This is a genomic window from Escherichia sp. WS1265 (assembly GCF_046487585.1).
GTDB lineage: Bacteria > Pseudomonadota > Gammaproteobacteria > Enterobacterales > Enterobacteriaceae > Escherichia > Escherichia coli.
In genome coordinates this window covers 1-91,078 of the sequence record NZ_JBJQJE010000022.1, presented here as the reverse complement: position 1 = coordinate 91,078, position 91,078 = coordinate 1, and the positions used below count along the sequence as shown (strand labels likewise).

At 52.1% G+C, this 91,078-nt stretch carries 85 protein-coding genes, 6 tRNA genes, 1 rRNA gene and 1 pseudogene; 65 read left to right on the top strand and 28 right to left on the bottom strand.

Features of this window, described 5'->3' with window-relative positions; translation table 11 throughout:
• The 3 genes from rrf to ACJHX3_RS19955 form a co-directional block, all read left to right on the top strand.
• Positions 1-99, top strand: a 5S ribosomal RNA gene (rrf, locus tag ACJHX3_RS19965); the annotation flags it as partial.
• 54 nt (positions 100-153) lie between these two features.
• Positions 154-230: transfer RNA gene (locus tag ACJHX3_RS19960), tRNA-Asp, on the top strand.
• Between the two features lie 8 nt (positions 231-238).
• Positions 239-314: transfer RNA gene (locus ACJHX3_RS19955), tRNA-Trp, on the top strand.
• Positions 315-409: 95 nt separating this feature from the next.
• On the opposite strand, the gene hdfR is transcribed toward ACJHX3_RS19955, so the two are convergent.
• Positions 410-1,249, bottom strand: coding sequence for an HTH-type transcriptional regulator HdfR (gene hdfR / locus ACJHX3_RS19950; RefSeq protein WP_000379247.1), 840 nt, complete (start codon positions 1,247-1,249; stop codon positions 410-412).
• Between the two features lie 118 nt (positions 1,250-1,367).
• Between hdfR and maoP the strand changes: the two genes are divergently transcribed.
• Complete coding sequence (gene maoP / locus ACJHX3_RS19945) at positions 1,368-1,706, top strand: macrodomain Ori organization protein MaoP (RefSeq protein WP_000841001.1); 339 nt, start codon at positions 1,368-1,370, stop codon at positions 1,704-1,706.
• 25 nt (positions 1,707-1,731) lie between these two features.
• Here maoP and ACJHX3_RS19940 read toward each other — a convergent pair whose 3' ends face one another.
• Complete coding sequence (locus ACJHX3_RS19940; protein ID WP_000058950.1) at positions 1,732-3,252, bottom strand: YifB family Mg chelatase-like AAA ATPase; 1,521 nt, start codon at positions 3,250-3,252, stop codon at positions 1,732-1,734.
• A gap of 352 nt (positions 3,253-3,604) precedes the next feature.
• Between ACJHX3_RS19940 and ilvL the strand changes: the two genes are divergently transcribed.
• The 7 genes from ilvL to ilvA all read left to right on the top strand — a co-directional run bounded on the left by ilvL (position 3,605) and on the right by ilvA (position 10,160).
• A complete protein-coding gene (gene ilvL / locus ACJHX3_RS19935) occupies positions 3,605-3,703 on the top strand; it encodes an ilv operon leader peptide (RefSeq protein WP_001311244.1) in 99 nt (32 codons plus the stop codon).
• A gap of 86 nt (positions 3,704-3,789) precedes the next feature.
• Positions 3,790-3,840 (top strand): peptide IlvX, encoded by a 51-nt coding sequence (ilvX, locus tag ACJHX3_RS19930; RefSeq protein ID WP_001387183.1) that lies wholly within the window; start codon positions 3,790-3,792, stop codon positions 3,838-3,840.
• A gap of 2 nt (positions 3,841-3,842) precedes the next feature.
• Entirely contained in the window at positions 3,843-5,489 is a 1,647-nt protein-coding gene (gene ilvG / locus ACJHX3_RS19925) for an acetolactate synthase 2 catalytic subunit (protein WP_001012592.1), read from the top strand.
• Positions 5,486-5,749 carry an acetolactate synthase 2 small subunit gene (ilvM, locus tag ACJHX3_RS19920; protein WP_000983255.1) on the top strand — a complete coding sequence of 88 codons (264 nt, stop codon included), beginning with the start codon at positions 5,486-5,488 and terminating at the stop codon, positions 5,747-5,749. The genes ilvG and ilvM overlap by 4 nt, the downstream gene beginning before the upstream one ends.
• 19 nt (positions 5,750-5,768) lie before the next feature.
• Positions 5,769-6,698 (top strand): branched-chain-amino-acid transaminase, encoded by a 930-nt coding sequence (gene ilvE, locus ACJHX3_RS19915; protein WP_000208520.1) that lies wholly within the window; start codon positions 5,769-5,771, stop codon positions 6,696-6,698.
• 64 nt (positions 6,699-6,762) lie between these two features.
• Positions 6,763-8,613 carry a dihydroxy-acid dehydratase gene (gene ilvD, locus ACJHX3_RS19910; RefSeq protein WP_001127388.1) on the top strand — a complete coding sequence of 617 codons (1,851 nt, stop codon included), beginning with the start codon at positions 6,763-6,765 and terminating at the stop codon, positions 8,611-8,613.
• Between the two features lie 2 nt (positions 8,614-8,615).
• Positions 8,616-10,160 carry a threonine ammonia-lyase, biosynthetic gene (gene ilvA, locus ACJHX3_RS19905; protein WP_000785616.1) on the top strand — a complete coding sequence of 515 codons (1,545 nt, stop codon included), beginning with the start codon at positions 8,616-8,618 and terminating at the stop codon, positions 10,158-10,160.
• Here the strand turns inward: ilvA and ilvY are convergent.
• Positions 10,157-11,047 carry an HTH-type transcriptional activator IlvY gene (gene ilvY / locus ACJHX3_RS19900; RefSeq protein WP_000365790.1) on the bottom strand — a complete coding sequence of 297 codons (891 nt, stop codon included), beginning with the start codon at positions 11,045-11,047 and terminating at the stop codon, positions 10,157-10,159. The two genes, ilvA and ilvY, sit on opposite strands and share 4 nt — an antisense overlap.
• Before the next feature lie 149 nt (positions 11,048-11,196).
• Here ilvY and ilvC point away from each other — a divergent pair, with 149 nt between their 5' ends.
• A complete protein-coding gene (gene ilvC, locus ACJHX3_RS19895; protein WP_000024951.1) occupies positions 11,197-12,672 on the top strand; it encodes a ketol-acid reductoisomerase in 1,476 nt (491 codons plus the stop codon).
• A 45-nt stretch (positions 12,673-12,717) separates the two neighbouring features.
• Here the strand turns inward: ilvC and ppiC are convergent, their stop codons facing one another.
• Entirely contained in the window at positions 12,718-12,999 is a 282-nt protein-coding gene (ppiC, locus tag ACJHX3_RS19890) for a peptidylprolyl isomerase PpiC (protein WP_001140258.1), read from the bottom strand.
• 86 nt (positions 13,000-13,085) lie between these two features.
• Between ppiC and rep the strand changes: the two genes are divergently transcribed.
• Entirely contained in the window at positions 13,086-15,107 is a 2,022-nt protein-coding gene (rep, locus tag ACJHX3_RS19885) for a DNA helicase Rep (RefSeq protein WP_001238886.1), read from the top strand.
• Positions 15,108-15,153: 46 nt separating this feature from the next.
• Here rep and gppA read toward each other — a convergent pair whose 3' ends face one another.
• Both gppA and rhlB read right to left on the bottom strand, forming a co-directional pair.
• Positions 15,154-16,638 (bottom strand): guanosine-5'-triphosphate,3'-diphosphate diphosphatase, encoded by a 1,485-nt coding sequence (gene gppA, locus ACJHX3_RS19880; protein ID WP_001366744.1) that lies wholly within the window; start codon positions 16,636-16,638, stop codon positions 15,154-15,156.
• 135 nt (positions 16,639-16,773) lie between these two features.
• Positions 16,774-18,039 (bottom strand): ATP-dependent RNA helicase RhlB, encoded by a 1,266-nt coding sequence (gene rhlB, locus ACJHX3_RS19875; protein WP_000047499.1) that lies wholly within the window; start codon positions 18,037-18,039, stop codon positions 16,774-16,776.
• Between the two features lie 130 nt (positions 18,040-18,169).
• Between rhlB and trxA the strand changes: the two genes are divergently transcribed.
• The 21 genes from trxA (at position 18,170) to ACJHX3_RS19770 (ending at position 36,590) form a co-directional block, all read left to right on the top strand.
• Positions 18,170-18,499, top strand: a complete 330-nt coding sequence (trxA, locus tag ACJHX3_RS19870; RefSeq protein ID WP_001280776.1) for a thioredoxin TrxA — start codon at positions 18,170-18,172, stop codon at positions 18,497-18,499.
• 140 nt (positions 18,500-18,639) lie between these two features.
• On the top strand, positions 18,640-18,741 hold the full coding sequence (gene rhoL / locus ACJHX3_RS19865; RefSeq protein WP_001469385.1) for a rho operon leader peptide RhoL: 102 nt from the start codon (positions 18,640-18,642) through the stop codon (positions 18,739-18,741).
• 84 nt (positions 18,742-18,825) lie between these two features.
• Complete coding sequence (gene rho, locus ACJHX3_RS19860; protein ID WP_001054527.1) at positions 18,826-20,085, top strand: transcription termination factor Rho; 1,260 nt, start codon at positions 18,826-18,828, stop codon at positions 20,083-20,085.
• Positions 20,086-20,312: 227 nt separating this feature from the next.
• On the top strand, positions 20,313-21,416 hold the full coding sequence (gene wecA, locus ACJHX3_RS19855; protein ID WP_001050960.1) for a UDP-N-acetylglucosamine--undecaprenyl-phosphate N-acetylglucosaminephosphotransferase: 1,104 nt from the start codon (positions 20,313-20,315) through the stop codon (positions 21,414-21,416).
• An 11-nt stretch (positions 21,417-21,427) separates the two neighbouring features.
• Positions 21,428-22,474: an ECA polysaccharide chain length modulation protein gene (gene wzzE, locus ACJHX3_RS19850; protein ID WP_001295256.1), complete on the top strand. Its 1,047-nt coding sequence runs from the start codon at positions 21,428-21,430 to the stop codon at positions 22,472-22,474.
• A 55-nt stretch (positions 22,475-22,529) separates the two neighbouring features.
• Positions 22,530-23,660, top strand: coding sequence for a non-hydrolyzing UDP-N-acetylglucosamine 2-epimerase (wecB, locus tag ACJHX3_RS19845; RefSeq protein ID WP_094308434.1), 1,131 nt, complete (start codon positions 22,530-22,532; stop codon positions 23,658-23,660).
• A complete protein-coding gene (gene wecC / locus ACJHX3_RS19840; RefSeq protein WP_000006621.1) occupies positions 23,657-24,919 on the top strand; it encodes a UDP-N-acetyl-D-mannosamine dehydrogenase in 1,263 nt (420 codons plus the stop codon). Before wecB ends, wecC begins: the two co-directional genes overlap by 4 nt.
• Positions 24,919-25,986 (top strand): dTDP-glucose 4,6-dehydratase, encoded by a 1,068-nt coding sequence (rffG, locus tag ACJHX3_RS19835; protein ID WP_001226596.1) that lies wholly within the window; start codon positions 24,919-24,921, stop codon positions 25,984-25,986. Before wecC ends, rffG begins: the two co-directional genes overlap by 1 nt.
• A gap of 18 nt (positions 25,987-26,004) precedes the next feature.
• Entirely contained in the window at positions 26,005-26,886 is an 882-nt protein-coding gene (rfbA, locus tag ACJHX3_RS19830; RefSeq protein ID WP_000676053.1) for a glucose-1-phosphate thymidylyltransferase RfbA, read from the top strand.
• A complete protein-coding gene (rffC, locus tag ACJHX3_RS19825; RefSeq protein WP_094308436.1) occupies positions 26,864-27,538 on the top strand; it encodes a dTDP-4-amino-4,6-dideoxy-D-galactose acyltransferase in 675 nt (224 codons plus the stop codon). The genes rfbA and rffC overlap by 23 nt, the downstream gene beginning before the upstream one ends.
• 4 nt (positions 27,539-27,542) lie before the next feature.
• A complete protein-coding gene (gene rffA / locus ACJHX3_RS19820; protein WP_000612044.1) occupies positions 27,543-28,673 on the top strand; it encodes a dTDP-4-amino-4,6-dideoxygalactose transaminase in 1,131 nt (376 codons plus the stop codon).
• A 1-nt stretch (position 28,674) separates the two neighbouring features.
• Entirely contained in the window at positions 28,675-29,925 is a 1,251-nt protein-coding gene (wzxE, locus tag ACJHX3_RS19815) for a lipid III flippase WzxE (RefSeq protein ID WP_000050265.1), read from the top strand.
• Positions 29,922-31,001: a TDP-N-acetylfucosamine:lipid II N-acetylfucosaminyltransferase gene (gene rffT, locus ACJHX3_RS19810; protein ID WP_000217265.1), complete on the top strand. Its 1,080-nt coding sequence runs from the start codon at positions 29,922-29,924 to the stop codon at positions 30,999-31,001. The genes wzxE and rffT overlap by 4 nt, the downstream gene beginning before the upstream one ends.
• On the top strand, positions 30,998-32,350 hold the full coding sequence (gene wzyE, locus ACJHX3_RS19805; RefSeq protein WP_000055129.1) for an ECA oligosaccharide polymerase: 1,353 nt from the start codon (positions 30,998-31,000) through the stop codon (positions 32,348-32,350). Before rffT ends, wzyE begins: the two co-directional genes overlap by 4 nt.
• Before the next feature lie 2 nt (positions 32,351-32,352).
• A complete protein-coding gene (wecG, locus tag ACJHX3_RS19800) occupies positions 32,353-33,093 on the top strand; it encodes a lipopolysaccharide N-acetylmannosaminouronosyltransferase (protein WP_001064034.1) in 741 nt (246 codons plus the stop codon).
• A 190-nt stretch (positions 33,094-33,283) separates the two neighbouring features.
• Positions 33,284-34,669 (top strand): bifunctional threonine/serine APC transporter ThrP, encoded by a 1,386-nt coding sequence (gene thrP, locus ACJHX3_RS19795; RefSeq protein WP_000774739.1) that lies wholly within the window; start codon positions 33,284-33,286, stop codon positions 34,667-34,669.
• A 102-nt stretch (positions 34,670-34,771) separates the two neighbouring features.
• Positions 34,772-34,848 (top strand) — tRNA-Arg (locus ACJHX3_RS19790).
• A 58-nt stretch (positions 34,849-34,906) separates the two neighbouring features.
• A tRNA-His gene (locus ACJHX3_RS19785) sits at positions 34,907-34,982 on the top strand.
• A gap of 20 nt (positions 34,983-35,002) precedes the next feature.
• A tRNA-Leu gene (locus ACJHX3_RS19780) sits at positions 35,003-35,089 on the top strand.
• Between the two features lie 42 nt (positions 35,090-35,131).
• Positions 35,132-35,208, top strand: a tRNA-Pro gene (locus tag ACJHX3_RS19775).
• 146 nt (positions 35,209-35,354) lie between these two features.
• Positions 35,355-36,590 carry an anaerobic sulfatase maturase gene (locus ACJHX3_RS19770; RefSeq protein WP_000941560.1) on the top strand — a complete coding sequence of 412 codons (1,236 nt, stop codon included), beginning with the start codon at positions 35,355-35,357 and terminating at the stop codon, positions 36,588-36,590.
• A 101-nt stretch (positions 36,591-36,691) separates the two neighbouring features.
• Here the strand turns inward: ACJHX3_RS19770 and aslA are convergent, their stop codons facing one another.
• From aslA to hemC, 5 genes are all read right to left on the bottom strand, one after another.
• Entirely contained in the window at positions 36,692-38,347 is a 1,656-nt protein-coding gene (gene aslA / locus ACJHX3_RS19765) for an arylsulfatase AslA (RefSeq protein WP_000395846.1), read from the bottom strand.
• Positions 38,348-39,025: 678 nt separating this feature from the next.
• A complete protein-coding gene (gene hemY / locus ACJHX3_RS19760) occupies positions 39,026-40,222 on the bottom strand; it encodes a protoheme IX biogenesis protein HemY (protein WP_000921783.1) in 1,197 nt (398 codons plus the stop codon).
• A 2-nt stretch (positions 40,223-40,224) separates the two neighbouring features.
• Positions 40,225-41,490, bottom strand: coding sequence for a uroporphyrinogen-III C-methyltransferase (gene hemX, locus ACJHX3_RS19755; protein WP_410236200.1), 1,266 nt, complete (start codon positions 41,488-41,490; stop codon positions 40,225-40,227).
• 21 nt (positions 41,491-41,511) lie between these two features.
• Positions 41,512-42,252, bottom strand: coding sequence for a uroporphyrinogen-III synthase (gene hemD, locus ACJHX3_RS19750; RefSeq protein WP_000026078.1), 741 nt, complete (start codon positions 42,250-42,252; stop codon positions 41,512-41,514).
• The gene (gene hemC / locus ACJHX3_RS19745) at positions 42,249-43,190 is read right to left on the bottom strand and encodes a hydroxymethylbilane synthase (RefSeq protein WP_001303155.1); all 942 of its coding nucleotides are present in this window, start codon (positions 43,188-43,190) and stop codon (positions 42,249-42,251) included. The genes hemD and hemC overlap by 4 nt, the downstream gene beginning before the upstream one ends.
• Positions 43,191-43,576: 386 nt before the next feature.
• Between hemC and cyaA the strand changes: the two genes are divergently transcribed.
• The gene (gene cyaA / locus ACJHX3_RS19740) at positions 43,577-46,123 is read left to right on the top strand and encodes a class I adenylate cyclase (protein WP_000281680.1); all 2,547 of its coding nucleotides are present in this window, start codon (positions 43,577-43,579) and stop codon (positions 46,121-46,123) included.
• 39 nt (positions 46,124-46,162) lie between these two features.
• Here cyaA and cyaY read toward each other — a convergent pair whose 3' ends face one another.
• Together cyaY and ACJHX3_RS19730 are read right to left on the bottom strand one after the other, a co-directional pair.
• Positions 46,163-46,483, bottom strand: coding sequence for an iron donor protein CyaY (gene cyaY / locus ACJHX3_RS19735; RefSeq protein WP_000999947.1), 321 nt, complete (start codon positions 46,481-46,483; stop codon positions 46,163-46,165).
• A 125-nt stretch (positions 46,484-46,608) separates the two neighbouring features.
• Positions 46,609-46,794: pseudogene (locus ACJHX3_RS19730) on the bottom strand (DKNYY family protein); the annotation flags it as partial.
• Positions 46,795-46,952: 158 nt separating this feature from the next.
• Between ACJHX3_RS19730 and lptM the strand changes: the two are divergent.
• From lptM to uvrD, 6 genes are all read left to right on the top strand, one after another.
• Positions 46,953-47,156: an LPS translocon maturation chaperone LptM gene (gene lptM / locus ACJHX3_RS19725; protein WP_000799887.1), complete on the top strand. Its 204-nt coding sequence runs from the start codon at positions 46,953-46,955 to the stop codon at positions 47,154-47,156.
• Between the two features lie 36 nt (positions 47,157-47,192).
• Complete coding sequence (gene dapF / locus ACJHX3_RS19720; protein ID WP_001160658.1) at positions 47,193-48,017, top strand: diaminopimelate epimerase; 825 nt, start codon at positions 47,193-47,195, stop codon at positions 48,015-48,017.
• Positions 48,014-48,721 carry a DUF484 domain-containing protein gene (locus ACJHX3_RS19715; RefSeq protein ID WP_000812800.1) on the top strand — a complete coding sequence of 236 codons (708 nt, stop codon included), beginning with the start codon at positions 48,014-48,016 and terminating at the stop codon, positions 48,719-48,721. Before dapF ends, ACJHX3_RS19715 begins: the two co-directional genes overlap by 4 nt.
• The gene (gene xerC / locus ACJHX3_RS19710; protein WP_000130702.1) at positions 48,718-49,614 is read left to right on the top strand and encodes a tyrosine recombinase XerC; all 897 of its coding nucleotides are present in this window, start codon (positions 48,718-48,720) and stop codon (positions 49,612-49,614) included. Before ACJHX3_RS19715 ends, xerC begins: the two co-directional genes overlap by 4 nt.
• A complete protein-coding gene (gene yigB / locus ACJHX3_RS19705) occupies positions 49,614-50,330 on the top strand; it encodes a 5-amino-6-(5-phospho-D-ribitylamino)uracil phosphatase YigB (protein ID WP_001213584.1) in 717 nt (238 codons plus the stop codon). Before xerC ends, yigB begins: the two co-directional genes overlap by 1 nt.
• Before the next feature lie 83 nt (positions 50,331-50,413).
• Complete coding sequence (uvrD, locus tag ACJHX3_RS19700) at positions 50,414-52,576, top strand: DNA helicase II (RefSeq protein ID WP_000383407.1); 2,163 nt, start codon at positions 50,414-50,416, stop codon at positions 52,574-52,576.
• A gap of 54 nt (positions 52,577-52,630) precedes the next feature.
• Here the strand turns inward: uvrD and ACJHX3_RS19695 are convergent, their stop codons facing one another.
• Positions 52,631-53,533, bottom strand: a complete 903-nt coding sequence (locus ACJHX3_RS19695) for an S-adenosyl-l-methionine hydroxide adenosyltransferase family protein (protein ID WP_094321998.1) — start codon at positions 53,531-53,533, stop codon at positions 52,631-52,633.
• An 82-nt stretch (positions 53,534-53,615) separates the two neighbouring features.
• Positions 53,616-54,380, bottom strand: a complete 765-nt coding sequence (locus ACJHX3_RS19690) for a phosphodiester glycosidase family protein (RefSeq protein ID WP_000951172.1) — start codon at positions 54,378-54,380, stop codon at positions 53,616-53,618.
• Positions 54,381-54,541: 161 nt separating this feature from the next.
• Here ACJHX3_RS19690 and ysgD point away from each other — a divergent pair, with 161 nt between their 5' ends.
• Positions 54,542-54,598: a protein YsgD gene (ysgD, locus tag ACJHX3_RS19685; RefSeq protein WP_211180520.1), complete on the top strand. Its 57-nt coding sequence runs from the start codon at positions 54,542-54,544 to the stop codon at positions 54,596-54,598.
• Between the two features lie 151 nt (positions 54,599-54,749).
• Positions 54,750-55,700, top strand: a complete 951-nt coding sequence (gene corA / locus ACJHX3_RS19680) for a magnesium/cobalt transporter CorA (RefSeq protein ID WP_000947159.1) — start codon at positions 54,750-54,752, stop codon at positions 55,698-55,700.
• 35 nt (positions 55,701-55,735) lie between these two features.
• Here the strand turns inward: corA and ACJHX3_RS19675 are convergent, their stop codons facing one another.
• The 4 genes from ACJHX3_RS19675 to yigI all read right to left on the bottom strand — a co-directional run bounded on the left by ACJHX3_RS19675 (position 55,736) and on the right by yigI (position 58,798).
• Entirely contained in the window at positions 55,736-56,233 is a 498-nt protein-coding gene (locus ACJHX3_RS19675; RefSeq protein WP_000837551.1) for a DUF943 family protein, read from the bottom strand.
• Complete coding sequence (locus ACJHX3_RS19670) at positions 56,230-57,078, bottom strand: YPO3983 family protein (RefSeq protein WP_001059676.1); 849 nt, start codon at positions 57,076-57,078, stop codon at positions 56,230-56,232. The genes ACJHX3_RS19675 and ACJHX3_RS19670 overlap by 4 nt, the downstream gene beginning before the upstream one ends.
• Before the next feature lie 310 nt (positions 57,079-57,388).
• A complete protein-coding gene (gene rarD, locus ACJHX3_RS19665) occupies positions 57,389-58,279 on the bottom strand; it encodes an EamA family transporter RarD (RefSeq protein WP_000339111.1) in 891 nt (296 codons plus the stop codon).
• A gap of 51 nt (positions 58,280-58,330) precedes the next feature.
• Entirely contained in the window at positions 58,331-58,798 is a 468-nt protein-coding gene (gene yigI, locus ACJHX3_RS19660; protein ID WP_001277142.1) for an acyl-CoA thioesterase YigI, read from the bottom strand.
• A gap of 164 nt (positions 58,799-58,962) precedes the next feature.
• On the opposite strand from yigI, the gene pldA reads away from it, so the two are divergent.
• From pldA to rhtC, 3 genes are all read left to right on the top strand, one after another.
• On the top strand, positions 58,963-59,832 hold the full coding sequence (gene pldA / locus ACJHX3_RS19655; RefSeq protein ID WP_094321999.1) for a phospholipase A: 870 nt from the start codon (positions 58,963-58,965) through the stop codon (positions 59,830-59,832).
• Positions 59,833-59,956: 124 nt separating this feature from the next.
• Positions 59,957-61,786 carry an ATP-dependent DNA helicase RecQ gene (gene recQ, locus ACJHX3_RS19650; protein WP_024177878.1) on the top strand — a complete coding sequence of 610 codons (1,830 nt, stop codon included), beginning with the start codon at positions 59,957-59,959 and terminating at the stop codon, positions 61,784-61,786.
• A 63-nt stretch (positions 61,787-61,849) separates the two neighbouring features.
• On the top strand, positions 61,850-62,470 hold the full coding sequence (rhtC, locus tag ACJHX3_RS19645; RefSeq protein WP_094308441.1) for a threonine export protein RhtC: 621 nt from the start codon (positions 61,850-61,852) through the stop codon (positions 62,468-62,470).
• Positions 62,471-62,531: 61 nt separating this feature from the next.
• On the opposite strand, the gene rhtB is transcribed toward rhtC, so the two are convergent.
• The gene (gene rhtB, locus ACJHX3_RS19640; RefSeq protein WP_000171710.1) at positions 62,532-63,152 is read right to left on the bottom strand and encodes a homoserine/homoserine lactone efflux protein; all 621 of its coding nucleotides are present in this window, start codon (positions 63,150-63,152) and stop codon (positions 62,532-62,534) included.
• A 110-nt stretch (positions 63,153-63,262) separates the two neighbouring features.
• Between rhtB and pldB the strand changes: the two genes are divergently transcribed.
• The 3 genes from pldB to bioP all read left to right on the top strand — a co-directional run bounded on the left by pldB (position 63,263) and on the right by bioP (position 66,068).
• Positions 63,263-64,285, top strand: coding sequence for a lysophospholipase L2 (pldB, locus tag ACJHX3_RS19635; RefSeq protein WP_000487671.1), 1,023 nt, complete (start codon positions 63,263-63,265; stop codon positions 64,283-64,285).
• Positions 64,286-64,292: 7 nt separating this feature from the next.
• Complete coding sequence (yigL, locus tag ACJHX3_RS19630) at positions 64,293-65,093, top strand: sugar/pyridoxal phosphate phosphatase YigL (RefSeq protein ID WP_000285353.1); 801 nt, start codon at positions 64,293-64,295, stop codon at positions 65,091-65,093.
• Between the two features lie 75 nt (positions 65,094-65,168).
• A complete protein-coding gene (bioP, locus tag ACJHX3_RS19625) occupies positions 65,169-66,068 on the top strand; it encodes a biotin transporter (RefSeq protein WP_001196244.1) in 900 nt (299 codons plus the stop codon).
• On the opposite strand, the gene metR is transcribed toward bioP, so the two are convergent.
• Positions 65,956-66,909: an HTH-type transcriptional regulator MetR gene (gene metR, locus ACJHX3_RS19620; RefSeq protein WP_000573612.1), complete on the bottom strand. Its 954-nt coding sequence runs from the start codon at positions 66,907-66,909 to the stop codon at positions 65,956-65,958. The two genes, bioP and metR, sit on opposite strands and share 113 nt — an antisense overlap.
• 117 nt (positions 66,910-67,026) lie before the next feature.
• Here metR and metE point away from each other — a divergent pair, with 117 nt between their 5' ends.
• Positions 67,027-69,288, top strand: coding sequence for a 5-methyltetrahydropteroyltriglutamate--homocysteine S-methyltransferase (metE, locus tag ACJHX3_RS19615; protein WP_000153942.1), 2,262 nt, complete (start codon positions 67,027-67,029; stop codon positions 69,286-69,288).
• A gap of 121 nt (positions 69,289-69,409) precedes the next feature.
• Here the strand turns inward: metE and ACJHX3_RS19610 are convergent, their stop codons facing one another.
• The 4 genes from ACJHX3_RS19610 to ACJHX3_RS19595 form a co-directional block, all read right to left on the bottom strand.
• Positions 69,410-69,532, bottom strand: coding sequence for a hypothetical protein (locus ACJHX3_RS19610; RefSeq protein WP_001230617.1), 123 nt, complete (start codon positions 69,530-69,532; stop codon positions 69,410-69,412).
• A gap of 40 nt (positions 69,533-69,572) precedes the next feature.
• Entirely contained in the window at positions 69,573-69,818 is a 246-nt protein-coding gene (locus ACJHX3_RS19605; protein ID WP_000627420.1) for a hypothetical protein, read from the bottom strand.
• Complete coding sequence (gene tssD, locus ACJHX3_RS19600) at positions 69,808-70,956, bottom strand: type VI secretion system tube protein TssD (protein ID WP_001280045.1); 1,149 nt, start codon at positions 70,954-70,956, stop codon at positions 69,808-69,810. The genes ACJHX3_RS19605 and tssD overlap by 11 nt, the downstream gene beginning before the upstream one ends.
• A 393-nt stretch (positions 70,957-71,349) precedes the next feature.
• Complete coding sequence (locus ACJHX3_RS19595; protein ID WP_001366745.1) at positions 71,350-72,162, bottom strand: dienelactone hydrolase family protein; 813 nt, start codon at positions 72,160-72,162, stop codon at positions 71,350-71,352.
• Between the two features lie 261 nt (positions 72,163-72,423).
• On the opposite strand from ACJHX3_RS19595, the gene udp reads away from it, so the two are divergent.
• The 9 genes from udp (at position 72,424) to tatD (ending at position 80,329) form a co-directional block, all read left to right on the top strand.
• Positions 72,424-73,185 carry a uridine phosphorylase gene (udp, locus tag ACJHX3_RS19590; RefSeq protein ID WP_000045180.1) on the top strand — a complete coding sequence of 254 codons (762 nt, stop codon included), beginning with the start codon at positions 72,424-72,426 and terminating at the stop codon, positions 73,183-73,185.
• 140 nt (positions 73,186-73,325) lie between these two features.
• The gene (gene rmuC / locus ACJHX3_RS19585) at positions 73,326-74,753 is read left to right on the top strand and encodes a DNA recombination protein RmuC (RefSeq protein WP_000347717.1); all 1,428 of its coding nucleotides are present in this window, start codon (positions 73,326-73,328) and stop codon (positions 74,751-74,753) included.
• A 94-nt stretch (positions 74,754-74,847) separates the two neighbouring features.
• Positions 74,848-75,603 (top strand): bifunctional demethylmenaquinone methyltransferase/2-methoxy-6-polyprenyl-1,4-benzoquinol methylase UbiE, encoded by a 756-nt coding sequence (ubiE, locus tag ACJHX3_RS19580; protein ID WP_000227958.1) that lies wholly within the window; start codon positions 74,848-74,850, stop codon positions 75,601-75,603.
• Positions 75,604-75,616: 13 nt separating this feature from the next.
• Positions 75,617-76,222 (top strand): ubiquinone biosynthesis protein UbiJ, encoded by a 606-nt coding sequence (gene ubiJ / locus ACJHX3_RS19575; RefSeq protein ID WP_001295259.1) that lies wholly within the window; start codon positions 75,617-75,619, stop codon positions 76,220-76,222.
• Positions 76,219-77,859, top strand: a complete 1,641-nt coding sequence (gene ubiB / locus ACJHX3_RS19570; RefSeq protein ID WP_000187543.1) for a ubiquinone biosynthesis regulatory protein kinase UbiB — start codon at positions 76,219-76,221, stop codon at positions 77,857-77,859. The genes ubiJ and ubiB overlap by 4 nt, the downstream gene beginning before the upstream one ends.
• Positions 77,860-77,937: 78 nt before the next feature.
• A complete protein-coding gene (tatA, locus tag ACJHX3_RS19565; protein ID WP_001295260.1) occupies positions 77,938-78,207 on the top strand; it encodes a Sec-independent protein translocase subunit TatA in 270 nt (89 codons plus the stop codon).
• A gap of 3 nt (positions 78,208-78,210) precedes the next feature.
• Positions 78,211-78,726, top strand: coding sequence for a Sec-independent protein translocase protein TatB (gene tatB, locus ACJHX3_RS19560; RefSeq protein WP_000459594.1), 516 nt, complete (start codon positions 78,211-78,213; stop codon positions 78,724-78,726).
• Positions 78,727-78,728: 2 nt separating this feature from the next.
• The gene (gene tatC, locus ACJHX3_RS19555) at positions 78,729-79,505 is read left to right on the top strand and encodes a Sec-independent protein translocase subunit TatC (RefSeq protein WP_000109943.1); all 777 of its coding nucleotides are present in this window, start codon (positions 78,729-78,731) and stop codon (positions 79,503-79,505) included.
• 41 nt (positions 79,506-79,546) lie between these two features.
• The gene (gene tatD, locus ACJHX3_RS19550; protein WP_001299486.1) at positions 79,547-80,329 is read left to right on the top strand and encodes a 3'-5' ssDNA/RNA exonuclease TatD; all 783 of its coding nucleotides are present in this window, start codon (positions 79,547-79,549) and stop codon (positions 80,327-80,329) included.
• On the opposite strand, the gene rfaH is transcribed toward tatD, so the two are convergent.
• Positions 80,326-80,814: a transcription/translation regulatory transformer protein RfaH gene (rfaH, locus tag ACJHX3_RS19545; protein WP_001192406.1), complete on the bottom strand. Its 489-nt coding sequence runs from the start codon at positions 80,812-80,814 to the stop codon at positions 80,326-80,328. The genes tatD and rfaH overlap by 4 nt on opposite strands.
• Before the next feature lie 166 nt (positions 80,815-80,980).
• Here rfaH and ubiD point away from each other — a divergent pair, with 166 nt between their 5' ends.
• Both ubiD and fre read left to right on the top strand, forming a co-directional pair.
• On the top strand, positions 80,981-82,474 hold the full coding sequence (gene ubiD, locus ACJHX3_RS19540; RefSeq protein ID WP_000339784.1) for a 4-hydroxy-3-polyprenylbenzoate decarboxylase: 1,494 nt from the start codon (positions 80,981-80,983) through the stop codon (positions 82,472-82,474).
• Between the two features lie 45 nt (positions 82,475-82,519).
• A complete protein-coding gene (gene fre / locus ACJHX3_RS19535) occupies positions 82,520-83,221 on the top strand; it encodes an NAD(P)H-flavin reductase (RefSeq protein WP_094322001.1) in 702 nt (233 codons plus the stop codon).
• 190 nt (positions 83,222-83,411) lie between these two features.
• Here fre and fadA read toward each other — a convergent pair whose 3' ends face one another.
• Both fadA and fadB read right to left on the bottom strand, forming a co-directional pair.
• The gene (gene fadA, locus ACJHX3_RS19530; RefSeq protein ID WP_000438749.1) at positions 83,412-84,575 is read right to left on the bottom strand and encodes an acetyl-CoA C-acyltransferase FadA; all 1,164 of its coding nucleotides are present in this window, start codon (positions 84,573-84,575) and stop codon (positions 83,412-83,414) included.
• Between the two features lie 9 nt (positions 84,576-84,584).
• Entirely contained in the window at positions 84,585-86,774 is a 2,190-nt protein-coding gene (gene fadB, locus ACJHX3_RS19525) for a fatty acid oxidation complex subunit alpha FadB (protein ID WP_000965927.1), read from the bottom strand.
• Positions 86,775-86,963: 189 nt separating this feature from the next.
• On the opposite strand from fadB, the gene pepQ reads away from it, so the two are divergent.
• Genes pepQ through hemG form a run of 4 tightly spaced genes read left to right on the top strand, consistent with a single transcriptional unit; the run spans position 86,964 to position 90,956 of the window.
• Complete coding sequence (gene pepQ, locus ACJHX3_RS19520) at positions 86,964-88,295, top strand: Xaa-Pro dipeptidase (RefSeq protein ID WP_094308443.1); 1,332 nt, start codon at positions 86,964-86,966, stop codon at positions 88,293-88,295.
• On the top strand, positions 88,295-88,909 hold the full coding sequence (locus tag ACJHX3_RS19515; protein ID WP_001296979.1) for an IMPACT family protein: 615 nt from the start codon (positions 88,295-88,297) through the stop codon (positions 88,907-88,909). Before pepQ ends, ACJHX3_RS19515 begins: the two co-directional genes overlap by 1 nt.
• Before the next feature lie 38 nt (positions 88,910-88,947).
• The gene (gene trkH, locus ACJHX3_RS19510; RefSeq protein ID WP_000545669.1) at positions 88,948-90,399 is read left to right on the top strand and encodes a Trk system potassium transporter TrkH; all 1,452 of its coding nucleotides are present in this window, start codon (positions 88,948-88,950) and stop codon (positions 90,397-90,399) included.
• Positions 90,400-90,410: 11 nt separating this feature from the next.
• Positions 90,411-90,956 (top strand): menaquinone-dependent protoporphyrinogen IX dehydrogenase, encoded by a 546-nt coding sequence (gene hemG / locus ACJHX3_RS19505; protein ID WP_000853970.1) that lies wholly within the window; start codon positions 90,411-90,413, stop codon positions 90,954-90,956.
• The last annotated feature ends 122 nt before the right edge of the window (positions 90,957-91,078 follow it).

The window sequence follows — 91,078 nt, the reverse complement described above, 5'->3', positions numbered from 1 at the left end:
GGTGGTCCCACCTGACCCCATGCCGAACTCAGAAGTGAAACGCCGTAGCGCCGATGGTAGTGTGGGGTCTCCCCATGCGAGAGTAGGGAACTGCCAGGCATCAAATTAAGCAGTAAGCCGGTCATAAAACCGGTGGTTGTAAAAGAATTCGGTGGAGCGGTAGTTCAGTCGGTTAGAATACCTGCCTGTCACGCAGGGGGTCGCGGGTTCGAGTCCCGTCCGTTCCGCCACCCTAATTAGGGGCGTAGTTCAATTGGTAGAGCACCGGTCTCCAAAACCGGGTGTTGGGAGTTCGAGTCTCTCCGCCCCTGCCAGAAATCATCCTTAGCGAAAGCTAAGGATTTTTTTTTATCTGAAATAACCTCGCCGAAGTAAATCCTTCTACCGGCATCCTTGCCAGCCATTCAGATTAATACACTTCATCCAGCACGTTAATTTTCAATAGATCGCGAATCAACGCATTTTTATCGCTATTTTGCAGCCATATGGCATAAAGCGGCCGTGAAAGTGTTGTGCTATCGACAACGGTATGCAGGCCGCCCTTTTTACGCGCCCAACTGACGGGTAGCCAGGTGCAACCATTAAGCGTCGCAATCTGTTGCTGTGCCAGTTCAGCAGAACTGGTTGTCAGAATGGGAACTTCGTCAGCACCGATCAAACCTGCCTCATGCTGTTGAAAATCTGGCCCCCATTCCAGTCGCAGATAGTTAAGATCTCCCTTAAGTTTGGAAGGGGCACTGGTATAAAGCGCTAAAGTGAAATACCCCAGCAACTGACTGCTAAATTCGTCCATTTTGGGCGCTTCAGTTGTAATAAGAAGATCAAGCTGGCGTTCATGCAGCTGTTTTACCAGAGACTGCCGTTGGGCAATTCGCGCTTCGAACTGTAAGCCTGTATGGGCATCCTGATTTTGATACAAACGTCCCAGCCACTGATTAAGCATACATTCCCACAACGAGGCGCTGGCACCGATAGAAAACTCGTTATGTCGTGAGGTATGCGCCACCTCCTTACGGGCGGCCTGCCAGGTGCTCATGAGCGTTTCTGCGTAAGGCAGTAGTTTTTCACCGGCAGCGGTTAAACGGATATTGTTTCTGTGGCGGGTGAAAAGGTTCACACCCAGTTGATTTTCCAGTTGTCTGATTCGAAAGCTCACTGCTGACTGGGTCAGATAGAGCGATTCAGCTGCTCGACCAAAGTGACGTGTTCGGCTAACTTCCAGGAAAGTTTTTAACAATTCCGTATCCACAGTGCTCTCCGCAAAATTATTTGTCGTTATGATTTAAATGTTTTGTTTTACACTCTGTCAAGCGTAACTAATACTCCGCGCCATAACTAGCTCGGTCAAAGAATTAGGAGCGTGCAGGATGGCGGAAAGCTTTACGACGACTAATCGATATTTCGACAATAAACATTATCCACGTGGATTCTCTCGTCATGGTGACTTCACCATCAAAGAGGCACAACTGCTTGAGCGTCATGGTTATGCCTTCAATGAGTTGGATCTTGGCAAACGCGAGCCGGTTACCGAGGAAGAGAAACTCTTCGTAGCAGTATGCCGTGGCGAACGTGAGCCAGTGACAGAAGCAGAACGCGTGTGGTCCAAGTATATGACGCGTATCAAGCGTCCAAAACGTTTTCACACCCTTTCCGGCGGTAAACCGCAGGTTGAAGGTGCTGAAGACTACACCGATTCTGACGATTAATAAAAAGGGCGAAATGCCCTTTTTTTTATGTCAGTAGTTTTTGCAGATGGATGAGCAAACGGTCAATGGCACGATAGCTAACTGCCTCCTGCAAATGCTGACGTGTGATAATGTCGGACTGATCAATATCAGCAATGGTTCGTGCAACTTTCAATAACCGCTGCCAGGCACGAATCGATAACCCCAGATGGATCAGCGTTTCTTCCAACCACTGCGCATCTTCGCTCTCAAGCTTGCAGAATTGGCGTATTTCCGGATTATCCAGCCAGGCGTTCAGTTTATTCTGCCGCTTAAATTGGCGCTTTCTGGCGGCCATTACGCGTTGTTTAACGGTGGCGCTGCTTTCTCCCGGCACTACCGTTTTACTCAAAATGCCGGGTGGCGGTAATGGGATCTCCAGTGAGAGATCGAAGCGGTCGAGAAAGGGACCAGAGAGTCGGTTGAGATAACGCAGCGTTTGCTCTGGTGTGCAGCGGTTATGGTTTCCCTGATAATGTCCGGTAGGGCTGGGATTCATTGCCGCGACAAGCTGGAAACGGGCTGGATAGGTTATTTTTGCTCGTGTGCGTGAAAGATGGATCTGCCCGGATTCAATCGGCTCTCGCAAGGCATCCAGTGTACGCCGTTCAAATTCAGGTAGCTCATCAAGAAAAAGCACGCCGTTATGCGCCAGCGAAATTTCACCTGGCCCTGGAATTGCACCACCGCCCACCATCGCAGTTAACGACGCACTGTGATGAGGTGAGCGGAACGGGCGCTGCCGCCATTGTTTTTGTACTGATTCAGCATTTACCAGACTTAATATCGCAGCGCTCTCCAGTGCCTCTTCATTGCTTAAATCTGGCAAAAGGCCATTAATACGGCTGGCGAGCATTGTTTTACCTGTTCCCGGCGGTCCAATCAGTAAAAGGTTGTGCCCGCCAGCGGCGGTAATTTCCAGTCCTCGCTTTCCTTGCTCCTGACCGACAACATCACTGAGATCATGTTGTAGCGCCCGGGATACAGCATTAGTTGGTTTCGGGTGTTCGAGAGCGTGCTTACCTTCCAGAAACGCGCAGACAGCCTGCAGATGATCGGCTATCAGGCATCCTTCACCGTTAATTAGCCCCACTTCATCTTCGTTATCTTTCGCGACGATAATTTTTCTGCCCGACTTAATAGCTTCAGTTGCACTGGAGATTGCGCCGGGAACGCCACGCAGAGCGCCTGTAAGCGCCAGTTCTCCGACTAATTCATATTCATCTAACTTATTGGCTGCAAGCTGTTCTGAGGCCGCCAGCAACGCAATGGCGATAGGTAAATCATATCGTCCCCCTTCTTTTGGCAGATCGGCTGGAGCAAGGTTGATGGTGATTTTTTTCGCCGGATATTCATATCCGCTATTGATAATGGCGCTGCGCACGCGATCGCGAGCTTCTTTTACCGTTGTTTCTGGTAAGCCCACCATCGTTAAGCCGGGTAGACCTTTACTGATATGTACCTCAACAGTGATCGGGGGCGCATTTACTCCCAGGGCTGCGCGGGTATGAACAATTGACAGTGACATAAGCCCTCCTTGAGTCACCATTATGTGCATAAGATATCGCTGCTGTAGCCCGCTAATTCGTGAATTTTAGTGGCTGATTCCTGTTTATTTGTGCAAGTGAAGTTGAGTTGTTCTGGCGGTGGAATGATGCTCGCAAAAATGCAGCGGACAAAGGATGAACTACGAGGAAGGGAACAACATTTATACTGAAATTGAATTTTTTTCACTCACTATTTTCTTTTTAAAAAACAACAATTTCTATTGAAATTATTAAAGTCATCATAAAAATCGGCCAAAAAATATCTTGTGCTATTCGCAAAATCTATGGTAACTCTTTAGGCATTCCTTCGAACAAGATGCAAGAAAAGACAAAATGACAGCCCTTCTACGAGTGATTAGCCTGGTCGTGATTAGCGTGGTGGTGATTATTATCCCACCGTGCGGGGCTGCACTTGGACGAGGAAAGGCTTAGAGATCAAGCCTTAACGAACTAAGACCCCCGCACCGAAAGGTCCGGGGGTTTTTTTTGACCTTAAAAACATAACCGAGGAGCAGACAATGAATAACAGCACAAAATTCTGTTTCTCAAGATTCAGGACGGGGAACTAACTATGAATGGCGCACAGTGGGTGGTACATGCGTTGCGGGCACAGGGTGTGAATACCGTTTTCGGTTATCCGGGTGGCGCAATTATGCCGGTTTACGATGCATTGTATGACGGCGGCGTGGAGCACTTGCTGTGCCGACATGAGCAGGGTGCGGCAATGGCAGCTATCGGTTATGCCCGTGCTACCGGCAAAACTGGCGTATGTATCGCCACGTCTGGTCCGGGTGCAACCAACCTGATAACCGGGCTTGCGGACGCACTGTTAGATTCCATCCCTGTTGTTGCCATCACCGGTCAGGTATCCGCACCGTTTATCGGCACTGACGCATTTCAGGAAGTGGATATTCTGGGGTTGTCGTTAGCCTGCACCAAGCACAGTTTCCTGGTGCAATCACTGGAAGAGTTGCCGCGCATCATGGCTGAAGCATTCGACGTTGCCAGTTCAGGTCGTCCAGGTCCGGTTCTGGTCGATATCCCAAAAGATATCCAGTTAGCCAGCGGCGATCTGGAACCATGGTTCACCACCGTTGAAAACGAAGTGACTTTCCCACATGCCGAAGTCGAGCAAGCGCGCCAGATGCTGTTAAAAGCGCAAAAACCGATGCTGTACGTTGGCGGTGGCGTGGGCATGGCGCAGGCAGTTCCCGCTCTGCGAGAATTTCTCGCTACCACAAAAATGCCTGTCACCTGCACGCTGAAAGGGCTGGGCGCAGTTGAAGCGGATTATCCGTACTATCTGGGCATGCTGGGAATGCACGGCACCAAAGCGGCGAACTTCGCAGTGCAGGAGTGCGACTTGCTGATCGCCGTGGGTGCACGTTTTGATGACCGGGTGACTGGCAAACTGAACACCTTCGCACCACACGCCAGCGTTATTCATATGGATATCGATCCGGCAGAAATGAACAAGCTGCGTCAGGTACATGTGGCTTTACAGGGTGATTTAAATGCTCTTTTACCAGCATTACAGCAGCCGTTAAATATCAATGACTGGCAGCAATACTGCGCGCAGCTGCGTGATGAACATGCCTGGCGCTACGACCATCCCGGTGACGCTATCTACGCGCCGTTGTTGTTAAAACAACTGTCGGATCGTAAACCTGCGGATTGCGTCGTGACCACAGATGTGGGGCAGCACCAGATGTGGGCTGCGCAGCACATCGCCCACACTCGCCCGGAAAATTTCATCACCTCCAGCGGCTTAGGCACCATGGGTTTTGGTTTACCAGCGGCGGTTGGCGCACAAGTCGCGCGACCGAACGATACCGTCGTCTGTATCTCCGGTGACGGCTCTTTCATGATGAATGTGCAAGAGCTGGGCACCGTAAAACGCAAGCAGTTACCGTTGAAAATCGTCTTACTCGATAACCAACGGTTAGGGATGGTTCGACAATGGCAGCAACTGTTTTTTCAGGAACGATACAGCGAAACCACCCTTACTGATAACCCCGATTTCCTCATGTTAGCCAGCGCCTTCGGCATCCCTGGCCAACACATCACCCGTAAAGACCAGGTTGAAGCGGCACTCGACACCATGCTGAACAGTGATGGGCCATACCTGCTTCATGTCTCAATCGACGAACTTGAGAATGTCTGGCCGCTGGTGCCGCCTGGTGCCAGTAATTCAGAAATGTTGGAGAAATTATCATGATGCAACATCAGGTCAATGTATCGGCTCGCTTCAATCCAGAAACCTTAGAACGTGTTTTACGCGTGGTGCGTCATCGTGGTTTCCACGTCTGCTCAATGAATATGGCTGCCGCCAGCGATGCACAAAATATAAATATCGAATTGACCGTTGCCAGCCCACGGTCGGTCGACTTACTGTTTAGTCAGTTAAATAAACTGGTGGACGTCGCACACGTTGCCATCTGCCAGAGCACAACCACATCACAACAAATCCGCGCCTGAGCGCAAAAGGAATATAAAAATGACCACGAAGAAAGCTGATTACATTTGGTTCAATGGGGAGATGGTTCGCTGGGAAGACGCGAAGGTGCATGTGATGTCGCACGCGCTGCACTATGGCACCTCGGTTTTTGAAGGCATCCGTTGCTACGACTCGCACAAAGGACCGGTTGTATTCCGCCATCGTGAGCATATGCAGCGTCTGCATGACTCCGCCAAAATCTATCGCTTCCCGGTTTCGCAGAGCATTGATGAGCTGATGGAAGCTTGTCGTGACGTGATCCGCAAAAACAATCTCACCAGCGCCTATATCCGTCCGCTGATCTTCGTCGGTGATGTTGGTATGGGCGTTAACCCGCCAGCGGGATACTCAACCGATGTAATTATCGCCGCTTTCCCGTGGGGAGCGTATCTGGGCGCAGAAGCGCTGGAGCAGGGGATCGATGCGATGGTTTCCTCCTGGAACCGCGCAGCACCAAACACTATCCCGACGGCGGCAAAAGCCGGTGGTAACTACCTCTCTTCCCTGCTGGTGGGTAGCGAAGCGCGCCGCCACGGTTATCAGGAAGGTATCGCGCTGGATGTGAACGGTTATATCTCTGAAGGCGCAGGCGAAAACCTGTTTGAAGTGAAAGACGGTGTGCTGTTCACCCCACCGTTCACCTCCTCCGCGCTGCCGGGTATTACCCGTGACGCCATCATCAAACTGGCGAAAGAGCTGGGAATTGAAGTGCGTGAGCAGGTGCTGTCGCGCGAATCACTGTACCTGGCGGATGAAGTGTTTATGTCCGGTACGGCGGCAGAAATCACGCCAGTGCGCAGTGTAGACGGTATTCAGGTTGGTGAAGGCCGTTGCGGCCCGGTTACCAAACGCATTCAGCAAGCCTTCTTCGGCCTCTTCACTGGCGAAACCGAAGATAAATGGGGCTGGTTAGATCAAGTTAATCAATAAATACAAAAAATGGGACGGCACGCACCGTCCCATTTACGAGACAGACACTGGGAGTAAATAAAGTATGCCTAAGTACCGTTCCGCCACCACCACCCATGGTCGTAATATGGCGGGTGCTCGTGCGCTGTGGCGCGCCACCGGAATGACCGACGCCGATTTCGGTAAGCCGATTATCGCGGTTGTGAACTCGTTCACCCAATTTGTACCGGGTCACGTCCATCTGCGCGATCTCGGTAAACTGGTCGCCGAACAAATTGAAGCGGCTGGCGGCGTTGCCAAAGAGTTCAACACCATTGCGGTGGATGATGGGATTGCCATGGGCCACGGGGGGATGCTTTATTCACTGCCATCTCGCGAACTGATCGCTGATTCCGTTGAGTATATGGTCAACGCTCACTGCGCCGACGCCATGGTCTGCATCTCTAACTGCGACAAAATCACCCCGGGGATGCTGATGGCTTCCCTGCGCCTGAATATTCCTGTGATCTTTGTTTCCGGCGGTCCGATGGAGGCCGGGAAAACCAAACTGTCCGATCAGATCATTAAGCTCGATCTGGTTGATGCGATGATCCAGGGCGCAGACCCGAAAGTTTCTGACTCCCAGAGCGATCAGGTTGAACGATCCGCCTGCCCAACCTGCGGTTCCTGCTCCGGGATGTTTACTGCTAACTCAATGAACTGCCTGACCGAAGCACTGGGCCTGTCGCAGCCGGGCAACGGCTCGTTGCTGGCAACCCACGCGGACCGTAAGCAGCTGTTCCTCAATGCTGGTAAACGCATTGTTGAATTGACCAAACGTTACTACGAGCAAAACGACGAAAGTGCACTGCCGCGCAATATTGCTAGCAAAGCGGCGTTTGAAAACGCCATGACGCTGGATATCGCGATGGGCGGCTCTACCAACACGGTACTTCACCTGCTGGCGGCGGCGCAGGAAGCGGAAATCGACTTCACCATGAGTGATATTGATAAGCTCTCCCGCAAGGTTCCACAGCTGTGTAAAGTTGCGCCGAGCACCCAGAAATACCATATGGAAGATGTTCATCGTGCTGGTGGTGTTATCGGTATTCTCGGCGAGCTGGATCGTGCGGGATTACTGAACCGTGATGTGAAAAACGTACTTGGCCTGACGTTGCCGCAAACGCTGGAACAATACGACGTTATGCTGACCCAGGATGACGCGGTAAAAAATATGTTCCGCGCTGGCCCGGCGGGCATTCGTACCACACAGGCATTCTCGCAGGATTGCCGTTGGGATTCTCTCGATGACGATCGCGCAAACGGCTGTATCCGCTCGCTGGAACACGCCTACAGCAAAGACGGCGGCTTGGCGGTGCTCTACGGTAATTTCGCAGAAAACGGCTGCATTGTTAAAACCGCGGGCGTCGATGACAGCATCCTCAAATTCACCGGCCCGGCGAAAGTGTACGAAAGCCAGGATGACGCGGTAGAAGCGATTCTCGGCGGCAAAGTTATCGCTGGCGATGTGGTGGTGATCCGGTACGAAGGCCCGAAAGGCGGTCCGGGGATGCAGGAAATGCTCTACCCAACCAGCTTCCTGAAATCAATGGGTCTCGGTAAAGCCTGCGCGCTGATCACCGACGGACGCTTCTCCGGCGGCACCTCTGGTCTTTCCATCGGCCACGTCTCGCCGGAAGCGGCAAGCGGCGGCAGCATTGGTCTGATTGAAGACGGCGATCTTATCGCTATCGACATTCCCAACCGTGGCATTCAGTTACAGGTAAGCGATGCCGAACTGGCGGCACGTCGTGAAGCGCAGGAAGCTCGTGGCGACAAAGCCTGGACGCCGAAAAATCGCGAACGTCAGGTCTCCTTTGCATTGCGCGCCTACGCCAGCCTGGCAACCAGCGCCGACAAAGGTGCGGTGCGCGATAAATCGAAACTGGGGGGTTAATAATGGCTGACTCGCAACCCCTGTCCGGTACCCCGGAAGGTGCCGAATATTTAAGAGCGGTGCTGCGCGCGCCGGTCTACGAAGCGGCGCAGGTCACGCCGCTACAAAAAATGGAAAAGCTCTCGTCTCGTCTTGATAACGTGATTCTGGTGAAGCGCGAAGATCGCCAGCCAGTTCATAGCTTTAAGTTGCGCGGTGCATACGCCATGATGGCGGGCCTGACGGAAGAACAGAAAGCGCACGGCGTGATCACCGCTTCTGCGGGTAACCACGCGCAGGGCGTCGCGTTTTCTTCCGCACGGTTAGGCGTGAAGGCGCTGATCGTCATGCCAACCGCCACCGCCGATATAAAAGTTGATGCGGTGCGCAGCTTTGGCGGCGAAGTGCTGCTTCATGGCGCGAACTTTGACGAAGCGAAAGCGAAAGCAATCGAACTGTCACAGCAGCAGGGCTTCACCTGGGTGCCGCCGTTCGACCATCCGATGGTGATCGCCGGGCAAGGCACGCTGGCGCTGGAACTGCTCCAGCAGGACGCCCATCTCGACCGCGTATTTGTACCGGTCGGCGGCGGCGGTCTGGCGGCGGGCGTCGCGGTACTGATCAAACAACTGATGCCGCAAATCAAAGTGATCGCCGTGGAAGCGGAAGATTCCGCCTGCCTGAAAGCGGCGCTGGATGCGGGTCATCCCGTTGATCTGCCCCGCGTGGGGCTGTTTGCTGAAGGCGTCGCGGTAAAACGTATCGGCGATGAAACCTTCCGTTTGTGCCAGGAGTATCTTGACGACATCATCACCGTCGATAGCGATGCCATCTGTGCGGCGATGAAAGACCTGTTCGAAGATGTACGCGCGGTGGCTGAACCCTCTGGCGCGCTGGCGCTGGCAGGGATGAAAAAATACATCGCCCAGCACAACATTCGCGGTGAACGGCTGGCGCATATTCTTTCCGGTGCCAACGTGAACTTTCACGGTCTGCGCTACGTCTCGGAACGCTGCGAACTGGGCGAACAGCGTGAAGCGTTACTGGCGGTGACCATTCCGGAAGAAAAGGGCAGCTTCCTCAAATTCTGCCAGTTACTTGGTGGGCGCTCGGTCACCGAGTTCAACTACCGCTTTGCTGATGCCAAAAACGCCTGCATTTTTGTCGGCGTGCGCCTGAGCCGCGGTCTCGAAGAGCGCAAAGAAATTTTGCAGATGCTCAACGACGGCGGCTACAGCGTGGTTGATCTCTCCGACGACGAAATGGCGAAGCTGCATGTGCGTTATATGGTTGGCGGGCGCCCATCGCATCCGTTGCAGGAACGCCTCTACAGCTTCGAATTCCCGGAGTCACCGGGGGCGCTGTTGCGCTTCCTCAACACGCTGGGTACGCACTGGAACATTTCTTTGTTCCATTATCGCAGCCACGGTACCGACTACGGGCGCGTACTGGCGGCGTTCGAACTTGGCGACCATGAACCGGATTTCGAAACCCGGCTGAATGAGCTGGGCTACGATTGCCACGACGAAACCAATAACCCGGCGTTCAGGTTCTTTTTGGCGGGTTAGTGGTTCGGCAAAATCTTCCAGAATGCCTCAATCAGCGGCTCATGCAGCCGCTTTTTTTGCGCACACACGCCCAGCTCAAACGGCGTTTTCTCATCGCTGCGCTCTAAAATCATCACGCGGTTCCGCACCGGTTCGGGGCTGTTTTCCAGCACCACTTCCGGCAACAGCGCCACGCCACAGCCGAGCGCCACCATCGATACCATTGCTTCATGTCCGCCAACCGTGGCGTAAATCATCGGGTTGCTGATTTTATTGCGTCGAAACCACAGTTCAATGCGGCGGCGTACCGGCCCCTGATCGGCCATGATAAACGGCACCGTTGACCAGTCCGGCTTCTCTACCGACACCTGATTACGCACCGGGCAGGGCAGCGCGGGGGCAATCAGCACCACTGCCAGATTCTCCAGCATCGAAAACGCCACTGCGCCGGGTAGCGTCTCCGGCTTCCCGGCAATCGCCAGGTCCGCTTCGCCAGTGACCACTTTTTCCATTGCATCTGCCGCATCACCAGTAGTGAGTTTAATCTCCACCGACGGGTGTTCCGCGCGGAAGCGATCCAGAATCGGCGGCAGATGGCTGTAGGCAGCGGTCACCGAGCAGAAGATATGTAATTCGCCAGAGAGCGACGGTCCTTGCTGGTCGATGGTGTGGCGCAATTGCTGATATTGCAACAGCGTTTGCTGGGCGAAAACGCGCAGTTCTTCGCCCGCTTCCGTCAGCGTTACCGTGCGGTTATCGCGCACAAACAGCGGCTGACCGAGATCTTCTTCTAGGCGCTGTATTTGTCGCGAAAGCGTAGACGGGCTAACGTGCATTGCCCGCGCGCTACGGCCAAAATGGCGGCTTTCCGCCAGATGCAGGAAGGTTTTCAGATCGCGTAAATCCAATGGCGCAGCCCTCAATGTTGACGTTGCAAAAATTGCAATGTGACGTTGTGAATATATCAATTTCCGCAATAAATTTCCTGTCATATAGTGAATTCAATCTCGCAAACGCGAACCGAACAATAAGAAGCACAACATCACGAGGAATCACCATGGCTAACTACTTCAATACACTGAATCTGCGCCAGCAGCTGGCACAGCTGGGCAAATGTCGCTTCATGGGGCGCGATGAATTCGCCGATGGCGCGAGCTACCTTCAGGGTAAAAAAGTAGTCATCGTCGGCTGTGGCGCACAGGGGCTGAACCAGGGCCTGAACATGCGTGATTCAGGTCTCGATATCTCCTACGCTCTGCGCAAAGAAGCGATTGCCGAAAAGCGCGCATCCTGGCGTAAAGCGACCGAAAACGGTTTTAAAGTGGGTACTTACGAAGAACTGATCCCGCAGGCGGATCTGGTGGTTAACCTGACGCCGGACAAGCAGCACTCTGATGTAGTGCGCACCGTACAGCCACTGATGAAAGACGGCGCGGCGCTGGGTTACTCGCACGGTTTTAACATCGTCGAAGTAGGCGAGCAGATCCGTAAAGACATCACCGTAGTAATGGTTGCGCCGAAATGCCCAGGCACCGAAGTACGTGAAGAGTACAAACGTGGATTCGGCGTACCGACGCTGATTGCCGTTCACCCGGAAAACGATCCGAAAGGCGAAGGCATGGCGATCGCTAAAGCATGGGCGGCAGCAACCGGCGGTCACCGTGCAGGCGTGCTGGAATCGTCCTTCGTTGCGGAAGTGAAATCTGACCTGATGGGCGAGCAAACCATCCTGTGCGGTATGTTGCAGGCTGGCTCTCTGCTGTGCTTCGACAAGCTGGTGGAAGAAGGCACCGATCCGGCATACGCAGAAAAACTGATTCAGTTCGGTTGGGAAACCATCACCGAAGCACTGAAACAGGGCGGCATCACGCTGATGATGGACCGTCTCTCTAACCCGGCGAAATTGCGCGCTTACGCGCTCTCTGAGCAATTGAAAGAGATCATGGCACCGCTGTTCCAGAAACATATGGACGATATCATCTCCGGCGAATTCTCCTCCGGCATGATGGCGGACTGGGCCAACGATGATAAGAAACTGCTGACCTGGCGTGAAGAGACCGGCAAAACCGCGTTCGAAACCGCGCCGCAATATGAAGGCAAAATCGGCGAGCAGGAGTACTTCGATAAAGGCGTATTGATGATCGCGATGGTAAAAGCGGGCGTTGAGCTGGCGTTTGAAACCATGGTTGATTCCGGCATCATCGAAGAGTCTGCTTACTATGAATCACTGCACGAACTGCCGCTGATTGCCAACACCATCGCCCGTAAGCGTCTGTATGAAATGAACGTGGTTATTTCTGATACCGCTGAATACGGTAACTATCTGTTCTCTTACGCTTGTGTGCCGCTGCTGAAACCGTTTATGGCAGAGCTGCAACCGGGCGACCTGGGTAAAGCTATTCCGGAAGGTGCGGTAGATAACGCGCAGTTGCGTGATGTGAACGAAGCGATTCGCAGCCATGCGATTGAGCAGGTAGGTAAGAAACTGCGCGGCTATATGACGGATATGAAACGTATTGCTGTTGCAGGTTAAGTGCGATTCAGAGTTCAAGGCCTTCTCCCGGAGAAGGCCTTGCTGTTAGTTACGGTAAAGCACCTTAATGATGTGATACCCGAACTGGGTATGCAGCGGACCGGTTGGCTCCAGTACCGGACAAGAGAAAACCACTTTATCGAACGCCGGAACCATCTGGCCCTGGCGGAATTCACCTAAATCACCACCGCGTTTACCTGACGGGCAAATGGAGTGTTTCTTCGCCAGCTTGCCGAAATCGGCACCGTTCTTAATCTGCTCGAGAAGTTCCAGAGCCAGTTTCTCTTCTTTTACAAGGATATGCAGTGCTGCTGCTGTTTTTGCCATGATCGTGCCTTGAGTGGTAAGGATGAGGCTGGCTATACTACCACGCTGTTATTTTCCCCTCCCGACTTTCATTGAGCGATTTTCCTATGCGTCTAAACCCCGGCCAACAACAAGCTGTCGAATTCGTTACCGGCCCCTGCCTGGTGCTGGCAGGCGCGGGTTCCGGTAAAACTCGTGTCATCACCAATAAAATCGCCCATCTGATCCGCGGTTGCGGTTATCAGGCGCGACATATCGCGGCGGTGACCTTTACCAATAAGGCGGCGCGCGAGATGAAAGAGCGTGTCGGGCAGACGCTGGGGCGCAAAGAGGCGCGCGGGCTGATGATTTCCACCTTCCACACGCTGGGGCTGGATATCATCAAACGCGAGTATGCGGCGCTTGGGATGAAAGCAAACTTCTCGTTGTTTGACGATACCGATCAGCTTGCTTTGCTTAAAGAGCTGACCGAGGGGCTGATTGAAGATGACAAAGTTCTCCTGCAACAGCTGATTTCGACCATCTCTAACTGGAAGAACGATCTCAAAACACCGTCCCAGGCGGCAGCCAGTGCGATTGGCGAGCGGGACCGTATTTTTGCCCATTGTTATGGGCTGTATGATGCACACCTGAAAGCCTGTAACGTTCTCGATTTCGATGATCTGATTTTATTGCCGACGTTACTGCTGCAACGCAATGAAGAAGTCCGCGAGCGCTGGCAGAACAAAATTCGCTACCTGCTGGTGGATGAGTATCAGGACACCAACACCAGCCAGTATGAACTGGTGAAACTGCTGGTGGGCAGCCGCGCGCGCTTTACCGTAGTTGGCGATGACGATCAGTCGATCTACTCCTGGCGCGGTGCACGTCCGCAAAACCTGGTGCTGTTGAGCCAGGATTTTCCGGCGCTGAAGGTGATTAAGCTTGAGCAGAACTACCGCTCTTCCGGACGTATTCTGAAAGCGGCGAACATCCTCATTGCCAATAACCCGCACGTCTTTGAAAAGCGTCTGTTCTCCGAACTGGGCTATGGCGCGGAGCTAAAAGTTTTAAGCGCGAATAACGAAGAACATGAAGCCGAGAGAGTCACCGGCGAGCTGATCGCGCATCACTTCGTCAATAAAACGCAGTACAAAGATTACGCCATTCTTTATCGCGGTAACCATCAGTCGCGGGTGTTTGAAAAATTCCTGATGCAAAACCGCATCCCGTACAAAATTTCTGGTGGTACGTCGTTTTTCTCTCGTCCTGAAATCAAGGATTTGCTGGCTTATCTGCGCGTGCTGACTAACCCGGACGATGACAGCGCATTTCTGCGTATCGTTAACACGCCGAAGCGAGAGATTGGCCCGGCTACGCTGAAAAAGCTGGGTGAGTGGGCGATGACGCGCAATAAAAGCATGTTTACCGCCAGCTTTGATATGGGCCTGAGTCAGACCCTGAGCGGACGTGGTTATGAAGCATTGACCCGCTTCACTCATTGGTTGGCAGAAATCCAGCGCCTGGCGGAGCGGGAGCCGATTGCCGCGGTGCGCGATCTGATCCACGGCATGGATTATGAATCCTGGCTGTACGAAACATCGCCCAGCCCGAAAGCTGCCGAAATGCGCATGAAGAACGTCAACCAACTGTTTAGCTGGATGACGGAGATGCTGGAAGGCAGCGAACTGGATGAGCCGATGACGCTCACCCAGGTGGTGACGCGCTTTACTTTGCGCGACATGATGGAGCGCGGCGAGAGCGAGGAAGAGCTGGATCAGGTACAACTGATGACTCTGCACGCGTCGAAAGGGCTGGAGTTTCCTTATGTCTACATGGTCGGTATGGAAGAGGGGTTTTTGCCGCACCAGAGCAGCATCGATGAAGATAATATCGATGAGGAGCGGCGGCTGGCCTATGTCGGCATTACTCGTGCCCAGAAGGAATTGACCTTTACGCTGTGTAAAGAACGCCGTCAGTACGGCGAACTGGTGCGCCCGGAACCAAGCCGATTCTTATTGGAGCTGCCGCAGGATGATTTGATTTGGGAACAGGAGCGTAAAGTGGTCAGCGCCGAAGAACGGATGCAGAAAGGGCAAAGCCATCTGGCGAATCTGAAAGCTATGATGGCGGCAAAACGAGGGAAATAATCAAGGCCGGAAAAGATGCGTCAGCATCGCATCCGGCACTTACTCATTAATGCACTTCCAGCGGCCAGTGGACATAGCTCTGCCACTGGCTTTCCTGATCAATAATCTCTTTACCCAGCGGATGTTGGGTTAACCAACCTTGCGGAAGCGTCAAGGTCAACAGTTCATGGTTAGCCTGTAATGTCATCTCTGGCACGAGATCGTCACGACGACGGCTGGCAAAAATGATGGCCAGGCGGAGTAAACGGCAGAGTTGTTCTGCGACGCGCGGCGGTACGGCATTTTGCTGATGCAGCGATGAGAGATCGACCGGATTCGTCTGGTTGAGCAGTAGCGTCGCCAGCAATTTTTTCTGTGCGGGGGTAAAACCGGGAAGATCCAGATTACGTACCAGATAAGCAGCGTGTTGCGGCGCTTGTTTGAAGTCAACGCTCAGGCCGATTTCATGAAGCTGGCAGGCGCTGATGAGCAAATCGCGGCTTATTGCTTCAAGATGCCATTCATTTTCCACCTGATCGAAGAAGTTAGCCGCAACTTTGGCTACGCGCTGTGCCTGATCAATATCGATCATAAAGCGGCGCTGAATATTACGCAGCGTACGGCTGCGAATATCCTGCTCGACGGTAAGATGCAACATACCGTAGACCAGGCCTTCACGCAGCGCACCGCCCGCCAGGGTCATACACTGAATATTCAGTTCGGTAAAAATGGCTATCAGGATCGCCAGACCACTCGGGAACACTAACGCACGTTCCAGCGTCAGCCCGTCAATCTCCAGTTCCTCCAGCCGACCGCAATGAATGGCTCGCTGTTTCAGTTGCTGCAACTTTTCCAGGGTAATGCGTTCATCCATCCCCTGTGCCATCATGATTTCCTGTAACGCCTGCACGGTGCCGGAAGCGCCAACGCACACTTTCCAGCCGTGATACCGTAATTCATCGGCAACCGGACGTAACACTTCGCGTGCCGCTTTTTCTGCAGCATCAAAATTTTCCTGCGCCAGATTACGATCGGCAAAATAGCGTTCCAGCCAGGTGACGCAGCCCATCGACAGGCTGAACAACGAGGTGGTTTGTGCACCCGTGCCGGTTACCAGTTCAGTACTGGCACCGCCTATATCCACCACCAGGCGCTGATCGGCACCGCCAGTTGTGTGAGCAACGCCCTGATAAATCAGACGTGCTTCCTCTTCACCGCTGATCACCTGTACCGGACAACCGAGGATTTCCTGTGCTTTGGCAATAAAATCACCCGCATTGACGGCAAGTCGTAATGTCGCCGTAGCGACAACGCGAATTTGCGAGGGAGGGATATCTTGCAGACGTTCAGCAAACAGGCGCAGACATTGCCAACCGCGCTCCATTGCTTCATTAGAGAGGGCATTTTCGCTATTCAGGCCAGCAGCCAGACGCACTTTGCGTTTAATTCGCGTCAGCGTCTGGATGCTTCCAGCCACCTCGCGCACAACCAGCATATGAAAACTATTCGAACCGAGATCAATGGCTGCATACAGCGACGAGGTGGAACCCATACTCTTCATCCTTCAATCTGTCTCTGTGTTGGCTGCATTCTTTCACCTGAATCACTTACTACAGTAAGCTCATCGGGGTTCATTCTCTGGCCATCTTGATACAGTTTGAATGATTTTGAGTATGACATTTTTTATTTAACCTGAACGACGACGATTACGCGGAGCGCCAGTACGACGCGGACCATTGCCTGTGCGCGGGCGCGTGAGGCGCAGCGGTTTTGGCAGATCGGTCATCAATGCGTCCGGATTGTATTTGCTTACCGGAATTGAGTGACCAATATAGGTCTCAATAGCAGGCAAATTCAATGCATACTCTTCACACGCCAGGCTAATAGAGTGACCGCTTGCGCCTGCGCGACCTGTACGACCAATACGGTGAACGTAATCTTCACAGTCATCGGGTAAATCGTAGTTAAAGACGTGTGTCACAGCCGGGATATGCAAACCACGCGCGGCAACGTCGGTGGCAACCAGAATATCCAGATCGCCACGGGTAAATTCATCAAGAATACGCAGACGTTTTTTCTGCGCGACATCGCCTGTCAACAAACCGACACGATGACCATCTGCCGCCAGGTGGCCCCAGATCTCTTCACAACGGTGTTTGGTGTTGGCGAAAATAATCGCTCTGTCTGGCCACTCTTCTTCGATCAGCGTTTGCAGCAAACGCATTTTTTCTTCGTTAGAAGGGTAGAAAAGCTCTTCTTTAATACGGTGGCCCGTTTTCTGTTCCGGTTCCACTTCAATATATTCGGCATTGTTCATCTGCTCGAACGCCAGTTCACGTACCCGGTACGAAAGCGTGGCGGAGAACAGCATGTTGAGGCGCTGGTTTGCAGGCGGCATACGGCGGAACAGCCAGCGGATATCTTTAATAAAGCCCAGATCGTACATACGATCGGCTTCGTCCAGTACCACTACCTGAATGGCACCGAGGTTAATGTGGTTCTGCTTGGCGTAGTCAATTAAACGCCCCGTGGTGCCAATCAGAATGTCAACGCCGCTTTCCAGCACTTTCAGCTGTTTGTCGTAGCCATCACCACCGTAAGCCAGACCCAGCTTCAGGCCGGTAGCTTCCGCCAGCGGTTCCGCGTCGGCGTGGATCTGCACGGCAAGTTCACGCGTCGGTGCCATAATTAAGGCACGCGGTTGATTCACCTTGCGATCGGCAATCGCGGGATGAGAGAGAAGATAATGAAACGTTGACGTAAGAAACGCCATCGTTTTCCCGGTACCGGTTTGCGCCTGCCCGGCTACGTCACGACCCGCCAGCGTCAGCGGAAGGGCCAGTGCCTGAATGGGCGTACAGTTATGAAACCCTTTTTTTTCAAGGGCTTCTACAACCTTCGGATGCAGGGCGAAGTCGGAAAACTTCTGTTCTGTTAAATGTGTTTTGCTCATAGTGTGGTAGAATATCAGCTTACTATTGCTTTACGAAAGCGTATCCGGTGAAATAAAGTCAACCTTTAGTTGGTTAATGTTACACCAACAACGAAACCAACACGCCAGGCTTATTCCTGTGGAGTTATATATGAGCGATAAAATTATTCACCTGACTGACGACAGTTTTGACACGGATGTACTCAAAGCGGACGGGGCGATCCTCGTCGATTTCTGGGCAGAGTGGTGCGGTCCGTGCAAAATGATCGCCCCGATTCTGGATGAAATCGCTGACGAATATCAGGGCAAACTGACCGTTGCAAAACTGAACATCGATCAAAACCCTGGCACTGCGCCGAAATATGGCATCCGTGGTATCCCGACTCTGCTGCTGTTCAAAAACGGTGAAGTGGCGGCAACCAAAGTGGGCGCACTGTCTAAAGGTCAGTTGAAAGAGTTCCTCGACGCTAACCTGGCGTAAGGGAATTTCATGTTCGGGTGCCCCGTCGCTAAAAACTGGACGCCCGGCGTGAGTCATGCTAACTTAGTGTTGACTTCGTATTAAACATACCTTATTAAGTTTGAATCTTGTAATTTCCAACGCTTCCCGTTTTATCTTAAATGCGAAGTGAACAGATTTCTGGCTCGTCACTCAATCCGTCTTGTCGTTTCAGTTCTGCGTACTTTCCTGTGACCAGACAGCGAAAAGACATGAGTCGATGACCGTAAACAGGCATGGATGATCCTGCCATACCATTCACAACATTAAGTTCGAGATTTACCCCAAGTTTAAGAACTCACACCACTATGAATCTTACCGAATTAAAGAATACGCCGGTTTCTGAGCTGATCACTCTCGGCGAAAATATGGGGCTGGAAAACCTGGCTCGTATGCGTAAGCAGGACATTATTTTTGCCATCCTGAAGCAGCACGCAAAGAGTGGCGAAGATATCTTTGGTGATGGTGTACTGGAGATATTGCAGGATGGATTTGGTTTCCTCCGTTCCGCAGACAGCTCCTACCTCGCCGGTCCTGATGACATCTACGTTTCCCCTAGCCAAATCCGCCGTTTCAACCTCCGCACTGGTGATACCATCTCTGGTAAGATTCGCCCGCCGAAAGAAGGTGAACGCTATTTTGCGCTGCTGAAAGTTAACGAAGTTAACTTCGACAAACCTGAAAACGCCCGCAACAAAATCCTCTTTGAGAACTTAACCCCGCTGCACGCAAACTCTCGTCTGCGTATGGAACGTGGTAACGGTTCTACTGAAGATTTAACCGCTCGCGTACTGGATCTGGCATCACCTATCGGTCGTGGTCAGCGTGGTCTGATTGTGGCACCGCCGAAAGCCGGTAAAACCATGCTGCTGCAGAACATTGCCCAGAGCATTGCTTACAACCACCCGGATTGTGTGCTGATGGTTCTGCTGATCGACGAACGTCCGGAAGAAGTAACCGAGATGCAGCGTCTGGTAAAAGGTGAAGTTGTTGCTTCCACCTTTGATGAGCCCGCATCTCGCCACGTTCAGGTTGCGGAAATGGTGATCGAGAAGGCGAAACGCCTGGTTGAGCACAAGAAAGACGTTATCATCCTGCTCGACTCCATCACTCGTCTGGCGCGCGCTTACAACACCGTTGTTCCGGCGTCAGGTAAAGTGCTGACCGGTGGTGTGGATGCCAACGCCCTGCATCGTCCGAAACGCTTCTTCGGTGCGGCGCGTAACGTGGAAGAGGGCGGCAGCCTGACCATCATCGCTACCGCGCTTATCGATACCGGTTCCAAGATGGACGAAGTTATCTACGAAGAGTTTAAAGGTACAGGCAACATGGAACTGCACCTCTCTCGTAAGATCGCTGAAAAACGCGTCTTCCCGGCAATCGACTACAACCGTTCCGGTACCCGTAAAGAAGAGCTGCTCACTACTCAGGAAGAACTGCAGAAAATGTGGATCCTGCGCAAAATCATTCACCCGATGGGCGAAATCGATGCAATGGAATTCCTCATTAATAAACTGGCAATGACCAAGACCAATGACGATTTCTTCGAAATGATGAAACGCTCATAAATTTGTCTTATGCCAAAAACGCCACGTGTTTACGTGGCGTTTTGTTTTTATATCTGTAATCTTAACGGCGTTATAACAAATACGAGTTATGTTTGTTTATTGCGCATAACACGAATCACGTGGTTGTTTTTTGCACAAGGTTGGTGGGTTCAGAGCAGAGTTTCCCTTCTGAATAAAGGCCTTCGTGGTTATACTTCTGCTAATAATTTTCTCTGAGAGCATGCATTGTGAATTTACTGACAGTGAGTACTGATCTCATCAGTATTTTTTTATTCACGACACTGTTTCTGTTTTTTGCCCGTAAGGTGGCAAAAAAAGTCGGTTTAGTGGATAAACCTAACTTCCGCAAACGTCACCAGGGATTGATACCTCTCGTTGGGGGGATTTCGGTTTACGCAGGGATTTGCTTCACGTTCGGAATTGTCGATTACTATATTCCGCATGCATCTCTCTATCTCGCTTGTGCCGGTGTGCTTGTTTTCATTGGCGCGCTGGATGACCGTTTTGATATCAGCGTAAAAATCCGGGCCACCATACAGGCCGCTGTTGGCATTGTTATGATGGTGTTCGGCAAACTTTATCTCAGTAGCCTGGGTTATATCTTTGGCTCCTGGGAGATGGTGCTCGGACCGTTTGGCTACTTCCTGACGCTATTTGCCGTCTGGGCGGCCATTAATGCGTTCAACATGGTTGATGGCATTGATGGCTTGCTGGGCGGGTTGTCCTGCGTCTCGTTTGCAGCAATCGGTATGATTTTGTGGTTCGACGGGCAAACCAGCCTTGCAATCTGGTGTTTTGCGATGATCGCCGCCATCCTGCCATACATCATGCTTAACCTTGGTATCCTGGGTCGCCGCTACAAAGTCTTTATGGGTGATGCGGGCAGTACGCTGATTGGTTTTACCGTTATCTGGATCCTGCTCGAAACGACCCAGGGCAAAACCCATCCCATCAGCCCGGTTACCGCTTTGTGGATAATCGCCATTCCGCTAATGGATATGGTGGCGATTATGTACCGTCGCCTGCGTAAAGGCATGAGTCCGTTCTCTCCTGATCGCCAGCATATTCACCATTTGATCATGCGTGCCGGGTTTACTTCCCGCCAGGCGTTTGTGCTGATTACCCTTGCCGCAGCTCTGCTCGCCTCCATTGGGGTGCTGGCAGAATATTCTCATTTTGTCCCGGAGTGGGTCATGCTGGTGCTCTTTTTGCTAGCATTCTTCCTCTATGGATATTGCATTAAGCGTGCCTGGAAAGTTGCTCGCTTTATTAAGCGCGTAAAACGCAGACTGCGTAGAAATCGTGGTGGCAGCCCCAATTTAACCAAATAAATGAGGATGTGATGACACAACCAATGCCTGGGAAACCGGCCGAAGACGCTGAAAATGAACTGGATATTCGTGGGTTGTTTCGTACCTTGTGGGCTGGGAAGCTGTGGATTATTGGCATGGGACTGGCGTTTGCGTTAATCGCGCTGGCGTATACTTTTTTTGCTCGTCAGGAGTGGAGCTCGACGGCGATTACCGATCGTCCAACGGTGAATATGCTGGGGGGATATTACTCACAGCAGCAATTTTTGCGTAACCTGGATGTCCGTTCAAACATGGCTTCTGCCGACCAACCATCGGTCATGGACGAAGCCTATAAAGAGTTTGTTATGCAACTGGCCTCGTGGGATACCCGCAGAGAGTTCTGGCTGCAAACCGACTATTACAAGCAGCGGATGGTGGGCAACAGCAAAGCCGATGCGGCGTTGCTGGATGAAATGATTAATAACATCCAGTTTATCCCCGGAGACTTTACCCGCGCGGTCAATGACAGCGTGAAGCTGATTGCCGAAACCGCGCCTGACGCTAATAACCTGTTACGTCAGTATGTTGCTTTTGCCAGCCAGCGTGCAGCCAGCCATCTGAATGATGAGCTGAAAGGTGCATGGGCGGCGCGCACCATCCAGATGAAAGCACAGGTGAAGCGTCAGGAAGAGGTGGCGAAAGCCATCTACGACCGCCGGATGAACAGTATTGAACAGGCGCTGAAAATTGCAGAGCAGCATAATATTTCGCGCAGTGCGACAGATGTGCCTGCCGAGGAATTACCTGATTCAGAAATGTTCCTGCTTGGGCGTCCAATGCTCCAGGCTCGACTGGAAAATTTACAGGCCGTCGGTCCGGCCTTTGATCTCGACTATGATCAGAATCGGGCCATGTTAAACACCCTGAATGTTGGTCCAACCCTGGATCCGCGTTTTCAGACCTATCGCTATTTGCGTACGCCGGAAGAACCGGTAAAACGCGATAGCCCACGTCGTGCCTTCCTGATGATTATGTGGGGCATTGTCGGGGGGCTGATCGGGGCTGGTGTCGCATTAACCCGCCGTTGCTCGAAATAGCAACACTGCTGCGGTGAGCGCAAAGGCGCTCGCCGCTTATTCGAAGAGAATCGATGTGAAAGTACTGACTGTATTTGGTACGCGCCCGGAAGCCATCAAGATGGCGCCGTTGGTGCATGCGTTGGCAAAAGATCCTTTTTTTGAGGCTAAAGTTTGCGTCACTGCGCAGCATCGGGAGATGCTCGATCAGGTGCTGAAACTCTTTTCCATTGTACCTGACTACGATCTCAACATAATGCAGCCAGGACAGGGCCTGACAGAGATAACCTGTCGGATTCTGGAAGGGCTAAAACCAATTCTTGCCGAGTTCAAACCAGACGTCGTGCTGGTTCACGGCGATACTACGACGACGCTGGCAACCAGCCTGGCGGCGTTTTATCAGCGTATTCCTGTTGGTCACGTTGAGGCTGGTCTGCGCACGGGCGAGCTCTATTCGCCGTGGCCGGAAGAGGCTAACCGTACATTGACCGGGCATCTGGCGATGTATCACTTCTCTCCAACCGAAACTTCCCGGCAAAACTTGCTGCGTGAAAATGTTGCTGACAGCCGAATCTTCATTACCGGTAATACAGTTATTGATGCACTGTTATGGGTGCGTGACCAGGTGATGAGCAGCGATACGCTGCGTTCAGAACTGGCGGCAAATTACCCGTTTATCGACCCCAATAAAAAAATGATTCTGGTGACCGGTCACAGGCGTGAGAGCTTCGGTCGTGGCTTTGAAGAAATCTGCCATGCGCTGGCAGACATCGCCACCACGCACCAGGACATCCAGATTGTCTATCCAGTGCATCTCAACCCGAACGTCAGAGAGCCGGTCAATCGCATTCTGGGGCATGTGAAAAATGTCATTCTGATCGATCCCCAGGAGTATTTACCGTTTGTCTGGCTGATGAACCACGCCTGGCTGATTTTGACCGACTCAGGCGGTATTCAGGAAGAAGCGCCTTCGCTGGGGAAACCGGTGCTGGTGATGCGCGATACCACTGAGCGTCCGGAAGCGGTGACGGCGGGCACGGTGCGTCTGGTAGGCACGGATAAGCAGCGAATTGTCGAGGAAGTGACGCGTCTTTTAAAAGACGAAAACGAATATCAAACTATGAGCCGCGCCCATAACCCGTATGGTGATGGTCAGGCATGCTCTCGCATTCTGGAAGCGTTAAAAAATAATCGGATATCACTATGAGTTTTGCGACCATTTCTGTTATCGGACTGGGTTACATCGGACTGCCTACAGCAGCTGCGTTTGCCTCACGGCAAAAACAGGTGATTGGTGTCGATATCAACCAACACGCGGTTGATACCATCAATCGTGGCGAAATCCATATCGTCGAGCCTGATTTGGCGAGCGTAGTAAAAACTGCCGTAGAAGGCGGTTTTTTACGAGCGAGCACGACGCCAGTTGAAGCGGATGCTTGGCTGATTGCTGTACCCACGCCGTTTAAAGGCGATCATGAGCCAGATATGACCTACGTTGAATCGGCTGCTCGCTCCATTGCGCCAGTGCTGAAAAAAGGCGCGCTGGTGATCCTTGAATCTACCTCGCCGGTGGGGTCAACCGAGAAGATGGCAGAATGGTTAGCAGAGATGCGTCCGGACCTGACTTTCCCACAGCAGGTGGGCGAGCAGGCTGACGTCAATATTGCCTACTGCCCGGAACGCGTGTTGCCGGGCCAGGTGATGGTCGAACTGATTAAAAACGATCGCGTGATTGGCGGCATGACGCCGGTTTGCTCGGCGCGCGCCAGCGAACTGTACAAGATTTTCCTCGAAGGTGAGTGTGTCGTCACTAACTCGCGGACGGCGGAAATGTGTAAGCTTACCGAAAACAGCTTCCGCGATGTGAATATCGCTTTTGCTAATGAATTGTCGCTGATTTGTGCCGATCAGGGAATTAACGTCTGGGAACTGATTCGCCTGGCGAATCGTCACCCTCGCGTCAATATTCTTCAGCCTGGCCCTGGCGTGGGCGGTCACTGCATCGCTGTTGATCCGTGGTTTATTGTGGCACAGAACCCGCAGCAGGCGCGGCTTATCCGTACCGCGCGCGAAGTGAACGATCACAAACCGTTCTGGGTTATCGATCAGGTGAAAGCGGCGGTTGCCGACTGCCTTGCTGCTACCGATAAACGCGCCAGTGAACTGAAAATCGCCTGCTTTGGTCTGGCGTTTAAACCGAATATTGATGACCTGCGCGAAAGCCCGGCGATGGAAATCGCTGAACTGATCGCCCAGTGGCATAGCGGCGAAACGCTGGTTGTTGAGCCTAACATCCACCAGTTGCCGAAAAAACTGACCGGGCTTTGTACACTGGCGCAGCTTGACGAGGCGCTGGCAACGGCAGACGTGCTGGTGATGCTGGTCGATCATAGTCAGTTCAAAGTTATCAATGGCGACAATGTCCATCAGCAGTATGTCGTCGATGCCAAAGGAGTCTGGCGCTGATGAGAAAGATTCTGATAACAGGTGGTGCCGGGTTTATTGGCTCGGCGCTGGTGCGTTATATCATCAACGAAACGAGCGACGCGGTGGTAGTGGTCGATAAGCTGACCTACGCCGGAAACCTGATGTCGCTGGCACCGGTCGCGCAAAGCGAGCGCTTTGCCTTTGAGAAAGTTGATATCTGCGATCGGGCAGAACTGGCACGCGTATTCACTGAGCATCAGCCAGACTGTGTCATGCATCTGGCAGCCGAAAGCCATGTTGACCGTTCTATTGACGGCCCGGCAGCGTTTATTGAAACCAACATTGTCGGGACTTATACATTGCTTGAAGCGGCGCGGGCTTACTGGAATGCGCTAACGGAAGATAAAAAATCAGCGTTCCGTTTTCATCATATCTCTACCGACGAAGTATATGGTGACCTACACTCGACGGATGATTTCTTCACCGAAACCACGCCGTATGCGCCGAGCAGCCCCTATTCCGCTTCAAAAGCCAGCAGCGACCATCTGGTACGCGCCTGGCTGCGGACCTATGGTCTGCCGACGCTTATCACCAACTGCTCGAATAACTACGGTCCTTACCACTTTCCGGAAAAACTGATCCCGCTGATGATCCTCAACGCGCTGGCGGGTAAACCGCTGCCGGTATATGGCAACGGGCAGCAAATCCGTGACTGGCTGTATGTTGAAGATCATGCCCGCGCGCTGTATTGCGTAGCGACCACCGGGAAAGTCGGTGAAACCTATAATATTGGTGGTCACAACGAGCGTAAGAATCTCGATGTTGTGGAAACCATTTGCGAGCTGCTGGAAGAACTGGCCCCGAACAAGCCGCACGGCGTGGCGCACTATCGTGACCTGATCACCTTTGTCGCTGACCGTCCGGGGCATGATCTGCGTTATGCCATTGATGCTTCGAAAATTGCCCGTGAACTTGGCTGGCTGCCGCAGGAAACCTTTGAAAGTGGAATGCGTAAAACGGTTCAGTGGTATCTGGCTAATGAAAGCTGGTGGAAGCAGGTGCAGGACGGCAGCTATCAGGGCGAGCGTTTAGGTCTGAAAGGCTAATTTTCAGCGGAGGCAAACATGAAAGGTATTATCCTGGCGGGCGGTTCCGGTACCCGATTGCATCCGATTACGCGCGGCGTATCGAAGCAACTGTTGCCGATTTACGATAAGCCAATGATTTACTATCCGCTGTCGGTGCTGATGCTGGCCGGTATCCGCGAAATTCTCATCATCACTACGCCGGAAGATAAAGGTTATTTCCAGCGCCTGCTGGGCGATGGTAGTGAGTTCGGTATCCAGCTGGAATATGCCGAACAGCCCAGCCCGGACGGTCTGGCGCAGGCCTTTATCATCGGTGAAACCTTCCTTAATGGTGAACCTTCTTGTCTGGTGCTGGGCGATAACATCTTCTTCGGTCAGGGCTTCAGTCCGAAGCTGCGTCATGTTGCGGCGCGCACCGAAGGGGCGACGGTTTTTGGCTATCAGGTGATGGACCCGGAACGCTTTGGCGTGGTGGAGTTTGACGACAATTTCCGCGCTATCTCGCTGGAAGAAAAGCCAAAACAGCCGAAATCAAACTGGGCGGTGACCGGGCTTTATTTCTACGACAGTAAAGTCGTGGAGTACGCAAAGCTGGTGAAGCCGTCAGAGCGTGGCGAACTGGAGATTACCTCCATCAACCAGATGTACCTCGAGGCGGGCAACCTGACCGTTGAACTGCTCGGGCGCGGATTTGCCTGGCTGGACACCGGTACTCACGACAGCCTGATTGAAGCCAGTACCTTTGTACAGACGGTAGAAAAACGCCAGGGCTTTAAGATTGCCTGCCTGGAAGAGATCGCCTGGCGTAACGGCTGGCTTGATGACGAAGGCGTGAAGCGCGCCGCCAGCTCGCTGGCGAAAACCGGCTACGGCCAATATCTGCTGGAGTTACTTCGTGCCCGTCCGCGCCAGTATTGAGCCACTAACCTGGGAAAACGCCTTCTTTGGTGTTAACAGCGCCATTGTGCGCATTACGTCTGAAGCACCGCTCCTGACGCCAGACGCGTTAGCGCCGTGGTCACGGGTGCAGGCCAAAATTGCGGCATCAAATACGGGGGAACTGGATGCCCTGCAACAGCTGGGATTCTCCCTGGTAGAAGGTGAAGTTGATTTGGCGCTACCCGTGAACAATGTCAGTGATAGTGGTGCTGTAGTGGCACAAGAGACCGATATTCCCGCATTACGTCAGTTAGCCAGCGCCGCATTTGCGCAAAGCCGTTTTCGTGCGCCGTGGTATGCGCCTGACGCCAGCGGACGCTTTTATGCACAGTGGATTGAAAATGCCGTGCGCGGCACCTTTGATCATCAATGTCTGATTTTACGTGCGGTGTCCGGCGATATTCGCGGCTATGTCTCTTTACGGGAACTCAATGCGACAGATGCGCGAATTGGCCTGCTGGCTGGACGAGGTGCAGGTGCTGAGCTGATGCAAACGGCGCTAAACTGGGCGTATGCTCGCGGTAAAACAACTTTGCGGGTGGCGACCCAAATGGGCAACACCGCCGCGCTAAAACGATACATACAAAGTGGTGCGAATGTAGAAAGCACCGCGTACTGGTTATACAGGTGATCACATGATTCCATTTAACGCACCGCCGGTGGTGGGAACCGAACTCGACTATATGCAGTCGGCAATGGGTAGTGGCAAACTGTGTGGCGATGGCGGTTTTACCCGTCGCTGCCAGCAGTGGCTGGAGCAACGTTTTGGCAGCGCCAAAGTGTTACTGACGCCATCCTGCACCGCTTCGCTGGAGATGGCGGCGCTGTTGCTCGATATCCAGCCTGGCGATGAAGTGATCATGCCGAGCTACACCTTTGTCTCCACCGCCAATGCCTTTGTGCTGCGTGGCGCGAAAATCGTCTTTGTGGATGTTCGCCCGGACACCATGAACATCGACGAAACGTTGATTGAAGCAGCGATCACCGACAAAACGCGCGTTATCGTGCCGGTCCATTACGCAGGTGTGGCCTGCGAAATGGACACCATTATGGCGTTGGCGAAAAAGCATAATCTGTTTGTGGTGGAAGATGCCGCTCAGGGCGTGATGTCCACTTACAAAGGGCGTGCGCTTGGAACCATTGGTCATATTGGCTGCTTTAGCTTCCATGAAACCAAAAACTACACGGCGGGCGGTGAAGGCGGCGCGACGCTGATTAACGATAAAGCGTTGATCGAACGAGCCGAGATCATCCGTGAAAAAGGCACAAACCGCAGCCAGTTCTTCCGTGGTCAGGTCGATAAATATACCTGGCGCGATATCGGCTCCAGCTATTTGATGTCCGATCTGCAAGCTGCGTACCTGTGGGCGCAACTGGAAGCAGCGGATCGTATCAATCAGCAACGTCTGGCGCTGTGGCAAAACTACTACGATGCGTTAGCACCTCTGGCGAAAGCCGGGCGTATCGAGCTGCCGTCGATTCCCGATGGCTGCGTGCAGAACGCGCATATGTTCTACATTAAACTGCGGGATATTGATGACCGGAGCGCGTTGATTAACTTTCTGAAAGAAGCGGAAATCATGGCGGTGTTCCATTACATTCCGCTGCACGGTTGCCCTGCGGGGGAACGCTTTGGTGAGTTCCACGGTGAAGATCGCTACACCACCAAAGAGAGCGAGCGCCTGCTGCGCCTGCCGTTGTTCTACAACCTGTCGCCCGTCAATCAGCGCACGGTAATTGCGACCTTGTTGAACTACTTCTCCTGATATGTCGTTGGCAAAAGCGTCCTTGTGGACGGCGGCCAGTACACTGGTCAAGATTGGTGCCGGGTTACTGGTCGGTAAGTTGCTGGCGGTGTCATTTGGTCCGGCGGGGCTTGGGCTGGCGGCAAATTTCCGCCAGTTGATTACCGTGCTCGGCGTGCTTGCCGGGGCTGGCATCTTTAACGGCGTAACTAAATACGTTGCCCAGTACCATGATAATCCGCAACAGCTGCGCCGCGTGGTCGGCACTTCATCAGCGATGGTACTTGGCTTCTCTACGCTGATGGCGCTGGTTTTTGTGCTAGCGGCAGCCCCAATTAGCCAGGGATTGTTTGGTAATACCGACTATCAGGGGCTGGTGCGTTTAGTGGCGCTGGTGCAAATGGGGATCGCCTGGGGCAACCTGTTACTGGCGTTGATGAAAGGCTTTCGCGATGCCGCAGGTAATGCGTTATCCCTGATTGTCGGCAGCTTGATTGGCGTTCTTGCGTACTACGTCAGTTACCGTTTGGGCGGTTATGAAGGGGCGTTGCTGGGTCTGGCGCTGATTCCCGCGCTGGTGGTAATTCCTGCCGCCATCATGTTGATCAAACGTGGTGTCATCCCGTTAAGCTATCTGAAACCCAGCTGGGATAACGGTCTGGCAGGGCAGTTGAGCAAATTTACGCTCATGGCGTTGATTACGTCGGTGACCTTGCCTGTTGCTTACATCATGATGCGTAAACTGCTGGCGGCGCAGTATAGCTGGGATGAGGTGGGGATCTGGCAAGGGGTGAGCAGTATTTCCGATGCCTACCTGCAATTTATTACGGCATCGTTCAGCGTATATTTGCTGCCCACGTTGTCGCGGCTAACGGAAAAGCGCGATATCACCCGGGAAGTGGTTAAATCGCTGAAATTCGTCTTACCGGCAGTGGCGGCGGCGAGTTTTACCGTCTGGTTGCTGCGTGATTTTGCTATCTGGCTGCTGTTGTCGAATAAATTTACCGCTATGCGCGATCTCTTTGCCTGGCAGTTAGTGGGTGATGTGTTAAAAGTGGGCGCTTATGTCTTTGGTTATCTGGTGATCGCCAAAGCTTCACTGCGGTTTTATATTCTGGCGGAAGTCAGCCAGTTCACTTTATTGATGGTATTTGCCCACTGGCTAATCCCTGCGCATGGTGCACTGGGCGCGGCGCAGGCCTATATGGCAACCTATATCGTCTATTTTTCTCTTTGTTGTGGCGTGTTTTTACTCTGGCGTAGGCGGGCATGACTGTACTGATTCACGTACTGGGATCGGATATCCCTCACCATAACCGAACCGTTTTGCGGTTTTTCAATGACGCGCTGGCCGCGACGAGCGAGCACGCGCGCGAGTTTATGGTTGTTGGCAAGGACGACGGCTTAAGTGATAGCTGTCCGGCGCTTTCTGTGCAATTTTTCCCTGGGAAAAAATCGCTGGCGGAAGCGGTCATCGCGAAAGCAAAAACTAACCGTCAGCAGCGTTTTTTCTTCCACGGTCAGTTCAATCCCAAACTGTGGCTGGCTTTGCTGAGTGGTGGCATTAAGCCCAGCCAGTTTTTCTGGCATATCTGGGGGGCAGACCTGTACGAGCTTTCCAGTGGCTTGAGATATAAGCTTTTTTACCCACTACGTCGCCTGGCGCAAAAGCGAGTCGGCTGTGTATTTGCCACCCGCGGTGATTTGAGCTTTTTTGCCAAAACGCACCCAAAGGTGCGGGGCGAACTGCTGTACTTCCCGACGCGGATGGATCCTTCTCTCAATACGATGGCGAACGAGCGGCAACGTGAAGGGAAAATGACCATTCTGGTGGGGAACTCCGGCGACCGCAGCAATGAGCATATTGCTGCCTTGCGCGCCGTTCATCAGCAATTTGGCGATACGGTAAAAGTGGTGGTGCCGATGGGATATCCGCCTAATAACGAAGCGTACATCGAGGACGTTCGTCAGGCGGGGCTGGCGTTATTCAGCGAAGAAAATCTGCAAGTTCTGAGCGAAAAACTGGAATTTGACGCCTATCTGACGTTACTTCGTCAGTGCGATCTTGGTTACTTTATTTTTGCCCGCCAGCAGGGCATTGGTACGCTGTGCTTACTGATTCAGGCGGGCATTCCTTGTGTGCTTAACCGGGAAAATCCGTTCTGGCAGGATATGACGGAACAGCATTTACCGGTGCTGTTTACCACTGACGATCTCAACGAGGATATTGTGCGTGAAGCGCAGCGCCAGTTGGCGTCGGTGGATAAAAACACCATTGCCTTCTTTAGCCCGAACTATCTGCAAGGCTGGCAGCGGGCGTTGGCTATTGCCGCCGGGGAGGTTGCATGAGTCTGCTGCAATTCAGTGGCCTGTTTGTTGTCTGGCTGCTCTGCACGCTGTTTATTGCCACGCTGACCTGGTTTGAGTTTCGCCGTGTGCGTTTTAACTTCAATGTCTTCTTTTCATTGCTGTTTTTGCTCACCTTTTTCTTCGGCTTCCCACTGACCAGCGTGCTGGTATTTCGCTTTGATGTTGGTGTCGCGCCGCCAGAAATCTTGTTGCAGGCGTTGCTTTCTGCGGGCTGTTTCTACGCGGTTTACTATGTCACCTACAAAACCCGCCTACGCAAACGCGTTGCTGATGTACCGCGCCGTCCGCTGTTTACCATGAACCGCGTGGAGACCAATCTTACGTGGGTGATCCTGATGGGCATCGCGCTGGTAAGCGTCGGCATCTTCTTCATGCACAACGGCTTTTTGCTGTTCCGGCTTAACTCCTACAGTCAGATCTTCTCCAGTGAAGTCTCCGGCGTGGCGTTAAAACGCTTCTTTTACTTTTTCATCCCGGCGATGCTGGTGGTCTACTTTCTGCGCCAGGACAGCAAAGCGTGGCTGTTTTTCCTCGTCAGCACGGTCGCTTTTGGCTTGCTGACTTATATGATTGTCGGCGGCACTCGCGCCAATATCATTATCGCATTCGCTATCTTCCTGTTTATTGGCATTATTCGCGGCTGGATTTCGTTGTGGATGCTGGCGGCAGCGGGCGTGCTGGGGATTGTTGGCATGTTCTGGCTGGCGCTAAAACGCTATGGAATGAATGTGAGCGGTGATGAAGCGTTCTATACGTTTCTCTATCTCACCCGCGATACCTTTTCGCCGTGGGAGAATCTGGCATTGCTGTTGCAGAACTACGACAACATCGACTTCCAGGGTCTGGCTCCCATTGTCCGCGATTTCTATGTCTTTATCCCTTCCTGGCTGTGGCCGGGTCGCCCGAGTATGGTACTGAACTCCGCCAACTACTTTACCTGGGAAGTGCTGAATAACCACTCCGGACTGGCGATCTCGCCTACGCTTATAGGCTCACTGGTGGTGATGGGCGGCGCGTTGTTCATCCCGCTCGGGGCGATCGTGGTTGGTCTGATCATCAAATGGTTCGACTGGCTGTATGAGCTGGGCAACCGCGAGCCTAATCGCTATAAAGCTGCGATATTGCACAGTTTCTGCTTTGGGGCGATCTTCAATATGATCGTGCTGGCGCGTGAAGGGCTGGATTCGTTTGTCTCACGCGTAGTCTTTTTTATCGTGGTCTTCGGCGCATGTCTGATGATCGCAAAACTGCTGTACTGGCTTTTTGAAAGCGCCGGACTCATTCATAAACGTACAAAATCATCGCTCCGGACGCAGGTTGAAGGATAACAATGAATAACAACACCACGGCACCGACCTATACGCTGCGTGGCTTACAGTTGATCGGTTGGCGTGATATGCAGCACGCCCTCGATTATCTGTTCGCTGACGGGCAGCTTAAGCAGGGAACGCTGGTTGCCATTAATGCTGAAAAAATGCTGACCATTGAAGATAACGCCGAGGTCAGGGAGTTAATTAACGCTGCCGAATTTAAATATGCGGATGGCATCAGCGTTGTACGTTCAGTACGTAAAAAGTACCCGCAGGCGCAGGTTTCCCGCGTTGCCGGGGCCGATCTCTGGGAAGAGCTGATGGCGCGCGCAGGCAAAGAAGGGACGCCGGTATTTCTGGTGGGCGGTAAACCTGAAGTGCTGGCGCAAACTGAAGCTAAACTACGCAACCAGTGGAATGTGAATATCGTTGACAGCCAGGATGGTTATTTTAAACCCGAGCAGCGTCAGGCGCTGTTTGAACGCATTCATGCCAGCGGAGCGCAAATCGTCACCGTTGCGATGGGATCGCCAAAGCAGGAGATCTTCATGCGCGACTGCCGTCTGGTGCATCCAGATGCGCTGTATATGGGCGTTGGCGGGACCTACGATGTTTTCACCGGTCACGTAAAACGCGCACCGAAAATCTGGCAAACGCTGGGGCTGGAGTGGCTCTACCGCCTGCTTTCGCAGCCGAGCCGCATTAAGCGTCAGCTTCGTTTGCTGCGTTATTTACGCTGGCATTACACCGGCAACCTCTGATTTTCCTCTCTTTGTAAAGCGACGGAGTGGTCACTTCGTCGCCTGTCTGCTTTTTTATTACACAAAGCATTCAAATTTTTAATGCTTTATTTGCCATTTCTCCTGAATTACGAAAACATTCGCAACACTCGATGTACCCATAACGATAACCGGTAACACCGGAAAGCATGCAAACACAACACGAGGATTTATGGCAGATAACAAACCAGAGCTACAGCGTGGGCTGGAAGCTCGACATATCGAACTCATCGCCCTGGGGGGCACCATTGGCGTCGGCCTGTTTATGGGGGCCGCCAGTACCCTGAAATGGGCCGGGCCATCCGTATTGTTGGCCTATATCATCGCCGGGCTGTTCGTCTTTTTCATCATGCGTTCAATGGGCGAAATGTTGTTCCTCGAACCGGTTACCGGTTCGTTCGCCGTTTATGCGCATCGTTATATGAGCCCGTTTTTTGGCTATCTCACCGCCTGGTCTTACTGGTTTATGTGGATGGCGGTGGGGATCTCAGAAATCACCGCCATTGGCGTTTATGTCCAGTTCTGGTTCCCGGAGATGGCGCAGTGGATACCCGCATTGATCGCGGTGGCGCTGGTGGCGTTGGCGAATCTGGCTGCGGTGAGGTTGTACGGCGAAATCGAGTTCTGGTTCGCGATGATCAAAGTCACCACGATTATCGTGATGATTGTCATTGGCCTGGGCGTGATTTTCTTTGGCTTTGGCAATGGCGGGCAGTCGATTGGTTTTAGCAATCTCACAGAGCATGGCGGTTTCTTTGCGGGTGGCTGGAAAGGGTTCCTGACCGCTCTGTGTATTGTGGTGGCGTCCTACCAGGGCGTGGAGCTGATTGGCATTACAGCCGGTGAAGCGAAGAATCCGCAGGTGACGCTGCGCAGTGCCGTAGGCAAAGTGCTGTGGCGTATCCTGATTTTCTACGTAGGCGCGATTTTCGTTATCGTCACCATCTTCCCGTGGAATGAAATAGGCAGTAACGGCAGCCCGTTCGTACTGACTTTCGCCAAAATCGGCATTACCGCAGCGGCGGGCATTATCAACTTTGTGGTGCTGACGGCTGCGCTCTCTGGCTGTAACAGCGGCATGTACAGTTGCGGACGTATGCTCTATGCACTGGCGAAAAACCGTCAGTTACCGACGGCGATGGCGAAAGTTTCCCGTCACGGCGTACCGGTTGCGGGTGTGGCAGTATCTATTGCTATCCTGTTAATTGGCTCATGCCTGAACTACATCATTCCCAATCCGCAGCGTGTGTTTGTCTACGTCTACAGTGCCAGCGTGCTTCCGGGGATGGTGCCATGGTTTGTGATATTGATAAGCCAGCTGCGTTTTCGTCGTGCGCATAAAGCGGCGATTGCCAGCCATCCGTTCCGCTCAATCCTGTTCCCGTGGGCCAACTACGTAACAATGGCATTCCTGATTTGCGTTTTGATCGGCATGTACTTTAATGAAGATACGCGTATGTCGCTGTTTGTCGGCATCATCTTTATGCTGGCGGTGACGGCGATTTATAAAATTTTTGGGCTTAATCGCCACGGTAAAGCGCATAAACTGGAGGAATAAGCAGCAAAACGCACAAACCGTAACCAAACGCGCAATTTATTTAAAAAGGGACTAGACAGAGGGGTGGGAAGTCCGTATTATCCACCCCCGCAACGGCGCTAAGCGCCCGTAGCTCAGCTGGATAGAGCGCTGCCCTCCGGAGGCAGAGGTCTCAGGTTCGAATCCTGTCGGGCGCGCCATTTAGTCCCGGCGCTTGAGCTGCGGTGGTAGTAATACCGCGTAACAAGATTTGTAGTGGTGGCTATAGCTCAGTTGGTAGAGCCCTGGATTGTGATTCCAGTTGTCGTGGGTTCGAATCCCATTAGCCACCCCATTATTAGAAGTTGTGACAATGCGAAGGTGGCGGAATTGGTAGACGCGCTAGCTTCAGGTGTTAGTGTCCTTACGGACGTGGGGGTTCAAGTCCCCCCCCTCGCACCACGACTTTAAAGAATTGAACTAAAAATTCAAAAAGCAGTATTTCGGCGAGTAGCGCAGCTTGGTAGCGCAACTGGTTTGGGACCAGTGGGTCGGAGGTTCGAATCCTCTCTCGCCGACCAATTTTGAACCCCGCTTCGGCGGGGTTTTTTGTTTTCTGTGCATTTCGTCACTTTCCCTTCGCAATAAACGCCCGTAATAACTCATTGCGCCACGGTATGATTTCGCCCTTAACTTATTGAAGGATGACTTCAGGCAAGGAGCGACCATGCTGCAACAGGTTCCAACGCGTGCTTTTCATGTGATGGCGAAACCGAGCGGTTCCGATTGTAATCTGAACTGTGACTACTGTTTTTATCTCGAAAAACAATCCCTTTACCGCGAAAAGCCAGTCACGCATATGGACGATGACACGCTGGAAGCGTATGTCCGTCACTATATCGCTGCCAGCGAAACCCAAAACGAAGTGGCTTTTACCTGGCAGGGCGGCGAACCAACGTTACTCGGGCTGGATTTTTACCGCCGTGCCGTGGTGCTACAGGCGAAATATGGTGCTGGCAGGAAGATAAGTAACAGCTTCCAGACTAACGGCGTGCTGCTCGATGACGAATGGTGTGCATTTCTGGCAGAAAATCATTTTCTTGTTGGGTTATCGCTGGATGGTCCGGCTGAGATCCACAATCAATATCGCGTGACCAAAGGCGGCAGACCAACGCATAAACTGGTGATGCGTGCCCTGACGCTCCTGCAAAAACATCATGTCGACTATAACGTGCTGGTCTGCGTTAATCGCACCAGTGCGTTACAACCTTTGCAAGTCTATGATTTTCTGTGTGATGCAGGCGCTGAGTTCATCCAGTTTATTCCGGTGGTCGAGCGCCTGGCTGATGAAACGGCTGCTCATGCTGGACTTATGCTACATGCTCCCGGCGATATTCAGGGCGAACTGACGGAATGGTCGGTACGCCCCGATGAGTTCGGTGAATTTTTGGTGGCGATATTCGACCACTGGATCAAACGCGACGTCGGCAAGATTTTCGTGATGAATATCGAATGGGCGTTTGCCAATTTTGTCGGTGCGCCAGGAGCGGTTTGCCATCATCAGCCAACCTGTGGACGCTCGGTGATTGTTGAACACAACGGCGACGTTTACGCCTGCGATCACTATGTTTATCCGCAATATCGACTGGGGAATATGCTTCAGCAGACAATTGCAGAAATGGTAGATTCCCCGCAACAGCAGGTGTTTGGTGAAGATAAATTTAAGCAGTTACCGGCGCAGTGTCGCAGTTGCTACGTGTTAAAAGCGTGCTGGGGAGGCTGTCCGAAACACCGCTTTATGCTCGATGCCAGCGGCAAACCCGGGCTGAATTATTTGTGTGCCGGGTATCAGCGTTATTTCCGCCATCTACCGCCATATCTTAAAGCAATGGCTGATTTGCTGGCGCACGGTCGTCCGGCCAGCGACATTATGCAGGCGCATTTGATGGTGGTGAATAAGTAAAAAAGCGGCCATTTTGTGGCCGCCTGCGGTTGATTGCCGGATAAGGCGTTCACGCCGCATCCGGCAAGGTCAGTGTGGCCCGATGTAGCGATAGCGCCGGCTTAATCAGATTTAATCTGCGCGCGTGGTGGATATTTTTTCAGGATCTCCATATACGCATGCATTTCGGTCTGTAGCGGTACACCCATTGGGATATGGCGCACGCCGATAGAGTCGCTTTCCTGCGGATCGGTGTACAGGTTAAACACCGACGATCCCGCCGTTTGCATTACTGTGCCGGTGAATCCACCCTGATACCCGCTCTGGGTATACGCGTACGGTTGCTGGATCAGGACGTGATACTTGAACTCATCCATACGCACAGCAGAAAGTTTACCGTTGAGGAAGTAGTGCTCGGCCTTACGGTTAGACTGACCATTTGTTCCCAGGAAGAAAGATGTCTGGTCCACACCATCGATAAAGGTGGTTTTCGGTACTAAATTCGCTACTTTCGCCCCAGGATGCCCCGCCAGATCCAGCGCCGTAGGGAAGAGATCCGCCAGATCGACAATGCCGTCAGATTTACGCGGTTGGATCATGCCTTTCCAGTAAACGAAGGTTGGCACACGAACGCCGCCTTCCCATGTAGAACCTTTCGCACCGCGGAACGGCGTGCGACCGTGCGGCGGAACTTCGGCTTCCGGACCGTTATCAGAGGTGAACACAATCAGCGTGTTATCAAGCTGACCGTTTTTCTCCAGTGCTTTATACAGATTGGCGAAGATATCGTTCATCTCCACCATGCAGTCGCCGTAAGAGGTGCGCGCCGGAGAGCTACCCGCATATTTCGCATTTGGGTAGTTATCGAAGTGACAGCCGCGAGTGCCGTAGTAGAGGAAGAAAGGCTTATCGCTCTTCGCCATCTTGTCGAGGAACTTAACGCCATATTCCATCCAGCGTTGATCCAGGTCTTCCATATATTTCGGCGTAATGTCGGCAATGGCTTCCTGTTCACCGCCGCGCACGGCATGAACGTCATCTTTGCTGAACGGCAGTTTTTGGATGTATTCAGAACGATCCGGGCTCAGGGCGACTTCCGGGTTGACGTGAACATCACGCCATTCGGTATACATATCGGATACCGAGTTAAAGCCGCGGAAATCATCAAAGCCAACGTTCTGCGGCTGCGACTCTTTGTTTTCCCCCATATGCCATTTCCCGATGGCCTGAGTGACGTAGCCCTGATCGTGCAGCAACTGCGGCAGAGTGGTTAACCCTTGCAGACCGCCCGGTTGCCCGTACATTGGCGGCATCAGAATGCCGTGGTGGATGGAGTATTGTCCGGTAAGAATCGTGGCGCGGGTTGGGGAAGAACTCGGTTGAGAATACGCCGAAGTTAAAATCAGCCCCTGGCTGGCAACGGCGTCGATATCTGGTGTAGGGTTACCCACCGCCACGCCGCCGCCGTTAAAGCCAACATCCATCCAGCCCACATCATCCAGCAAGAAAACAACCACGTTCGGTTTCTTACCGGTTTTTTTCTCAAGTTCTGCCAGGTTCTGCTGGGTTTCTTTGTCTTGTGCAGGATGCTGCATCACCGGCATCATGTTGTCGGCAATAGTGGTCGCCGGTTTAACCAGATACTGGTTTGGGTGATCGTATCCGGCAAAGCCTTTGCGTGCGGTGGCGGTTGACGGGGTATCTGCTGCGTTGGCCATGAGTGGAAGAGCGGCGGCGACAGCCACAACAAGAAGTTTGGGTGAAAACGAAAATTCCATGCAAAATGCTCCGGTTTCATGTCGTCAAAATGTTGACGTAATTAAGCATTGATAATTGAGATCCCTCTCCCTGACAGGATGATTGCATAAATAATAGTGATGAAAATAAATTATTTATTTATCCAGATAATGAATTGGAAAATCAGGAGAGCGTTTTCAATCCTACCTCTGGCGCAGGTGATATGTAAGGCGGTGATGTTATATCGCGTTGATTATTGATGCTGTTTTTAATTTTAACGGCAATTAATATATATGTTATTAATTGAATGAATTTTATTATTCATTATATATATGTGTAGAATCGTGCGCAGGAGAAATATTCACTCAGGAAGTTATTACTCAGGAAGCAAAGAGGATTACAGAATTATCTCATAACAAGTGTTAAGGGATGTTATTTCCCAGTTCTCTGTGGCATAATAAACGAGTAGATGCTCATTCCATCTCTTATGTTCGCCTTAGTGCCTCATAAACTCCGGAATGACGCAGAGCCGTTTACGGTGCTTATCGTCCACTGACAGATGTCGCTTATGCCTCATCAGACACCATGGACACAACGTTGAGTGAAGCACCCACTTGTTGTCATACAGACCTGTTTTAACGCCTGCTCCGTAATAAGAGCAGGCGTTTTTTTATGTATCAGAAAGGTCCCGGAGGTGCTTGCCTCCGGGTGAGAAAGAACTACTGTGGCGGGTTGTTCTGCAACGTTAACATCAAACCGTCGCGGCGCATCGCTGCAGCTTCTTCTGGTTTGTGCAGTCTGTCCAGCGCGTCGGCGAGCCATGCGTAATCGTAGGCGTCCGGACGTTGTTTCAGCGCCGCGCGGAAGGCGAGCGATGCTTCCTGCCATTCACCGTGCTTCATCAGTGACTGACCCAATGTGCTCCACAACAGCGGGCGATCACCGACGTTTTTGATTTGCTGGCGTAGCACTTTTTCCAGCTGTTCCGGGTTATTGGTTTTCAGACGCGGGATCGGCAGCAGCAGACGATCATCATACTGGCGTTTCAGGCCGTCGATGATAATTTGCTGAGCAGTATCATGATCGTCACATTCAATAAGATGTTCCGCCATTGCCACCTGTAACGCCACCTGATGACGCGTTTTCCGGCTTTGGTTTTTCCACCAGTTTCGCAAACCTTCGCTACCGTCATCGGCGCGCGCCTGATCCATCAGGCCAATCCATGCCTGTTGTTCCAGCATTGCACGATGTTCTTCATCACCAACATGGGCTTTCGCCATTGATGGGATGATATCCAGCAGCGAACTCCATGCACCTGTGCGGATATACGCCTGTTCCGCCAGACGTAATACTTCCGGATGGCGTGGCGTAACTTCCAGCAGCTTATCCACGCCGTGGCGTGCAGCATGGTTTTCATTACGGGCCAGTTGCAGACGTACACGGGTGATTTCTACCGGAATGGTGTCATTGCCGGCCAGCTCCGCTGCGCGTTCCAGATGTTGGTTGGCGCGTGCTTCATCACCACGTTGTTGCGCGGCTTCGGCAGCCAGTAGATAGTTCACCACCGGTTGTTCAGCGTGATCGGCATTTTTCGCCATCAGCTTTTCAACTTGCTGATAATCGCCTTCCGCTAGTTTCAGCAGCGCCTGTTCGGTCTGCTTACGGGCACGGCGACGCTTACGTCCGACAAACCACCCACGGGTGTGTGCGCCTGTGCGGAAGATCCGCCGCAGTAGCCACTCAATGGCAAACAGCACTACCATCGCCAGAATCAAAATAATCGCCAGGCCAGTGACGCTGGTTTCAATATTGTAGTTGTCGGTCTGGATCAGCACGTAACCCTGATGACCGGCAATCATCGGGCCAACCACTATCCCCGCAATCAGCAAAACAAAGAGCAATAACACTTTTAGCATGGTTATTCTCCTTGCGGCGCGGCTGCCGGAGTATCAGCTTGCGGTGCAGGTGCAGGTGCAGGTGCAGGTGCAGGTGCAGGTGCAGGTGCAGGTGCAGGTGCAGGTGCAGGTGCAGGTGCAGGTGCAGGTGCAGGTGCAGGTTTAGCTTCCGTTGTCCCCGCTGCCGGTTGTGCCAGCAGGTTACGCACGCGAGTCTGCATCAGTTTTTCCAGCATCGCCTGGCTTTGCAGGGTTTCCGGAAGATCCATCGAGATATTTTGCTGGCTTAACTGGTCCACCTCGTCGAGGAACGCTTTGGTGGTGGCATCATCAGTATCGTAGTAAGCACGTACCCAGGTGGAGACGTTCTCCAGCGCCTGGCGATAAGTCTCTTGCTGGTGACGCGGTACAGCTTGTGCTGCGACCAGCAGGCGAGAGCGAATATTTTCGCGCAGATAGATATCCTGATTCGGCGCTAACAGCGGTACGGCGGTGTCATCACGACGGCGAATCGTAATGAAGTTGTCCATAAAGTTCTGCCAGCTTTTTTGCAGATTGATACGCCATTCGCTGAGGGAACTGGAAAGCTCTTCACCGTCGGAATCCATCGGCGAACCATCGCTATCATTATCGGCCAGACGCAGATTATCTACCTGATTAGAAAGCTGATTCAGCTTAAGGATGATGCCGTCATAATCCACCTGCGATACCGCAGAAAGGCTGGCGATATCATCAGTAATTGCCCGGCGAACGGTAATCAGACTCGGGTCATTCATATCCGCCAGGCTGGCGTCTGCACTTTTCAGCAACGCTGCAGCGGTCGTGACGTCCTGATCGCTCCACAGCTTCCGTCCGGCGAGTTTCACCAGAAAATCAGCCTGAGCCAGCAGCCAGGTTTTAGCATCGCTGCCGGAAATGGTGGCGACCTTTTGTTGGACTTCATCCAACTGTTTTGCCAGCGTTTCTTGCTGACGATTCGCCTGCTCAAGCTGTACAGCTTGTTGCTTGATAATGCCTTCCAGCTCGGCTTTTTGGCTCTCCTGGGCTTTTTGCAGTGCCGTAAGTTGGTTAGCCAGGGCATCGCTGGTGGCGGTCTGATTGACGGCCTGTTGTTTACCCCAGCCATACAAACCGACGCCCGCCGCCAGAGCAATAGCGATAGCCACCGCGCTGAGAATCAATGCGGTATTGTTCTTACTCTTTTTTTCTGTTGCGACAGGTTGTGACGTGGTGTCCACGGCCTCCCTGGTCTCTTCAACCACGGCGGAGGTTTTTTCTTGTTCCGTCATTATGGCTTCCTGTTATGAGAGTTATTGTAATGCCCGTAAAAGCGCATCGTTGTCAGCGTTATCGGCGACCTTAATGTCTTGCCAGCCCAGTTCCCGGGCGAGTTTCGCCAAACGCTCACTGACGACCAATAGTCGACAGCGTAGTAACCAGTGCTCACGATACCATTGTGGGATCAGCGACCAGAGTTGCTGCAACATTTCACCGCTGGTAACAACGACCGTCGTCACCTCGCGGGATTGCCAGCGCATCGCTTCTTCTGCACCATCGTAATGGATTGCGCATCGTTGATAACATTCACAAAAAGTGACCTCAGCACCGCGCGCCGTCAGGGTATCCCCAATTAGCTCACGACCGCCATTGCCACGTAATATCAGCGCACGTTTGCCCGCAATATTTTGTAATTCAGGTAATTGTAGCAAGACTTCGCTGATTTCCCGATCCTGCGGGTAGAGAATCTTCTGTCCGCTTACGGTATGTAGCGCCAGTGCGGTGGTGCGTCCAATGGCGAAATAATCAGGTTGTCGGGGCCATTTACGATCTTGCTGATGCAGCTGTGATTGGGCAAAAGCAACCGCGTGTTGCGAGAGGGCAAACAACAGATCGCTCTCCCCCAGCGCTGCCAGTTGATCAGCAAGTTGCGGTAATTGTCGACCCGGAGAAAACTCAATCAGCGGAAAATGCCAGGCCACCTGCCCCAGTGTGCGCAGACGGCTCACTAACTCTTCTCCAGCGGGAGACGGGCGGGTGACCAGGATACTCATGCCGGGGCGTCTCCGTTATAGACTTCAGCAAGGATCTCGCGCGCGCCGTTATTCAGTAGCTCTTCTGCCAGCGAAATCCCCATTTGTTCGGCATCTTGCGGCGCACCGCGGCGTTCACCGCGAATAATCTGCGAACCGTCCGGCGCGCCGACCAGCGCACGCAGCCAGATTTCGCCATCAATAAGCTCGGCGTAGCTACCAATTGGCACCTGACATCCGCCTTCGAGACGGGTATTCATGGCGCGTTCTGCGGTAACGCGCAGTGCAGTTTCGTGGTGATTCAGCGCGGCAAGCAGCTCGCGAGTGCGTGTATCATCAAGGCGGCATTCAATACCGACCGCACCTTGTCCTACCGCCGGAAGAGAAATCTCAGGTGGCAACGCGGCGCGAATGCGTGATTCCAGACCTAAACGTTTTAGTCCGGCTACGGCAAGAATGATGGCATCGTATTCGCCGTTATCCAGTTTGCTCAGGCGAGTGCCGACGTTGCCGCGCAGGGAGCGGATAATCAGATCCGGGCGGCGTTCAGCCAGTTGGCACTGGCGACGTAAACTGGACGTTCCGACGATACTGCCTGCCGGTAACGCATCCAGACTGTCATAGTTATTGGACACAAAGGCATCGCGAGGATCTTCACGCTCACAAATAGTGACCAGTCCCAGACCTTGCGGGAATTCAACCGGCACATCTTTCATTGAATGTACGGCGATATCGGCGCGATTCTCCAGGAGCGCGACTTCCAGCTCTTTTACAAATAAGCCTTTTCCGCCTACTTTCGCCAGCGGCGTATCAAGAATCACATCGCCGCGCGTCACCATCGGTACCAGTTCAACGACCAGGCCCGGATGGCTCGCCATCAACTTGTCTTTGACATAGTGTGCCTGCCAGAGTGCAAGTGGGCTTTGGCGTGTGGCAATTCTTAAAACATTGTCTAACATGCTTGTTACCGTCATTATCATCCGTGGTCCATCCTAACATCCTTGCCAGAGCGATGTCAGTGTTGTGGTGAAACGTAGACGCCTGCGCAAACCGTAAAATGAGGTCTGGCAGTGGATCCTGACAGGCGTTTCACGCCGTCGTAATAAGGAATTTACAGAGAATAAACGGTGCTACGCTTGTATGTAGCGCATCTTTCTTTACGGTCAATCAGCAAGGTGTTAAATTGATCACGTTTTAGACCATTTTTTCGTCGTGAAACTAAAAAAACCAGGCGCGAAAAGTGGTAACGGTTACCTTTGACATACGAAATATCCCGAATGCCGCGTGTTACCGTTGATGTTGGCGGAATCACAGTCATGACGGGTAGCAAATCAGGCGATACGTCTTGTACCTCTATATTGAGACTCTGAAACAGAGACTGGATGCCATAAATCAATTGCGTGTGGATCGCGCGCTTGCTGCTATGGGGCCTGCATTCCAACAGGTCTACAGTCTACTGCCGACATTGTTGCACTATCACCATCCGCTAATGCCGGGTTACCTTGATGGTAACGTTCCCAAAGGCATTTGCCTTTACACGCCTGATGAAACTCAACGCCACTACCTGAACGAGCTTGAACTGTATCGTGGAATGTCAGTACAGGACCCGCCGAAAGGTGAGCTTCCAATTACTGGTGTATACACCATGGGCAGCACCTCGTCCGTAGGGCAAAGTTGTTCCTCTGACCTGGATATCTGGGTCTGTCATCAATCCTGGCTTGATAGCGAAGAGCGCCAGTTACTACAACGTAAATGCAGCCTGCTGGAAAGCTGGGCCGCCTCGCTGGGCGTGGAAGTTAGCTTCTTCCTGATTGATGAAAACCGCTTCCGTCATAATGAAAGCGGCAGCCTGGGGGGCGAAGATTGTGGCTCCACCCAGCATATACTGCTGCTTGACGAATTTTACCGTACCGCCGTGCGTCTCGCCGGTAAGCGTATTCTGTGGAATATGGTGCCGTGCGACGAAGAAGAGCATTACGACGACTATGTGATGACGCTTTACGCGCAGGGCGTGCTGACGCCAAATGAATGGCTGGATCTCGGTGGCTTAAGCTCGCTTTCTGCTGAAGAGTACTTTGGTGCCAGCCTTTGGCAGCTCTACAAGAGTATCGATTCCCCATACAAAGCGGTACTGAAAACACTGCTGCTGGAAGCCTATTCCTGGGAATACCCGAACCCACGACTGCTGGCGAAAGATATCAAACAGCGTTTGCACGATGGCGAGATTGTATCGTTTGGCCTCGATCCGTACTGCATGATGCTGGAGCGTGTTACTGAATACCTGACGGCGATTGAAGATTTTACCCGTCTGGATTTAGTACGTCGCTGCTTCTATTTAAAAGTGTGCGAAAAGCTCAGCCGTGAACGCGCCTGCGTAGGCTGGCGTCGCGCAGTGTTGAGCCAGTTAGTGAGCGAGTGGGGTTGGGACGAAGCTCGTCTGGCAATGCTCGATAACCGCGCTAACTGGAAGATTGATCAGGTGCGTGAGGCGCACAACGAGCTGCTCGACGCGATGATGCAGAGCTACCGTAATCTGATCCGCTTTGCGCGTCGCAATAACCTTAGCGTCTCCGCCAGCCCACAGGATATCGGTGTTCTGACGCGTAAACTGTACGCCGCGTTTGAAGCATTGCCAGGTAAAGTGACGCTGGTAAACCCGCAGATTTCGCCCGATCTCTCGGAACCGAATCTGACCTTTATTTATGTGCCGCCGGGCCGGGCTAACCGTTCAGGTTGGTATCTGTATAACCGCGCGCCAAATATTGAGTCGATCATCAGCCATCAGCCGCTGGAATATAACCGTTACCTGAATAAACTGGTGGCGTGGGCATGGTTTAACGGCCTGCTGACCTCGCGTACCCGCTTGTATATTAAAGGCAACGGCATTGTCGATTTGCCTAAGTTGCAGGAGATGGTCGCCGATGTGTCACACCATTTCCCGCTGCGCCTGCCTGCACCGACACCGAAGGCGCTCTACAGCCCGTGTGAAATTCGCCATCTGGCGATTATCGTTAACCTGGAATATGACCCGACAGCTGCGTTCCGCAATCAGGTGGTGCATTTTGATTTCCGTAAGCTGGACGTCTTCAGCTTTGGCGAGAATCAAAATTGCCTGGTAGGTAGCGTGGACCTGCTGTACCGCAACTCGTGGAACGAAGTGCGTACGTTGCACTTCAACGGCGAGCAGTCGATGATCGAAGCCCTGAAAACTATTCTCGGCAAAATGCATCAGGACGCCGCACCGCCAGATAGCGTGGAAGTCTTCTGCTACAGCCAGCATCTGCGCGGATTAATCCGTACTCGCGTGCAGCAACTGGTTTCTGAGTGCATTGAACTGCGTCTTTCCAGCACCCGCCAGGAAACCGGGCGCTTCAAGGCGCTGCGCGTTTCTGGTCAAACCTGGGGCTTATTCTTCGAGCGCCTGAATGTATCGGTACAGAAACTAGAAAATGCCATCGAGTTTTATGGCGCTATTTCGCATAACAAACTGCACGGCCTGTCAGTGCAGGTTGAAACCAATCACGTCAAATTACCGGCGGTGGTGGACGGCTTTGCCAGCGAAGGGATCATCCAGTTCTTCTTCGAAGAAACGCAAGACGAGAATGGCTTTAATATCTACATTCTCGACGAAAGCAACCGGGTTGAGGTGTATCACCACTGCGAAGGCAGCAAAGAGGAGCTGGTGCGTGACGTCAGTCGCTTCTACTCGTCATCGCACGACCGTTTTACCTACGGCTCAAGCTTCATCAACTTCAACCTGCCGCAGTTCTATCAGATTGTGAAGGTTGATGGTCGTGAACAGGTGATTCCGTTCCGCACCAAATCGATTGGCAACATGCCGCCTGCCAATCAGGATCACGATACGCCGCTATTACAGCAGTATTTTTCGTGATGAACGTGCCGGAAAGCGAGGCTTATCCGGCATGCAATCTTAGCGGAAACTGACTGTTTCACCCGCCTGCTGCGTCGCCGCCTGTTCCAGCAAATCCCAGAAGGTTTCGCCGCTGCGATCGCAAATCCACTCATCGCCTTTCAGATCAAAATGGTAGCCGCCTTGTTTGGTTGCCAGCCATACCTGGTGCAGCGGCTCCTGGCGGTTGATAATGATTTTGCTGCCGTTTTCAAAGGTAATGGTCAGTACACCGCCGTTGATTTCGCAGTCGATATCGCTATCGCCATCCCAGTCGTCCAGACGCTCTTCAATGGTCAGCCACAGTTGATCAGCCAGGCGATGAAACTCACTGTCGTTCATTGTTGTATCCTGCTTTTAAGTGATGGCGGCAGTATAGCGGCATGGGGTCAGGGCTTCAAAGTTTGCACCTCTGCGGCTGCGTTCCGGCATGATTCATCTGTCAACGGAATAATAATGTCTCTATATAGCGAAAGATTGGTCTTTTCATAAGGGCGCAAATACACCACGCCTTTTCCCTGTTTCTGGTAAATATTATGTTCAGGCGCGGAAAGCCGACATCCCCATGCCGACGATAAAAACAACGAACAAGACAACAAACAAACCACATTGCGATAGTGCATAAAGCCATCCTGGCGCGAGGTGCCGATCACGAAACTGCCAGCAAAACATAAATCGCCACGTGTAAGCGTTATACTCGCAGCATTTCCTCACTTTTCAGACTTCATAAAGAGTCGCTAAACGCTTGCTTTTACGCCTTCTCCTGCGATGATAGAAAGCAGAAAGCGATGAACTTTACAGGCAATCCATAATGAAAAACGTGTTTAAGGCACTCACTGTATTACTTACTCTCTTCAGCCTGACGGGCTGCGGTCTGAAAGGTCCGCTCTATTTCCCGCCTGCAGATAAAAACGCACCACCGCCGACCAAACCGGTAGAGATGCAAACGCAATCCACGGTGCCGGATAAAAACGACCGCGCCACTGGCGATGGTCCATCCCAGGTGAATTACTAAAAGTCAGTTTCTGTACCCGCGTGATTGGAGTAAATGATGCAGTTCTCGAAAATGCATGGCCTTGGCAACGATTTTATGGTCGTCGACGCGGTAACGCAGAATGTCTTTTTTTCACCGGAGCTGATTCGTCGCCTGGCGGATCGGCACCTGGGGGTAGGGTTTGACCAACTGCTGGTGGTTGAGCCACCGTATGATCCTGAACTGGATTTTCACTATCGCATTTTCAATGCTGATGGCAGTGAAGTGGCGCAGTGCGGCAACGGCGCGCGCTGCTTTGCCCGTTTTGTGCGTCTGAAAGGGCTGACCAATAAGCGCGATATCCGCGTCAGCACCGCCAACGGACGGATGGTTCTGACCGTCACCAATGATGATCTGGTCCGCGTCAATATGGGCGAACCCAACTTCGAACCTTCTGCCGTGCCATTTCGCGCTAACAAAGCGGAAAAGACCTATATTATGCGCGCCGCCGAGCAGACAATCTTATGTGGCGTGGTGTCGATGGGAAATCCGCACTGCGTGATTCAGGTCGATGATGTCGATACCGCGGCGGTAGAAACGCTTGGTCCTGTTCTGGAAAGCCACGAGCGTTTTCCGGAGCGCGCCAATATCGGTTTTATGCAAGTGGTTAAGCGCGAGCATATTCGTTTACGCGTTTATGAGCGTGGGGCAGGAGAAACCCAGGCCTGCGGCAGCGGCGCATGTGCGGCGGTGGCGGTAGGGATTCAGCAAGGTTTGCTGGCCGAAGAAGTACGCGTGGAACTCCCCGGCGGTCGTCTTGATATCGCCTGGAAAGGTCCGGGTCACCCGTTATATATGACTGGCCCGGCGGTACATGTCTACGACGGATTTATTCATCTATGAAGCAACCAGGGGAAGAACTGCAGGAAACACTCACGGAGCTTGATGACCGGGCGGTTGTCGATTATCTGATTAAAAATCCTGAGTTTTTTATCCGCAATGCGCGCGCAGTTGAAGCGATACGTGTGCCGCATCCGGTACGCGGCACCGTTTCGTTGGTCGAGTGGCACATGGCCCGCGCGCGTAATCACATTCATGTTCTGGAAGAGAACATGGCGTTGTTGATGGAACAGGCTATTGCCAACGAAGGCCTGTTTTATCGCTTACTCTACTTGCAGCGCAGTCTCACCGCCGCCAGCAGTCTCGATGATATGCTGATGCGCTTTCACCGCTGGGCGCGCGATCTCGGCCTGGCAGGGGCGAGTCTGCGGCTGTTTCCGGATCGCTGGCGCTTAGGTGCGCCGTCGAACCACACTTATCTGGCATTAAGCCGTCAGTCTTTCGAACCGCTGCGTATTCAGCGTCTGGGGCAGGAACAGCACTATCTGGGGCCGCTTAACGGACCGGAGCTTCTGGTGGTGCTACCGGAAGCGAAAGCGGTGGGATCGGTGGCGATGTCGATGCTGGGAAGCGATGCTGATTTGGGTGTTGTGCTGTTTACTAGTCGCGATGCCAGTCACTATCAACAAGGGCAGGGAACGCAGTTACTTCATGAAATTGCGCTGATGTTGCCGGAGCTTCTGGAGCGTTGGATTGAACGCGTATGACCGATTTACACACCGATGTAGAACGCTACCTACGTTATCTGAGCGTGGAGCGTCAGCTTAGCCCGATAACCCTGCTTAACTATCAACGTCAGCTTGAGGCGATCATCAATTTTGCCAGCGAAAACGGCCTGCGAAGCTGGCAGCAATGCGATGCAACGATGGTGCGCAATTTTGCTGTACGCAGTCGCCGTAAAGGGCTGGGAGCTGCAAGTCTGGCGTTACGGCTTTCTGCGCTACGTAGCTTTTTTGACTGGCTGGTCAGCCAGAACGAGCTCAAAGCCAACCCGGCGAAAGGTGTTTCGGCACCGAAAGCGCCGCGTCATCTGCCGAAAAACATCGACGTCGATGATATGAATCGGCTGCTGGATATTGATATCAACGATCCCCTCGCCGTGCGCGATCGGGCAATGCTGGAAGTGATGTACGGCGCGGGTCTGCGTCTTTCCGAACTGGTGGGGCTCGATATCAAACACCTCGACCTGGAGTCTGGTGAAGTGTGGGTGATGGGAAAAGGCAGCAAAGAGCGCCGCCTGCCGATTGGTCGCAACGCTGTGGCGTGGATTGAGCACTGGCTTGATTTGCGCGACCTGTTTGGTAGCGAAGACGACGCGCTTTTTCTGTCGAAACTGGGCAAGCGTATCTCCGCGCGTAATGTGCAGAAACGCTTTGCCGAATGGGGCATCAAACAAGGGCTGAATAATCACGTTCACCCGCATAAATTACGTCACTCGTTCGCTACGCATATGCTGGAGTCGAGCGGCGATCTTCGTGGTGTGCAGGAGCTGCTGGGTCATGCCAACCTCTCCACCACGCAAATCTATACTCATCTTGATTTTCAACACCTTGCCTCGGTGTACGATGCGGCGCATCCACGCGCCAAACGGGGGAAATAATGCGTTTTTACCGGCCTTTGGGGCGCATCTCGGCGCTCACCTTTGACCTGGATGATACCCTTTACGATAACCGTCCGGTGATTTTGCGCACCGAGCGAGAGGCGCTTACCTTTGTGCAAAATTACCATCCGGCGCTGCGCAGCTTCCAGAATGAAGATCTGCAACGCCTGCGCCAGGCGGTACGGGAAGCGGAACCCGAGATTTATCACGACGTGACGCGCTGGCGTTTTCGTTCGATTGAACAAGCGATGCTCGACGCCGGGCTGAGTGCCGAAGAAGCCAGTGCAGGCGCACACGCAGCAATGATCAACTTTGCCAAATGGCGCAGCCGAATCGATGTCCCGCAGCAAACCCACGACACCTTAAAACAGCTGGCGAAGAAATGGCCGCTGGTGGCGATCACCAACGGTAACGCCCAGCCGGAGCTGTTTGGTTTAGGGGATTATTTTGAGTTTGTGTTGCGCGCTGGCCCGCACGGGCGCTCAAAACCGTTCAGCGATATGTACTTCCTGGCGGCGGAAAAACTCAACGTGCCGATCGGCGAGATCTTACATGTCGGGGACGATCTCACCACTGACGTGGGTGGGGCAATTCGCAGCGGAATGCAGGCCTGTTGGATCAGACCGGAAAATGGCGATCTGATGCAAACCTGGGACAGCCGTTTACTCCCGCATCTGGAAATTTCCCGGTTGGCATCTCTGACCTCGCTGATATAATCAGCAAATCTGTATATATACCCAGCTTTTTGGCGGAGGGCGTTGCGCTTCTCCGCCCAACCTATTTTTACGCGGCGGTGCCAATGGACGTTTCTTACCTGCTCGACAGCCTTAATGACAAACAGCGCGAAGCGGTGGCCGCGCCACGCAGCAACCTTCTGGTGCTGGCGGGCGCGGGCAGTGGTAAGACGCGCGTACTGGTGCATCGTATCGCCTGGCTGATGAGCGTGGAAAACTGCTCGCCATATTCGATTATGGCGGTAACGTTTACCAACAAAGCGGCGGCGGAGATGCGTCATCGTATCGGGCAGCTGATGGGCACCAGCCAGGGCGGCATGTGGGTCGGCACCTTCCACGGGCTGGCGCACCGTCTGCTGCGTGCGCACCATATGGACGCCAATCTGCCGCAGGATTTTCAGATCCTCGACAGCGAGGACCAGCTACGCCTGCTCAAACGCCTAATCAAGGCGATGAACCTCGACGAGAAGCAGTGGCCGCCGCGCCAGGCAATGTGGTACATCAACAGCCAGAAAGATGAAGGCCTGCGTCCGCATCATATTCAAAGCTACGGTAATCCGGTGGAGCAGACCTGGCAGAAGGTGTATCAGGCGTATCAGGAAGCGTGCGATCGTGCGGGCCTGGTGGACTTCGCCGAGCTGCTGCTACGTGCTCACGAGTTGTGGCTTAACAAGCCGCATATCCTTCAGCACTATCGCGAACGGTTTACCAATATCCTGGTGGACGAATTCCAGGATACCAACAACATTCAGTATGCGTGGATCCGCCTGCTGGCGGGCGATACCGGCAAAGTGATGATCGTTGGCGATGACGATCAGTCAATCTACGGCTGGCGTGGAGCGCAGGTGGAGAATATTCAGCGTTTCCTCAATGATTTCCCCGGTGCTGAAACTATCCGTCTGGAGCAGAACTACCGCTCTACCAGCAATATTCTGAGCGCCGCGAACGCCCTGATTGAAAACAACAACGGGCGTTTGGGTAAAAAACTGTGGACCGATGGCGCGGATGGTGAGCCTATTTCCCTCTATTGCGCTTTTAACGAACTCGATGAAGCGCGTTTTGTGGTTAACCGTATCAAAACCTGGCAGGACAACGGCGGGGCGCTTGCCGAGTGCGCCATTCTCTACCGCAGCAACGCCCAGTCGCGTGTGCTGGAAGAAGCACTGTTACAGGCAAGTATGCCGTACCGTATTTACGGCGGGATGCGATTCTTCGAACGCCAGGAAATCAAAGATGCGCTCTCGTATCTGCGCCTGATTGCCAACCGTAATGACGACGCGGCCTTTGAGCGCGTGGTGAATACACCAACGCGGGGTATTGGTGACCGGACGCTGGACGTGGTACGTCAGACATCGCGCGATCGCCAGTTAACACTCTGGCAGGCATGTCGTGAACTGTTGCAGGAAAAAGCCCTCGCCGGACGTGCTGCCAGTGCCTTACAGCGGTTTATGGAACTGATCGACGCCTTAGCGCAGGAAACTGCCGATATGCCGCTGCATGTACAGACTGACCGGGTAATTAAAGACTCCGGCCTGCGCACAATGTACGAGCAGGAGAAAGGCGAAAAAGGCCAGACGCGTATCGAAAACTTAGAGGAACTGGTGACGGCGACGCGCCAGTTCAGCTACAACGAAGAAGACGAAGATTTAATGCCGCTGCAGGCGTTCCTCTCCCATGCGGCACTGGAAGCAGGTGAAGGGCAGGCGGATACCTGGCAGGACGCGGTGCAGTTGATGACGCTACACTCGGCGAAAGGGCTGGAGTTCCCGCAGGTGTTTATCGTCGGTATGGAAGAGGGTATGTTCCCAAGTCAGATGTCGCTGGATGAAGGCGGACGTCTGGAAGAAGAACGCCGTCTGGCCTACGTTGGCGTAACCCGCGCGATGCAGAAACTGACGCTGACCTACGCGGAAACCCGCCGTCTGTATGGCAAAGAGGTTTACCATCGCCCGTCGCGCTTTATCGGCGAGCTGCCGGAAGAGTGTGTGGAAGAGGTGCGCCTGCGCGCCACGGTAAGCCGCCCGGTCAGCCATCAACGGATGGGTACGCCGATGGTCGAGAACGACAGCGGCTACAAGCTCGGCCAGCGCGTACGCCACGCTAAGTTTGGTGAAGGCACCATCGTCAATATGGAAGGCAGCGGTGAGCATAGCCGTTTGCAGGTGGCATTCCAGGGCCAGGGTATTAAATGGCTGGTGGCGGCTTACGCCCGGTTGGAGACGGTGTAATTTACAACTCCGTTGCCGGATGCGGTGCGCCACACCGCATCCGGCATCAGCACCTTACTTAGCGCACTTCTTCACATCAATATTCCAGTCAGCACCAGACGCAACCTGATGTTTCTGCGAAAAATTATCCATATTCAGCGCCACGGAAACATTCAATAAGCTGTTCAGATACACCATCGGCTGGCCTTCCGGCACATCGCCGAAGCTTGCGACATACGGCATTTTCCCTGCGTATTTTTGCTGGGAACCTTCGGAAATGGTCACACACAACGTGTCGTTGAGTTTGATTCCTGCCTGATTCAGCAACTCGTCGCTGATATTGCTCCAGACGTTGCCGTACTGAATATCGAGAATCGGGATATTGCCCTTCACTTCACCTTTTGTTGCTTTTGCTTTCTGATAAGAAAGTTCGACAACTTTTGCAGGAAGCTCTGGCCCCACCTGTTCGAACGTGATCGCTCCGGAAGCCAGACGCGCACCGGTGTAGGCATATACATCGCGACCATGGAAGGTATATGACTTTTCAGAACCTTTCAGGCGGTTAGCTTTTTCGTCGATTTCCCAGACGCTATCAATACCCAGAGTTTGTGCCACCAAAGTGAGCGTACCGTTATCTGGTGAAACGAAGTATTGACCGTTTTTGGTTTTCAGCACTACCGATTTACGGTCAGTGCCTACGCCCGGATCGACCACGCTAACAAACACCGAACCTTGCGGCCAGTAACTGGCAGTCTGATACAGGCGATAAGCGCCTTCCCAGATGTTATACGGTGGAATTTCGTGTGTTAAATCAAAGATTTTAAGATTATGGTCAACGCCGAATGCGACCCCTTTCATCGCCGAGACGGCACCATCTTTCAGGCTAAAATCAGTTTGTAAAATCAAAGCGTTATCCGCATAGGCGGATGATGATCCCAGACACGTTAATAAAAATAACGTTGCGAGCGTTTTTTTCATTTTTGTTTCCCTTCATTTATCTGATGATTTTCCAGCTGTGTAGCCAGTCCCAGTTTGTCTGGCCTCCTCGAGTGTATAATGCTTAACCTTTCCACTCGACGGAAATCATGGTGACAAAAGGATAGCGTTGCCACGGGATTGCCCCGCCTTTCATATAAATATGTGAAATTGTGCCATCAAGATAAAGCAACTGCTCAACGTTCAGTTTCGCTTTGGCATAACAGGCAAAATCATAAAAATTTGTCGCCTGCTGGCTCAACAAAAACACGGCGTTCCCTTGTTTATTAATCCCAACACCGTTACGAATTTTACGTGAGGCGACGTTGGGATGAATACGCGGATTAATTACGCCGTTTTCTAATAACATTGGCCCTGACTGCACCGCAAACTGAATCTCTTTACTGGTTTTAAAGGCATCCAGACGAACGATGCCGACTTTATCTCCCGCGACATAAAACACGCCGCCAGGACGAATAAAGAAATTCCCTTCACCTGAAGCGAGATTTAACGCCACCTCCTGCTGACCGTTTTCGATGTACAAACCGAGCGGCGCATAGCTTTCATCATAGATGCCGCCGTTCATTGCCATCTGCACCTGACCCTGACTATTAATATCCGCCAGCAGAGCATGTAACGTTCCCCACGCTTCGCCATTGGCTTTTTGCCAGTACATTTTCACCCGCTCTGTTTGAGGATTAACGGTATACGCCTGTACGGTCAGCGCCGGATCTGAGAGTGCGCAATCATCAGCGGCAACAGCAAATAAGGGAAGTAAGGTGAGGGTGAGAAAAATCCGTTTGAGATTCAAGGTGATCATTCCTTTACCAATGAGTAGCCGATGCGCCATTATAGGTCCTGGATGTGGGATTTTTTTATCCTGTTAGCGACCTTGACGAGTACCAAAAAGCGCGAAGTTCAACTATTGTTCTGTGGTGTTCTGTTGCGTGTTGACGGCAAAATTTTGCTGGCGTAACATGCGCGCACGATCACTCTAAGAGGACATTCGCCTTGGACACACCCAGTAGATACTGGCTCACTATCCTGTCATCCAGGATCAACTCCTAAGGCTATCTCTTTTTGCTGATAGCCTTAGCGGTTGTCAGCGACCTCAATTTTTCCCGTCGCGCTGAGTCAGGCTGTTTAATGGTCTGAAACCCAATTTGTTTCTGTGTGCCCACCGAACTGTCCGATATTTTAAGCATTGGGAGTCCCGGTCATGCTGAGCGCATTTCAACTGGAAAATAACCGACTGACCCGGCTGGAAGTCGAAGAGTCACAACCCCTTGTAAATGCAGTATGGATTGATCTTGTCGAACCGGACGACGACGAGCGACTGCGCGTACAATCTGAACTTGGCCAGAGCCTGGCAACCCGCCCGGAACTGGAAGACATCGAAGCATCGGCACGTTTCTTTGAAGACGATGACGGCCTGCATATTCACTCCTTCTTCTTCTTTGAAGATGCGGAAGATCACGCCGGTAACTCCACTGTGGCATTTACCATCCGTGATGGTCGTCTGTTTACTCTGCGTGAGCGTGAACTGCCTGCATTCCGTCTGTATCGTATGCGTGCCCGTAGCCAGTCGATGGTAGACGGTAATGCCTACGAGCTGCTGCTGGATCTGTTCGAAACCAAAATCGAACAGTTGGCAGATGAAATTGAAAATATCTACAGCGACCTGGAGCAGTTGAGCCGGGTAATTATGGAAGGGCATCAGGGCGATGAGTACGACGAGGCGCTCTCCACGCTGGCGGAACTGGAAGATATCGGCTGGAAAGTTCGCCTGTGTCTGATGGATACCCAGCGTGCGCTCAACTTCCTGGTACGCAAGGCGCGTTTACCGGGTGGTCAACTGGAGCAGGCGCGTGAAATCCTGCGAGATATCGAATCCCTGCTGCCGCATAACGAATCCCTGTTCCAGAAGGTGAACTTCCTGATGCAGGCGGCGATGGGCTTTATCAACATCGAGCAGAACCGCATCATCAAAATCTTCTCGGTGGTATCCGTGGTGTTCCTGCCACCGACGCTGGTGGCTTCCAGCTATGGCATGAACTTTGAGTTTATGCCGGAACTGAAGTGGAGTTTCGGCTACCCTGGCGCGATTATCTTTATGATCCTCGCGGGCCTGGCACCGTATCTGTACTTTAAACGGAAGAACTGGTTGTAATATAAATGCCGGGTAAAGATTGTTCTTTATCCGGCTTATTGCTGAAAATTGTCTTTTTCAAAGTCATGCGGGTTGAACACTCGCTCTATCTTATTTTCCTGGGTTAGTTGATACTCATTGTTATCAGCAATAAAAAAATGAGTATTACGGTAAGGATATTCATTAATAACCATTAAATAGTTTTTTACGATGCAATTATCATTGCTCTTAATCGTCGGGAAACAGTAGAGATCTTCATACGGCCCTTCGATATATTTTTTATAGTCAGTGAAGCCATTACCGATATCAATAACATACCAGGTATGCCAACTACCTTCTGGTAGGGGATTTTGACTTTTAATTTCATCCTGATGCTTCAGATACCAATTTATTTTATCGCTATCAGTCCATGGCAGATGATCAACGACCAGAAAGACTGAATTGCCAGCATCAGAGTATGTATACAAAATCTGTACAGGACGCAATGTCCATAAATTATAGATGCAGCATAGAAGAAATAAACATAATATAATTTTCTGGAGTTTGCTTTTCATAGATAATTTTCGATTCTTTCGATAGTGTTAAAATTGGTGAAAAAAGGTTTGAAAGCAAAGTCTTTATGCCGTTGTAAAAAGAACCATATGCGAAAAAATCTATACTTGTTGTAAATCTTGTTTTTTATATCAGTCACATCCAAACCAAAGTGGTCTTGTGCTATGAAATGAATGGTAGCGCTCCAGCCCATAGGATATTTTTGAAAATTTAAAAGAGATATTTTTTGAGCTGAGATATCATGAATGCTGATTCCCAGGCCATTAAAATTATCTTTAAAATCATTGAATTTATTTAGTCTTGATGAAAGTAATTCGGTCTTAATCTTTTGTAGGAGAAGAGGCCGGTATCCTATCGTAGGTGTTGAAGAAATATCATTTTCGATACATTCTTTGATTACACGTATTGGGCTATTATAATCATATTTGTTTATTCGTTCATGAAAAGATAAGTTCAATTCCTGGCTATGGAAACTGTTGCCATTTCCATATCTAAAATGATCAATCAGATCCTGGATGAGTGTTTTGTATTGTCCAAAAAAGGAAAACATTTTTGCCAGATCTTTCATTTCTGCAAATAAAATATCAATACATTCACTTTGTGATATTTTTGTTCCAGAAGTTGGAACACTAAAAGCACCATAAGTAGAATTCGGCCCAGGAAAATGGTATTTAATGAGGCGGTAAGGATCAACTTTTGCAGAGATGTCGCTTAAGCCGAGTGAGAGAAAATCTTGTTCTTCCATATCCCCATATTGCATATCATCAGCAGAAAAATCATCGAATAAAGTAATAGTTTCGAAAAGTGTACAGGGCATATTAATTGATGAGCCTAATATGTTGTTCATTTATATTCTCCTTTCTTATAATTAAGGGTAATGTTAATTTGATAAGAAATAATAGGCTAAAAAATTTTTAAAAAAGAAATGCACTTCACATTTTTCATTACATTCTGAAGAGAACTTGGTTAATGATTGGTCTTGCTCATCGCTAATAACATAATGCTGAATTTACCAAAAATGAAATTTATTAAAGCAAATGAAAATATACAACGACGTCTGGAAATTCTGCCTTTCCTTATGTGAGTCTCCTGTCAGCATGGCAATATGCCCACTCTCATGCAAGAGTCGGCATATTTTTTCAGAATATATTTATTTTTTATTTGGACGTTCTACGCTGCGTATAAATCGCATCCATCACAAAAATTGCCAGCGCCACCCAAATAAAGGCGAAGGTCACCATTTTATCGGTACCCGGTTTTTCACCATAAAACGTCACAGCCAGCAGGAACATCAGCGTCGGGCCAATGTACTGGAAAAAGCCTAACGTTGAGAGACGCAAGCGCGTGGCAGCGGCAGTAAAACACAACAGCGGTACGGTAGTGACAATACCGGCGGCGATCAGCAGTAAATTCAGCGACATCGGGTTTTGCCCCATATGGCTGGTTGAGCTGTCGGCAATAGCAAACAGGTAAATCGCCGCCACGGGCAGCAGCCACATGGTTTCGATTAACATGCCGGTTTGCGCTTCAACGGCAATCTTCTTGCGTACCAGGCCGTAGAAGGCAAAACTAAACGCCAGCCCCAGCGCGATGATCGGCAGTGAACCAAAAGTCCACAACTGAACCAACACGCCACATATCGCCAGAATCACCGCCAGCCATTGCATCCGGCGGAATCGCTCGCCGAGGAAAATCATCCCTAGCACAATGTTCACCAGCGGGTTAATAAAGTAACCAAGGCTCGCTTCCAGCATATGGTGATTGTTCACCGCCCAGATAAACAGTAGCCAGTTGCCACCAATCAGCACGGCAGAGACTGCCAGCATAAAAATTTTCTGTGGCGTCTGAATCAGCGTTTTTAAATAGGACCACTGGCGGCAGATGCTCATCAGCACCACCATAAAGAAAAACGACCAGATCACGCGATGCGTCAGGATCTCATCGGCGGGCACGTAGTAAATTAGCTTGAAGTACGCTGGCGCAATACCCCAAATAAAATAAGCGGCAAGAGCGAGTAATACGCCCTGCCGCGTTTGTTTTGCATCCATCGGGAATACTCATTTTTAATTGGTAACAGCAGTTTACCTGCTTTTACGTTATCAACCTACCATATAGGTGGCTGTAGCACTGGCAATATAAAGCTGTTCTTCATTGTGTAATTCAACGCGGGCGACGGCGACTTTATTGCCTGCACGTAACAGGCTACTGGTAGCAGTAAAACGCTCGCCTCTGCCTGGGCGCAGATAATCGACGCGAAGATCAATGGTCCCCATCCGCGATAGCCGCTGGCGTAGTTCATCTTCACTGATGGTTTCGTGGCGGGTTAAGGTACTTCCCACGCACACCAGACCTGCGGCGACATCCAGCGCCGACGCAATGACCCCGCCGTGCAAAATGCTTTGCGCCCAGTTACCCACCATCATTGGCTGATTTTTAAAGGCCAGCTGTGCGAACTCTTTTTCGTAACGCTCCAGTTCCATCCCCAATGCGCGGTTAAATGGCATGTGATAAACAAACATCTCACCCACTAATTTCAGGGCTTGTTCAGCGGTCAGTACGGCAGACATATCATCCTTACACTTCATTGGTTAATGAAATGTTGATTTTATGCTTCTTTGTTGTTGGTTTCTACTTTAGGAAGGGATAACTAACGGCTATGGAGTTAAGTATGTAAAATAGCCCGCAGAAAAATATTCACCTTATCAATAATTCGTTACGGAGAACACGAGCGATGCGGACTCTGCAGGGCTGGTTGTTGCCGGTGTTTATGTTGCCTATGGCAGTATATGCACAAGAGGCAACGGTGAAAGAGGTGCATGACGCGCCAGCGGTGCGTGGCAGTATTATCGCCAATATGCTGCAGGAGCATGACAATCCGTTCCCCCTTTATCCTTATGACACCAACTACATCATCTATACCCAAACCAGCGATCTGAATAAAGAAGCGATTGCCAGTTACGACTGGGCGGAAAATGCGCGTAAGGATGAAGTAAAGTTTCAGTTGAGCCTGGCGTTTCCGCTGTGGCGTGGGATTTTAGGCCCGAACTCGGTGTTGGGTGCGTCTTATACGCAAAAATCCTGGTGGCAACTGTCCAATAGCGAAGAGTCTTCACCGTTTCGTGAAACTAACTACGAACCGCAATTGTTCCTCGGTTTTGCCACGGATTACAACTTTGCTGGCTGGACGCTGCGCGATGTGGAAATGGGCTACAACCACGACTCAAACGGGCGTTCAGACCCGACTTCCCGCAGCTGGAACCGCCTTTATACCCGCCTGATGGCAGAAAACGGTAACTGGCTGGTAGAGGTGAAGCCGTGGTATGTGGTGGGGAATACGGACGATAACCCGGACATCACCAAATATATGGGCTATTACCAGCTTAAAATCGGCTATCACCTCGGTGATGCGGTACTGAGCGCGAAAGGGCAGTACAACTGGAACACCGGTTACGGTGGTGCGGAGTTAGGCTTAAGTTACCCGATCACCAAACATGTGCGCCTTTATACTCAGGTTTACAGTGGTTACGGCGAATCGCTCATCGACTATAACTTCAACCAGACCCGCGTTGGTGTGGGAGTTATGCTAAACGACCTGTTTTGATGAATGGTTGTCAAATCTGGAATCCAGCATCCAACATTATCCAGCCAGACGCTAAAAGCATTGCAGTTTCTCGCGCAGGCGCTGAAAATAGCGCCTGTTTTTATTTCAGGCAATCGGGGTGAATGTGGCGCAGGCGGAAGTGTTGAATCTGGAGTCCGGAGCTAAACAGGTTTTACAAGAAACCTTTGGCTACCAACAGTTTCGCCCCGGCCAGGAAGAGATTATCGACACTGTGCTTTCCGGTCGCGATTGCCTGGTCGTCATGCCCACTGGTGGCGGAAAATCCCTTTGCTATCAAATTCCTGCTTTATTGCTAAACGGCCTTACCGTGGTTGTTTCACCGCTGATTTCGTTGATGAAAGATCAGGTGGATCAACTGCAAGCCAACGGCGTGGCGGCGGCGTGCCTTAACTCGACGCAAACCCGCGAACAGCAACTTGAAGTGATGACAGGCTGCCGCACCGGGCAAATTCGTCTGCTTTATATCGCCCCGGAACGCCTGATGCTGGATAACTTTCTTGAGCATCTGGCGCACTGGAATCCGGTGTTATTAGCCGTTGATGAAGCGCACTGTATCTCCCAATGGGGCCACGATTTCCGCCCGGAATATGCCGCGCTCGGTCAGTTGCGCCAGCGGTTCCCGACGCTGCCGTTTATGGCGCTGACCGCCACAGCCGACGACACCACGCGGCAGGATATCGTGCGCCTGCTGGGGCTGAACGATCCGCTGATTCAAATCAGCAGTTTTGACCGTCCGAATATTCGCTACATGCTGATGGAGAAATTCAAACCGCTCGATCAGTTGATGCGCTACGTGCAGGAACAACGCGGTAAGTCGGGGATTATTTACTGCAACAGCCGGGCGAAAGTAGAAGACACCGCTGCGCGCCTGCAAAGCAAGGGAATTAGCGCGGCGGCCTATCATGCCGGGCTGGAAAATAATATTCGCGCCGACGTGCAGGAGAAATTCCAGCGCGATGACCTGCAAATTGTGGTGGCGACGGTGGCGTTCGGCATGGGCATCAACAAGCCTAACGTTCGCTTCGTGGTGCATTTTGATATTCCGCGCAATATCGAATCCTATTATCAGGAAACCGGTCGCGCCGGGCGTGATGGCCTGCCCGCGGAAGCGATGCTGTTTTACGATCCGGCCGATATGGCGTGGCTACGCCGTTGTCTGGAAGAGAAGCCGCAGGGGCAATTGCAGGATATCGAGCGCCATAAACTCAATGCGATGGGCGCGTTTGCCGAAGCGCAAACTTGCCGTCGTCTGGTATTGCTGAACTATTTTGGCGAAGGGCGGCAGGAGCCGTGCGGGAACTGCGATATCTGCCTCGATCCGCCGAAACAATACGATGGTTCAACCGATGCTCAGATTGCCCTTTCCACCATTGGTCGGGTGAATCAGCGGTTTGGGATGGGTTATGTGGTGGAAGTGATTCGTGGCGCTAATAACCAGCGTATCCGCGACTATGGTCATGACAAACTGAAAGTCTATGGCATGGGCCGTGATAAAAGCCATGAACATTGGGTGAGCGTGATCCGCCAGCTGATTCACCTCGGCCTGGTGACGCAAAATATTGCCCAGCATTCTGCCCTACAACTGACAGAGGCTGCGCGTCCGGTGCTGCGCGGCGAATCCTCTTTGCAACTTGCCGTGCCACGTATCGTGGCGCTCAAACCGAAAGCGATGCAGAAATCCTTCGGCGGCAACTACGATCGCAAACTGTTCGCCAAATTACGCAAACTGCGTAAATCGATTGCCGATGAAAGCAATGTCCCGCCGTACGTGGTGTTTAACGACGCAACCTTGATTGAGATGGCTGAACAGATGCCGATCACCGCCAGCGAAATGCTCAGCGTTAACGGCGTTGGGATGCGCAAGCTGGAACGCTTTGGCAAACCGTTTATGGCGCTGATTCGTGCGCATGTCGATGGTGACGACGAAGAGTAGTCAGCAGCATAAAAAAGTGCCAGGATGAAGACTCCGTAAACGTTTCCCCCGCGAGTCTAATGTATGTTGATGTTATTCCTCACCGTCGCCATGGTGCACATTGTGGCGCTTATGAGCCCCGGTCCCGATTTCTTTTTTGTCTCTCAGACCGCTGTTAGTCGTTCCCGTAAAGAAGCGATGATGGGCGTGCTGGGCATTACCTGCGGCGTAATGGTTTGGGCTGGGATTGCGTTGCTTGGCCTACATTTGATTATCGAAAAAATGGTCTGGCTGCATACGCTGATTATGGTGGGCGGTGGCCTGTATCTCTGCTGGATGGGTTATCAGATGCTGCGTAGCGCACTGAAAAAAGAGGTCGTTTCTGCGCCTGCGCCACAGGTAGAACTGGCAAAAAGCGGACGCAGTTTCCTGAAAGGCTTACTGACCAATCTCGCCAATCCGAAAGCGATTATCTACTTTGGTTCGGTATTCTCGCTGTTTGTCGGCGATAACGTCGGCACCACTGAGCGCTGGGGCATTTTCGCGTTGATTATTATCGAAACACTGGCGTGGTTTACCGTCGTTGCCAGCCTGTTTGCCCTGCCGCAAATGCGCCGTGGTTATCAACGTCTGGCGAAGTGGATTGATGGTTTTGCCGGGGCGTTATTTGCCGGATTTGGCATTCATTTGATTATTTCGCGTTGATGCCAGACGCGTCATCAGAGTAAGTCGGATAAGGCGTTTACGCCGCATCCGACATTATTTTTCACGCATGCCTCGCCGATGCTAACAGCGCTCCCACCAGCATAAACAACGAGCCGAAAATCTTATTCAGCGCCTTCATCTGCTTTGGTCCTTTAATCCATAGAGCAATCCGTTGAGCAAGGGTGGCGTAACCGATCATCACAATAATATCGACCACAATAGTGGTGACGCCGAGCACGATATACTGCATCAGTTGTGGCTGCTGCGGCATGATGAATTGCGGAAATAGCGCCGCCAGAAACACAATACTTTTGGGATTGGTAAGATTCACAAAAACTGCGCGCTGGAACAAATGTCGGCGCGATTGAGTAGAGGCTAGCGATTTAAGGTCAATTGCACCAGCGGCGCGCCATTGCTGTATTCCCAGCCAAATCAAGTAAGCTGCGCCTGCCCACTTCAACACTTCAAACGCAATCACTGAGCGGGAAAATAGCGTCCCCAAACCCACGCCAACCAGCACAATATGAATCGCCAGTCCGGTCTGAAGCCCAGCAATAGACGCCACCGCACCGCGATAACCGTGGTTGAGCGAGGTGGTCATGGTGTTGATTGCGCCAGAGCCTGGCGACAGGCTTAAAATGATCGATGTCAGCAGGTAGGCAAACCACCATTCTAAGGTCATGATGAACTCCCGGTGTGTCTATTTTTGTGCCACAATACGCTACTGTCGCAGCGTTGTGTCAGGCACGCTTAAAAAAACGATTTTACGTGGTTTAAGAGGCAGATTACCCGATGTTTCAGCAGCAAAAAGACTGGGAAACAAGAGAAAACGCGTTTGCTGCTTTTACCATGGGACCGCTGACTGATTTCTGGCGTCAGCGTGATGAAGCAGAATTTACTGGTGTGGATGACATTCCGGTGCGCTTTGTCCGTTTTAGCGCAAAGCACCATGACCGGGTGGTAGTCATCTGCCCGGGGCGTATTGAGAGCTACGTAAAATATGCGGAACTGGCCTACGATTTGTTCCATTTGGAGTTTGATGTCTTAATCATCGACCATCGCGGGCAGGGACGTTCCGGTCGCCTGTTAGCCGATCCGCATCTCGGGCATGTTAATCGCTTTAATGATTATGTTGATGATCTGGCGGCATTCTGGCAACAGGAGGTCCAGCCCGGTCCGTGGCGTAAACGCTATATACTGGCACATTCGATGGGCGGTGCGATCTCCACATTATTTCTGCAACGCCATCCAGGTGTATGTGACGCCATTGCGCTAACTGCGCCAATGTTTGGGATCGTGATTCGTATGCCGTCATTTATGGCACGGCAAATCCTCAACTGGGCCGAAGCGCATCCACGTTTCCGTGATGGCTATGCAATAGGCACTGGGCGCTGGCGCGCGTTGCCGTTTGCTATCAACGTACTGACCCACAGCAGACAGCGATATCGACGTAACTTACGCTTTTATGCTGATGACCCAACGATTCGCGTCGGTGGGCCGACCTACCATTGGGTACGCGAAAGTATTCTGGCTGGCGAACAGGTGTTAGCCGGTGCGGGTGATGACACCACACCAACGCTTCTCTTACAAGCTGAAGAGGAACGCGTGGTGGATAACCGCATGCATGACCGTTTTTGTGAACTCCGCACCGCTGCGGGCCATCCTGTCGAAGGAGGACGGCCGTTGGTAATTAAAGGTGCGTACCATGAGATCCTTTTTGAAAAGGACGCAATGCGCTCAGTCGCGCTCCACGCCATCGTTGATTTTTTCAACAGGCATAACTCACCCAGCGGAAACCGCTCTACAGAGGTTTAAATTTCTTATGTACCAGGTTGTTGCGTCTGATTTAGATGGCACGTTACTTTCTCCCGACCATACGTTATCCCCTTACGCCAAAGAAACTCTGAAGCTGCTCACCGCGCGCGGCATCAACTTTGTGTTTGCGACCGGTCGTCACCACGTTGATGTGGGGCAAATTCGCGATAATCTGGAGATTAAGTCTTACATGATTACCTCCAATGGCGCGCGCGTTCATGATCTGGATGGCAATCTGATTTTTGCTCATAACCTGGATCGCGACATTGCCAGCGATCTGTTTGGCGTAGTCAACGACAATCCGGACATCATTACTAACGTTTATCGCGACGACGAATGGTTTATGAATCGCCATCGCCCGGAAGAGATGCGCTTTTTTAAAGAAGCGGTGTTCAAATATGCGCTGTATGAGCCGGGATTACTGGAGCCGGAAGGCGTCAGCAAAGTGTTCTTCACCTGCGATTCCCATGAACAACTTCTGCCGCTGGAGCAGGCGATCAACGCTCGCTGGGGCGATCGCGTCAACGTTAGTTTCTCTACCTTAACCTGTCTGGAAGTGATGGCGGGCGGCGTGTCGAAAGGCCATGCACTGGAAGCGGTGGCGAAGAAACTGGGCTACAGCCTGAAGGATTGTATTGCATTTGGTGACGGGATGAACGACGCCGAAATGCTGTCGATGGCGGGGAAAGGCTGCATTATGGGCAGTGCGCATCAGCGTCTGAAAGATCTGCATCCGGAGCTGGAAGTGATTGGTACTAATGCCGAAGACGCGGTGCCGCATTATCTGCGTAAACTCTATTTATCGTAATCGTTCTTTATTTGGTCAGTTGTCAACCTGATATTTCGCTACAATGGATACTCGTTAATCAAAGAGTTTTCCATTGTGGCGCTACTTATCATCACCACGATTCTGTGGGCCTTCTCCTTTAGCTTTTATGGCGAGTACCTTGCGGGGCACGTCGATAGCTATTTTGCGGTGCTGGTGCGCGTTGGCCTGGCGGCACTCGTTTTTCTGCCGTTTCTGCGTACCCGTGGCAATAGCCTGAAAACGGTCGGCCTGTATATGCTGGTGGGCGCGATGCAGCTCGGCGTGATGTATATGCTGAGTTTTCGCGCCTATCTCTACCTGACGGTCTCCGAGCTGCTGCTGTTCACCGTACTGACGCCGCTCTACATCACGTTGATTTATGACATCATGAGTCAGCGCCGTCTGCGCTGGGGCTATGCTTTTAGCGCCTTGTTGGCGGTGATTGGTGCCGGGATTATTCGCTATGATCAGGTCACCGACCACTTCTGGACTGGCCTGCTGCTGGTGCAGCTCTCCAATATCACTTTTGCCATCGGCATGGTGGGTTACAAACGTCTGATGGAAACTCGCCCGATGCCGCAGCATAACGCCTTTGCGTGGTTCTATCTTGGCGCGTTCCTGGTGGCGGTGATTGCATGGTTCTTGCTGGGAAATGCGCAGAAAATGCCACAAACCACGCTGCAATGGGGCATTCTGGTGTTTCTTGGCGTGGTGGCTTCCGGGATTGGCTACTTTATGTGGAACTACGGCGCAACCCAAGTAGACGCCGGAACGCTGGGCATTATGAATAATATGCACGTTCCGGCAGGGCTGCTGGTAAACCTGGCTATCTGGCACCAACAGCCGCACTGGCCAACGTTTATTACAGGCGCGCTGGTGATCCTGGCCTCACTGTGGGTGCATCGTAAGTGGGTCGCTCCGCGCTCTTCACAAACGGCAGATGATCGCAGGCGTGATTGCGCGCTGAGCGAATAAACGCTTCTGTAATCGGCTGACGCTGCTCGCCATCACGCACGGCGGCGTACAGTCGGCTCCACAAGCCTTCGCCCAGGGTTTTGGTCACCACCAGACCCTGGCGTTCAAAACTCTCCACCACCCAATGCGGTAGTGCGGCAATACCCATCCGTGCGGCAACCATCTGAATCAACAATAAGGTGTTATCGACGCTTTTCAGTGACGGGCTGATGCCTGCTGGCTGAAGAAAATGCCGCCAGACATCCAGTCGACTACGCTGCACCGGATAAATCAACAGCGTCTCGCTGGCGAGATCTTCCGGTGTAATACGCGTTTTCGCCGCCAGTGGATGGTCAGGTGCCAATACCAGACGCACTTCATAGTCGAACATCGGCGAATAATGCAGGCCACTGCGCGGCAGAATATCGGACGTCATCACCAGATCCAGCTCGCCCTGTTGCAACGCAGGCTGCGGGTCAAACGTCACGCCCGATTTAAAGTCCATCTCGACCTGCGGCCAGTTCTTATGGAAATTTTCTAACGCGGGTGTCAGCCACTGAATACAGCTATGGCACTCAATGGCAATGCGCAGACGCGTCTGCTGCGGTTCATTGCAGGCTTGCAGTGCCTGGCTGATTTGCGGCAGCACCTGATTTGCCAGTTGCAACAGGATTTCTCCCTGCGGTGTAAAGCGAAGCGGCTGGCTTTTACGCACAAATAGCCGGAAGCCAAGGCGTTGTTCCAGATCGCTAAACTGGTGAGACAGGGCGGATTGCGTCTGATGCAACGTCGCCGCAGCGGCTGCGAGCGAGCCGCAGTTCCGCAACGCTTGTAGCGTTTTCAGGTGTTTTACTTCGATCATGAAAGTCCTTCACTTCGGCATGAATAATTTGCGCTTGAGGAATATACAGTAACCGCCAATTATGGATGTGTAAACATCTGGACGGCTAAATACTAAAAATTCCATAAGGGGCATATAATGACAATTCTTAATCACACCCTCGGTTTCCCTCGCGTTGGCCTGCGTCGCGAGCTGAAAAAAGCGCAAGAAAGTTATTGGGCGGGGAACTCCACGCGTGAAGAACTGCTGGCGGTTGGGCGTGAATTACGTGCCCGTCACTGGGATCAACAAAAGCAGGCGGGTATCGACCTGCTGCCGGTGGGCGATTTTGCCTGGTACGATCATGTACTGACCACCAGTCTGCTGCTGGGTAATGTTCCGCCACGTCATCAGAACAAAGATGGTTCGGTAGATATCGACACCCTGTTCCGTATTGGTCGTGGACGTGCGCCGACTGGTGAACCTGCGGCGGCAGCGGAAATGACCAAATGGTTTAACACCAACTATCACTACATGGTGCCGGAGTTCGTTAAAGGCCAACAGTTCAAACTGACCTGGACGCAGCTGCTGGAGGAAGTGGACGAGGCGCTGGCGCTGGGCCACAAGGTGAAACCTGTGCTGCTGGGGCCGGTTACCTACCTGTGGCTGGGTAAAGTGAAAGGTGAACAGTTTGATCGCCTGAGCCTGCTGAACGACATTCTGCCGGTTTATCAGCAGGTGCTGGCAGAGCTGGCGAAACGCGGCATCGAGTGGGTACAGATTGATGAACCCGCGCTGGTACTGGAACTGCCGCAGGCGTGGCTGGACGCATACAAACCCGCTTACGACGCGCTCCAGGGACAGGTGAAACTGCTGCTGACCACCTATTTTGAAGGCGTAACGCCAAATCTCGACACGATTACTGCGCTGCCTGTTCAGGGTCTGCATGTCGATCTTGTACATGGTAAAGATGACGTTGCTGAACTGCACAAGCGTCTGCCTTCTGACTGGCTGCTGTCTGCGGGTCTGATCAATGGTCGTAACGTCTGGCGCGCCGATCTTACCGAGAAATATGCGCAAATTAAGGACATTGTCGGCAAACGTGATTTGTGGGTGGCATCTTCCTGCTCGTTGCTGCACAGCCCAATCGATCTGAGCGTGGAGACGCGTCTGGATGCGGAGGTGAAAAGCTGGTTTGCCTTCGCTCTGCAAAAATGTGAAGAACTGGTGCTGTTGCGCGATGCGCTCAATAGCGGTGATACGTCTGCGCTGGCAGCGTGGAGCGCTCCGATTCAGGCGCGTCGTCACTCTACCCGTGTCCATAATCCGGCGGTAGAAAAGCGTCTGGCGGCGATCACCGCCCAGGACAGTCAGCGTACGAATGTCTATGAAGTGCGTGCTGAAGCCCAGCGTGCGCGTTTTAAACTGCCCGCGTGGCCGACCACCACGATTGGTTCCTTCCCGCAAACCACGGAAATTCGTACCCTGCGTCTGGATTTCAAAAAGGGTAATCTCGACGCCAACAACTACCGCACGGGCATTGCGGAACATATCAAGCAGGCCATTGTTGAGCAGGAACGTTTAGGTCTGGATGTGCTGGTGCATGGCGAGGCCGAGCGTAATGACATGGTGGAATACTTTGGCGAGCATCTCGACGGTTTTGTCTTTACGCAAAACGGTTGGGTACAGAGCTACGGTTCCCGCTGCGTGAAGCCGCCGATTGTCATTGGTGACGTTAGCCGCCCGGCACCGATTACCATTGAGTGGGCGAAGTATGCGCAATCGCTGACTGACAAACCGGTGAAAGGGATGCTGACCGGCCCGGTGACCATTCTCTGCTGGTCGTTCCCGCGTGAAGATGTCAGCCGTGAAACCATCGCCAAACAAATTGCGCTGGCGCTGCGTGATGAAGTGGCGGACCTGGAAGCCGCAGGAATTGGCATCATCCAGATTGATGAACCGGCGCTGCGCGAAGGTTTACCGCTGCGTCGCAGCGACTGGGATGCCTATCTCCAGTGGGGCGTGGAGGCTTTCCGTATCAACGCCGCCGTGGCGAAAGATGACACACAAATCCACACTCACATGTGTTACTGCGAGTTCAACGACATCATGGATTCGATTGCGGCGCTGGACGCAGACGTCATCACCATCGAAACCTCGCGTTCCGACATGGAGTTGCTGGAGTCGTTTGAAGAGTTTGATTATCCAAATGAAATTGGTCCAGGCGTCTATGACATTCACTCGCCAAACGTACCGAGCGTAGAATGGATTGAAGCCTTGCTGAAGAAAGCGGCAAAACGCATTCCGGCAGAGCGTCTGTGGGTCAACCCGGACTGTGGCCTGAAAACGCGCGGCTGGCCAGAAACCCGCGCGGCACTGGCGAACATGGTGCAGGCGGCGCAGAATTTGCGTCGGGGATGATGAATATTAACGAGTCACTGTAAATTGCAGTACGATGAAAGAGGCAAAACTGCCTGATACCAGGCCTACATAATTTATGCAATTTATTGAATTTTTGGGTTTTGTTGGCCGGACAAGGCGTTCACGCCGCATCCGGCATGAACAACGCGCACTTTGCCAATAATCTGATGGCTTCCATCACCGGAAGCCATTTTGCTATCTGCGCCCGTTCAGATACAGAAATAACCGAATCATTTTTACGCAAAATATAATCCTGAGCGATTTGTTCAGTAATCAACGCTACGTTATTTATTCTCACTTTTCACGAAATTGTATCCCTTTTCAGTAACGTGGTAGTGAGGCATAGACTTATGTCCGCTATCCTCAATAATAACCAAACCCTCGTTAGCTAATTTGTTAATAATGTTAACAACATTACCGAATCCTGGAATTTGCCTTATGGATAGTGTGCGATCGAGATTCATCCAGTTCCAGTTTATATCTTTCTCAGCCATAACTTTCAGTACGTTAATTTCAGTTTCAGTTATCATAGTCAAGTGCATCCTGGTGGTATAAGTCATTAAGTTCTCCCTTAAGTTTATAATCTTCTAGAGTAGCAGTATGCGTATGATTCCAGAGTGCATAGCCTGCGTCACCATCAGGTTGTCCTGTTTCCCAACCAAGATTACAGTAACGCTGATATTCCCGACACTCATGAGTATAGAAGTTAAGATCTACTTGTTCTGGGGGGATTTTTCCTTTCTCAATGTCTTTCAGTCTATTGATCATCACTTCATTTACAGGATCATGACCAAATCTGGCTATATGTTTTTCAACAATAGCGATACCTTCCCTGTTGATTGTTACGCCATCTGTCGTCAGGTTTTCTATTGGACCACCGGCAAGCTCGGGATTAAATGGTCTTCCTGATACTGCTCCTCTGGCTCCGAAATGCTCAAGTGATTCCAAATCAGGGAGTCTCATTCTTCCCAGAACAACTCCAGCAACTATTGAAGCACCAGCGATGAGTAACCCTTTGTTATCCATAACTTGATCGTAACCAGCAGGTGCATCTCCTCCCAACTTGTTTGCTGTTTCCCTGAATCCTTCGATATTCCCATTGTATATGCCGCCAGCAGCAAGCAGTCTGCCAACCGCTTTACTATTGAGTGTTTTGAGGCCATTATCATCTTTAGTTTTTGGCCGTGGTATAAACAGACGGTTGTAGTTATCGGGAAATGCCAAATAACTAAATTCAGTATTAGCAATCAGATGCCTGGAGAGTATATATTCATAACTGACAGTGATGGTTTCTGTATCCAGATTGTTCTCAGTAAACAGGTGATTGATTGCTGATAAGAGCGCGCCGCGAAGTTGAATGTTGTAATATTTCTCCCATCGACCAAATCTATTGATCCGATAGAAGTCAAACTCCATGAACAACTGCTCGTTATTGTTAATAGCGTTAATAAGTAACGGGGAGCTTTTGTCAATCAATTTACAGAAACTAAGGCCATGCAATTGTGACCCTTTGTCTGTATTCGTAATACTATTAGAGAGCGAGAACGCGAAGATTTCATCTTCATGGCCAATCTGCCAGCGATTACCTATTGATGCGCTCGTTCCACAACGAGAGGAAATACATCCTTGTTGTTCTCCGGTTATGTTCAGGTAAATAATATCACTCATCCTTGAAAAACCTTTTGTTAATTCTTTTGTGAAAGAGAAATAGTATTGTTGTTTTTTTTACCTTTATTTACGCCTAAAAGTGATGAACTAAAATGTGAAAAACAAAATGTTTCACTTTAATATCTTTTTATCAGGAAGGTCTGAGATGATTTATAATTAATGTGAATGTGTTGATAATAATTAATGTTTGTTTGTGAATGGGAGTTGATGGTAAATCTCTAAGGTGTCTGCCATTGAAGAGACTCATTTATGACTATGACTTGCCGACTTTCTTAAGGTCAAATAGCGGAGTCGTAATCTCCAATCAATTCATACTGATTATTTTTTGGGGGACAGAGATGGCAGCAAAACGCACTCGTTCACTCACCATCTCAAATATAGACTAAGAGGAAACTAACTCCGCTTCCCACCATACTGCTTAAACCATTCCAGCATACGCTGCCAGCCATCTTTTGCAGATTCGGCATGATAGCTCGGGCGATAATCGGCGTTGAATGCATGCCCGGCATCCGGGTAGACGATAATCTCTGCTTTCGCATTAGCAGCCCGCAGCGCCTGGCGCATGGTTTCAACGCTCTCCTGCGGAATGCTGTTATCCTGACCACCATATAAGCCGAGAACCGGCGCGTTAAGATCGGTTGCGATATCAACAGGTTGTTTCGGTGAATTCAGCGACTTATCGCCTGTCAGTTTGCCGTACCATGCCACCGCCGCTTTCAGTTGCGGGTTATGCGCAGCATACAGCCAGGTGATACGTCCACCCCAGCAGAATCCGGTGATCATTAAACGATGAACATCGCCGCCGTTGCGGGAAGCCCAACTGGCGACATGATCGAGATCGGCCAGCACCTGCGAGTCAGGCACTTTTGCTACCAGACCGCTAAGCAACGTGGGGATATCGGCAAAATCATTCGGATCGCCTTCGCGGAAGTAAAGTTCAGGTGCGATAGCCAGATACCCCTCCAGCGCCAGACGGCGACAAATATCGCGGATATGTTCATGCACGCCAAAAATTTCCTGCACTACAATGACCACTGGCAGTGGGCCATCGCTCTGCTTTGGTCTGGCATGGTAAGCAGGCATGTTATCCCCTTGTGAGGGGATAGAGGTGAAGCCCGCCGCAATCGCGTCGTCCGGGGTCTGAACGATGGTTGAAGCGAGAGGCGATGCAGCAGGTGCAAATCCAGATTGTTGTGTTGTTGCCATGGTATTCTCCGTACCCTTATAAAAATGTTGCGCAATGTTAACTATAGTCAGCATGCAACAAATCACATTGCCTGAATCGGCTCATCTTTTATGCAGTCCTGCAGAATGAAGAGTGATTTATGTGATTTGCATCACTTTTGGTGGGTAAATTTATGCAACGCATTTGCGTCATGGTGATGAGTATCACGAAAAAATGTTAAACCCTTCGGTAAAGTGTCTTTTTGCTTCTTCTGACTAAACCGATTCACAGAGGAGTTGTATATGTCCAAGTCTGATGTTTTTCATCTCGGCCTCACTAAAAACGATTTACAAGGGGCTACGCTTGCCATCGTCCCTGGCGACCCGGATCGTGTGGAAAAGATCGCCGCGCTGATGGATAAGCCGGTTAAGCTGGCATCTCACCGCGAATTCACCACCTGGCGTGCAGAGCTGGATGGTAAACCTGTTATCGTCTGCTCTACCGGTATCGGCGGCCCGTCTACCTCTATTGCTGTTGAAGAGCTGGCACAGCTGGGCATTCGCACCTTCCTGCGTATCGGTACAACGGGCGCTATTCAGCCGCATATTAATGTTGGCGATGTCCTGGTTACCACGGCGTCTGTTCGTCTGGATGGCGCGAGCCTGCACTTCGCACCGCTGGAATTCCCGGCTGTCGCTGATTTCGAATGTACGACTGCGCTGGTTGAGGCTGCGAAATCCATTGGCGCGACGACTCACGTTGGCGTGACGGCTTCTTCTGATACCTTCTACCCAGGTCAGGAACGTTACGATACTTACTCTGGTCGCGTAGTTCGTCACTTTAAAGGTTCTATGGAAGAGTGGCAGGCGATGGGCGTAATGAACTATGAAATGGAATCTGCAACCCTGCTGACCATGTGTGCAAGTCAGGGCCTGCGTGCCGGTATGGTAGCGGGTGTTATCGTTAACCGCACCCAGCAAGAGATCCCGAATGCTGAGACGATGAAACAAACTGAAAGCCAAGCGGTGAAAATCGTGGTGGAAGCGGCGCGTCGTCTGCTGTAATTCTCTTCTCCTGTCTGAAGGCCGACGCGTTCGGCCTTTTGTATTTTTGCGTAGCGCCTCGCAGGAAATGCCTTTCCAACTGGACGTTTGTACAGCACAATTCTATTTTGTGCGGGTAAGTTGTTGCGTCAGGAGGCGTTGTGGATTTCTCAATCATGGTTTACGCAGTTATTGCATTGGTGGGTGTGGCAATTGGCTGGCTGTTTGCCAGTTATCAACATGCGCAGCAAAAAGCCGAGCAATTAGCTGAACGTGAAGAGATGGTCGCGGAGTTAAGCGCGGCAAAACAACAAATTACTCAAAGCGAGCACTGGCGCGCTGAGTGCGAGTTACTCAATAACGAAGTGCGCAGCCTGCAAAGTATTAACACCTCTCTGGAAGCCGATCTGCGTGAAGTAACCACGCGGATGGAAGCTGCACAGCAACATGCTGACGATAAAATTCGCCAGATGATTAACAGCGAGCAGCGCCTCAGTGAGCAGTTTGAAAACCTCGCCAACCGTATTTTTGAGCACAGCAATCGCCGGGTTGATGAGCAAAACCGTCAGAGTCTGAACAGCCTGTTGTCGCCGCTACGTGAACAACTGGACGGTTTCCGCCGTCAGGTTCAGGACAGCTTCGGTAAAGAAGCACAGGAACGTCATACCCTGACCCACGAAATTCGCAATCTCCAGCAGCTCAACGCGCAAATGGCTCAGGAGGCGATCAACCTGACGCGTGCGCTGAAAGGCGACAATAAAACTCAGGGCAACTGGGGCGAGGTGGTATTGACGCGGGTGCTGGAGGCTTCCGGTCTGCGTGAAGGGTATGAATATGAAACTCAGGTCAGCATCGAAAATGACGCCCGCTCGCGGATGCAGCCGGATGTCATCGTGCGGTTGCCGCAGGGAAAAGATGTGGTGATCGACGCCAAAATGACGCTGGTCGCCTATGAACGCTATTTCAACGCCGAAGATGACTACACCCGCGAAAGCGCGCTACAGGAACATATCGCGTCGGTGCGTAACCATATCCGTTTGCTGGGACGCAAAGATTATCAACAGCTGCCGGGGCTGCGAACCCTGGATTACGTTCTGATGTTTATTCCCGTTGAACCCGCTTTTTTACTGGCGCTTGACCGTCAGCCGGAGCTGATCACCGAAGCGTTGAAAAACAATATCATGCTGGTTAGCCCGACTACGCTGCTGGTGGCGCTGCGCACTATCGCCAACCTGTGGCGTTATGAGCATCAAAGCCGCAACGCCCAGCAAATCGCCGATCGTGCCAGCAAGCTGTACGACAAGATGCGTTTGTTCGTCGATGACATGTCAGCGATTGGTCAAAGTCTCGACAAAGCGCAGGATAACTACCGCCAGGCAATGAAAAAACTCTCTTCAGGTCGCGGAAATGTGCTGGCGCAGGCAGAAGCGTTTCGCGGTTTAGGGGTAGAAATTAAACGCGAGATTAATCCGGATTTGGCTGAACAAGCGGTGAGCCAGGATGAAGAGTATCGACTGCGGTCGGTTCCGGAGCAGCCGAATGATGAAGCTTATCAACGCGATGATGAATATAATCAGCAGTCGCGCTAGCCCATTAGGGGTAGTTAAGCCGGGTAGAAATCTAGGGCATCGACGCCCAATCTGTTACACTTCTGGAACAATTTTTTGATGAGCAGGCATTGAGATGGTGGATAAGTCACAAGAAACGACGCACTTTGGTTTTCAGACCGTCGCGAAGGAACAAAAAGCGGATATGGTCGCCCACGTTTTCCATTCCGTGGCATCAAAATACGATGTCATGAATGATTTGATGTCATTTGGTATTCATCGTTTGTGGAAGCGATTCACGATTGATTGCAGCGGCGTACGCCGTGGGCAGACCGTGCTGGATCTGGCTGGTGGCACCGGCGACCTGACAGCGAAATTCTCCCGCCTGGTCGGAGAAACTGGCAAAGTGGTCCTTGCTGATATCAATGAATCCATGCTCAAAATGGGACGCGAGAAGCTGCGTAATATCGGTGTGATTGGCAACGTTGAGTATGTTCAGGCGAACGCTGAGGCGCTGCCGTTCCCGGATAACACCTTTGATTGCATCACCATTTCGTTTGGTCTGCGTAACGTCACCGACAAAGATAAAGCACTGCGTTCAATGTATCGCGTGCTGAAACCCGGCGGCCGCCTGCTGGTGCTTGAGTTCTCGAAGCCAATTATCGAGCCGCTGAGCAAAGCCTATGATGCATACTCCTTCCATGTGCTGCCGCGTATTGGCTCACTGGTCGCGAACGACGCCGACAGCTACCGTTATCTGGCAGAATCCATCCGTATGCATCCCGATCAGGATACCCTGAAAGCCATGATGCAGGATGCCGGATTCGAAAGTGTCGACTACTACAATCTGACGGCAGGGGTTGTGGCGCTGCATCGTGGTTATAAGTTCTGACAGGAGACCGGAAATGCCTTTTAAACCTTTAGTGACGGCAGGAATTGAAAGTCTGCTCAACACCTTCCTGTATCGCTCACCCGCGCTGAAAACAGCCCGCTCGCGTCTGCTGGGTAAAGTATTGCGCGTGGAGGTAAAAGGCTTTTCGACGTCATTGATTCTGGTGTTCAGCGAACGCCAGGTTGATGTACTGGGCGAATGGGCAGGCGATGCTGACTGCACCGTTATCGCCTACGCCAGTGTGTTGCCGAAACTTCGCGATCGCCAGCAGCTTACCGCACTGATTCGCAGTGGTGAGCTGGAAGTGCAGGGCGATATTCAGGTGGTGCAAAACTTCGTTGCGCTGGCAGATCTGGCAGAGTTCGACCCTGCGGAACTGCTGGCCCCTTATACCGGTGATATCGCCGCTGAAGGAATCAGCAAAGCCATGCGCGGAGGCGCAAAGTTCCTGCATCACGGCATTAAGCGCCAGCAACGTTATGTGGCGGAAGCCATTACTGAAGAGTGGCGTATGGCACCCGGTCCGCTTGAAGTGGCCTGGTTTGCGGAAGAGACGGCTGCCGTCGAGCGTGCTGTTGATGCCCTGACCAAACGGCTGGAAAAACTGGAGGCTAAATGACGCCAGGTGAAGTACGGCGCCTATATTTCATCATTCGCACTTTTTTAAGCTACGGACTTGATGAACTGATCCCCAAAATGCGTATCACCCTGCCGCTTCGGCTATGGCGATACTCATTATTCTGGATGCCAAATCGGCATAAAGACAAACCTTTAGGTGAGCGACTACGACTGGCCCTGCAAGAACTGGGGCCGGTATGGATCAAGTTCGGGCAAATGTTATCAACCCGCCGCGATCTTTTTCCGCCGCATATTGCCGATCAGCTGGCGTTATTGCAGGACAAAGTCGCTCCGTTTGATGGCAAGCTGGCAAAGCAGCAGATTGAAGCTGCAATGGGCGGCTTGCCGGTAGAAGCGTGGTTTGACGATTTTGAAATCAAGCCGCTGGCTTCTGCTTCTATCGCCCAGGTTCATACCGCGCGATTGAAATCGAATGGTAAAGAGGTGGTGATTAAAGTCATCCGCCCGGATATTTTGCCGGTTATTAAAGCGGATCTGAAACTTATCTACCGTCTGGCTCGCTGGGTACCGCGTTTGCTGCCGGATGGTCGCCGTCTGCGCCCAACCGAAGTGGTGCGCGAGTACGAAAAGACATTGATTGATGAACTGAATTTGCTGCGGGAATCTGCCAACGCCATTCAGCTTCGGCGCAATTTTGAAGACAGCCCGATGCTCTACATCCCGGAAGTTTACCCTGACTATTGTAGTGAAGGGATGATGGTGATGGAGCGCATTTACGGCATTCCGGTTTCAGATGTCGCAGCGCTGGAGAAAAACGGCACTAACATGAAATTGCTGGCAGAACGCGGCGTGCAGGTGTTCTTCACTCAGGTCTTTCGTGACAGCTTTTTCCATGCCGATATGCACCCTGGCAACATCTTTGTAAGCTATGAACACCCAGAAAACCCGAAATATATCGGCATTGATTGCGGGATTGTTGGCTCGCTAAACAAAGAAGATAAACGCTATCTGGCGGAAAACTTTATCGCCTTCTTTAATCGCGATTATCGCAAAGTTGCAGAGCTACACGTCGATTCAGGCTGGGTGCCGCCAGATACCAACGTTGAAGAGTTCGAATTTGCCATTCGTACGGTCTGTGAACCTATCTTTGAGAAACCGTTGGCCGAAATTTCGTTTGGACATGTGCTGTTAAATCTATTTAATACGGCGCGTCGCTTCAATATGGAAGTGCAGCCGCAACTGGTGTTACTCCAGAAAACCCTGCTCTACGTCGAAGGGGTAGGTCGCCAGCTTTATCCGCAGCTCGATTTATGGAAAACGGCGAAGCCTTTCCTGGAGTCGTGGATTAAAGATCAGGTCGGTATTCCTGCGCTGGTGAGAGCATTTAAAGAAAAAGCGCCGTTCTGGGTCGAAAAAATGCCAGAACTGCCTGAACTGGTTTACGACAGTTTGCGCCAGGGCAAGTATTTACAGCACAGTGTTGATAAGATTGCCCGCGAGCTTCAGTCAAATCATGTACGTCAGGGACAATCGCGTTATTTTCTCGGAATTGGCGCTACGTTAGTATTAAGTGGCACATTCTTGTTGGTCAGCCGACCTGAATGGGGGCTGATGCCCGGCTGGTTAATGGCAGGTGGTTTGATCGCCTGGTTTGTCGGTTGGCGCAAAACACGCTGATTTTTTCATCGCTCAAGGCGGGCCGTGTAACGTATAATGCGGCCTTGTTTAATCATCATCTACCACAGAGGAACATGTATGGGTGGTATCAGTATTTGGCAGTTATTGATTATTGCCGTCATCGTTGTACTGCTTTTTGGCACCAAAAAGCTCGGCTCCATCGGTTCCGATCTTGGTGCGTCGATCAAAGGCTTTAAAAAAGCAATGAGCGATGATGAACCAAAGCAGGATAAAACCAGTCAGGATGCTGATTTTACTGCGAAAACTATCGCCGATAAGCAGGCGGATACGAATCAGGAACAGGCTAAAACAGAAGACGCGAAGCGCCACGATAAAGAGCAGGTGTAATCCGTGTTTGATATCGGTTTTAGCGAACTGCTATTGGTGTTCATCATCGGCCTCGTTGTTCTGGGGCCGCAACGACTGCCTGTGGCGGTAAAAACGGTCGCGGGCTGGATTCGCGCGTTGCGTTCACTGGCGACAACGGTGCAGAACGAACTGACCCAGGAGTTAAAACTCCAGGAGTTTCAGGACAGTCTGAAAAAGGTTGAAAAGGCGAGCCTCACTAACCTGACGCCCGAACTGAAAGCGTCGATGGATGAACTACGCCAGGCCGCGGAGTCGATGAAGCGTTCCTACGTTGCAAACGATCCAGAAAAGGCGAGCGATGAAGCGCACACCATCCATAACCCGGTGGTGAAAGATAATGAAGCTGCGCATGAGGGCGTAACGCCTGCCGCTGCACAAACGCAGGCCAGTTCGCCGGAACAGAAGCCAGAAACCACGCCAGAGCCGGTGGTAAAACCTGCTGCGGACGCTGAACCGAAAACCGCTGCACCTTCCCCTTCGTCGAGTGATAAACCGTAAACATGTCTGTAGAAGATACTCAACCGCTTATCACGCATCTAATTGAGCTGCGTAAGCGTCTGCTGAACTGCATTATCGCGGTGATCGTGATATTCCTGTGTCTGGTCTATTTCGCCAATGACATCTATCACCTGGTATCCGCGCCATTGATCAAGCAGTTGCCGCAAGGTTCAACGATGATCGCCACCGACGTGGCCTCGCCGTTCTTTACGCCGATCAAGCTGACCTTTATGGTGTCGCTGATTCTGTCAGCGCCGGTGATTCTCTATCAGGTGTGGGCATTTATCGCCCCAGCGCTGTATAAGCATGAACGTCGCCTGGTGGTGCCGCTGCTGGTTTCCAGCTCTCTGCTGTTTTATATCGGCATGGCATTCGCCTACTTTGTGGTCTTTCCGCTGGCATTTGGCTTCCTTGCCAATACCGCGCCGGAAGGGGTGCAGGTATCCACCGACATCGCCAGCTATTTAAGCTTCGTTATGGCGCTGTTTATGGCGTTTGGTGTCTCCTTTGAAGTGCCGGTGGCAATTGTGCTGCTGTGCTGGATGGGGATTACCTCGCCAGAAGACTTACGCAAAAAACGCCCGTATGTGCTGGTTGGTGCATTCGTTGTCGGGATGTTGCTGACGCCGCCGGATGTCTTCTCGCAAACGCTATTGGCGATCCCGATGTACTGTCTGTTTGAAATCGGTGTCTTCTTCTCACGCTTTTACGTTGGTAAAGGGCGAAATCGGGAAGAGGAAAACGACGCTGAAGCAGAAAGCGAAAAAACTGAAGAATAAATTCAACCGCCCGTCAGGGCGGTTGTCATATGGAGTACAGGATGTTTGATATCGGCGTTAATTTGACCAGTTCGCAATTTGCGAAAGACCGTGATGATGTTGTAGCGCGCGCTTTTGACGCGGGAGTTAATGGGCTACTCATCACCGGCACTAACCTGCGTGAAAGCCAGCAGGCGCAAAAGCTGGCGCGTCAGTATTCGTCCTGTTGGTCAACGGCGGGCGTACATCCTCACGACAGCAGCCAGTGGCAAGCTGCGACTGAAGAAGCGATTATTGAGCTGGCCGCGCAGCCAGAAGTGGTGGCGATTGGTGAATGTGGTCTCGACTTTAACCGCAACTTTTCGACGCCGGAAGAGCAGGAACGCGCTTTTGTTGCTCAGCTACGCATTGCCGCAGAATTAAACATGCCGGTATTTATGCACTGTCGCGATGCCCACGAGCGGTTTATGACATTGCTGGAGCCGTGGCTGGATAAACTGCCTGGTGCGGTTCTTCATTGCTTTACCGGCACACGCGAAGAGATGCAGGCGTGCGTGGCGCGTGGAATTTATATCGGCATTACCGGTTGGGTTTGCGATGAACGACGCGGGCTGGAGCTGCGGGAATTGTTGCCGTTGATTCCGGCGGAGAAATTGCTGATCGAAACTGATGCGCCGTATCTGCTCCCGCGCGATCTCACGCCGAAACCATCATCCCGGCGCAACGAGCCAGCCCATCTGCCCCATATTTTGCAACGAATTGCGCACTGGCGTGGAGAAGATGCCGCATGGCTGGCTGCCACCACGGATGCCAATGTTAAAACACTGTTTGGGATTGCGTTTTAGAGTTTGCGGAACTCGGTGTTCTTCACACTGTGCTTAATCTCTTTATTGATAAGATTAAGTAACAGCATGGAGCGAGCCTCGCCGTCGGGTTCGGTGAAAATGGCCTGAAAACCTTCGAACGCGCCTTCGGTAATAATCACCTTATCACCCGGATAAGGGGTTGCCGGATCGACAATGTCTTTCGGTTTATATACCGATAGCTGATGAATCACCGCCGATGGGACTATCGCTGGCGATGCGCCAAAGCGCACGAAGTGGCTGACACCGCGGGTCGCGTTGATAGTCGTGGTATGAATCACTTCTGGATCAAATTCCACAAACAGGTAGTTGGGGAACAATGGCTCACTGACTGCAGTACGTTTGCCACGCACCATTTTTTCCAGGGTGATCATCGGTGCCAGGCAATTCACAGCCTGTCTTTCGAGGTGTTCCTGGGCACGTTGAAGTTGCCCGCGCTTGCAGTACAGTAAATACCAGGATTGCATAATGACTCTTATCCGTTTAATCGGGGCGCAAGGATAGCAAAAGCTTTACGCTAAGTTAATTATATTCCCCGGTTTGCGTTATACCGTCAGAGTTCACGCTAATTTAACAAATTTACAGCATCGCAAAGATGAACGCCGTATAATGGGCGCAGATTAAGAGGCTACAATGGACGCCATGAAATATAACGATTTACGCGACTTCTTGACGCTGCTTGAACAGCAGGGTGAGCTAAAACGTATCACGCTCCCGGTGGATCCGCATTTGGAAATCACTGAAATTGCTGACCGTACTTTGCGTGCCGGTGGGCCTGCGCTGTTGTTCGAAAACCCTAAAGGCTACTCAATGCCGGTGCTGTGCAACCTGTTCGGTACGCCAAAGCGCGTGGCGATGGGCATGGGGCAGGAAGATGTTTCGGCGCTGCGTGAAGTTGGTAAATTATTGGCGTTTCTGAAAGAGCCGGAGCCGCCAAAAGGTTTCCGCGACCTGTTTGATAAACTGCCGCAGTTTAAGCAAGTATTGAACATGCCGACAAAGCGACTGCGTGGTGCGCCGTGTCAGCAAAAAATTATCTCCGGCGATGACGTCGATCTTCACCGTATCCCCATTATGACCTGCTGGCCGGAAGATGCCGCGCCGCTGATTACCTGGGGGCTGACCGTAACGCGCGGCCCGCATAAAGAGCGGCAGAATCTGGGCATTTATCGCCAGCAGCTAATTGGTAAAAACAAATTGATTATGCGCTGGCTGTCGCATCGCGGCGGCGCGCTGGATTTCCAGGAGTGGTGTGCGGCGCATCCGGGCGAACGTTTCCCGGTTTCTGTGGCACTGGGTGCTGATCCCGCCACAATTCTCGGTGCAGTCACCCCCGTTCCAGATACGCTTTCAGAGTATGCGTTTGCCGGATTGCTGCGCGGCACCAAGACCGAAGTGGTGAAGTGTATCTCCAATGACCTTGAAGTGCCCGCCAGTGCGGAGATTGTGCTGGAAGGGTATATCGAACAAGGCGAAACTGCGCCGGAAGGGCCGTATGGCGACCACACCGGTTACTATAACGAAGTTGATAGTTTCCCGGTATTCACCGTGACGCATATTACCCAGCGTGAAGATGCGATTTACCATTCCACCTATACCGGGCGTCCGCCTGATGAGCCTGCGGTACTGGGCGTGGCGTTGAACGAAGTGTTTGTGCCGATTCTGCAAAAACAGTTCCCGGAAATTGTCGATTTTTACCTGCCGCCGGAAGGCTGCTCTTATCGCCTGGCGGTAGTGACGATCAAAAAACAGTACGCCGGACACGCGAAGCGCGTCATGATGGGCGTCTGGTCGTTCTTACGCCAGTTTATGTACACTAAATTTGTGATCGTTTGCGATGATGACGTCAACGCACGCGACTGGAACGATGTGATTTGGGCGATTACCACCCGTATGGACCCGGTGCGGGACACGGTGTTGGTCGAAAATACGCCTATTGATTATCTGGATTTTGCCTCGCCTGTGTCCGGGCTGGGTTCAAAAATGGGGCTGGATGCCACGAATAAATGGCCAGGGGAAACCCAGCGTGAATGGGGACGTCCCATCAAAAAAGATCCGGATGTTGTCGCGCATATTGACGCCATCTGGGATGAACTGGCTATTTTTAACAACGGTAAAAGCGCCTGATGCGCGTTTGTTTTGCCCTATTTATCGATCCGACAGAGAAAGCGCATGACAACCTTAAGCTGTAAAGTGACCTCGGTAGAAGCTATCACGGATACCGTATATCGTGTCCAAATCGTACCAGACGCGGCCTTTTCTTTTCGTGCTGGTCAGTATTTGATGGTAGTGATGGATGAGCGCGACAAACGTCCGTTCTCAATGGCTTCGACGCCGGATGAAAAAGGTTTCATCGAGCTGCATATTGGCGCTTCTGAAATCAACCTTTACGCGAAAGCAGTCATGGACCGCATTCTTAAAGATCATCAAATCGTGGTCGATATTCCCCACGGAGAAGCGTGGCTGCGTGATGATGAAGAACGTCCGATGATTTTGATTGCGGGTGGCACCGGGTTCTCTTATGCGCGCTCGATTTTGCTGACGGCGCTGGCGCGTAACCCAAACCGTGATATCACCATTTACTGGGGCGGGCGTGAAGAGCAGCATCTTTATGATCTCTCCGAGCTTGAGGCGCTTTCGCTTAAGCATCCAGGTTTGCAAGTGGTGCCGGTGGTTGAACAACCGGAAGCGGGCTGGCGTGGGCGTACTGGCACCGTGTTAACGGCGGTATTGCAGGATCACGGTACGCTGGCAGAGCATGATATCTATATTGCCGGACGTTTTGAGATGGCGAAAATTGCCCGTGACCTGTTTTGCAGTGAGCGTAATGCGCGGGAAGATCGCCTGTTTGGCGATGCGTTTGCATTTATCTGAGATATAAAAAACCCGCCCCTGACAGGCGGGAAGAACGGCAACTAAAACTTTATACAGTGGCATTTAGATCTATGTCGCATCCGGCATTCGGCACACGATGCCTGATGCGACGCTGGCGCGTCTTATCAGGCCTACATTGGTGCAGGATCGGTAGACCGGATAAGGCGTTCACGCCGCATCCGGCAAGTGGTTAAACCCGCTCAAACACCGTTGCAATACCCTGACCCAGACCGATACACATCGTCGCCAGACCAAACTGGACGTCTTTGCGCTCCATCAGATTTAGCAGCGTGGTGCTGATACGCGCACCGGAACAGCCCAGCGGATGACCCAGCGCGATCGCGCCACCGTTGAGGTTGATCTTCTCGTCAATCTGCTCCATTAGCCCGAGATCTTTAATGCACGGCAGGATCTGCGCGGCAAAGGCTTCATTCATTTCAAACACGCCGATATCACTGGCAGAAAGCCCCGCTTTTTTCAGCGCCAGCTTCGAGGCCGGAACCGGGCCGTAACCCATAATCGATGGGTCACAACCAACGACCGCCATCGAACGCACGCGGGCGCGCGGCTTAAGACCTAATTCACGGGCGCGGCTTTCACTCATTACCAGCATGGCGGCGGCACCATCGGAAAGAGCAGAGGACGTACCCGCCGTCACCGTACCGCTGACGGGATCAAACGCCGGGCGCAGCGTGGCGAGGGCTTCCACGGTGGTTTCCGGGCGAATCACTTCGTCGTAATTAAACTGTTTCAGGACGCCGTCGGCATCGTGACCACCGGTCGGGATGATTTCATTTTTAAATGCGCCCGACTGCGTGGCGGCCCAGGCGCGGGCGTGTGACCGCGCGGCAAAGGCATCCTGCATTTCACGGCTGATACCGTGCATACGCGCCAGCATTTCTGCCGTTAAGCCCATCATGCCCGCCGCTTTGGCGACATTGCGGCTCAGGCCGGGGTGAAAATCGACGCCGTGACTCATCGGCACATGACCCATATGCTCCACGCCGCCGACCAGACATGCCTGCGCATCGCCGGTCATGATCATTCGTGCTGCGTCATGTAATGCTTGCATGGATGAACCACACAGGCGATTGACGGTCACCGCCGGGACAGAGTGTGGTACTTCTGCCAACAGCGCCGCGTTACGGGCGATATTAAAACCCTGCTCCAGCGTCTGCTGTACACAGCCCCAGTAAATATCGTCGAGGGCAGCCGCTTCCAGCGCCGGGTTACGCGCCAGCAGGCTACGCATTAAATGAGCGGAGAGATCTTCCGCACGCACGTTACGAAAAGCACCGCCCTTCGAACGGCCCATCGGGGTGCGAATTGCATCGACAATGACAACCTGTTCCATTGTGACTCCTTAAGCCGTTTTCAGGTCGCCAACCGGACGGGCTGGCTCAACCGGGGGATAGTACGGTTCGTTATGACGCGCTTTATTACGCAGACCTTCCGGCACTTCATACAGCGGGCCAAGGTGCTGATATTGCTGTGCCATATCGAGGTATTTTGCGCTACCGAGGGTGTCCAGCCAGCGGAACGCGCCGCCGTGGAACGGAGGGAAACCCAGTCCGTAGACCAGCGCCATATCCGCTTCTGCCGGAGTGGCGATAATGCCTTCTTCCAGACAGCGGACCACTTCGTTGACCATCGGGATCATCATGCGGGCGATAATCTCTTCTTCGCTGAAATCGCGCTTCGGCTGGCTCACTTCTGCCAGCAGGTCGTCAACGGCGGCGTCTTCTTCTTTCTTCGGCTTGCCTTTACTGTCTTCTTTATAACGCCAGAAACCGAGGCCGTTCTTCTGACCAAAACGGTTGGCATCAAACAGCGCATCGATGGCATCACGGTAATCTTTCTGCATCCGCTGCGGGAAGCCTGCTGCCATCACCGCCTGAGCGTGATGCGCGGTATCAATCCCCACAACGTCCAGCAGATATGCCGGACCCATCGGCCAGCCAAACTGTTTTTCCATCACTTTGTCGATCTTGCGGAAGTCTGCGCCGTCGCGCAGCAACTGGCTGAATCCGGCGAAGTAGGGGAACAGTACACGGTTAACGAAGAAGCCGGGGCAGTCGTTTACCACAATCGGCGTCTTGCCCATCTTGCTCGCCCATGCGACGACTTTCGCGATGGTTTCGTCGGAGCTTTTCTCGCCGCGAATAATTTCTACCAACGGCATCCGGTGCACCGGGTTAAAGAAGTGCATCCCGCAGAAGTTTTCCGGACGTTCCAGCGCGTTGGCCAGTTCGCTGATAGGAATGGTTGAAGTGTTAGACGCCAGCACGGTATCCGGGCGTACTTTTTGTTCGGTTTCTGCCAGTACGGCTTTTTTCACTTTCGGGTTTTCAACAACCGCTTCTACCACAATATCCACGCGGTCAAATCCAGCGTAGTCGAGCGTTGGATGGATTGTGGAGATCACGCCAGCCAGTTTCAGACCATCGATCTTGCCGCGCTCAAGCTGCTTGTTCAGCAGTTTCGCGGCTTCGGTCATGCCGAGGGCTAACGACTTGTCGTTAATATCTTTCATGACAACCGGCACGCCTTTCCACGCAGACTGGTAAGCGATGCCGCCGCCCATAATGCCTGCGCCCAGCACCGCGGCCTGTTTCGGCGTTTCAACGTCTTTGGTGAGTTTCTTCGCTTTGCCTTTTACATATTGATCGTTAAGGAAAATGCCGACCAGTGCGCGAGCTTCGTTGGTATGCGCCAGCGGGACAAAACTTTTGTTTTCCAGATTTAATGCTTCTTCACGACCAAAACGGGCCGCAGCTTCAATGGTTTTTACTGCGGTGATGGGGGCCGGATAATGTTTCCCCGCTGTTTGTGCGACCATCCCTTTAGCGATGGTGAAGCTCATGGTGGCTTCAATCTTGCTCAGTTTTAGCGGTTCCAGCTTCGGCTGACGTTTCGCTTTCCAGTCGAGGTCGCCGTTAATAGCCTGACGTAAAATCGCCTTCGCGCCTTCAACCAGTTTTTCTGCTTTGACTACGCCATCCACCAAACCGATTTTCAGCGCCTGATCCGCGCCGACATCTTTACCGGCGGCAATGATCTCCAGCGCACTGTCAGCGCCCAGCATACGTGGCATACGTACAGAACCGCCAAAGCCCGGCATGATGCCCAGTTTGGTTTCCGGCAGACCGATGCGCAGATCCGGCGTCGCCAGACGATAATCGGTCGCCAGCACGCATTCGCAGCCACCGCCCAGCGCATAGCCGTTGACGGCGGCAATGGTCGGCACCGGCAGATCTTCCAGGCGATTAAACACGCTATTGGCAAAGTGCAGCCACTGACTTAACTGTTCTTCAGGAACGAGGAACAGGGACAAAAATTCGGTGATATCAGCACCGACGATAAAGGCTGCTTTGTTCGAACGTAGCAGCAGCCCTTTTAGATCTGATTGCTGTTCCAGCACGCCGATGGCCTCGCCGAGGCTGGCGACGGTCGCAGTGTCGAGTTTATTAACTGAACCTGGGGCATCAAATACCAGTTCGGCAATGCCATCTTCCAGCCAGTCAAGGTACAGGGTGTCGCCTTTGTAAAGCATGTCAGTCTCCTGAATCCGCAAGGTGATCTGGTCGTACCAGATGCATCGAAGTGTGTATTTTGTGTTAAAAATATGCAAATAAAAGATTAAAGAAATGCCGATCTGATCACGCTCGGCAGAAATCACGCTCTGGATGAACGATGTGCTAAGATGCGGAGACTTAAGGTCAAAAAAACAGAAGGGTAAAAAATGGAATCACTGGCCTCACTCTATAAAAATCATATAGCTACCTTACAAGAACGGACTCGCGATGCGCTGGCGCGCTTCAAACTGGATGCGTTACTTATTCACTCCGGCGAACTGTTCAACGTTTTTCTCGACGATCATCCCTATCCGTTTAAAGTGAACCCGCAATTCAAAGCGTGGGTGCCGGTAACTCAGGTGCCAAACTGCTGGCTGCTGGTGGATGGCGTGAACAAGCCGAAACTGTGGTTCTATCTGCCGGTTGATTACTGGCACAACGTCGAACCGCTGCCGACCTCCTTCTGGACTGAAGATGTAGAAGTGATCGCGCTGCCGAAAGCCGATGGCATTGGTAGCCTGCTGCCTGCTGCGCGCGGGAATATCGGTTATATCGGTCCGGTGCCGGAGCGTGCGCTGCAACTGGGTATTGAGGCCAGCAATATCAACCCGAAAGGGGTGATCGACTACCTGCATTACTACCGCTCCTTCAAAACCGAGTACGAACTGGCCTGTATGCGTGAAGCGCAGAAAATGGCGGTCAACGGTCATCGTGCGGCAGAAGAAGCGTTCCGTTCTGGCATGAGCGAGTTCGATATCAATATTGCCTATCTGACCGCGACCGGTCATCGTGATACCGACGTACCTTACAGCAACATTGTGGCGCTTAACGAACACGCTGCGGTGTTGCATTACACCAAACTGGACCACCAGGCACCGGAAGAGATGCGCAGCTTCCTGCTGGATGCCGGGGCCGAATATAACGGCTATGCGGCTGACCTGACCCGTACCTGGTCGGCAAAAAGCGATAACGAGTACGCACAGCTGGTGAAAGACGTAAATGATGAACAACTGGCGCTGATCGCCACCATGAAAGCAGGCGTCAGCTATGTGGATTACCACATCCAGTTCCATCAGCGCATCGCCAAACTGCTGCGTAAACATCAAATCATCACCGATATGAGTGAAGAAGCGATGGTCGAAAACGATCTCACCGGACCGTTTATGCCGCACGGTATCGGCCATCCGCTGGGCCTGCAGGTGCATGACGTAGCCGGTTTTATGCAGGATGATAGCGGTACGCACCTCGCGGCACCGGCAAAATATCCGTACCTGCGCTGCACCCGTATTCTCCAGCCGGGCATGGTGTTAACCATCGAACCGGGTATCTACTTCATCGAATCGCTGCTGGCACCGTGGCGTGACGGGCAGTTCAGCAAACACTTCAACTGGCAGAAAATTGAAGCACTGAAACCGTTCGGCGGCATTCGTATCGAAGACAACGTGGTGATCCACGAAAACAACGTGGAAAACATGACCCGGGATCTGAAACTGGCGTGATGGAAAGCTGGTTAATTCCTGCGGCACCTGTCACGGTCGTTGAAGAGATCAAAAAGAGCCGCTTCATAACGATGTTGGCGCATACCGATGGCGTTGAGGCGGCGAAAGCGTTTGTTGAATCGGTGCGAGCAGAACACCCCGATGCCCGCCACCATTGCGTGGCGTGGGTGGCGGGTGCGCCGGATGATTCTCAACAGCTGGGTTTCTCTGACGATGGGGAGCCGGCGGGAACGGCCGGTAAACCGATGCTCGCCCAGCTAATGGGCAGCGGCGTCGGGGAAATTACCGCTGTGGTAGTGCGCTACTACGGCGGCATATTGCTTGGCACCGGTGGGTTAGTGAAAGCGTATGGTGGCGGCGTGAATCAGGCGCTGCGCCAGCTAACGACCCAACGCAAGACGCCATTAACCGAATATACTTTGCAATGTGAATATAGTCAGTTAACCGGCATTGAAGCGTTGCTGGGGCAGTGTGACGGCAAAATTATCAACAGTGATTATCAGGCATTCGTTCTGCTGCGGGTGGCGCTTCCGGCGGCGAAAGTGGCTGAATTTTCCGCAAAGCTGGCGGATTTTAGCCGTGGTTCATTGCAATTGTTAGCGATTGAAGAATAATCCCCACTTCGTTTTGCAGAACTAAGGAAGCGGCAGAGATGCATTTTCGCGCCATTACCCGAATCGTTGGACTACTGGTCATCTTATTTTCAGGGACCATGATTATCCCTGGACTGGTAGCACTCATCTACCGGGATGGAGCGGGCCGCGCTTTTACCCAGACCTTTTTTGTCGCCCTCGCCATTGGCTCTATGCTGTGGTGGCCGAACCGTAAAGAGAAGGGCGAACTGAAATCCCGTGAGGGGTTTCTGATAGTGGTGCTGTTCTGGACCGTGCTGGGTAGTGTCGGTGCGCTCCCTTTTATCTTCTCGGAAAGCCCGAACCTCACGATTACCGATGCGTTTTTTGAATCTTTCTCTGGCCTGACCACCACGGGGGCCACTACGCTGGTGGGGCTGGATTCGCTCCCTCACGCCATCCTATTTTATCGCCAGATGCTGCAATGGTTTGGCGGGATGGGGATCATCGTGTTGGCGGTTGCGATACTGCCTATCCTCGGCGTGGGTGGGATGCAGCTCTATCGCGCAGAAATGCCCGGCCCGCTGAAAGATAACAAAATGCGCCCGCGAATTGCGGAAACGGCGAAAACCCTGTGGTTGATTTATGTCTTGCTGACCGTCGCCTGTGCGCTGGCGTTGTGGTTTGCCGGAATGGATGCCTTTGATGCCATCGGCCATAGCTTTGCGACTATCGCTATTGGCGGCTTCTCGACACATGATGCCAGTATCGGTTATTTCGACAGCCCGACTATTAACACTATCATTGCTATCTTCCTGCTGATCTCCGGCTGTAACTACGGTCTGCACTTTTCACTGTTAAGTGGGCGTAGTCTGAAGGTTTATTGGCGCGATCCGGAATTTCGCATGTTTATCGGCGTACAGTTTACGCTGGTGATTATTTGTACACTCGTACTGTGGTTTCATAATGTCTACAGTTCGGCGCTGATGACAATTAACCAGGCGTTTTTCCAGGTGGTATCGATGGCGACAACCGCCGGGTTTACGACTGACAGCATTGCCCGCTGGCCGCTCTTTTTGCCGGTACTGCTTTTATGTTCAGCTTTTATCGGCGGTTGCGCCGGGTCAACGGGCGGTGGCCTGAAAGTGATCCGCATCCTGCTGCTGTTTAAGCAGGGGAACCGTGAGCTGAAACGACTGGTGCATCCGAACGCCGTCTATAGCATTAAGCTGGGGAATCGCGCACTGCCGGAACGTATCCTCGAAGCCGTTTGGGGATTTTTCTCCGCCTATGCATTGGTGTTTATTGTCAGTATGCTGGCGATTATCGCCACGGGCGTGGATGACTTTTCTGCCTTTGCCTCAGTTGTTGCGACATTGAATAACCTGGGGCCAGGACTTGGCGTGGTTGCTGATAACTTTACCAGTATGAACCCGGTGGCTAAATGGATCCTGATTGCCAACATGCTGTTTGGTCGTCTTGAGGTCTTTACATTGCTGGTGCTCTTTACCCCGACTTTCTGGCGTGAATGATGGAGTAATACGTGAAAACATTAATTCTTTTCTCAACAAGGGACGGACAAACGCGCGAGATTGCCTCCTACCTGGCTTCGGAACTGAAAGAACTGGGGATCCAGACGGATGTCGCCAATGTGCACCGCATTGAAGAACCACAATGGGAAAACTATGACCGTGTGGTCATTGGTGCTTCTATTCGCTATGGTCACTACCACTCTGCGTTCCAGGAATTTGTCAAAAAACATGCGACGCGACTGAATTCGATGCCGAGCGCCTTTTATTCCGTAAACCTGGTGGCGCGCAAACCGGAGAAGCGTACTCCACAGACCAACAGCTACGCGCGGAAGTTTCTGATGAACTCGCAATGGCGTCCCGATCGCTGCGCGGTCATTGCCGGGGCGCTGCGTTACCCACGTTATCGCTGGTACGACCGTTTTATGATCAAGTTAATTATGAAGATGTCAGGCGGTGAAACGGATACGCGCAAAGAAGTTGTCTATACCGATTGGGAGCAGGTGGCGAATTTCGCCCGAGAAATCGCCCATTTAACCGACAAACCGACGCTGAAATAAGCATAAAGAATAAAAAATGCGCGGTCAGAAAATTATTTTAAATTTCCTCTTGTCAGGCCGGAATAACTCCCTATAATGCGCCACCACTGACACGGAACAACGGCAAACACGCCGCCGGGTCA

Bases quoted from the DNA above. Each gene is read 5' to 3' on its own strand.
- maoP (WP_000841001.1), top strand. From the start codon at position 1,368: ATGGCGGAAAGCTTTACGACGACTAATCGATATTTCGACAATAAACAT.
- ACJHX3_RS19940 (WP_000058950.1), bottom strand. From the start codon at position 3,252: ATGTCACTGTCAATTGTTCATACCCGCGCAGCCCTGGGAGTAAATGCG.
- ilvL (WP_001311244.1), top strand. From the start codon at position 3,605: ATGACAGCCCTTCTACGAGTGATTAGCCTGGTCGTGATTAGCGTGGTG.
- ilvG (WP_001012592.1), top strand. From the start codon at position 3,843: ATGAATGGCGCACAGTGGGTGGTACATGCGTTGCGGGCACAGGGTGTG.
- ilvM (WP_000983255.1), top strand. From the start codon at position 5,486: ATGATGCAACATCAGGTCAATGTATCGGCTCGCTTCAATCCAGAAACC.
- ilvE (WP_000208520.1), top strand. From the start codon at position 5,769: ATGACCACGAAGAAAGCTGATTACATTTGGTTCAATGGGGAGATGGTT.
- ilvD (WP_001127388.1), top strand. From the start codon at position 6,763: ATGCCTAAGTACCGTTCCGCCACCACCACCCATGGTCGTAATATGGCG.
- ilvA (WP_000785616.1), top strand. From the start codon at position 8,616: ATGGCTGACTCGCAACCCCTGTCCGGTACCCCGGAAGGTGCCGAATAT.
- ilvC (WP_000024951.1), top strand. From the start codon at position 11,197: ATGGCTAACTACTTCAATACACTGAATCTGCGCCAGCAGCTGGCACAG.
- ppiC (WP_001140258.1), bottom strand. From the start codon at position 12,999: ATGGCAAAAACAGCAGCAGCACTGCATATCCTTGTAAAAGAAGAGAAA.
- rep (WP_001238886.1), top strand. From the start codon at position 13,086: ATGCGTCTAAACCCCGGCCAACAACAAGCTGTCGAATTCGTTACCGGC.
- gppA (WP_001366744.1), bottom strand. From the start codon at position 16,638: ATGGGTTCCACCTCGTCGCTGTATGCAGCCATTGATCTCGGTTCGAAT.
- rhlB (WP_000047499.1), bottom strand. From the start codon at position 18,039: ATGAGCAAAACACATTTAACAGAACAGAAGTTTTCCGACTTCGCCCTG.
- trxA (WP_001280776.1), top strand. From the start codon at position 18,170: ATGAGCGATAAAATTATTCACCTGACTGACGACAGTTTTGACACGGAT.
- rhoL (WP_001469385.1), top strand. From the start codon at position 18,640: ATGCGAAGTGAACAGATTTCTGGCTCGTCACTCAATCCGTCTTGTCGT.
- rho (WP_001054527.1), top strand. From the start codon at position 18,826: ATGAATCTTACCGAATTAAAGAATACGCCGGTTTCTGAGCTGATCACT.
- wzzE (WP_001295256.1), top strand. From the start codon at position 21,428: ATGACACAACCAATGCCTGGGAAACCGGCCGAAGACGCTGAAAATGAA.
- wecC (WP_000006621.1), top strand. From the start codon at position 23,657: ATGAGTTTTGCGACCATTTCTGTTATCGGACTGGGTTACATCGGACTG.
- rffG (WP_001226596.1), top strand. From the start codon at position 24,919: ATGAGAAAGATTCTGATAACAGGTGGTGCCGGGTTTATTGGCTCGGCG.
- rfbA (WP_000676053.1), top strand. From the start codon at position 26,005: ATGAAAGGTATTATCCTGGCGGGCGGTTCCGGTACCCGATTGCATCCG.
- rffA (WP_000612044.1), top strand. From the start codon at position 27,543: ATGATTCCATTTAACGCACCGCCGGTGGTGGGAACCGAACTCGACTAT.
- wzxE (WP_000050265.1), top strand. From the start codon at position 28,675: ATGTCGTTGGCAAAAGCGTCCTTGTGGACGGCGGCCAGTACACTGGTC.
- rffT (WP_000217265.1), top strand. From the start codon at position 29,922: ATGACTGTACTGATTCACGTACTGGGATCGGATATCCCTCACCATAAC.
- wzyE (WP_000055129.1), top strand. From the start codon at position 30,998: ATGAGTCTGCTGCAATTCAGTGGCCTGTTTGTTGTCTGGCTGCTCTGC.
- wecG (WP_001064034.1), top strand. From the start codon at position 32,353: ATGAATAACAACACCACGGCACCGACCTATACGCTGCGTGGCTTACAG.
- thrP (WP_000774739.1), top strand. From the start codon at position 33,284: ATGGCAGATAACAAACCAGAGCTACAGCGTGGGCTGGAAGCTCGACAT.
- ACJHX3_RS19770 (WP_000941560.1), top strand. From the start codon at position 35,355: ATGCTGCAACAGGTTCCAACGCGTGCTTTTCATGTGATGGCGAAACCG.
- aslA (WP_000395846.1), bottom strand. From the start codon at position 38,347: ATGGAATTTTCGTTTTCACCCAAACTTCTTGTTGTGGCTGTCGCCGCC.
- hemY (WP_000921783.1), bottom strand. From the start codon at position 40,222: ATGCTAAAAGTGTTATTGCTCTTTGTTTTGCTGATTGCGGGGATAGTG.
- hemX (WP_410236200.1), bottom strand. From the start codon at position 41,490: ATGACGGAACAAGAAAAAACCTCCGCCGTGGTTGAAGAGACCAGGGAG.
- hemD (WP_000026078.1), bottom strand. From the start codon at position 42,252: ATGAGTATCCTGGTCACCCGCCCGTCTCCCGCTGGAGAAGAGTTAGTG.
- hemC (WP_001303155.1), bottom strand. From the start codon at position 43,190: ATGTTAGACAATGTTTTAAGAATTGCCACACGCCAAAGCCCACTTGCA.
- cyaY (WP_000999947.1), bottom strand. From the start codon at position 46,483: ATGAACGACAGTGAGTTTCATCGCCTGGCTGATCAACTGTGGCTGACC.
- lptM (WP_000799887.1), top strand. From the start codon at position 46,953: ATGAAAAACGTGTTTAAGGCACTCACTGTATTACTTACTCTCTTCAGC.
- dapF (WP_001160658.1), top strand. From the start codon at position 47,193: ATGCAGTTCTCGAAAATGCATGGCCTTGGCAACGATTTTATGGTCGTC.
- ACJHX3_RS19715 (WP_000812800.1), top strand. From the start codon at position 48,014: ATGAAGCAACCAGGGGAAGAACTGCAGGAAACACTCACGGAGCTTGAT.
- xerC (WP_000130702.1), top strand. From the start codon at position 48,718: ATGACCGATTTACACACCGATGTAGAACGCTACCTACGTTATCTGAGC.
- yigB (WP_001213584.1), top strand. From the start codon at position 49,614: ATGCGTTTTTACCGGCCTTTGGGGCGCATCTCGGCGCTCACCTTTGAC.
- uvrD (WP_000383407.1), top strand. From the start codon at position 50,414: ATGGACGTTTCTTACCTGCTCGACAGCCTTAATGACAAACAGCGCGAA.
- ACJHX3_RS19695 (WP_094321998.1), bottom strand. From the start codon at position 53,533: ATGAAAAAAACGCTCGCAACGTTATTTTTATTAACGTGTCTGGGATCA.
- ACJHX3_RS19690 (WP_000951172.1), bottom strand. From the start codon at position 54,380: ATGGCGCATCGGCTACTCATTGGTAAAGGAATGATCACCTTGAATCTC.
- corA (WP_000947159.1), top strand. From the start codon at position 54,750: ATGCTGAGCGCATTTCAACTGGAAAATAACCGACTGACCCGGCTGGAA.
- ACJHX3_RS19675 (WP_000837551.1), bottom strand. From the start codon at position 56,233: ATGAAAAGCAAACTCCAGAAAATTATATTATGTTTATTTCTTCTATGC.
- ACJHX3_RS19670 (WP_001059676.1), bottom strand. From the start codon at position 57,078: ATGAACAACATATTAGGCTCATCAATTAATATGCCCTGTACACTTTTC.
- rarD (WP_000339111.1), bottom strand. From the start codon at position 58,279: ATGGATGCAAAACAAACGCGGCAGGGCGTATTACTCGCTCTTGCCGCT.
- yigI (WP_001277142.1), bottom strand. From the start codon at position 58,798: ATGTCTGCCGTACTGACCGCTGAACAAGCCCTGAAATTAGTGGGTGAG.
- pldA (WP_094321999.1), top strand. From the start codon at position 58,963: ATGCGGACTCTGCAGGGCTGGTTGTTGCCGGTGTTTATGTTGCCTATG.
- rhtC (WP_094308441.1), top strand. From the start codon at position 61,850: ATGTTGATGTTATTCCTCACCGTCGCCATGGTGCACATTGTGGCGCTT.
- rhtB (WP_000171710.1), bottom strand. From the start codon at position 63,152: ATGACCTTAGAATGGTGGTTTGCCTACCTGCTGACATCGATCATTTTA.
- pldB (WP_000487671.1), top strand. From the start codon at position 63,263: ATGTTTCAGCAGCAAAAAGACTGGGAAACAAGAGAAAACGCGTTTGCT.
- yigL (WP_000285353.1), top strand. From the start codon at position 64,293: ATGTACCAGGTTGTTGCGTCTGATTTAGATGGCACGTTACTTTCTCCC.
- metR (WP_000573612.1), bottom strand. From the start codon at position 66,909: ATGATCGAAGTAAAACACCTGAAAACGCTACAAGCGTTGCGGAACTGC.
- metE (WP_000153942.1), top strand. From the start codon at position 67,027: ATGACAATTCTTAATCACACCCTCGGTTTCCCTCGCGTTGGCCTGCGT.
- ACJHX3_RS19605 (WP_000627420.1), bottom strand. From the start codon at position 69,818: ATGATAACTGAAACTGAAATTAACGTACTGAAAGTTATGGCTGAGAAA.
- tssD (WP_001280045.1), bottom strand. From the start codon at position 70,956: ATGAGTGATATTATTTACCTGAACATAACCGGAGAACAACAAGGATGT.
- ACJHX3_RS19595 (WP_001366745.1), bottom strand. From the start codon at position 72,162: ATGGCAACAACACAACAATCTGGATTTGCACCTGCTGCATCGCCTCTC.
- udp (WP_000045180.1), top strand. From the start codon at position 72,424: ATGTCCAAGTCTGATGTTTTTCATCTCGGCCTCACTAAAAACGATTTA.
- ubiE (WP_000227958.1), top strand. From the start codon at position 74,848: ATGGTGGATAAGTCACAAGAAACGACGCACTTTGGTTTTCAGACCGTC.
- ubiJ (WP_001295259.1), top strand. From the start codon at position 75,617: ATGCCTTTTAAACCTTTAGTGACGGCAGGAATTGAAAGTCTGCTCAAC.
- ubiB (WP_000187543.1), top strand. From the start codon at position 76,219: ATGACGCCAGGTGAAGTACGGCGCCTATATTTCATCATTCGCACTTTT.
- tatA (WP_001295260.1), top strand. From the start codon at position 77,938: ATGGGTGGTATCAGTATTTGGCAGTTATTGATTATTGCCGTCATCGTT.
- tatC (WP_000109943.1), top strand. From the start codon at position 78,729: ATGTCTGTAGAAGATACTCAACCGCTTATCACGCATCTAATTGAGCTG.
- tatD (WP_001299486.1), top strand. From the start codon at position 79,547: ATGTTTGATATCGGCGTTAATTTGACCAGTTCGCAATTTGCGAAAGAC.
- rfaH (WP_001192406.1), bottom strand. From the start codon at position 80,814: ATGCAATCCTGGTATTTACTGTACTGCAAGCGCGGGCAACTTCAACGT.
- ubiD (WP_000339784.1), top strand. From the start codon at position 80,981: ATGGACGCCATGAAATATAACGATTTACGCGACTTCTTGACGCTGCTT.
- fre (WP_094322001.1), top strand. From the start codon at position 82,520: ATGACAACCTTAAGCTGTAAAGTGACCTCGGTAGAAGCTATCACGGAT.
- fadA (WP_000438749.1), bottom strand. From the start codon at position 84,575: ATGGAACAGGTTGTCATTGTCGATGCAATTCGCACCCCGATGGGCCGT.
- fadB (WP_000965927.1), bottom strand. From the start codon at position 86,774: ATGCTTTACAAAGGCGACACCCTGTACCTTGACTGGCTGGAAGATGGC.
- pepQ (WP_094308443.1), top strand. From the start codon at position 86,964: ATGGAATCACTGGCCTCACTCTATAAAAATCATATAGCTACCTTACAA.
- ACJHX3_RS19515 (WP_001296979.1), top strand. From the start codon at position 88,295: ATGGAAAGCTGGTTAATTCCTGCGGCACCTGTCACGGTCGTTGAAGAG.
- trkH (WP_000545669.1), top strand. From the start codon at position 88,948: ATGCATTTTCGCGCCATTACCCGAATCGTTGGACTACTGGTCATCTTA.